Raw genomic sequence first — 99,007 nt, 5'->3', positions numbered from 1 at the left:
CACAGCACGACGCTCGAAAAGCGTCCGCGTCGAGACCAGCGAGAAAGCCACATCCCGCAGATCCACACCCGACCGCCCCACCAGCTCACGCAACCCCGCCGCCTGCGCCCGCAACGCCCCCTCCGACCGCGCGGAAAGCACCAACGGCGGGACACCCGTCAGTGAGTCAGAGCCGGATTCAGCGCCGGAGTCAGCGCCGGAGCCGGAGTCGGCCACGACCGGGACAGGCCGGGCCAAGTGCTCCAGCACCACATGGCAGTTCGTGCCACCGATCCCGAAGGAGCTGACGCCCGCCAGCAGAGGTGCGCCGCCCAGCGGCAGCTCGGCCGCGGTGGTCTGCACCTTCAGTCGGAGCCGGTCCAGAGGGATGGCCGGGGAGGGGGTGGCGAAGTTCAGCGAGGCGGGAAGGGTGCGTTCCCGCAGGCACAGTGCGGCCTTGACCAGGCCCGCGATGCCGGCGGCGCCCTCCAGGTGGCCGATGTTGGTCTTCACCGAGCCGACCAGCAGGGGCTCGTCGGCCGGCCGGCCGGAGCCGTGCACCGCGCCGAGGGCGTGTGCCTCGACCGGGTCGCCCACCGGGGTGCCCGTGCCGTGCAGTTCGACGAAACGTACCTCGGCGGGGTCGACGCGGGCCTCGGCGCAGGCGGCCCTGAGCACCGCCTCCTGTCCCTCGCGGTCGGGAGCGGTCAGCCCGGGGCCGCCGCCGTCGTTGCCGACGGCGACGCCGCGCACCACGCAGTACACGGGGTCCCCGTCGGCCAGGGCGTCGTCGAGGGGCTTCAGGACGACGGCGGCGCCGCCCTCACCGCGGACGTATCCGTTGGCGCGGGCGTCGAAGGTGTGGCAGCGGCCGTCGGGTGAGAGGGCGCCGAGGCGTTCCATGGCGGCCGTTCCCTCGTCGGCGAGGACGAGGTTGACGCCTCCGGCGACGGCGATGCGGGACGTGCCGGCCCGCAGGCTCTCGACGGCGAGGGCCACGGCGACCAGGGAGGACGACTGCGCGGTGTCGACCGCGAGGCTGGGGCCGCGCGTCCCCAGGACGTAGGAGAGCCGGTTGGCGAGCATGGCACGCTGGAGGCCGGTGGCGGTGTGGGCGCCGACCGGTGCGCCGGCGCGGTGCAGCAGGGTGGCGTAGTCGTCGTGCATGGCCCCGACGAAGACGCCGACCGCCTCGCCGCGCAGGGAACCGGGGACGATGCCGGCGTCCTCCAGGGCCTCCCAGCCGAGTTCGAGCATCAGGCGCTGCTGGGGGTCGGTCTCGGCGGCCTCGCGGGGTGACATGCCGAAGAAGGCGGCGTCGAAGTCGCCGGGCGCCTCGATCATGCCGCGCCGACGGCCGTCGGCGTCCCGGCCGATCGCTTCCCTTCCGTCGGTCAGCAGTTTCCAGAATTCCGCGATTCCGGGTGCGCCGGGAAATCGGCACGCCATTCCGACCACGGCAACGGCGTCGGAGCGGTCGCCACTTCGGGAAATCGCGAGTTCTTCAGACACCTGCATCCCTCATATGTTCGCCGTACCACGCCGTAGCTTTTCTGCCTTTTCTTGATCTTCATGAGCGTACAGCGGGCGAACTGCCGGGCGACAGGAGCGACCGACGAACGACAATCAATTGTGTCAAGTTCGTAGGTGCCCGCGGATTCTCTTCGCACGGCAGCACAGGGCAATCGCACGGCATCGCACGGCATCGCACGGCATCGCGGGGCAGCCCACGGGGTCGCCCGGCGCGGCCGGCGTCCCCCCGGGGGTCGGGCGAGTTCGCCGGGCACGGCCTAGGGGTGGCTTGGACATCGAGCCAGGTCAGCTGGGTCGATGCCCCGACGCCCGACCGGTCACGCTAGGCCGCGCACGGCTGTCCACGGCACCCGGATATCGGGCGGATATCGGACGAGCGGGCAAGATTTCAGCACCGAGCGGCCCGGGACAACGAATTCGGGACGAATATGTCAGGTCTCCCCGAGCCCTCCGCCCTGCCCCGTCCCCGCCGCTCGCGCGCCGCCCGGACCGACATCTCGGCCGCTTTTTCAGACGGATACTCATTGTGTCAGGTCCGCCTTGCCGACATTCTCCGGCGATTCCTAAGCTCTGCCGGTAACCGGGACCGGAACCACCGTGCCGCGCGTTCGGTCCACACACCGCTTTTCGAGGAGTTCGACTGATGCGTGAGGCCGTGACGGGACCGATGGAGCTGAGCAAGGACGCGGACGCCCGGGGGCTGCTCGACTGGTTCGCGTACAACAGGACACGTCATCCGGTGTTCTGGGACGAGACCCGGCAGGCGTGGCAGGTGTTCGGCTACGACGACTACGTGACGGTGTCGAACCACCCGCAGTACTTCTCCTCGGACTTCAACATGGTGATGCCGACGCCGCCCGAACTGGAGATGATCATCGGTCCGGGCACGATCGGCGCGCTGGACCCGCCCGCGCACGGGCCGATGCGCAAACTGGTGAGCCAGGCCTTCACCCCCCGGCGGATCGCCCGGCTGGAGCCCAGGGTGCGCGCGATCACCGAGGAGCTCCTGGACAAGGTGGGGGAACAGGACGTCGTCGACGCCGTCGGTGACCTGTCCTACGCACTGCCGGTCATCGTGATCGCCGAACTGCTGGGCATACCCGCCGGCGACCGCGACCTGTTCCGGGAGTGGGTCGACACCCTGCTGACGAACGAGGGCCTGGAGTACCCGAACCTCCCGGACAACTTCACCGAGACGATCGCGCCGGCCCTCAAGGAGATGACCGACTACCTCCTGAAGCAGATCCACACCAAGCGGGACGCGCCCGCCGACGACCTGGTCAGCGGGCTGGTCCAGGCCGAGCAGGACGGCCGTCGGCTGACCGACGTCGAGATCGTCAACATCGTCTCCCTGCTCCTGACGGCCGGACACGTCTCGTCCAGCACCCTGCTGAGCAACCTCTTCCTCGTCCTGGAGGAGAACCCGCGGGCGCTGGCGGACCTGCGGGCCGATCGCTCCCTGGTGCCCGGGGCGATCGAGGAGACGCTGCGCTACCGCAGCCCCTTCAACAACATCTTCCGGTTCGTCAAGGAGGACACCACCGTCCTGGGTCCGCTCATGGAGAAGGGCCAGATGGTGATCGCCTGGAGCCAGTCCGCCAACCGGGACCCCCGGCACTTCCCGGACCCGGACACCTTCGACATCCGCCGCTCGGACGGGACCCGGCACATGGCCTTCGGGCACGGCATCCACCACTGCCTGGGTGCCGCCCTCGCCCGCCTGGAGGGCAAGGTCATGCTCGAACTCCTCCTGGACCGGGTCGCGGGCTTCCGCATCGACCACGAGCACACCGTGTTCTACGAGGCCGACCAGCTCACTCCGAAGTACCTGCCCGTCCGGGTCGACTGGAACTGACCCCGAGGGTCCCGTCCCGGAGTCCGGGGCCGTCCCGAACCGGCCGGCCCCGGACCTCACGACCGCCCGATCACGACCGCCCGATAAGGAGCGCCGCCATCGCCGAGAACACAGCCGAGCCTCCTGCCCGGCGGGTCGGCAGGATCAAGCCGTGCCGGCTGATCAGGCTGGAGCAGCACATCGACCCGCGCGGCAGCCTCTCCGTGATCGAGTCGGGCGTGACCGTGGACTTCCCCGTCCGACGCGTCTACTACATGCACGGACAGACCCAGTCCTCGCCCCCGCGCGGCCTGCACGCGCACCGCACCCTGGAGCAGCTCGTCATCGCCGTCCACGGCGCCTTCTCCATCACCCTCGACGACGGCTTCCAGCACGCCACCTACCGTCTCGACGAGCCCGGGGCCGGGCTCTGCATCGGGCCCATGGTCTGGCGCGTCCTGAAGGACTTCGACCCCGACACCGTGGCGCTGGTCCTCGCCTCGCAGCACTACGAGGAGTCGGACTACTACCGCGACTACGACACCTTCCTGCAGGACGCACGGAGCCTGACATGACCATCCCCTTCCTCGACGCGGGCGCCGGCTACCGGGAGTTGCGGGACGACATCGACGCGGCGCTCCGGCGGGTGGCCGCCTCCGGCCGCTATCTGCTCGACGCGGAACTGGCCGCCTTCGAGGAGGAGTTCGCCGCGTACTGCGCCAACGACCACTGCGTGGCCGTGGGCAGTGGCTGCGACGCGCTGGAGCTGTCCCTGCGGGCGCTGGGCATCGGTCCCGGGGACGAGGTGGTGGTGCCCGCGCACACCTTCATCGGGACCTGGCTGGCCGTGTCCGCCACCGGGGCGCGGCCGGTGGCCGTCGACCCCACGCCGGACGGGCTCTCCCTCGACCCGGCGCTGGTGGAGGCGGCCCTCACCCCGCGCACCAGGGCCCTGATGCCGGTGCACCTGCACGGGCACCCGGCGGACCTCGACCCGCTGCTGGCGATCGCCGCACGGCACGGCCTGGCCGTGGTCGAGGACGCGGCCCAGGCTCACGGGGCCCGCTACCGGGGACGCCGGATCGGCTCGGGTCATGTGGTCGCGTTCAGTTTCTACCCCGGCAAGAACCTCGGTGCCATGGGGGACGGCGGCGCGGTGGTCACCGGGGACTCCGGTGTGGCCGAACGCATCCGGCTGCTGCGCAACTGCGGCTCCCGGGAGAAGTACCGGCACGAGGTGCGCTCGACCCACTCCCGGCTCGACGAGTTCCAGGCGGCCGTGCTGCGGGCCAAACTGCCGCGGCTCGACGCCTGGAACGCCCGCCGGGCCCGCATCGCCGAGCGGTACGGCCGGGCCCTGGGCGCACTGCCGCAGCTCGCCCTCCCCGTGGCCGCTCGCTGGGCCGACCCGGTGTGGCACCTGTACGTGATCCGCTGCGCGGAGCGCGACGAGCTGCGCCGCCGACTGGACCGGGCCGGGGTGCAGACCCTGATCCACTACCCCGTGCCCCCGCACCGGTCCCCGGCCTACGCCGACGACCCGGCGGGCGCGCCGGAGGGGGCCCACCCGCTCAGTGAACGCCTGGCGGCACAGAGCCTGAGCCTCCCCCTGGGACCGCACCTCGGGGAGGACGAGGCCCGCGCCGTCGCGGCGGCGGTCCGGGCGGCGTCCGCGGGGCTGGCGGCGTACCCGACAGGGCCGGCGGCGTACCCGACGCCGGACGGCCAGCGTTTTCCTCTAGTGACGGAGAAACGATGACCGAGGTCATGTCAGGGCGTCCCGGAATGAAAGGGATCATCCTCGCAGGCGGCGGAGGAACCCGCCTCCGCCCCTTGACCGGCACGCTGTCCAAGCAACTGCTGCCCGTCTACGACAAGCCGATGATCTACTACCCGCTGTCCGTCCTGATGCTGGGCGGCATCCGGGAGATCCTCGTCGTCTCCTCCACCCAGCACATCGAGCTGTTCCAGCGGCTGCTGGGCGACGGCTCCCGGCTCGGTCTGGACATCACGTACGCCGAGCAGGCGGAGCCCGAGGGCATAGCCCAGGCCATCACCATCGGCACCGACCACATCGGCGACTCCCCGGTCGCGCTCATCCTGGGCGACAACATCTTCCACGGCCCCGGCTTCTCGGCCGTGCTGCAGGGCAGCATCCGCCACCTCGACGGCTGTGTGCTGTTCGGCTACCCGGTCAGCGACCCCAGGCGCTACGGCGTCGGCGAGATCGACGACCAGGGCGTGCTGCTGTCCCTGGAGGAGAAACCCGCCCGTCCCCGCTCCAACCTCGCCGTGACCGGCCTCTACCTCTACGACAACGACGTGGTCGACATCGCCAAGAACATCCGTCCCTCCGCGCGCGGCGAGCTGGAGATCACGGACGTCAACAAGGCCTACCTGGAGCAGAAGCGGGCCCGGCTCATCGAACTGGGCCACGGCTTCGCCTGGCTGGACATGGGTACCCACGACTCCCTCCTCCAGGGCGGCCAGTACGTCCAGCTCATCGAGCAGCGCCAGGGCGTGCGGATCGCCTGCATCGAGGAGATCGCCCTGCGCATGGGGTTCATCGACGCCGACACCCTGCACCGGCTCGGCAGCGAACTGGGCACCTCCGGATACGGGGCGTACCTGATGGAGGTGGCCACCCGTGCAGGCACCGCATGAGACCCCGCGCGGGCCCGCCCGCACCGCCGGCCGGCGGCCGCCGGCCCGGATCCTGGTCACCGGGGGCGCCGGCTTCATCGGCTCGCGCTTCGTGACCGCACTGCTGGACGGTTCCCTGCCGGAGTTCGGCAAGCCCGAGGTGAGGGTGCTCGACGCGCTCACCTACGCGGGCAACCTGGCCAACCTCGCCCCGGTGGGCGACTGTCCCCGGCTGCGGATCTTCCCGGGGGACATCCGCGACCGCGCGGCGGTGACCCAGGCCATGGCGGGGGTGGACCTGGTGGTGCACTTCGCGGCCGAGTCGCACGTGGACCGGTCGATCGACGACGCCGACGCCTTCGTACGCACCAACGTGCTGGGCACCCAGGTCCTCCTCCAAGAGGCGCTGGCCGTACGCCCCGGGCTGTTCGTGCACGTCTCGACGGACGAGGTGTACGGCTCGATCGAGGCGGGGTCGTGGCCCGAGGAGCACCCGTTGAACCCCAACTCGCCCTACGCCGCCTCCAAGGCGTCCTCCGACCTGCTGGCGCTGGCGCATCACCGTACGCACGGGCTGCCGGTGTGCGTCACCCGTTGCTCCAACAACTACGGGCCCTACCAGTACCCGGAGAAGATCATCCCGCTGTTCACCAGCAGCCTCCTCGACGGCGGCACCGTCCCGCTCTACGGCGACGGCGGCAACCGGCGCGACTGGCTGCACGTGGACGACCACTGCCGGGGCATCGCCCTGGTGGCGCGGGGCGGCCGGCCCGGCGAGGTCTACAACATCGGCGGGGGCACCGAGCTGAGCAACGTCGAGCTGACGGAGCGCCTGCTGAAGCTGTGCGGAGCCGACTGGTCGGCGGTGCGGCGGGTGCCCGACCGCAAGGGCCACGACCGGCGCTACTCCGTCGACTACACCAAGATCGCGGACGAGTTGGGTTACGCGCCGCGGATCACCATCGACGAAGGGCTGGAGCGGACCGTGCACTGGTACCGGGAGAACCGCGCGTGGTGGGCGCCCGCGAAGAGGGGGCGATGACGGTGACGTCCGCATCCGTGGACCAGCTCGACCTGTGGCTCCGCCGGTACCAGCCGTCCGCGTCGCCCGCCGTGCGGCTGGTGTGCTTCCCGCACGCGGGCGGCTCGGCGAGTTCGTTCCTGCCGTTCACCCGACAACTGCCCGACCGGATCGAGGTCGTGGCCGTCCAGTACCCCGGACGCCAGGACCGCAGGGGCGAGCCGCTGATCGACACCATCGAGGGCCTGGCCGAACCCCTGGCCGGCCTGCTGGAGGCGCAGGCCGGCCCGCCGGTGGTGCTGTTCGGGCACAGCATGGGCGCACTGGTGGCGTACGAGGTCGCCCGCGCGCTCCAGCAGCGGGGCGCGGCTCCGGTGCGCCTGGTGGTCTCCGGGCGCCGGGCCCCCGCCGTGGACCGGCCGATGACCGTCCACCTCTACGACGACGACCGGCTGGTGGAGGAGCTCCGCGAGCTCGACGGCACCGACAGCCAGGTGTTCGCCGATCCGGAGCTGCTCCGTCTGGTGCTGCCCGTGATCCGCAACGACTACCGGGCCGTGGCGGCCTACGCCCACCGCCCGGGGGCGCCGCTGGAATGCCCCCTCACCGTGTTCACCGGCGCCGAGGACCCCTCCGTGACCGCGGCCGAGGCGGCGGCCTGGCACGAGGCGGCGGCGTCCGGCGTCGAGACGCGGACCTTCCCCGGTGGCCACTTCTTCCCCTACCAGCGGACCGCGGAGGTGTGCGGGGCCCTGGTGGACACGCTCGAACCGCTGCTCTCGGCCGGTACGCGCACCGTCCGGCGGGTCCGCCCGGGGGACGTGGGCACGGTCGGGTACGCCGTCCACCGGCGGACCGCGGAACGGGTGCTGGCCTCCGCCGACACCCTCGACAGTCCGGTCACCGCGCTGGCGGAGGTGCCCCGCTGGCTGGCGGAGTACCACCGGGCGCACCGCTTCCACGTCGAGCGGATCCCCTTCGACCGGCTCCGGCGGTGGTCCTTCGAGCCGGGCACCGGCGACCTGCGGCACGAGACGGGCCGCTTCTTCTCCGTGGAGGGGTTGCGGACCAGCTCGGACGCCGATCCGGTCGCCCGGGTGCAGCCCATCATCGTGCAGCCCGAGGTGGGGCTCCTCGGCATCCTGGCCCGGGAGTTCGGCGGGGTGCTGCACTTCCTGATGCAGGCCAAGCCCGAGCCCGGCAACGTCAACGGGCTGCAGATCTCCCCGACGGTGCAGGCCACGCGCAGCAACTTCGACGAGGTGCACCACGGCCGTTCCACGCCGTACCTCGACCACTTCATCCACCGTCCCGGCCGCCGGGTCCTGATCGACAGCATCCAGTCCGAGCAGGGCGACTGGTTCCTGCACAAGCGCAACCGCAACATGGTCGTCGAGATCGACACCGACGTCGAGGAGGACGCCGCCTTCCGGTGGCTGACCCTCGGGCAGATCCGCAGGCTGATGCTCCAGGACGACCTCGTCAACATGGACACCCGCAGTGTGCTGGCCTGTCTGCCCACCGTGCACGGCACGCCCGACGACGGCGACGACGCCTTTCCGGCGGCGCTGCGCCGCTCCCTCTACGGGGAGGCCGCGCCGCTGCACGACCTGCACGCCATCACCAGCTGCCTCACCGACGTCCGGGCGCTGCGCGTGCTGCGCCAGCAGAGCGTGCCGCTGGACGACGCCCGGCGGGACGGCTGGGAGTGGACCGGGAGCGCGATCCGGCATCGCAGCGGCAGGGACTTCGAGATCATGGCGGTGGAGGTGACGGCGGAGCGCCGTGAAGTGGCCTCGTGGACCCAGCCGTTGCTGCGCCCGTGCTCCCAGGGGCTGTCGGCCCTGATCACCCGGCGGATCAACGGGGTGCTGCACGCCCTGGTGGCGGCGCGGTCGGAGGTGGGCACGCTCAACGTCGCCGAGTTCGGGCCGACCGTCCAGTGCCGGCCGGACGAGCCGGACGGCCAGTCGCCCCCGTACCTGGACCGGGTGTTGACGGCCGGAGCCGACCGCGTCCGTTACGACGTGGTGCAGTCGGAGGAGGGCGGGCGCTTCTTCCACGCGCGCAACCGCTACATGGTGGTCGAGGCGGGGCCGGAACTCGACATCGGCTGCCCGCCCGGCTTCTGCTGGGCGACCTTCGGTCAGCTCACCGAACTGCTCGCGCACGGGAACTATCTCAACGTCGAACTGCGCACCCTCCTGGCGTGCGCACACGCCTCCTACTGAATGCTCACGGAAGCTGCACCGCCGGAGAATCGGCGGCGCGCGCCCCCGGCCGGCCGCCACCCGGAAGGTAAAGCGGCGGCTTCCCGTATCGGCTCGGTACGGGAAGCGGCTGTACGGCCGCCCCGAACCGCGCGCAATTGCCGGGGAGAACCCCGCGGAACCCCCTTCGGGTAACCGCTTTCTCCCGCCGCGGTGCGCCCCGACGCGGGACCGCCCTCACCGCGTGCCCGAATAACGGAATACCACTCCGACGGGCGGCGGAATTCCCTTTCAGGTTCCCGGAAATGGGCGTCTCACGAGCGCCCGGCGAATACCCGGCGCAAGGGACGGCGTCTTCGCGGGGACGGCGGTCGGCGGCGGCGCTCCTGCCCGGGTCCGGACGAGACAGCGCGACGCGAAAGGCGATAATGATCAATCTTTTCCAGCCTCAGATGGGGGCCGAGGAACTGGCGGCGGTGTCCGAGGTCTTCGAGGACCAGTGGCTCGGTCACGGCCCCCGGACCGCGGCGTTCGAGTCCGCGTTCGCCGATCACCTAGGGGTCGGGGCGGAGCACGTCGTCTTCCTCAACTCGGGCACCGCGGGCCTCTTCCTGGCCCTGGAGTCGCTCGGTCTGCGGCCCGGTGACGAGGTCGTGCTGCCCTCTCCCAGCTTCCTCGCCGCGGCGAACGCCGTGCAGCTGTCGGGAGCGCGCCCGGTCTTCTGCGACACCGACGAGCGGACGCTGAACCCGGCCCTGGAGCACGTCGAGGCGGCCGTCACCCCGCGCACCAGGGCCGTCATCGCCCTCCACTACGGCGGCCACCCCGGGGACATCGTGCGCATCGCCGGGCACTGCCGGGAGCGGGGCATCACCCTGATCGAGGACGCCGCCTGCTCCGTGGCCTCCCGTGTGGACGGCCGGCCGGTCGGCACTTTCGGCGACCTCGCCATGTGGAGCTTCGACGCCATGAAGGTCCTGGTCACCGGGGACGGAGGCATGATCTACGTCAAGGACCCCGAGTCGGCCGCCCGGATCCGGCGCCTGGCCTACCACGGCCTCACCCGCTCCAGCGGCCTGGGATACGCGAGGGTGTCGGCACGCTGGTGGGAGATGGAGGTCCCCGAACCGGGCCGGCGCGTCATCGGGAACGACCTCACCGCGGCGATCGGCGCGGTGCAGTTGCGCCGGCTTCCCGGCTTCGTGGCCCGCCGCAGGGAGATCGTCGCCCTGTACGACAGCGAACTGAGCACCCTGGAGGGTGTGCTGACGCCGCCCGCGCCACCGGCGGGGCACGAGTCGACGCACTACTTCTACTGGATCCAGCTGACCCCCGGCCTCCGGGACCGGGTGGCACGCGACCTGCTCAACGACGGCATCTACACCACCTTCCGCTACGCGCCCCTGCACAAGGTGCCCGCCTACGGCCACGCCGGAGGCGAACTGCCCGGCGTGGAGCGGGCGTCCGAGCGGACCCTGTGCCTGCCCCTGCATCCCGGCCTGTCGGACGGCGACGTCCGGACCGTGGTGTCCTCGCTGCGCAGGGCCGTGGGCGCCGCGGCCCGGACCCCGGCCTGACGCACGCGCCGCGGCCCCTGCACCGGCGGTGACCGCCGGTGCAGGGGCCGCGGCGCGGTCCGGACGGTCCGGGTCCGGGCCACCGTCGCCGTGTCGGCTCGTCGCCTCGTCAGCCGCGCGTGCCGAGGAAGAAGCCGGGTGAGCCGCCGCCCGTCTCGACGTACTCCACGTCCAGGCCGGCCTTGCGGTACGCGGTCTCGTACTGCGCCCGCGAGAACAGCGTGAGGTAGTCCACCTCACTGCGGTGCCGGATGCCCCCCTCGGTGTGCGCGATCAGGTAGTGGATCTCCATCCGGGTCCGCCCGCCCTCCCGGGTCGAGTGGGAGACGCGGGCGACGCCCCGGTCCCCCGGTTCCGTCCGCAGGGCGTGCGTGGAGACGTGGCCGTCCAGGAAGGTGTCGGGGAAGTACCACGGCTCGACGGCGAGGACGCCGTCCGCGGTCAGGTGCCGTGCCATGGCGGCGACCGCGTCCTCCAGGTCGGCCGTGGTCTCCAGGTAGCCGATCGAACTGAACATGCAGACCACCGCGTCGAAGGTCTCGCCGAGGTCGAACGAGCGCATGTCGCCGCGGTGGAGGGTGACGCCGGGGAGCCGCTCCTCGGCGCGGGCCGCCATCCACTCGGAGAGCTCCAGGCCGCTCACCCGGTCGTAGAGCTTGGCGAAGGCCTCCAGGTGCGTGCCGGTGCCGCAGGCGACGTCGAGCAGGCCCGCGGCGTCCGGCGTGCGCTCCCGGATCAGCTCGGTGATCCGGGCGGCCTCGCCCGCGTAGTCCTTGCGGTCCTGGTAGAGCAGGTCGTAGACCTCGGCGGCACTGTCGTTCTCGTACATGGGAATCCTCCGGGCCGTAGGGGGAACCGTGGGGGTGTGGGGAGGGGAAGAGGAGTGCGCCGTGCGCTCGGGAGCGGGAGCGGGCGCCGTCCGCCGCCGTCCTCGCGATGATCTCCGTACGGACACCCAACAGTTCACGCCGAGTCGCGGTCAAGGAACGGCGGCCCGGTCAGTCAAGTCGGGCGGCCCGCCTTCGGGGCGAGGGCTCGCGGAAGACGGGCGCGGATTCGGACAACCGGTTGCCGGTTCTACCGAAAACGACGGTGTGCGGCCCGGGTCGCCGGGTAGCTTAAGCCTCGTTCGGTGCAACGGTTGAACAGGCAGCGTTCGGCCCGGAACCGGCTTTTATGGAATTCATTTCCATCGCGCCGCGACGTCATGGGGGCGCGGTCGTCTATCGGCCACGAAGCCCCGGCTTTTCGGCCAGCCACCCTCTGGCGGCGAATAGGCTAAGCCCTTCGAGGAAGCCGCCGGAACCGGACGAAGGGGACGAACGGTTGGACTGGACGATCTGGACGGGGTGCTTGAAAGCGTAATAGCCTGTCAATGCTTTGGTAAAGCACGGGGATGGGGGTGCCTGCGGGATGAGTGACCTGGGTTCTGGCGAAGAAGGGTCCGACGAAGACGAGTCGGACGACGCGCTCGCCTTCCTCGAGTTCATCGCCCGGTCGGCACCCCGGAGCGAATACGACGGGCTCATGGCACGTGCCGAACGCTCGGGCGCCGACGAGGACCGGATGCGTCGGCTGGAGCGTTTCAACCGGCTCGCCCTCACCGCGCAGTCGATGATCGAGTACCGCCGTGACCGGGAGGCGGAGCTGGCAGCGCTGGTCGACGCCGCCCACGAGTTCGTCGCGGCCCGCCGGGCCAAGGACCTGCTCGACTCCATCGCCCGCCGGGCCCGGCTGCTGCTGAAGCTGGACGTCTCCTACGTCGGCCTGCACGAGGAGGACCGGCCCGGCACGGTGGTGCTGAGCGCCGACGGCAACGCGGTCAAGGTCGCCGAGAGTTACCGGCTGCCTCCCGACGGCGGACTGGGCGCCATGGTGCGCACCTGCCGCGCTCCCTTCTGGACCCCGGACTACCTCGGGGACAACAGCTTCGTCCACGTCGAGGCCATCGACGACATCGTCCGCGCCGAGGGCCTGCGCGCGGTCCTGGCCGTTCCCCTGACCGCCGGGAGCGAACCGATGGGGGTGCTCTACGTCGCCGACCGCCAGGTGCGGCACCTGACCCCCAACGAGGTCACCCTGCTGTGCTCGCTCGCCGACCTGGCCGCCGTGGCGATCGAGCACAACCGGTTGGTGGAGGAACTCCGCGACACCATCGGGCAGTTGCGCCAGGACATCGGTGAGGCCCGCACCGCCCTCGCGTGCACCCGCAGGTCCGCCGATCTCCAGTCCCACCTGATCACGCAGGTGATGGACAGGCGCGGGGTCGACTCGTTGCTCGCCACGGCCGCCGAGGCGCTCGGCGGCGGAGCCGGCCTGTGCAGTCCGCTCGGGCGCCCGCTCGCCGAGTACGGGACCCTGCGCCCCGTCGCCCCCGCGGACCTGCGCGCGGCGTGCCGCCGGGCCGCGGAGACCGGCCGGCCCACCTCGGTGGCCCCGGGGCTCTGGACGGTGCCCCTGCTCCCCGGCGGCAACGCCGGCTTCCTGCTGACGGACCTCGGACCCGACGCGGACCACACCGCCGTCCCCCTGCTCCCGATGGTCGCCCGTACCCTCGCGCTGCATCTGCGCGTCCAGCACGACGACTCGCCCAAGGTGCAGAGCCACCAGGAGTTCTTCGACGACCTGATCGGGGCGCCGCGCTCGCCCACCCTCCTCAGGGAACGCGCCCTGATGTTCTCGCTCAGCTTCCGCCGCCCGCACGTGGTGCTGGTGGCCGGCGGGTCCCGCGGGGCCTCACCGCGGCTGGAGGCCTCCGGCGCCGACTACGCGAAGGAGCTGGGCGGGCTGTGCAGCGTGCGGGACGGCACCGTGGTCCTGCTGCTGCCCGGCGACGACCCCGTCGCCGTGGCGCAGACCGCCGCCCCGGAGCTGACCGACCGGGCCGGACACCCGGTCACCGTGGGCGTCGCGGGCCCCGCCTCGACCGTCGACGGCATCGCCGACGCGCACCGTGAGGCCGCGAAGTGCCTGGAGACGCTCCGCGCGCTCGGCGGCGACGGTGGCACCGCCTGCGCCTCCGACCTGGGGTTCCTCGGCATGCTCCTGGCCGAGGAGAACGATGTCCCCGGGTACATCCGGACCACGATCGGCCCGGTGGTCGACTACGACACCCACCGCTTCACGGACCTGGTCCCCACCCTGCGGGTCTACCTGGAGTCGGGCCGGAGCCCCACCCGGGCCGCGGAGACCCTGCGCGTGCACCCGAACACCGTCTCGCGGCGGCTGGAGCGCATAGGCGTGCTGCTGGGAGAGGACTGGCAGTCACCGGAGCGGGTGCTGGACATCCAACTGGCCCTGCGGCTGTACCAGGTGCGTTCGGCGCTCTCCTCGCACCCCTCGTCCGAGACCCGGGCCGTGCTCGGATCGCTGCGCGAGTGACCTCCGGCGCCGTCGGCGCCGGACCCGCCCACCCCGCCGGCCGACGGGCACCTCGGGCAACGGTTTCGCCCGCCGGCGCGGAGTGCGCCGGCGGGCGAGCGGGCACCGGCCGCCGGTCCCCCGCGGGACGGGGCCTGGGGCCGGCCCGGCTCAGCCGGCACTGAACTCGGCGATGCGCCCGTCCCCCATGGTCAGCCGGGCGCCGGTGAACCGGGACCGCATCCGCCGGTCGTGGGTGACGACCACGACGGCGCCGCGGTAGTCCGCCAGTGCCTGCTCCAGCTCCTCCACCAGCACCGGGGTGAGGTGGTTGGTGGGCTCGTCCAGCAGCAGCAGGTCCATCGGATCGCTCACCAGCCGGGCGATCTCGATCCGGCGGCGCTGCCCGTACGACAGGTCCTTCACGCGTCGCCGCAGGTCGGGCGGGCTGAAGAGGCCGAGCGACAACAGTTTCTCCGCGTGGTCCTCCAGGTACCCCTCCCGGCCCTGGGCGAAGGCCCGCAGCACGGTCAGTCCGGGCGCCCAGGGCGTCTCGTCCTGCCGCAGGTGCCCGACCCGGCAGCCGACGCTCACCGAGCCGCTGTCCGGCTCCAGTTCACCCGCCAGCACCCGCAACAGGGTGGACTTGCCCGCCCCGTTGGGGCCCGTGACGAGGAGCCGTTCCCCGGGCCGGATCGTCAGCGAGTCGACGGAGAGCCGGCCCGCGACGCTCACGTCGGTGAGTTCGGCCACCGTCTCCTGAACCTCCGGGCCCGCGGTGTCGATGCGGGCGGCGAAGGACAACGGGTCGGCGGGGGCGTGCACCGGGTTCTCGGTCAGCTGCGCCACGCGTTGCTTCGCGTTGCGGATCCGGACCATCGCGCCGTGGTCGCGCCCTCGCCTGCGGTAGGCGCCGTGGCCGAAGACGGAGAGGGACATCTTGCGCGGGATGCCGTCCATCCGCGCCACGTTGGAGGTGATCAGGCCGCGGTTGCGGTCGAGTTCGGCACGCCACTCCTCGTACTCCCGCAGCCGCCGCTCGCGTTCCACGGCCTTGGCCGTCAGGTAGCCCTCGTAGCCGTTGCCGTAGCGGGTGACACTGCCGGAGTCGACCTCCAGGATCGTGGTGGTGAGCCGGTCGAGGAAGACCCGGTCGTGGGTGACCGCGATCACCGTGCCGCGGTGGCCGGCCAGGTGGTCCTCCAGCCATTCCATCGCCCGGTCGTCGAGGTCGTTCGTCGGTTCGTCCAGCAGCAGCAGCTCCGGCGACGACGCGAGGGTCGCGGCGAGCGCGAGGCGCGAGCGTTCGCCCCCGGAGAGGGTCCCGAGCTTCCGGTCGCGGTCCAGGCTCGGCAGTCCGAGACCGTGCAGCGCGACCTCCACCCGCACGTCGGCCTCGTAGCCGCCGCGCGCCTGGTACTGCTCGACCAGGGCGGAGTAGCGCTGGAGGACGGCGGACAGCTCGCGCTCGGAGCCCTTCTCGTCGCGCTCGCCCAGCTCCGCCTCGGCCTCGCGCATCGCCGCTTCCAGCTCGCGCAGGTCGGACAGGGCCAGGTCGACGGCGTCCTGGACGGTGGCGTCCAGGGGCAGTTCCAGGGTCTGTGCCAGGTAGCCGACGCCGCCGGGGGCGACCACGGTGAGCGTGCCGTTGTCGGGCTCCACGCGGCCGGCGAGGATCTTGAGCAGCGTGGACTTGCCGGATCCGTTGTCGCCGATCACGCCGACCTTCTCGCCGGGCCTGATGCTGAAGCCGACCCGGTCGAGCACGACGACGTCGTGGTAGCGCTTGGTGATGTCGTGCAGGGCGTATTGCGCAATCGACACGCGTGAGTCTCCTGTTTCCACGATGAGGATGAGTGGATGCGTGAGCGCGCTCGCAGAAGGAACGGAAAGCAGAACGGACGCCACCACTGCGGACATGACCGGTCAGGGGGTGTCACGAGCGCGCTGCTGGATGCGACAGGCGGAGTCAGCTCAACGCCGGGCATCCTCATCTATCACAGAGATCCCATGCGCAGAACTATAGCCCTGCTACCCGGCGCCGCGCAACGGTATGCGTGCCGCACCGGCCGACGTGATGCAGTCACCACGGGATGATCGCTCGTCCGGCGGCCGGTTGCCTAGCCTCGGGAGCAACCACAGCGGTCTTTCAGGAGAGGGTCGACCATGGGCGATCTCAGGCACCGCATCACCGAGCTGGTCCGCGCGTACCACCGGGAACAGGCGCCCGGGGACTTCGTTCCCGGGACGACGCACGTACCGGTCTCCGGCGCGGTGCTGAGCGAGGAGGACCGGCTGGCGCTGGTGGAGACGGCGCTGGAGATGAGGATCGCGGCCGGCCCGTCCTCCCGGGGCTTCGAACGGCAGTTCGCCCGGTACCTGGGGCTCCGGAAGGCGCACCTGACCAACTCCGGCTCCTCCGCCAACCTGCTCGCCCTCACCGCGCTCACCTCGCCGCACCTGGAGGAGCGACAACTGCGTCCGGGGGACGAGGTCGTCACGGTAGCCGCCGGGTTCCCGACGACGGTCAACCCGATCTTCCACAACGGGCTGGTGCCGGTCTTCGTCGACGTCGAGCTGGGCACGTACAACACGACGCCCGAGCGCATCGAGCGGGCCATCGGCCCCCGGACCAAGGCGATCATGATCGCGCACGCCCTGGGCAACCCCTTCGAGGCCGAGGAGGTGGCCCGCCTCGCGGACGAGCGGGACCTGTTCCTGATCGAGGACAACTGCGACGCGGTGGGGTCCCGCTACCGGGGCAGGCTCACCGGCTCCTTCGGCGATCTGTCGACCGTCAGCTTCTACCCCGCGCACCACATCGCGATGGGTGAGGGGGGCTGCGTGCTCACCGACAACCTGGCCCTGGCGCGGATCGTGGAATCACTGCGCGACTGGGGGCGCGACTGCTGGTGCGAGCCGGGTGAGGACAACCGCTGCCTCAAGCGCTTCGACCAGAAGATGGGCGACCTGCCGCCCGGGTACGACCACAAGTACATCTTCTCGCACGTCGGTTACAACCTGAAGTCGACCGACCTGCAAGCGGCTCTCGGGCTGTCCCAGCTGACCCGGATCGAGGAGTTCACCGAGGCGCGGCGCGCCAACTGGCGTCATCTGCGCACCGCGTTGGACGGGCTGCCCGGTCTGCTGCTGCCCGAGGCCACACCGGGCAGCGATCCGAGCTGGTTCGGGTTCCTCATCACGGTGTCCCCGGACGCCGCGTACAGCAGGGCGGCCCTCGTCGACCACCTGGAGTCGCGCCGGATCAGCACCCGCCGCCTGTTCGGGGGCAACCTCGTGCGCCACCCCGCCTACACCGACCGCCGGTACCGGGTGTCCGGGTCCCTGGAGAACAGCGACCTGATCACCGACCAGACGTTCTGGATCGGGGTCTTCCCGGGCATCACCCCGGAGATGATCGCCTATGTCGCCGACACCGTACGGGAGTTCGTGCTCAAGCACTCCTGACGGGCGGCGCTGCCCGTGGAGGGGAGGATGCCGGTCCTCCCCTCCAGGCGCTTCACGGACGCGGAAGCGTGCTCAGCTCCGAGGCGAGGTCGGGGTGGACCCGCGCGGTGAGCAGGGTGCCCTCCGGCGTGTGCTCGGTGCTGAGCACCTCGCCCTCGTCGTGCACCCGCGCCACCAGGCTCCCCTCGTCGTAGGGGATCACTACCTCCACCTCCACCTCGGGGTGCGGCAGCAGGCGGTCGATCAGTTCCTGAAGTTCGTCGATGCCCCGGCCCGATCGGGCGGAGACGACGATCGCCTCCGGCTCCTGCTCCAGCAGCCGGGCGAGGACGTCCGGGTCCGCGACGTCGGCCTTGTTGACGACGACGACCTCGGTGGACTCGCCGGCGCCCACGTCCCGCAGCACCTCGCGCACCGAGGCCAGCTGCGCGCCGGGGTCCGGGTGCGACCCGTCCACCACGTGCAGCACCAGATGCGCGTCCGCCACCTCTTCGATCGTGGAGCGGAACGCCTCCACCAGGTGGTGCGGGAGATGCCGTACGAAGCCCACGGTGTCGGCGATGGTGTAGGAACGCCCGCTCGGCGTCGTCGCCCGCCGCACGGTCGTGTCCAGGGTGGCGAACAGGGCGTTCTCCACCAGCACGCCGGCTCCGGTGAGGCGGTTGAGCAGCGACGACTTGCCGGCGTTGGTGTAGCCGGCGAGGGCGACCGACAGCACCTTGTTGCGCCGCCGCTCCTCCCGGTTCACGTCGCGGCCGGTCTTCAGCTGCTCCAGCTCCCGGCGGAGCTTGGCCATCTTGTCGTTGATCCGGCGCCGGTCCGTCTCGATCTTCGTCTCACCGGGGCCGCGCGTGGCCATGCCGCCGCCACCGCTGCCACCGCCGCCCATCTGCCGGGACAGCGACTGGCCCCAGCCGCGCAGCCGCGGCAGCATGTACTGCATCTGCGCCAGCGCCACCTGCGCCTTGCCCTCCCGGGACTGGGCGTGCTGCGCGAAGATGTCGAGGATCAGGGCCGTGCGGTCCACGACCTTGACCCCCACGACCTCCTCCAGGTGCATCAGCTGACTGGGGCTCAGTTCCCCGTCGCACACCACGGTGTCGGCGCCGGTCTCCTCCACGATGTCGCGCAGCTGCGACGCCTTGCCCGAGCCGATGTACGTCGCCGGGTCCGGCTTCTGCCGGCGCTGCACGACACCGTCCAGCACGAGGGCGCCCGCGGTCTCGGCGAGCGCCGCCAGCTCGGCGAGCGAACTGTCGGCCTCGGCGGCCGTTCCCGAGGTCCAGATGCCGACGAGCACGACCCGTTCGAGTCGCAGCTGGCGGTACTCGACCTCGGTGACGTCGGTCAGTTCGGTGGAGAGCCCCGCGACGCGGCGCAGGGAGGCCCGCTCCTCGCGGTCTAACTGGTCGCCGTCCCACTCCTCGGCGTCGGCGCCGGCGATCGTGTCGTCCATCAGTGCGTCGGCTCGCTGGGGTGCGCCGGCGAAGTCCTCGGGATGCGTCAAAGTACTTCCAATCTGGGGGGCGTTCGGCTGCGTTCCGGGCGCGGGGTGCGACCGGCCGGCGGGGCCGGGCGCGGGGGCCGGGGGGTCGGGCCGACGGGTCCGCACCTCGCCGTCAGGGGCCGGTGCCGTGGAGGTCGCTGCCGGAACTCACATGCCGTCCACCCTAGCCATCCCGCCGTGGTGTGCAAGGACGTATCGGCGATCACGTGCCCAGCTGACAGAGTGTGCACCGGGTACTGCGCCCGCGGGCGTGGGGCGGGTGAGTGTGGATGTCATGCGCGTACTCATTATCGGAGGTTCACAGTTCGTGGGCCGGGCCTTCGCCGCCGAGGCACTGGCGGCGGGGCACCGGGTCACCACGTTCAACCGGGGTGTCAGCGGCACCGACCTGCCCGGGGTCGAGGCGGTCAGGGGCGACCGGGAGGAGGCCGGCGACCTGGAGCGGCTGGTGACCGGGCGGCGCTGGGACGCGGTCGTGGACACCTGCGGCTACGTGCCCCGCACGGTGGGGGCCTCGGCCGCGGCGCTGTCCGGGCACGCGGACACCTACCTCTACGTCTCCAGCATCGCCTGCCTGCCCGACTGGTCGCGGGCGGTCCGCCCGGTGGACGACGACTCACCCGCCCACGACTGCCCGCCGGACGCCGGCCCGGACCACGCCGACGGTGACTACGGCACCCTGAAGGCCGGGTGCGAGCGAGCCGTGGACCGGCACTTCGCGGGCCGGACGCTGCACCTGCGGGCCGGAGTCATCCTCGGGCCGCACGACACCATGCGGATGCTCGACGCCTGGCTGTGGCGCATGCGCCTCGCCGAGGGGGAGCACCGCCGGGTGCTGGCCCCGGGCAACCCCGAGGTGGGCATGCGCCTGATCGACGTACGCGATGTCGCCGTCTTCGGCCTCGACTGCCTCGCCGAGGACCGCACCGGCGCGTACATCGTCAACCCGCCGGAGAAGAACACCACCTTCGGGGAGTTGCTCACGGAGTGCGTCAAGGCCACCGGTTCGGCCGCGGAGCCGGTCTGGGTCGACGAGGCGTTCCTCGCGGAACACGGGGTGAGTCCGTGGACGGATCTGCCGATGTGGGTGCCCGACACCGCGCGGGACACCCTGGTGTGGGCGGCCGGGGCTCCGCGCGCCCGGGCCGCGGGACTGACCTGCCGGCCCGTCTCCGACACCGTCCGTGCCGCCTGGGAGGTGGTCCGGGGCCGGCCCGTTCCGGAACTGCCGCTCGCGGCCGGCTGCGGCCTGTCCCTGGCCCGGGAGAAGGAGCTGCTCGCCGCCTGGGACGCCCGCGGCGGTGCGGCGGGCTGACGACGCGGCCCCCGAGGAGGGCGACGCCGCTTCCCGCTCGCGGGGAGCGGCGCTCGTGTGTCCGCCCCCCGGGCCGCACGCCCCGTGGTCGCCTCGCGCGCGATCACACGGTGAAGGTCTCGGCGCGGGCGACGATCTCGTCGACCAGCCCCGCCTGGCGCAGCGCGGCGTACGACTCGGCGGAGACGTCCTCGGCCCGGATCACCGCGCGACGGAAGACCGACAGGATGTTCACGAAGTGCCGGTCCACCGGCAGTACGCGCTCCTCCCGGTGGTCCTGGCGGGACAGCCGCAGCACGGGGTGGTGGCTGTCCGGGGTCGTGAAGACGTGGCTCAGGGCGAGCGAGCCGGTGCTGCCGTGCAGCTCGTACGCCGAGCGGTAGCCGTGCTCCATGCCGAAGGCGAGGTGGGCGGCGACTCCTTGCGGAGCGGCCAGCAGGACGCTGCCGGAGACGACCACGCCCCGGCGGCGGTCGCGACGCAGCACGGCGCCCGTCAGGCGCAGGTCGGGACCGAGGAAGTGCAGGGCGGCGCGCAGCGGGTAGACGCCGTTGTCGAGCAGCGCGCCGCCACCGATGTCGGGTCGGTAGCGCATGTCGTCGTCGGCGCGCGGCGGGATCGTGAAGGCGGCGGAGAAGGTGCGCAGCTCCCCGATCGTGCCCGCCTCCAACAGGGCCTTGACGGTGGCGTGTTGTGAGTGGTGGAGGAACATGAAGTTCTCCATCAGGACCAGTCCGCGCTCCCGCGCCATGGCGAACAGCCGGTGCGCGTCGGCGTGGTTGGCGGCGGCGGGTTTCTCCACGAGGACGTGCTTGCCCGCCCGCAGCGCCGCCGCGGCCCATTCGGCATGCAGCATGCTGGGCACCGCGATGTAGACGGCGTCCACGTCGGGGCGTTCCAGCAGGGCCTCGTAGGGCGCGACCGCCTCGCAGTCGAAGTGCTTGCCCAGGGCCTTGGCGCGCTCCGGGTCGCGGCTGCCGACGCAGGTCAGCACGGTGCCGGGGGTGGAGAGCAGGGCGGGCAGGGTGCGACGGCCCGCGATGTCGCCGCAGCCGATCGCTCCGAAGCGCAGCACCGGGGACGCTTCCGGCCGCGGCGGGCCGGGGGCGGCGAACGGTTCAGCAGAAGTACCCAGGGCGGTCATGGATGGTTCCGTCAATCGGTCCGGATGGTCACGGCACAGCGTGGTGAACGGCCGGCGCACACCCACGAGTCGCTTCCGGCAATGGGCGGCCCTGAAGCTACCCGGCGGCGGGACGGGACGGCAAGGCCGAGCTGACACAGTGCCGCGCCGAGGGGCCCCGGGTGCCCCGCGGTCCCGCTGACCTGACATGACGCCGACCAATCTGTGGACGGGGCGGCGCTCGCCCGGGTTAGGTGAGCGCGGCGCCCGCGGTGACCGCGACGCCGGTCCGAAGCGGCCCTCGGGGCACGCCGTTGGAGAGAGGAGACGCGGGTGACGGACGCGATCACGACCGAGCTGGCGGACCGCGAACTGGGCCGCAGACTGCACCGGATACGCGGCGCCCACTGGTACTTCGGCAACTACGGTGACCCGTACGCGCTCATCCTGCGCGGCCAGTGCGACGACCCGGCGGTGTACGAGGAGCGGGTCCGCGAGGGCGGGCCGCTGTTCCGCAGCCGTACCGGGACCTGGGTGACCGCGGACCCGGTGGTGGCCGCGGCCGTGCTGGGCGACGCGCGCTTCGGTGCGCTGGACCGCGCCGGGCGGCGCCCGGAGGAGTACCTGCAGCCGTCGCCCGCCTCGGGCCTCGGGCTGGACCGTGCCGCGTACGTGCGTCTGCGGCGGGTGGCCGAGCCCGTACTGGGCGCGGACGCCGGCGCCGAGTGGCGCCGGCTCGGCGAGGAGGCCGCGCGCCGGCTGCTCGCCGGGCGCGGTTCCGGCTTCGACCTGGCGGCGGACTACGCCCGCCGGCTGCCCGTGCTGGTCCTGGCCGCCTGGTTCGGGGTGCCGGACGAACGGCTCGACGCGTGGGAGGAGTCGCTGCGGGCGGCGGGGCCGCTGCTGGACGGTCTGCTGTGTCCGCAGACGCTGGCGGCCACCCGTGCGGCGGACGCGGCCGCCGAGGGCCTGCGCACGCTGCTGGAGGAGGTGGCCGCCGCACGCTCCGGCGAGGGCGCGGTGGCCCGCATGATCGGCGCCGGGGCCGCCCCGGACGACGCGGTGGCCGCCGCCGTGTGCCTGGCGCTTACGGCCGTCGAGCCGACGACGACGCTGGTGTGCGAGGCGGTCCGGTCACTGCTCGACCGGCCCGGGTGGTGGCGGCGGTTGTGCGACTCCCCCGCCCTGGCGCCGGCCGCGGTCCGGCACACCCTGCGGTACGCGCCCCCGGTGCGGCTGGAGAGCCGGGTGGCCCACGAGGACGTGACGGTGGCGGGCCGTGCGCTGCCCGCCGGGAGCCACGTGGTGGTGCTGGTGGGTGCGGCACGGCGCGCGGGCGCCCCGGACGCGGAGCCCGCGGACCTGGCGGACGCGCCGGCGGCGGGTCTGCCGGACGACCTGTGGTTCGCGCTGTCCGGGGAGTTCGTCGGACGGACCGCGGAGACCGCGCTGGGCGTGCTGGCCGAGGCCGCCCCGGGACTGCGGCGGGACGGCGACATCGTCCGGTGGCGCCGTTCCCCGGTCCTCGGCAGGTACGCGCGGTTCCCGGTCGCGTCCTCCTGACGGGCCCGCGGCCGCCGTCCCCCTCAGTCCCCCACGAAATCCGACGAAAGGAGTGCCGTGCGCGTCCTGGTGACCTCCATCCCGCACCACACGCACTACTACCACCTGGTGCCGCTGATCTGGGCGCTGCGCGCCTCGGGGCACGAGGTGGTGGCGGCCGGCCAGCCGTCGCTGGTCGACGCCATCACCGCCAGCGGCATCCCGGCGTTCCCCCTGGCCGAGGAGGAGTCGCTGGCGCAGATCTTCGAGGAGGTCGAGGGCGACCTCCAGCCGTACCAGCACGGCATCGACGAGTTCGACTTCCTCGGCACCCTCAAGGACGAGCTGGACTGGGAGAGACTGCTCGCCCAGCAGGTGATCCTGTCCGGTCTGTGGCTGGAACCGCTCAACGGGGCGACGACCCTCGACAGCATCGTCGGTTTCGCCCGGGCGTGGAAGCCCGACCTGGTGCTCTGGGAACCGTTCACCTACGCGGGGCCGGTGGCGGCCCGGGCGTGCGGGGCCGCGCACGCCCGCGTCCTGTGGGGACCGGACACGATCGGGCTGCTGCGGACGAAGTTCCTCGAGGCCCAGGCGCTCCAGCCCGAGGAGCACCGCGACGATCCGGTCGCGGAGTGGATGACCTGGGCCCTGGCGCGCTACGGGTGCGACTTCCGGGAGGAGGACGTGCTCGGTCACTGGAGCGTGGACCCGATGGCGGAGGGCGTCAGTCTCGGCCTCGACCTGCCGACGGTCCCGATGCGCTACACCCCGTACAACGGCTCGGCGGTGATTCCCGAGTGGCTGACCGAGGAGCCGAAGCGGCCTCGGGTCTGCCTGACCCTGGGGGTGTCCTCTCGGGAGCACAGTGAGGACGAGGTCCCGGTGCAGAAGTTCGTCGAGGCGCTGTCCGACCTGGACATCGAGCTGGTGGCGACCCTGGACGACGCCCAGCGGGACCTGCTGCCGCGGATCCCGGACAACACGCGGATCGTCGACTTCGTGCCCATGGACGCGCTGCTGCCGACGTGCTCGGCGATCATCAACCACAGCGGTTCGGGCACGTGCAACACCGCCGCGCTGCACGGGGTGCCGCAGATCATCCTCGGCGGCATCCTGGACGCCGCGGTGCGGCAGCACATGTTCGCGCAGTCCTCCGCCGCCCTCACCTTCGCCCCGGAGGAGGTGACCGGCGAGGCGCTGCGGAGCGCGCTGGTGCGCCTGCTGGAGGAGCCTCGGTTCCGCGACGGCGCGCGGCGGCTGAAGGAGCGGATGCGGGCCATGCCCAGTCCGGCGGGGATCGTCCCGACCCTGGAGCGCCTCACGGCCGAGCACCGCCGGGCGGGCTGACCGGGCCCCGGCCGGCCGCCGGCGGTGGCCGCCTTCCCCGACTTTCGCATGTGATCGATCTCGTCGACTCAGCCGTGGACCGGTTCGCCCGTCCGCGCCCGACACTGGAGTGCTGATGCGGGCCCTCTTCACGACCGCGCCGCTCGCGGGCCACCTGCTTCCGCTCGTGCCCACCGCATGGGCCCTGCGGGCGGCCGGCCACGAGGTACTGGTCGCGACCCGGGAGGACTTCGTGCCGGTCGCCCTGCGCTCGGGTCTGCCGTCCGCCTCGTGCGGGCCCGCCGCGGACCTGGCCGGCGCGGTCGGGGCGGGGGCGCTCGCGCGGCCCCGCGGCGAGGCCCGGGGTGTCCTGAGCGGGGCGCTGGCGCGCGTCGCCCGGGGCGGTCTGGCCGGGGTGCGCCGACTGGCGGAGGTGTGGCGGCCGGACCTGATCGTCAGCGAGCGGGCCGAGTACGCCGGGCCGCTGGTCGCGGCGGCCCTCGGCGTGCCGTGGGTCCGCTACCACTGGTCGGTCTCGTCCCTGGAGGAGTACCGGCGCGCGGCCGAGGCGGAGTTCGCGCCCGAGCTGGCCGCGCTCGGCCTCGACCGGTTCCCGGAGCCGGCGCGCGTGCTCGACCCGTGGCCGGTGTCGCTGCGCCGGCCGGACGCGGTCGCCCACGACGGCGTCCGGCACATACCGGCCCACGGGGACGTCCCCGTTCCCGACTGGGCGTTCACGCGCGGTCGGCGGCCGCGGATCTGCGTGACGCTCGGCACCATGCTCCCCCGGCACGGCGCGGCCGCGACGGGCGACTTCCTGGCGGAGCTGGTGACCGAGACCCGCGGGTGGGACTGCGAGCTGCTCGTCGCGGTCGACGACGACGTCGTCGCGCGGTGGCCCCCGCTGCCCCCGGCGGTGCGGCACGCCGGCCGGCTGCCGTTGGCGGAGGTGCTGCCCGCGTGCGACGCGGTGGTGCACCACGGCGGACAGGGCACGTCCCTGACCGCGCTGGCCGCGGGTCGGCCGCAGGTCGTCACGCCCCGGCTGGACGACCAGTTCGACAACGCGCGGGCACTGGCGGGGGCGGGTGCGGCCCTGCTCGTACCGCCGTCCCGGGCCACTCCCGCGGCCGTGGCCGCGGGGTGCGCCGAACTGCTGGAGAACGCCCTGTATGCCAAGGCGGCAGCCGGGCTCGCCGAGGAGATGGCGCTGCTGCCGTCGCCGTCGGCGGCGGTCGGACTCCTGGAACAGCCGGGGCCCGGGCCGGGCATGCCGCGGAGTTACCCGAACGAGGATGCGGTGTGACGTGAATCTGGAAGTACTCAACCGTTCGAACGATCCGCGCGGGCCGCTGATCACGGTGGTCGGCGCGTCCGGCTTCATCGGCTCGGCCCTGGTCGCCGAGCTGGCGCGCATGCCGGTGCGGCTGCGGGCGGTGGCCCGCCGCGAGACCCCCGTCCCGGCGGACGCGCGGGCGGCCGTCGAGGTCCGCCGCGCGGACCTCGCCCGGAGGGGCGAGGTCGGGGCCGCCGTCGAGGGAGCGGACGCCGTCGTGCACCTCGCCGCCCACATCGGCGGGGCGCGGTCGTGGCGCGCGGCCGACGAACGGTCGCGGCGGGTGAACGTCGGCCTGCTGCACGACATGGCCGACGCGTTCCGGGACCGGCCGGGGCCCGCCCCGGCCGTGGCCCTCGCCAGTACCCTCCAGGCCGGTGCCGACGCCGCCCGGCAGGGCGCGTACGCCCGGCAGAAGGCGGCGGCCGAGGAGGTGCTGCTGCGGACCGCCTCCGAGGGGGTGGTCCGCGGGGTCGTCCTGCGGCTGCCGACCGTCTACGGCCGCAGCCCGCTGACCGGGTGGACCGGTCGCGGGGTGGTCGCGTCGGTGGCGCGGCAGGCCGTGGCGGGCGAGCCGGTCACGATGTGGCACGACGGCACGGTCGGGCGCGATCTGCTCCATGTGGAGGACGCGGCGCGCGCCTTCGCGGCGGCGCTCGGCCACGTGCAGGGGCTGGCGGGCGGCACGTGGCCCGTCGGCACGGGCCGGCCGGAGCCCCTGGGAGAGGTGTTCGCGGCCGTCGCCGGGCTGGTGGCCGAGCGGACGGGGCGGCCACCCGTGCCGGTGGTGTCCACGGAGCCGCCCGACCATGCCGAGGCGGGCGACTTCGAGAGCACGGTCTGCGACCCCTCCGCGTTCCGCGCGGTGACCGGGTGGTCCCCCCTCGTGCCGTTGCGGACGGGGCTCGACGCCGTGGCGGAGACGATGGTGGCCGACGGAGCGAGGGGTGGGATCCGAACGTGAGCACGGACCGGGAGCAGGCCGCGCACACGCGGCTCGGTCGCAGCGCGACCCTGGTGAGCCGGCTCTGGCTGGGCACCGTGAACTTCAGCGGCCGGGTCGAGGACGGCGACGCGATGCAGTTGATGGAGGCGGCGGTCGACCGCGGCATCAACTGCATCGACACGGCGGACATCTACGGCTGGCGGGTCCACAAGGGGCACACCGAGGAACTGGTGGGCCGTTGGCTGGCCAAGAGCGCCGCACGGCGGGAGGACGTCCTGCTGGCCACCAAGGTCGGCGGGGACATGAGCGAACGGCTCAACGACGGCGGCCTGTCGGCGCGGCACATCGTCACGGCCTGCGAGCAGTCGCTGCGGCGCCTGGGCGTGGACCACATCGACCTCTACCAGATGCACCGCGTCGACCATGCCGCCTCCTGGGACGAGATCTGGCAGGCGATGGACCGTCTGGTGGCGAGCGGCAAGGTGACCTACGTGGGGTCGTCGAACTTCGCCGGCTGGAACGTCGCCGCCGCCCAGGACGCGGCCCGGCGCCGCCAGTCCCTCGGTCTGGTCTCCGAGCAGTGCCTGTACAACCTGGCGGTACGCCACGCCGAGCTGGAGCTGCTGCCGGCCGCCCAGGCCTACGGGCTGGGCGTGTTCGCCTGGTCACCGCTGCACGGCGGGCTGCTCAGCGGGGTGCTGCGCAAGCTCGCGGCGGGCGTCGCGGTGAAGTCGGCGCAGGGGCGGGCCCAGCTGCTGCTGCCCGAGCTGCGCGCGACGATCGAGGCGTACGAGGGGTTCTGCGGCCGCATCGGCGCGGACCCGGCCGAGGTCGGTCTGGCCTGGGTGCTGTCCCGGCCGGGGATCAGCGGCGCGGTGATCGGTCCGCGCACGCTGGAACAGCTGGACTCGGCGCTGCGGTCCCTGGACCTGGTCCTCGGTGAGGACGAACTGGCCGAGCTGGACGCCATCTTCCCGCCCCTGGGCAAGGGTGGCCGGGCGCCGGACGCGTGGCTCAGCTGAACGGGGTGCATCGGCCGACGTCGCGCCGGCCGATGCCGCCGGTCACACGACGTCGAGCGCGGGCAGCGGGAAGACCAGTCGGCCGCCGCCGTCGAGGAACTCTTGTTCCCGTTCGACGAATCCGTCCCGGTAGATCCAGGGCAGGACCAGCAGCTGGTCCGGCTTCTGCGCCTTGGCGTCCTGCTCGGACACGATGGGGATGCCCGTCCCGGGGGTGAAACGCCCCGCCTTCTCCTCGCTCACCTCGCCGATGCAGGGCAGGTCCCGCTCGGTGATCCCGCAGTACTGGAGGATGACGTTGCCCTTGGTGGAGGCGCCGTAGCCGAGGGTCAGCCGGCCCTCTTCGCGGGAGCGGTCGAGGAAGCCGCGCAGGGCGTCCCGCTGGTCGGTGACGCGGCGGGCGAAGGCCTCGAAGGGCGCCATGCCGTCCAGTCCCGCGGCGGCCTCGGCGGCCCGGACGCGGGCCAGGCCCGCCTCGTCCGTCGGGTGCGGGGAGCCGGTCCTGGCGAGGGTGACGCACAGGCTGCCGCCGTACACCTCGGTCGGCTCAGCGCTGATGACGGTGAGGCCGACGCGTTCGGCCATCCACTCGATCTGGCGGAGCGCGTAGTACTCCAGGTGCTCGTGGCAGACGACGTCGTAGGCGTCGGCTTCGAGCATCGCGGGCAGGTAGCTCTGCTCCATCATCCAGACGCCGTCCTCGGTGAGGACGTCGCGGACGTCGCTCATGAAGCGCAGCGGGTCCGGCAGGTCGTAGAACATGGCGATCGAGGTGACGACCTTCGCGCGGCGCGCCCCGAAGCGGTTCTCGAAGGTCGCGCGGGTGAAGTAGTCGACGATCAACTCAGCGTTCGGCGGGTACAGTTCGCGGAACTTGCCGCCGGTCGGGTCGATGCCGACCAGTTGGGGGCCGTCGGCGGGGTAGCCCTTGAGCAGCGTGGCGTCGTTGCTGCCGATGTCGAGGACCAGGTCGTCCGGGCCGAGGTCCACCAGCCGGCGGACCGCGGCGACCTTGCCGTGCAGGTGGTCGACCATGAAGGGCCGGATGCCCGAGCGGTAGCCGTAGCCCTCCCCGTACATGAGGTCCGGGTCGGGGGTGTGGCGCAGTTGGACGAGGCCGCATCCGGCCGGTGAGCACGCGACGAGTTGCAGCGGCACGGAGGGGACGACCTGGTCGCGGGTGGCCGGGAACACCCCGGTGAGCGCCTGTTCGCCCAGGTCGAGTACGGACAGCAGCTCCTTGTTGCCGCAGACGCGGCACGCGGTGGCAATCATGGGGTCCTTTCGGGATCCTGGGCGGGGCGCGGCCGGTCCGGGGCCAGGTCGGGAGCTTCCAGACGGAGGGTGTCGGGGGCGGGCCGGGGGGACGGCACCAGGTGCAGGCGGCCGATCGCGCCGGTGGCGGCGGAGGCGTCCTGGCACGGGCAGGGATCGTCGGTGAAGCCCGCGAAGCGGTAGGCCACTTCCATCATCCGGTTGCGTTCGGTGGCGCGGAAGTCGGCGCCGAGGTGCACCCCGGCCCGGTGCGCCTGGTCCGTCAGCCAGTGCAGGAGCACCGTGCCGGCGCCGAGGGACACCACCCGGCACGAGGTGGCCAGCAGCCTGATCCGCCAGGCTTCGGGGCCGCGCCGCAGCAGCACGACGCCGACCGCGCCGTAGGGGCCGAAGCGGTCGGTCATGGTGGTGACCAGCACCTCGTGGTCGGGGTCGTCGATGAGGGCGCGCAGCTCGTCCTCGGAGTAGTGCACTCCGGTGGCGTTCATCTGGCTGGTGCGCAGGGTGAGTTCCTCGACCCGGGAGAGTTCCAGGGGGGTGGCACGGCTGATCCGCATCCGGATGTCGAGCGAGCGCAGGAAGTCCGCGTCGGGGCCGGTGAAGTCGGAGCGTTCGGCGTCCCGGCGGAAGGACGCCTGGTACATGGAGCGGCGGCGGGTCGAGTCGACGGTGACGGTGCCGGGGCTGAACTCCGGCAGGCCGGTCAGCAGCGTCGCCTGTTCGGCGGGGTAGGTGCGGACCTCCGGCAGTTCGTGCTCGACCTCGGCCCGTTCGAAGGGCTGGTCGTCGATGAAGGCGACGGTGCCCGGCGCGAAGTTCAGCCGGTCGGCTATCTCGCGGACCGACTTCGACTTCGGGCCCCAGCCGATGCGCGGGAGCACGAAGTACTCGGCGACGCCGAGCTGTTCCAGCTTCGCCCAGGCGTGGTCGTGGTCGTTCTTGCTGGCCACGGCCTGGAGGATGCCGCGCGCGTCCAGCTCGGTGATGGTCCGCAGGACCTCCGGGGCGAGCCGGACCTCGTCCTCCTCCAGGAGGGTGCCCTGCCAGAGGGTGTTGTCCAGGTCCCAGACCAGGCATTTGACCGGTTGCTCGGCGGCGTTGTCCCGGTGCACGTCGTTCCCTTCTCTCGCTGCGGCGGTCGCGGACCGCGACTCCTCGACGGGGCGTACTCGGTTCGCGGCCGGCGGCGACGCGGGCCGGTTCACCCGGCGGCGGACATCACGTGCCGGGCCAGGATCAGTTCGCAGATCTCGTTGCTGCCCTCGATGATCTCCATGAGCTTGGCGTCGCGGTGCGCCCGGGCGACGACGTGTCCGTCCCGGGCCCCGGCCGACGCCATTACCTGCAGGGCCCGTTCGGCCCCGCGGGCGGCGCCGGTGGCGGCGACGTGCTTGGCCAGGACGGCGGCGACCACCATCTCGGGGCTGCCCTCGTCCCACTGGGCGCTGGCGTGCTCACAGGCCCGGGTGGCGTGCTGTTCGGCGACGAACAGCTCGGCGAGGTGCCGGGCGACGAGCTGGTGGTCCGAGAGCCGGGTGCCGAACTGCTCGCGTCCGCCGGCGTGCCGCGCGGCGGCGGCCAGGCAGCCGCGCAGGATGCCCAGGGAGCCCCAGGCCACCGACATCCGGCCGTAGCTCAGGGCGGTGGTGACCAGCAGGGCGGGGGTGCGGTCGTGTCCCTGGAGCAGGGCGTCGGCCGGCAGCCGGACCCCGTCCAGGTGAATGTCGGCGTGTCCGGCCGCGCGGCAGCCGTGCGCGTCGGTGATGCGCTCGACGCGGACACCCGGGGTCGAGGCGGGCACCACCACGGCACCGGCGCCCCGCTCCGTGCGGCCGAAGACCACCAGCAGGTCCGCGTAGGCGGCGTTGGTCGCCCACACCTTGGCCCCGTCGACGACGATCTCGTCGCCGTCGGTGGTGATGCGGGTCCGCAGGGCGGACAGGTCGCTGCCGGCGCCGGTCTCGGTGAACGCCACGGCGGCCAGCTCGCCGCCGGTCAACCGGGGCACCAGGGCGGCCTGCTGAGCCGCTCCGGCGAGCCGGCGCAGGGTCCAGGCGGCCATGCCCTGCGAGGTCATGACGCTCCGCAGCGAGCTGCACAGGGCGCCGACGTGCGCGGTGAGTTCGCCGTTGCGCCGACTGGTCCAGCCGAGGCCGCCCTGGGCGGCGGGCGCCTGGGCGCACAGCAGGCCCCGGGAACCGAGGTCGCGCAGCAGGCCGAGGGGCAGCTCGCCCGTGCGGTCCCAGTCGCCCGCCCGGTCGCCGACCAGGGCGGTGAACAGGTCCTCGGCCTCGGTGCCGTCGGCGTGGGAGGTGTCAGCCACCTGCGTGCCCGGTCGCCTCGCCGGGCGCGGCCAGCCGTCCGACCAGCCGGACCATCGCGTCGACGGTGCGGAAGTTGTCCAGCATCAGGTCGGCGCCGCTGATGACGAGGGAGTAGGTCTTCTCCAGGTGCACGACGAGCTGCATGGCGAACAGCGAGGACATCCCGCCGACGGCGAACAGGTCCTGGTCGCGCTCCCAGGTGGTCTTGGTGCGGTCCGTGAGGAAGGCGAGCAGTTCCTCGGCGACCTCGTCGGCTGCGGGGGCGGTGCCGGTGGGGTCCGGCCGGCCGGACGTCGTGGTCATCGCGTGGCCTCCTGGTAGTCGTAGAATCCCCGGCCGCTCTTGCGGCCGAGCAGGCCCTGCCGGACCTTGTCCAGCAGCAGTTCGCTCGGGCGGAGCGCCGGGTCGCCGGTCCGTTCGTGCATCACCCGCAGCGAGTCGGCCAGGTTGTCCAGGCCGATCAGGTCGGCCGTGGCCAGGGGTCCGGTGCGGTGGCCGATGCAGTCGCGCATCAGCGCGTCCACGGTCTCCGGGGTGGCCCGGCCCTCGTGCACCACCGCGATGGCGTCGTTCAGCATCCGGTGCAGCAGGCGGCTGGTGACGAAGCCGGCGCCGTCACCGACGACGATGCCACGGCGGCCCAGTCCGGTCAGCAGCTCCCGGGTCGCCCGGGCGGCCGCCTCCGAGCTGCGCGGGCCGAGGACCACCTCGACCGTGGGGATCACGTACGCGGGGTTCATGAAGTGCACGCCGACGAGGTCCCCGGGGCGGGGTACGGCGTCGGCCAGCTCGTCGATGGGGACGCCCGAGGTGTTGCTGACGAGCAGCGTCCCGGGGCGCGCCGCGGACGCCAGGTCCGCCAGCACCTCGGCCTTTCTCTTGGGGTCCTCGGTGACGGCCTCGATCACGGCGGTGGCGCCGGCGACGGCGGCCGGCGTTTCCTCGACGGTCAGCTCGCCGGGCGGGCGGTCGTGGGGCAGTGCGCCCATCAGCCGGGCCGTCCGCAGGTGCAGTGCGACCGCGTCGGCGGCGGACGCGCGCGCCTGCGGGGAGGTGTCGACGAGGGTGACCGGGTGCCCGTGTCCGACGGCGAGTGCCGTGATGGCCGTGCCCATGACGCCCGCGCCGAGTACGACGAGCGGGGAGTTTTCCTTGGAATCGGGCACGGATCCTCCAGAATCCCGGGGCGGCGGCTGTGCGAAATGCTGTCCCGAATCGCTTCCGCGCTCCATCACCCGACCGTGACTTTGTCACCTAGGAAGCGGGGCGGGGCCCGGCGGAGGCTATGTCATCTCGCCCTTGTCCGCCGCGCAGTTCCCTTCCTAAAGTGCGCCCGGTGAACGCACGGCGGAATGGGCTCCGCCGTCCGCCAAGGCCCCGCGGTTCGAAGGACCTCGACGCATGAAGGGTTTCACGTGGCTCATATCGCATTCTTCATCCTTCCGGTTGCCGGGCATGTGAATCCGACCCTGGGCGTCGCCGAGGAACTGGTCGCGCGCGGCCACCGGGTGACGTTCGCGCTCTCCGAGGACCTGGCCGAGCGGGCCCGGCTGATCGGCGCCGAGGTGGTCACCTATCCGGTGGACCGGCAGCGGTTCCTGGACCAGATGGTGCCTCGCCAGGACGCGGACGAGTACACGGACGAGGACGAGTTCGTACGGGTCCTGGAGTGGCTGCTGGACATGACGGCGCAGACCATGGAACCGCTGGAGCGGCACTTCGCCGAGAACCGTCCCGACGTCGTCGTCAACGACCCGTCGTCGCTGTGGACGGGGCGGCTGCTGGCGGACCGGTGGGGCATCCCGGTCATCCGCAGCACGCCGACCTACGCCGCCAACGAGCACTGGTCGCTGCATCCGCCGGTCGACTCGGCCGAGCCGCCGGACGACCCCGAGCTGCACAAGCTGCTGGCACGGATCGAGCGGCTGCTGGAGGAGCAGGGCGTCGAGCACGACCTGGCCGGCTTCACCGGGGTCCTGCACGGCGGGCCGGCCCTGCTGTACATGCCCCGCTCCTTCCAGTACGCGGGCGACACCTTCGACGAGCAGCACCACTTCGTCGGTCCCTGCCCGCCCCGCGCGGCGTTCCACGGCGAGTGGAGTCCGGGGGACGAGGACGGCCGGCCGCTGGTGCTGGTGAGTCTCGGAACCCTGTACAACGACCGGCCGGACTTCTTCCGCACCTGTCTGGAGGCGTTCGGCGACGAGCCGTGGAACGTGCTCCTGGTACTGGGCGGCGGGGTACCGGCGGCCGACCTGGGCCCGCTGCCCGGCAACGTCCGGGTGACCGACTTCGTGTCGCTGCGCGATGTCCTGCCGCACACGGCGGTGGTGGTGAACCACGGGGGGATGAGCACCGCCATGGAGGTGTTCTCGCACGGTGTGCCGGTGGTGGCCATCCCGGTGATGCCGGAGCCCCGGGCCACCGCGCGGCGGATCGTCGAACTGGGCGTCGGTGACCAGCTGCTGAACGCGGAGCTGACGGCCGGGTCCCTGCGCGCCACGGTGCGCCGGGTACTGGCGGACCCCGCGGTCCCGGGGAACCTGCGGAGGCTGCGTGAGCAGATCACGGCGGCCGGCGGGGCGCCCGCGGCGGCCGACGCGATCGAGGGGCTGCTGCCCCGGGTGGACTGAAGCGCCTCCGTCCGACACGCGTCCACCCACCGACCGGCGGGATCGCCCCATGCTCATCACCGAGACAGCAGTGCCCGACGTCTTCCGCATCGACCCGCAGCCGCTGCCGGACCACCGGGGCCGGTTCTACGAGGCGTTGCGCCGCGGCCCGCTGGAGGCCGCCGTCGGGCACGCGGTGGAGATACGGCAGGTCCACTGCACCGTCTCCGGGCGCCACGTGCTGCGCGGTCTCCACGCCACCACCCTGCCGCCGGGCCAGGCCAAGATCCTCACCTGTGTGCGGGGGGCGGTGCTGACCATGGTGGTCGACATGCGGGTCGGGTCGCCGGGCTTCGGGCGGTACGAGGCGGTGCGGCAGGACGCCGGGTCGGGCACGGCGCTCTACCTGCCGGACGGCATCGGCCTGGGCTATGTGGCCCTCGCGGACGACACCTGCATGAACTATTTGTGCACCGAGGAGTACGTCCCGGGCATGGTCATCGACGTCGACGCACTGGACCCCGAACTCGGCCTGCCCTGGGGACTGACCGGGAAACCCGTCCGCTCCGCCAGGGACGCGGCGGCGCCGTCCTTGCGGGCGGCCGCTTCCGCGGGAATTCTGCCCACGTACGAGGACTGCCTACGGGTGCGCAAGTCCGTGCCCGCCGCCGGTGATCGCACGGGAATCTGAACGCCTTTTCCCGGGGCGACTCGTCTCCGGCGGGGAATGGGCCGCACTCAAGGGTGCGGCCCTTTCCGTCCTTTCCGGTACCGCGATTCGTCGTGAACGGTGAAAGCGGGCGGCCGATTCCGGCGGCCGTCCGTCCCGGGCACTCCTCCCCCGTCGCGGCCGGCACGCCTGCCCGGCCGGCCGCGACGGGGCGGGGTCACACCGCCGTCGCCTCCCCGAGGTCGCCGCGCGCGGAGGGCTGCGCGAGCCGCAGGGTGTGGGCGATGGACGCCAGCGTCACGTGCCGGTGCCAGCCCTGGAACGACCGTCCCTCGAAGTCGCGCATGCCCACGCCCACACTCACCCGGTCGAAGTCGGCGTCGACCTGTTCGGTGAGCATCGCCAGCCGCAGCAGGGCGCCGCGGTCCCAGGACGTGAGGTCGGTCAGCCACAGGTCGGCCGGGCGCCGCCGGTTGCCCCGCCACACCCCCATCAGCACCAGGGTTCGCCTCGGGACCACGCCCGGCAGCACGACGGTGTGCGGGACGACGAGACTGAGGGAGCCCCGCCACTCGACGGGGCGGCTCAGCCGTTTCAGCTGCTCCATCAGCTGCTGGGCCGAGGTGGTCCCCGTGTGGTGGTCCACCGGGCCGCGGCCGCTCGCCGAGGCCAGCGGGAGATTCCCGCCCACCCGCACCATGAAGGGCAGGCCCGCGAGACCGAGCCCCCGCACCAGGCGCGGCAGCACGGCCGCCCGTGCGTCCATCACCACGGGGCGTGCCAAGGCGCGGTTGGCCTGGGCGGCTTCGGCCACCAGGCGGACGATGTTCTCCTCCTCACCGGGTGCGCCCGGGGGCCGGGCAGCGCCCTCGCCGCTCCGGGCGCCGCCCAGCGTCAGCCGCCAGCTGACCGGGGCGGCCGTCTGGCCCGAGGCCAGCCACAGTCCGTGACTCTGCTGGCAGCTCACCACCCGGCCCAGGTCGGACACGAAGCGCCGGCTCACCCCGACGGAGCGCACTCCCGCCTTGGACACCACCATCGGCGCGATCACCCAGGCGTCGGGGGTCAGCCGGTCGTCCACGTAGCGGGCCAGCGCGGCCCGCACCTCACCCCAGTCCCAGGTGGATCCGGCGACGAAGTGGTGCAGGCTCTGTTCCGCCGCGCCTTCTCCGACGAAGGCGGCCAGGTTCCGGGCGGTCTTGCGTCCCTGGGCGGTGAGCAGTCCGCGGATGTACTGCTCCCCCCTTCTGCGCTGGTCCGCGCGGCGGAGCGAACCGAGTAACTCCGCACATGTGTCGGAGACGAGCGAGTCGAAGGTGTGCCCCGCGGTGGGGCCCGTGGGGGGCGCCGCGCCGGCGGGTCGAAGCGTGCGTAAGGTCATAGGAGTCCTCGTGGGGGCCTCGTCATTGCTGCGAGTGGACTGCGACCAGCATCGCCAATGCACCCCGGCCTTCCCCAGGTACACCGGTCACACTCGTTCCGCTTCGCTCCCCGGGCGCCACGCCCCGCGCGCGGAGCACTCCCGCTCCTCGGCGAGGTGGGTGGAAGCCCACCGCACGTACCCCGGCAGAGGTGTCGGGGCACCACAACTCGCCACCATCTGCAATCAGTTGGCCACAGTTGGTCACGATCCCGCCGTCGCACGGCCTACTCGGATGACGGACCGTCAGAAAGACGTCACGCCGCGCACGCCCGTCCCCGCCCCGGCCCCACCCGGCCACCGCCCCGCCCTGTCGACCGTGTGGGCCGACGCCCCTCTTGACGGGCGTGCCTGCGTCGTGGGCGTCCCCGACGAGTGGTGGGGCGAGGCGGTCAAGGCCGTGGTCGTCCCGCACCCCGGCGGGGGCCGCCGTGACCGCTCCCGAACCGGCCGGCTACGAACGCGAGCGCGGCATCACCCCCACGACCCGCCTCACCCGCGCCGACCTGGCACCGGTCACCACTGAGCGCCCCCCTCCCCTCGTACGTCCGCACCTTCCGGCCGCCGTACTGGTGGGTCGGGTGGCCGGTGACGCCGAGAACCTTCGGGTGGTCGTGCGCGGTCCGCGTGCCGACCCGCGACCGTCCGACGTCGCCCGCCCCGACCGCGCCCTCGCCCCCTCCCTCACCGAGCCCGGGACCGACGTGGTCGAACCGGGCGCGGACGACGTGCCCGAGATGCTCCGCCTCGTCGCCCGGACCGAGCCGGGCGACCGACACCGGCGCGATCGCGCTGTACGAGCGCCTGGCCTTCCGGACCCGCGGACCGGTGACCTTCCGAGGCTGCCGCACCCCTCCCCCGACCGTCGCATGAAGGTGGGACAAGACGAAGGCGGGACAAGACGCCACCTTCGCGACAGTGTTTAGGAAAAGTTAAGTAAAGGATTACGCGGATGCATTGCCAAGGACGACAGACCATTGACGCGCCCCGGCGTAGCGGCCACATTGGCGGCACATATCAAGTTCACCCCCAAGAGCTTGGACGCCCATGAGAGCAATTCGACATTCCGCACGCCTCGCCGTGGCCTTCGCGACCGTCGCCGCGACCCTCCTTCTCGGGCCGGCCACACAATCCGCGCAAGCATTTCCCCCGACCCCGAAGCAGACGGTACTGAACCACCTCCGCTCCCTTTCCGGAAATCACATCGTTTCCGGACAGCACAACAAGGAACCCGCTTCCGCTCCGGGTCAGTACACCCAGCAGGTCAAGGACGTCACCGGGCAGTACCCCGGTCTGTGGGGTGGTGACCTGATGTTCGCCGCGGCGGACGTGGCCGGCCGCCAGCGCGTCGTCGACCAGGCCAGGACCGAGTGGGCGAACGGCTCCCTGGTCTCGCTCACCTGGCACGTCTGTCCGCCGACCGGCGGCAGCACCTGCGCGTTCGAGGGCGGCGTCAAGTCCAACCTGACCAACGCCCAGTTCGCGCAGGTCCTGACGCAGGGCAGCGCCCTGAACAACGCCTGGAAGCGGCGCCTCGACGAGGTCGTCCCCTACCTCCAGCAGCTGGAGAACGCGGGTGTCCCGGTCCTCTTCCGGCCGCTGCACGAGATGAACGAGGCCTGGAACTGGTGGGGGAACCGGCCCGGCGCGAACGGCAGCGCGCGCCTCTACCAGATCACCCGCGATTACCTCGCCGGGACGAAAGGGCTGGACAATCTGATCTGGGTCTGGAACGTCCAGGACAATCCGGCGGGCAACTGGAGCAGCTACTATCCGGGAGACCAGTACGTGGATGTCGTGTCACTGGACGTCTGGTACAAGAACCACCCGAGTTCCGCCGACTACCAGCAGATGCGGAGTATCGCGGGAACAAAACCCATGGCGCTCGCGGAGCTGGGTAAAATGCCGACCGCCGCACTGCTGGACAGTCAGACGCGGTGGGCATGGTTCATGATGTGGTCCGAGCATCTGCGCGGGAACAATTCCAACGCCAAAATCCAGGCGGCGTATTTCCACCCGCGTGTGCTGAACCAGGGCGAGGTCACCCTGCCCTGACCCTTCCCCGTGCCGGTCCCCGCACGGAGTCCGGCACGAGGCCGGTCAGCCGCCCCGCCCTGCGCGGGGCGGCTGCGCGCGTGCCACGTGCCGTCGGCGGGCCCGCCCCGCCCCCGGTCGCCGGGCACGGGCACGGGCACCATGCGGCCGGGGCGCCGCGCCCGGTGCACACTGGAAGGCGTGACGGAGGCGGATCGGCAGCTCGTTCAGCGGCTGGAGCAGGCCATCAGGGACCTGCTCCAGCAACGGGGGGCCACTGCCTCCATATGTCCGTCCGACGCCGCGCGCCGGGTGCACGGGGGTGACGACGACGGCTGGCGGGCCCTGATGGAGCCCGCCCGCCGAGCCGCCTGGCGTCTGGTGGCGGCCGGCGAGGTCGAGGTGACGCAGGCCGGCCGACCCGTCACCGAGACCGAGGCCCGCGGCCCGGTACGCATCCGCCGGGCGGGTTCCTAGCGGCCCCGCCCGAAGGCGCGGACGCCCGGGGCGAGCGTCCGCGCCGGCCGGTGCCGGGAGGTCAGCGCCGCAGGGTGAGCACGCCCGGCCGCCACGGCAGCTGGTCGTAGGGCCCGCCCGCGGTCGGGGACTTGCCCTGGTAGAGGAACTGCAGGTTGCAGGGGTCGATGGTCATGGTCTGGTCGGGATTGTCGCGGACCAGGTCACCGTGGCTGATGTCGTTGGTCCAGGTGGCCCCGCTGTTGGCCCTGCCCGCGAAGGGGTTGCTCTCGCTCGCGGCCTGCGGGGTCCACGAGCCGCTCAGGCTGGAGGCCGTGAAGGAGCGGAAGTAGCGGCCGTTCGCGCCCATCGCCTCGACGATCATGAGGTACTGGTTCTGGCCCTGGACCTTGTAGACCTGTACGCCCTCGAACAGGTTGGCCTTGGTGTCACTCATGATCGTCGTGTACGAGGAGCCGAAATTGCCCGGGAAGTTCCCGATCGGCATGCTCGCCCGGTAGATCTTGCCGTTGTCCCCGGCGAAGAACAGGTACATGTTCTGTCCGTCGGCGATCAGGGTCTGGTCGATCGGGCCGGTGTCGGAGCCGGAGATGCTCCCGGTGAACAGCGGCTGCGGGGCGGACCAGCCGTTGGGGTTGGCGGGATCGCTGGACGTGCGGTAGACGAAGGGCGACGCACCCCACTGGTAGGCCAGCACCCAGATGTTCCTGGGCGCGAAGTAGAACAGGGTGGGTGCCACCGCGGCCTGGCTCATCCCCCTCTGACCGGCCGACGCCATGTCCGTCCAGTTCGTGAAGGGGTCGAACATCATCGAGCCGTAGGACGACCCCGACACGTTCGACGCGTAGACCAGGCGCTTGCCGTTGTGGGTCACGGCGGTGAAGTCCTTGACCGCCGCCCATCCGTTCGCCGGCTGCGCCAGTACACCCGTCGAGGTCCACCGGTACGTGGACGGCAGGGGGCACGCGCCGTCGGTCGGCGGCGTCGCGGTCAGACCGGACCACTTCTGGTCGGCGCCACCGCCGCACGTCCCGATCCGGACCGCCGTGCCGTTGGCCGTGCCGGCGCCCGCGACCTCCAGGCACAGCCCGGACTCCACGCCGACGACCGTGCCGTCCGGGTTCACCCGCCACTGCTGGTTCGCACCGCCGGAACAGCTCCAGATCTGCACCCGCGTCCCGGGCGCCGTGGAGTGACCCGGAACGTCCAGGCACTTGTCGCCGTACACGGTCAGTTGCCGGCTGTCCGTCAGCGTCCACTGCTGATTGGCCCCGCCCCAGCAGTCGTAGACCTGCATGTACGTGCCGTCGGTCCGGACGGCACCGGGCACATCGAGGCACCGGCCCGAACCGACACCGCGCAAGGCTCCGGTGGCGGCCGCCTGCGCCGGGGTGACGACGAGCAGGGCCGCCAGCACCGCGACGGCGGCGACCACGGCGGCGAGCAGCGCGGACGGGCGCCCGCGGGTGGGACTTACTCTGCGCATGGGGACTTCCTCTACCGTGAGGGGACGATACGGCACGTTCGGAATATCGAACGAGAGCCGGAATATCGAGCAGGCTGAATGCTAAAGAGCCGAAGGCGGACGTCAACCCCTCTCGCACCTATCGCTTCTGAAACCGAAACATTCAAGCCGCGGGACGCGACATGTGGCCCTCACCCGCCACCGCCAAACCCTTGGTAGAGCGCAAAAACGAGGGCACCCCTGGAGTGAGGGCGCTTCGAAAGTTTCGAAGGAGAAACAGAAACTTTTTCTGCGCCGAGTATTGACGATGCTCGGTCAACACCCAATCCTGCGCTTCAGTCCTTCCGTGATTTCGACCTTGGAGGCACAGTGATGGGCTCCTACGCCCTCCCCAGACCCGGCATCCGCCGACAGATCCGCGGCCTGCTGCTGGCGGTGCTCGTCGGCATCCTCGGTGTCGCCACCGCGCTGGTCGCACCGTCGACCGCACAGGCCGCCGAGAGCACGCTCGGCGCCGCGGCGGCACAGAGCGGCCGCTACTTCGGCACCGCCATCGCCTCGGGCAAGCTGAACGACTCGACGTACACGACGATCGCGAACCGTGAGTTCAACTCGGTGACGGCCGAGAACGAGATGAAGATCGACGCCACCGAACCGCAGCGGGGGCAGTTCAACTTCGCCGCCGCCGACCGCGTCTACAACTGGGCGGTGCAGAACGGCAAGCAGGTGCGCGGCCACACCCTGGCCTGGCACTCCCAGCAGCCCGGCTGGATGCAGAGCCTCAGCGGCAGCGCACTGCGCCAGGCGATGATCGACCACATCAACGGCGTGATGGCCCACTACAAGGGCAAGATCGCCCAGTGGGACGTCGTGAACGAGGCGTTCGCCGACGGCAGTTCGGGGGCCCGGCGGGACTCCAACCTGCAACGCTCCGGCAACGACTGGATCGAGGTCGCCTTCCGCACCGCGCGCGCCGCCGACCCGGCGGCCAAGCTCTGCTACAACGACTACAACGTCGAGGACTGGACCTGGGCCAAGACCCAGGCGATGTACGCGATGGTCCGGGACTTCAAGCAGCGGGGCGTGCCGATCGACTGTGTCGGCTTCCAGGCGCACTTCAACAGCGGCAGTCCCTACAACGCCAACTTCCGCACGACGCTGCAGAACTTCGCGGCCCTCGGTGTCGACGTCGCCGTCACCGAACTCGACATCCAGGGCGCGTCGGCCTCGACCTACGCCAACGTGACCAACGACTGCCTGGCCGTCCCGCGCTGCCTCGGCATCACCGTCTGGGGGGTGCGCGACACCGACTCCTGGCGAGCGGAGCAGACGCCGCTGCTGTTCAACGGCGACGGCAGCAAGAAGCCCGCCTACACCGCCGTCCTCAACGCGCTCAACGGCGGCTCCACCACGCCCCCCACGGACTCCGGGCAGATCAAGGGCGTCGGTTCCGGCCGCTGCCTGGACGCGCCCGGCACCACCGACGGCACCCAGGTCCGCCTGTGGGACTGCAACAGCGGCACCGGCCAGCAATGGACCTACACCGACGCGGGCGAGCTGAGGATCCAGGGCACCAAGTGCCTGGACGCCGCCGGCACCGGTAACGGCGTGAAGGTGCAGGTCTACAGCTGCTGGGGCGGCGACAACCAGAAATGGCGCCTCAACTCCGACGGATCCATCGTCGGCGTCCAGTCCGGCCGCTGCCTCGACGCCGTGGCGACCGGTACCGCGAACGGCACCCTGATCCAGCTCTACTCCTGCTCGAACGGCAGCAACCAGCGCTGGACCCGCACCTGACGGGACCCGCCACGATGACGGCCTACGAGGCGGCTCCGCCCGCCCCACCGGGAGGACATGACTGACGACCCGGGCCGCCGCCGTACCGGCGGCGGCCCTCGTCACACGGCTCGTGCCGCTGTGGTCGTGAACGGCAGGAGCAGGCGGGACGGGTGGGCAGCGTCACGGTGAATCTCGTGGGTGACGGGCAGGCCCACCGGCAGGTGGAAGGCGTCCGGCGGCAGCGGCACATTGTGCGCGTCGGCGAGGGGCTCGTCGTGGGACAGCTCCACGACCCACCGGTGCCCCGCCAGGAAGGTCGCCGTGGACGGGTGGACGCGCGGCACGTACTCCTCGGCTCTTTCCCTCATGCGAACCCCGAGATCAGGAATCAAGCCAGCCGTCCCATGCAGGTTCGACCGGTGGAAGAGCCTCCCTCATACGGACCAGGAGGGCCTTGGCTGCCGGTGTGGTGGGACCGTCCGTCGGCCATGCGAGAGCAATCCGGCCGCGGAGGCGGGGGGAGGTCAGCGGGAGGGTGCGGAGGCCGAGAGCGGCTGCGGCCTCTGACGGAATCTCGGGGAGGACGGCAACTCCGAGGCCGCGGGCGGCGAAGCGTGTCAGCAGGTTCGGCGCGGCGGCCTCGAAGGCGATGCGTGGCTGGAAACCGGCCTGTCGGCAGGCGCGTTCGAGTGCGCCGCGTATGCCGGTGCCGCGTGGAAGGCTGATGAGTGGACGGTCGGCGAGTGCGGCCAGTGGGAGTGCTGTGCGGCCGACGGGGAGAAGCAGTGGATCCTTCGAGGTCATGGCGGCGACCAGCGGAGTGTCGATCACGACCTGGAGACTGGTGCCCGGCGGGGGATCGTCGCCGGTGACGCCGACGATGGCCAGGTCGAGTTCACCGCCGCGCAGGGCGGTGAGCATGCGTGCCGAGGTGTCCTCCGTGAGGGAGATCTCCACTTGCGGGTGCTCGTCGTGGAAGTCGGCGAGCAAGGCAGCTAGATCGTACTCGTCGGTGACCGCCCCTGAGACGACCCCGATGGTGACATGTCCTCGAACCAGACCGGTGAACTCGTCCACCGTCTGCCGCATCCCCTCGATGGCTGCAAGTGCTGCCCGCGCATAGGGAAGGACCGCCTCGCCCACCTCGGTGGTGGTCACCCTTCGACCGGACCGGTCCAGCAGGGGCTGCCCAAGTTCCCTCTCCATCTGCCGGATCTGAGCACTCACCCCCGGTTGCGCCACATGCAGGCGGGCAGCAGCTCGGGTGAAGTTGGCTTCTTCGACGACGGTGAGGAAGTACTGCAGCTGGCGGAGCTCCATAAGCAGAGATGCTAGTCGCGAGCATTACCGTCTCTTGGACTTCTGGCCCGGCGCCCGAGAGGCTGGTGATCATGGAGAGTGCAGCGGTGGACGTCCGTGCTGAGATCGCGGCCGAGCGGCGCGAACTGGCGGATGTGCTGTTCGGGCTGACCGATCACCAGTGGAATGCGCCGTCCTTGTGCAGCGGGTGGCGGGTGCGCGAGGTCGCCGCACACATGAGTACGGGATTCAGGTACTCGTTCGGCAGGACTGCGCTGGAGCTCGCTCGGTCGGGAGGCAACCTGCACCGCATGACCGACCGCGTCGCGCGCCGCGACGCCGCCGTCCTCACGCCCCATGACCTCGCCACAGCACTGCGGGACAACGCCCATCACCCCTGGAAGCCGCCGGTGGGAGGCCTGGCGGCGGCACTCGGGCACGACGTCGTTCATGGACTGGACATCACCGTCGCGCTGGGGCTCGGTCGACGACTCCCCGAAGACCGCTTGCGGATCGTGCTGACGACCGTCAAGCCGAGCACGCTCCGCTTCTTCCGGGCCGCCCTCGACGATGTCGAACTGCGGGCCACCGACCTGGAGTGGTCGTACGGCAGGGGCAGCCAGGTGGCGCGCCCCGCTCAGGAGCTCCTGCTGCTTGCCTACGGGCGCCGGCTCCCAGCGGTGCGCGTAGACGACTGACACCGGCACGGTGCTGCGTGCGCTGAACCACGGTCGGGATCAGACCGTTGCAGATGACCAAGGTGAGCCGGGGAGGCACCCGGCTGTCCACGCGGCCCGGCCGCTCGGACAGCACTGGGGGTGACCCGGCAGAGAGCAGGTGACGCGATGGAGTACTCGCACAACGCGGAAGAGCTGGTGGACCAGCCGATCGGATATTGGACGTGGGCCGCGAACAAGACGCTCACGGCGTACGTCAGGGGGCGGCTCGCGGCCATCGGCATCACACAGCCTCAGTGGTGGGTGCTGCATCAGGTGCTGCACAGCGAAACCGGTGCCACGCGGGACGAGGTGATCAGTGCCCAGCAGAGCAACCTGGACGTCGGCGCCGGCCTCGCTCCCGACATCGACCTTCTGGTGGAGCGGAAGCTGCTCGTGCTGGACAGAACCGGCCGGCTCCGGATCACCGACGAAGGCAGGACCCTGCACGAACGAGCGGCCGAGACCCAGCGCGCCAGCCGGACACAGGTACACGCGGGTATCCCGGACGAGGAATACCTGATCACCCTGACGGTACTGCAACGCATGATGCGCAACGCGGGGGGAGATGTCACCCCGGCGCCATGACCGGCGCCGATGATCAAGTACCTGCCGCTGCACTCCGTCGGTTGTACGGGCTCGCGTCGCTCACGCCTGCGTTGGCCGGCACCATGACCACCGCGCGCTCCTACGCTCAGTCGACCGGTTCCTGTCGTGGCTCGGATGATACGGATGTCATGGGCAACGCGAGTCGGCCGCCCCGAGGCAGCTGTGCCGCATAGCTACGGGGCCGGCGAGAGGTGTACGTCGACTCAGGTGCATCGATCGCATCGGCGCCGGGTACATCACGCCGGGGTAAGACACCCGTCGAAAGGGAGCCACGCCTTCCAGTGCACAGCGTCCCGTTCCGGCTTGACCTGAGCAGGGCCGCATCGCGGGGGGGAGGAGGGAACGCGCATGCCCTGCCCCCACGTCGTCGAACGTCAGAGAACAGGGAACCAGGCCGCCAGGCGCTTGGCGATGACCGGTACATCGATGTTGTCCTGCGCAACGTCCTCCACGAACGGTCCGGCAATGGAGACGGGCGGTGGGGCGGTACTGGCACTGACGCCGTTGAACCGCAGGAAGACGCGCGTGGCCAGCCAGGCGGTGCGTTTGTTGCCGTCGATCAGCGCGTGATTGCGGGCGACGGAGTGCAGCAGTGCCGCAGCCTTCTCGGGCAGCGTGGGATACAGCTCGGCTCCGAACACGTTGGTGCGGGGCCGTTCGATAGCTGACACCAAAAGACCCATGTCACGCACGCTGTGCTCGGTACCGTTGACCGTCCGGGCGATGGCCAGAATCTCGTCGATCTGGACGTAGCGCACGTCGGTCACTTCAGGTAGTCCAGGATCTCCGCATCGCTGTCCATCAACTCAGCCAGTACATCATCGACCTTCAGCTCGGCCCGCTCCTGGGCGTCACGGATGGCCTCAATGGCAAGTTCCTGCTTGCTGCGCCCCTCCCGACGAGCCCGCTCGGTGAGCTTCGCGTCAAGGTCGTCGGGGAGCCGGAGTGTCATCGCCATACAGGGATGATACCTGGCCGGTATCAAAGCGGCGAGGTTGAGCGTTCTTGGCTTCGAGCGTCGTCCGAGCGTCAAGGATCTCAGACTCCCGGAAGGCATCACCGGTGCAGGCACCTCGGGTTTGAACCCGCAGGTCAGAGCCCCTTTGCCGTAGGCTCCAGAATCGCCACGCACTCCACGTGATGCGTCATCGGAAACAGATCGAACACCCGCAACGTCCGCACCCGATACCCCCCGTCCCGGAAGTACCCCAGGTCCCGCGCCAGCGCGGCCGGGTCACACGCCACGTACGCGATCCTCCGTGCGCCCAGGGACGCGAGGTGCTGGACCGTCTTCCGTCCCGCCCCCGCGCGCGGTGGGTCCAGGACGACGAGGTCCGCCTCGGAGATCCCCGTGCGGGGCAGGACCGCCTCGACCTTGCCCTGTTCGATGCGGACGCGGTCGAACGCGGCGAGGTTGTGCCGGGCGTCCTCGACGGCGCGCTTGCCGGACTCGATGCCGAGGACCGCGCCCTTGTCGCCGACGCGGTCGGCCAGGGCGCCGGCGAAGAGGCCGACGCCGCAGTAGAGGTCGAGGGCCATGTCGCCCTTGCGCGGGAGGAGACCCTGCATGACGGCCTTGACCAGGGTGTCGGCGGCCTGCGGGTGGACCTGCCAGAAGCCGCCGCTGCCCACCCGGTGGGTACGGTCGTCGGCGCGTTCGCGGACGAAGGCGCGGCCGTGGACGCGGTGGACTCCGCCGTCCTTCTCCTCCACCCGCATGACCGAGACGGGCTTGTCGAGCTCGACGAGCGGGAGGCGGGCGCCGGGCCGCGGCTCCAGGATCACCATGCGGTCCTGGGAGCCCGTCGCGGCGATCGCCTCGACCGACTCCATGCCGCTCCAGTCCCGCCGCTCGATGCCCAGCTCGCTGACGCCCTCGGCGGCGATCATGCAGTGGTCGATCGGCTGCACCTCGTGCGAGCGGTGCTTGCGCAGGCCCGCGCGCCCCTCGTCGTCCACGGCGTACTGCACGCGCGTGCGCCACGACGGGACCTGGCCGGCGGGCACCTTGTCGCCCTCGGCCGGCATCACCGTGCCGTCCCAGCCGGCCTCCTCGGGCGTGAGGCCCGCGAGGCGCTTCAGCTGCTCGGCGACCACCTCGCCCTTGAGGCGGCGCTGCGCCCCCGGCTTCGCGTGCTGCCAGTCGCAGCCGCCGCAGCGGCCGGGGCCCGCGAAGGGGCAGGGTGCCTCGATGCGGTCCTTGGACGCGTCCAGGATCTCGACGGCGTCGGCGCGCAGGAAGCGGGCCCCCTCCTCGCCCTCGGTGACCCGGGCCACGACGCGCTCGCCGGGCAGCGCGTGCCGGACGAACAGCACCTGTCCCTCGGAGGTGCGGGCGATGCAGTGGCCGCCGTGGGCGACGGGGCCGATCTCGACCTCGTACTCCTCCCCCACCAGCGAGACCGCCCGGGAGTCCTCCTGGGACCCCACCCGGGACTCCGCCTGCGACTTCTTCGGTTCTGCCTGCATGGCGGGGTGACTCCAGAGAACGGTGACGACGGGGGACGGACGCCGGAGGGCGAGCGTCGAAAGGCAACAGCCGTCCAGTCTACTTCGACGAGGAGCTGTCCCTCGCACGGTCGTGGTGGGCCGGGCCGCGCCGGACCGCGCCGGGGGCGTTCCAGTCCTGCCGTTTGCGGGCCCGGCGCTTGGCGGCCTCGGAGGACTGGAGCTGGTAGGGCACGGAGGTGACCATGACGCCTGGCGTGAAGAGCAGGCGGCCCTTGAGACGCAGGGCGCTCTGGTTGTGCAGCAGGTGCTCGTACCAGTGGCCGACCACGTACTCGGGAATGATCACCGAGACCGCGTCGCGCGGGGACTCCTTGCGCAGGCTCTTGACGTACTCGATGACCGGACGGGTGATCTCGCGGTACGGGGAGTCCAGGACCTTGAGCGGTACGGCGATCCCGCGCCGCTCCCACTCCTCGCGCAGTGCCTTAGTCTCCTGCGGGTCGACGTTGACGCTGAGCGCCTCCAGGGAGTCGGAGCGCATGAGCTTGGCGTAGGCGAGGGCGCGCAGGGTGGGGCGGTGGATCTTGGAGATCAGGACGACGGAGTGCACCCGGGAGGGGCGCACCATGTCGTCGCTCTGGGCCTCCTCGGGATCCTCGGGGGCCGCGATCTCCTCGGCGACGCGGTCGTAGTGCTTGCGGATCGCCGTCATCGTCGCGAAGAAGATGCACATGCCGAGCAGGGCGACCCAGGCGCCGTGGGTGAACTTCGTGGCCAGCACGACGACCAGCACCAGGCCGGTGAAGAAGGCGCCGAAGGCGTTGATCGCGCGGGAGCGGTGCATGTGGCGGCGCTTGGCCTGGTCACGCTCGGTGGCGAGGTGGCGGTTCCAGTGCCGGACCATGCCGATCTGGCTGAGCGTGAAGGAAACGAAGACGCCGACGATGTAGAGCTGGATCAGGCGCGTGGAGTCGGCGCCGTAGATGAAGACCAGGAGCATGGCCGCGCCGGCGAGGAGCACGATGCCGTTCGAGAAGGCCAGGCGGTCTCCGCGGGTGTGCAGCTGGCGCGGCAGGTAGCGGTCCTGGGCGAGGATCGAGCCGAGCAGCGGGAAGCCGTTGTAGGCGGTGTTCGCGGCGAGGAAGAGGACCAGGGCGGTGGCCGCGGCCAGGACGATGAACAGGAAGCTGCCCTCGCCGAACACGGCCTCGGCGACCTGCGAGATCACCGGGTGCTGGACGTAGTCCGCGCCGAGCGGGACGCCGTCGTGGAAGAGGTCCTTGGCGGGGTTCTCGGACATGCGGACGTCGGTGGCGGACGCCAGCGCGATGATGCCGCAGAACATGGTGACGGCGAGCAGGCCCATCAGCGCCAGGGTGTTCCCCGCGTTCTTCGACTTGGGCTTGCGGAAGGCGGGGACGCCGTTGGAGATCGCCTCGACGCCGGTGAGCGCGGCACAGCCGGAGGAGAAGGCCCGCAGGAGGAGGAAGACGAGCGCGAAGCCGGCCAGTCCGCCGTGCTCGGGCTTGATCTCGTAGTCCGCCGTCGGCGCGCGCATGGTGTCGTCCAGCACGAGCCCGCGGAACGCGCCCCACGCGATCATGATGAAGACGCCCGCGACGAAGACGTACGTCGGGATCGCGAACAGACTGCCCGACTCCTTGACCCCGCGCAGGTTCATCAGCGTCAGCAGCAGGATGACGGCGACCGCGCAGAGGACCTTGTGCTCCACGACGAAGGGGATCGCGGAGCCGAGGTTCTCGATGCCGGAGGAGATGGAGACGGCGACGGTCAGGACGTAGTCGACCAGCAGGGCGCTGGCCACCGTCAGGCCGGCCTTGGGGCCGAGGTTGGTGTTCGCCACCTCGTAGTCGCCGCCGCCGCTGGGATAGGCGTGCACGTTCTGCCGGTAGGAGGCGACCACGGTGAACATCAGCACGACGACCGCGACGGCGATCCAGGGGCTGAAGTGGTACGCCGACACGCCCGCGATGGACAGGACCAGCAGCACCTCGCCGGGCGCGTACGCCACGGAGGAGAGCGGGTCGGAGGCGAAGACGGGGAGGGCGATGCGCTTCGGCAGGAGCGTTTCCCCCAGCCGGTCGCTGCGCAGTGCGCGCCCGATCAGAATCCGTTTGGGCACGTCGGTCAGTTTGGACACAACAGAGGATCGTAAGCGTTCGAACGGGCGCCCGCCCACCCGCCACCCCCGATCGCTCCGCCGTCTGCCCTACGGGTGAATTCGAGGGCGGTGCGGCTGCGGATTCCGTAGGTTGCGAGGTCTGCGTGTCTATATGGCTGCCTATATGACAAACATCGCCCGATTGCCGTCGAGTGCGCGGCCGTTGCCGCGTCCGGGAGGTCCCATGCACCTGAGCGCAGAGCTGATCGGCGGCGCCGCGACGCTCGTCGGCCTCGGATTCCTGACTGTTGCCAGCATCCGCAGCATCGGCCGACGGGGGTCGTCCGCCGGGGGCTGAGACGGTCCTGCGGGCTCCGGAGTCTTGGCACTACGTTGGGTGCCTACGTGTGGGGGGGTGCGGGCAGGAGACCCGGTTCTCCCGGGTGGGGTTCCGGCTTCCCGGACAGGGCGATGCGGCTTCGCGGGCCCCGAGAGGGTCCGGTGTCGCCGCCCACCGGCATGATGTTCCCCTGCGGCCCGCACATGGCCGCGACGTGTCGCCAGGCGAGCCGAAAGAGAGACATGAGCAGGACATCCACAGAGGCCGGCGGGCGCCCCGCAGGAAGCGGGGTGTGAGGCGATGCACATCGTCATCATGGGCTGCGGACGCGTGGGCTCCGCCCTCGCGCAGACCCTGGAGCAGCAGGGGCACACGGTCGCCGTGATCGACCAGGACCCGACCGCGTTCCGCCGTCTCGGTTCCACGTTCGGCGGTCGGCGGGTCACCGGTATCGGCTTCGACCAGGACACCCTGCGCGAGGCCGGCATCGAGGAGGCCGGTGCCTTCGCGGCCGTCTCCAGCGGCGACAACTCGAACATCATCGCCGCCCGCGTGGCCCGCGAGATGTTCGGCGTGGAGAACGTCGCCGCCCGCATCTACGACCCCCGCCGCGCCGAGGTCTACCAGCGGCTGGGCATCCCGACCGTCGCCACCGTGCGCTGGACGGCCGACCAGATGCTGCGGCGGCTGCTGCCCTCGGGCGCCGAGCCGCTGTGGCGCGACCCCACCGGCGGCGTCCAGCTCGCCGAGGTGCACACCTCCACGTCCTGGGTCGGCCACCGGATCAGCCGGCTCCAGGAGGAGACCGGGGTGCGGGTGGCGTTCCTCACCCGGCTCGGGGAGGCCATCGTGCCCACCTCGCAGACCGTGTTGCAGGAGGGGGACCTGGTGCACGTGATGATGCGCACCGACGAGGTCCACAAGGTCGAGGCGGCGTTCGCCAAGGGTCCCGAAGAGGAGGGCGGTCACTGATGAGGGTCGCCATTGCCGGAGCCGGTGCGGTCGGCCGTTCGATCGCGGGCGAGCTGCTGGAGAACGGCCACGAGGTGCTGCTCATCGACAAGGCGCCGACCGCGATCTCGGTCGAGCGCGTGCCGATGGCGGAGTGGCTGCTCGCCGACGCGTGCGAGATCACGTCCCTGGACGAGGCGGCGCTCCAGCGCTGCAACGTCGTCATCGCCGCGACGGGAGACGACAAGGTCAACCTCGTCGTCTCCCTGCTGGCCAAGACGGAGTACGGCGTTCCGCGGGTCGTCGCCCGGGTGAACAACCCGAAGAACGAGTGGCTCTTCAACGAGTCCTGGGGCGTGGACGTCGCCGTCTCCACCCCGCGGCTGATGTCGGCCCTGGTCGAGGAGGCGGTGAGCGTCGGCGATCTGGTCCGGCTGCTGCGCTTCAGCCACGGCGACGCCAACCTGGTGGAGCTGACGCTGCCGGAGGAGTCGGCGCTGGCCGGCACCCAGGTCGGCGACGTCGAGTGGCCCGAGGACACCTCACTGGTCACGATCATCCGCGGCACCCGGGTCCTCACCCCGTCGCGGGAGGACTCGCTGGAGGCGGGCGACGAGCTGCTGTTCGTGGCGGCACAGGCCCGTGAGGAGCAGCTGGAGGACCTGCTGTCGGCACGGCGGACCGACACCGCGCGCTGAGCCGGGGCGGGACCCGCGGTGCGCCGCGGGGACGCCGGGCGGTACGACGGGGGGCGCCCGGAGATCTCCGGGCGCCCCCACCGTCGTACGACGTCGGCGTGACGAGCGGGCGGCCACTGCCCCCGGCGCCGGCGTGACGAGCGGGCAGCAGCCTCCCGCTCCCGCCCTCGGCGCGGTCAGCCCTTGCGGTGCCTGCCGCTCTGCGCGGGGTCCGCGGCGTCGCCGCCCAGTGCCCCGCGCTCGGCCTTCGCCCGCTCCTCGCGTTCCTTCTCGGCCTGCTCCGCCGCCTCCATCTCCGCGAACACGTCGATGGGCGCCGGCGCCTTCGCCAGGAAGACCCAGGTCAGCCAGACGGCGAGCAGGAACGGCGGGATCTTCAGCGTGACCAGCACCCAGCCGAGCTGCTCGGTGTCCGCCCACCAGTACAGCGGGAAGAGGATCGCGCTCTTGGCGAGCAGGATCAGGCCCCAGGCGTAGCTGGCCTTCGTGTACGCCTTCTTGCGGCCCGGGTTGCGGGTGCGCCAGGAGAGGTTCTCCTTGAAGACCGGGCCGAGGATCAGACCGATCAGCGGGACACCGGCCAGCGAGGTCACGATGTAGGCCAGGGCCAGGCCCAGCGTGTAGAGCATGCCCGGCAGGTAGAAGTTCTTGGCGTTGTCGGTCATCATCGCGAAGACCACGCCGAAGGCGACGCCGAAGACCCCGCTGAAGGCGTGCTTGACGGTGTCCTTCATCACCAGCCGGACCACGACCAGCACCAGGGACACGGCGAGCGCGGCGATCGCCGACATGTGCAGGTCGTTGTTGAGCGTGAAGATCGTGACGAAGAGCAGGCCCGGCAGGACCGTCTCGATCATGCCCCGCACGCCGCCGAACGCTTCGAACAGCGCGGCCTCCGTCACCGCCCGGGCGTCGTCCGCTTCCGTCTGTTCGGTCGGCTTGTCGAGCGACGTCACCGGCTACTCCCGTCCGAGGGGTCTCAGTTCGTACTTCGGGTTGAAGAGCACCCGGCGGCCCCGGCTCATCGAGATCCGGCCCGATGCGATGAGCTTGCGCCCCGGCTCTATGCCCACGATGGAGCGTCTGCCCAGCCACACCACGTCCAGGGCGGCGGAACCGTCGAACAGCTCGGCCTCCAGGGCGGGGACGCCCGCACGGGGACGCAGGGTGACCGTGCGCAAGGTACCAGTAACCGAGACGATCTGCCGGTCCTGGCAGTCGCAGATACGGGTGCAGCCGGCGGTGTCTGCGTCCTCGCGCAGTTCCTCGGACTCCAGGTCCTCCTGGGACGAGGAGAGCCGGTCGAACATGCGCCGGAACCGGCCCACCGGCTTGTCGGAACGCGGAGCAGCACTCATATCTAGAGCGTACCGGGGGTCGCCGACAGGCAGACACCCTCTCCGGGCCGGTATCGCGAGGCTCACTTCTCGAAGCGGTACCCCATGCCCGGCTCGGTGATGAAGTGCCGCGGATGCGCCGGGTCCGCTTCCAGCTTCCGGCGCAGCTGCGCCATGTAGACGCGCAGGTAGTTCGTCTCGGTCCCGTACGACGGCCCCCACACCTCCTGGAGGAGCTGCTTCTGGCTGACCAGGCGCCCGGAGTTGCGCACCAGCACCTCCAGGAGGTGCCACTCGGTGGGGGTGAGCCGTACGTCCTTCCCGGCCCGGTGCACCTTCTTGGCGGCCAGATCAACGGTGAACTCCTCGGTGTCCACGACCACGTCGCCCGCGTCGCCCGGGACGGGCTCGGCCCGGCGGACGGCGGCCCGCAGCCGGGCCAGCAGTTCGTCCATGCCGAAGGGCTTGGTGACGTAGTCGTCGGCACCCGCGTCCAGCGCCTCGACCTTCTCGTCGGAGGCGTGCCGGGCGGACAGCACCAGGATGGGCACCCGGGTCCAGCCGCGCAGGCCCCTGATCACCTCGACGCCGTCCATGTCGGGCAGGCCGAGGTCCAGCACCACCACGTCGGGCTGGCGGGCGGCGGCGAGCCGGAGGGCGGTGGCGCCGTCGTGGGCGGCGTCGACCTCGTAGTGCCGGGCCTTGAGGTTGATCACGAGGGCACGCACGATCTGCGGTTCGTCGTCGATCACGAGCACCCTGGTCATCGGGCGGCCTGCCTTTCCGCGGTCGTGGACCGCGTTGCCTCGGAGAGCGCTGTCGCGGTGCGGGAGGAGCCCGCCGCGCGGAGGGTGAGCACCATGGTGAGCCCGCCGCCGGGGGTGTCCTCGGCGTTGAGGGTGCCGCCCATCGCCTCGGCGAAGCCCCTGGCCACCGCGAGGCCGAGACCGACCCCGGCGCCGCGCGGTGCGTCGCCGTACCGCTGGAAGGGCTCGAAGATGCGGTCCTTGGCCTCGTCCGGCACGCCCGGCCCCCGGTCGACGACCCGTACCTCGACCCGGTCGGCGAGGGCGCTGGCGGCGACCAGGACGGTGCGGCCGGCGGGGCTGTACTTGACGGCGTTCTCCACCAGGTTGGCCATCGACCGCTCCAGCAGCCCGGCGTCCACGGCGACCATCGGCAGGGTCTCGGGGATGTCCAGCTCGGCGCTCCCCTCGGGCACCCCGCCGAGCGCCATCGGCACCACCTCGTCGACGTCGATCTCCCGGATCAGCGGCGTGACCGTGCCGGTCTGCAGGCGGGACATGTCGAGCAGGTTGCCCACGAGGTTGTCGAGGCGGTCGGCGCCCTCCTCGATGCCCTCCAGCAGCTCCCCCTGGTCCTCCTCGGACCAGGCGACGTCGTCGGACCTGAGGCTGGTGACCGCCGCCTTGATGCCGGCGAGCGGGGTACGGAGGTCGTGGCTGACGGCGGCCAGCAGCGCCGTGCGGATGCGGTTGCCCTCGGCGAGGGCGCGGGACCGGTCGGCCTCCTCGCGCAGGCGCCGCCGGTCCAGCACGACGGCGGCCTGGGCGGCGAAGGCGGCCAGCACCCGCCGGTCCTCGGCGGGCAGGACCCGGCCGGTCAGCGCGAGGGCCATGTGGTCCCCGACCGGCATGTCCACGTCCGCGTCCTCGGGTCGTCGTACCGCGGGGCCCGCCCCGGCCCGGCCCGCGCAGGTCCAGGGCGCCACGTCGTCCTCCCGTTCCAGCAGGGCCGCCGACTCCATGCCGAAGGTCTCGCGGACCCGCTCCAGCAGCGTCTCCACGCTGGTCTCGCCGCGCAGCACGTCGCCGGCGAGGAAGGAGAGGATCTCGGACTCGGCGCGCAGCCGGGCCGCCTGGTGGGTGCGGCGGGCCGCGACGTCGACGACGGAGGCCACGGAGAGCGCGACGCCCACGAATATGGCCAGCGCCAGCATGTTCCGGGGATCGGCGATGGTGATCCGGTCGACCGGGGGCGTGAAGAACCAGTTCAGCAGCAGCGATCCGACGGCGGCCGAGGCGAGCGCCGGGTACAGCCCGCCGAGCAGGGCCGCCGCCACGGTGAGCGCCAGGTAGAGCAGCACGTCGTTGGCGAGCCCGAGGTGGACGGAGTTCAGCAGCAGCGTCAGCAGCACCGGCCCGCCGAGGCCCGCGAACCAGCCCCAGACGATCCGGGACCGGCCGAGCCGCGCTCCGTGGGCCACCGGCAGTCCGCGGCCCTTGGCGACCTCCTCGTGGGTCACGATGTGGACGTCGAGGTCGGGTCCGGACTCGCGGGCGACCGTGGCGCCGACGCCGGGCCCCAGGACGTACTGCCAGGCCTTGCGGCGCGAGGAGCCGAGGACGATCTGGGTGGCGTTGACGCCGCGCGCGAAGTCGAGGAGGGCGGCCGGCACGTCCTCGCCCAGCACGTGGTGGAAGGTGCCGCCGAGGTCCTCGACCAGGGTGCGCTGGACCGCGAGTTCCTTCGGGGAGGCCGAGGTCAGCCCGTCGCTGCGGGCCACGTACACGGCCAGCACCTCGCCGCCGGCGCCCTTCTCGGCGAGGCGCGCGGCCCGCCGTATCAGGGTGCGGCCCTCGGGCCCGCCGGTCAGGCCGACGACGATGCGCTCGCGCGAGCCCCATATCTTCGAGACGCGGTGCTCGCTGCGGTACTGCTGGAGGTACTCGTCGACGCGGTCGGCGACCCAGAGCAGCGCGAGCTCCCGCAGGGCGGTGAGGTTGCCGGGGCGGAAGTAGTTGGACAGGGCCGCGTCGACCTTGTCCGGCTGGTAGATGTTGCCGTGGGCCATGCGCCGGCGCAGCGCCTGGGGCGACATGTCGACCAGCTCTATCTGGTCGGCCCGTCGCACCACTTCGTCCGGCACGGTCTCCTGCTGCCGCACCCCCGTGATCGACTCCACCACGTCACCGAGTGACTCCAGGTGCTGGATGTTGACGGTCGAGATCACGTCGATCCCGGCGGCCAGCAGTTCCTCCACGTCCTGCCAGCGCTTGGTGTTGCGGGCACCGGGGACGTTGCTGTGGGCGAGTTCGTCCACCAGCGCCACGCGGGGGGCCCTGGCCAGCACCGCGTCCAGGTCCAGCTCGGTGAAGACCGCGCCGCGGTGCGTCAGCTCCCGGCGCGGCACCTGCTCCAGGCCGTGCAGCAGGACCTCGGTGCGCGACCTGCCGTGGTGCTCCACGAAGGCCACGACGCAGTCGGTGCCCCGCTCCAGGCGGCGGTGGGCCTCCGACAGCATGGCGTAGGTCTTGCCGACGCCCGGCGCCGCGCCGAGGTAGATCCGAAGCTTGCCGCGTCCCATGGCCTCATTGTCTTCCGCTCGGCGCCCAGTGCGCAGCGTCGACCCTACGACCCGCAAGAGCGACATATCGGGGCGGGATGCTGAGGCCGGTCGTCCTTGACGCAACCCTGACGCCTCCGGGGTCACGACCGCAGCGTGGCCTTCCCGGCTCCGGACCGCCCTTCAGGGCGACCGGCTCACCCCGCGGCACCGCACGGGCCGGAGGGTCTTCATACGGCGGAGGGCCGCGCCTACGGCAGGAGGGCCGCGCCCCGTGCGGGGCGCGGCCCTCCTGCGCGCGCGTGTGCCGCGCGCGTACGGAATCCGTACGGCGTCCTTGCCTAGCGGACCTCGGTGATCTCCGGTCCGCGCTGGAGCTGGCCCATTCCGCCGGAGAAGCGGGAGCCCTCCTCCTGCTGGACGCCCTCGGGGACCATCTGCGCGTCGTTCGGCAGCTTGAGGACGATGGGGTCGCGGGGGGCCATCGGGCCGTCGCCGCGGACCACGACGGTGTCCCGGAAGATCTGCTCCAGCAGGCCGGCGGCCTGCGGCTGCACGGCGCCCTGGCCCGAGATCACTCCGCGCAGGAACCAGCGGGGGCCGTCCACACCGACGAACCGCACGACCTGGAAACCGCCCGTGCCGTCCGGCAGCTGCACCGGCACCTGGGCCCGCAGCTCCCAGCCCAGCGGGCCTTCGACCTCGTCGATGATGCCGCCCTGCGCCGTGATGCCGGAGCCGATCTCCTCGCGCACCTCGCCCCAGATGCCCTCGCGCTTGGGTGCGGCGAAGCCCTGGAGCTGGATGGCGCTGTCGCGCAGCACGACGGTCGCGGCGACGATCGCGTCGCCCGCGACCTCCACCCGCAACTCCATGCCGTCGACTCCGGGGACGAACAGACCGCCCAGGTCCACGCGGCCCTCGGCCGGGTCGCGGACCTCGGTGCTGTCCCAGGGCCCGTCGGGCCGCGGTTCGGGCTCGAGCCGCACGCGCTCGCGCTCTTCGTCCGCCTCGGTGTCGACGCTGTCGACGACCTGCTCGGCCTCGCCGGCCGCGCCCTCGGCGGCATCCCTCTTCTTGCGACGTCCGAACACGTCACTGTCCTTCCCGGTCGGATACGACCGAAGCGTATCGATTCCCACCCGTCGGGCCGCCGTCGGCGACCTGACCGCTTGTGCCGCTTGCACGGTCCAACCCGGCGTGGCCGCCGGTGGACCCGAAGCCCCCCTCGGCCCGCGCCGAGTCGGGAAGCTCCGCGACCTGGCGGAAGCGGACCCTCTCGACTGGCTGGACGACCAGTTGGGCAATCCGGTCGAAGCGCTCGAACCGCACCGTCTCGCGCGGGTCGAGATTCACCACGATCACCTTGATCTCCCCACGGTACCCGGCATCAATCGTCCCCGGGGCATTCACGAGGGCGACACCGCAGCGGGCGGCCAGACCGGAACGTGGGTGCACGAAGGCCGCGTACCCCTCGGGGAGCGCCACAGACACGCCCGTCGGCAGTACGGCCCGTTCACCGGGCGCGAGTTCGCAGTCCTCGGTGGTGCGCAGATCCGCCCCCGCGTCGCCGGGCTGCGCGTACGTCGGAAGCGGTACGTCGGGGTCGACGCGGCGGATCAGGACGTCGAGTTCCGGCCTGGGCCCCCGGCTCACGGGTTCACCTCGAAGGCGCGGGCTCGACGGAGCTGGTCGGGGTCGTCCATGGCGGCGCGGATCTCCTCCTCGCGGCCGTGGCTCACGAAGTGATCGACCTTGACCTCGACGAAGAGCGCGTCGGCGCGCACGGCCACGGGCCCGTCGGGGCCGCCGATCCGTCCGGTGGCGGTGGAGTAGATCTTCCGGCCGGCCACGGCGGTCACCTCGGCCTCCAGGTACAGCGTCGTGTCGACGGGGACCGGCCGCCGGAAGTCGGTCTCCAGCCGCCCGGTCACCGCGATGGTGCGCAGCAGCCAGTTCAGCGAGCCGAGGGTCTCGTCCAGGGCGGTGGCCAGCACACCGCCGTGCGCCAGGCCGGGGGCGCCCTGGTGGGCGGGCTGCACGGTGAACTCGGCGGTGATCGACACGCCTTCTCCGGCCCGCGCCTGGAGGTGCAGTCCGTGGGGCTGGTCGCCGCCGCAGCCGAAGCACTGGCCGTAGTGCGCGCCGAGCAGCTCGCCGGGGGCGGGCGCGTCGGGGTGCCGTTCGGGTTTCACGGCGTCGGCGGGGGGCTGAAGACCCGGGGAAGTACCACTCACAGGCGCAGACCTTACCCGCGCGTCGGCCGATCACCGATACCGTGCCAAGCTTGGTTCATGCAGCCCTCCCCCGCCCCGTACGAAGAACGCCTCACCGCGCCCCGCTCCTGGTGGCTGGTCTCCTTCCTGGTGGGGCTCTCCTTCGCCCTGATCCTGCTGCCCTTCGGCACGCTGCCGATGCTGGGCGGCCTGGCCGGCGGGACGGCCGTGGCGGCGGTGGCGGCCAGCTCCTACGGTGCGGTCCGCATCCGCGTCGTGGGCGACTCGCTCATCGCGGGCGAGGCGAAGGTGCCGGTCTCGGCGCTGGGCGAGGCGGAGATCCTCGACCCGGAGGAGGCCCGCGCCTGGCGGACGCACAAGGCCGACACCCGCGCCTTCCTGCTGCTGCGCGCGTACATCCCGAGGGCCGTGCGCGTGATGGTCACGGACCCGCAGGACCCGACTCCGTACCTGTACCTGTCGACCCGCGAGCCGGAGCGGCTGGTGGAGGCGCTGGCGGCGGCCAGGGCCGCGGCGTAGCGCCCGCGCACGGGGTCAGTGCCCGCTGCCCCCGCCGGGGCGGTGGCCGGGGCCCCCGGGGCCCAGTTCTCTCGCCAGGGCGCCCATGTCCAGCGCGTCCTGCGGTCCGTCCAGAGCCGGGAGGTCGTCGAGGGCGCTCCACGGAACCTGCTTCTTGCGCAGGTCCGCCCGGATTCTGGCGGCCAGCTTTCTGGTGTCGCGGCGGTTCATGACGGCTCCCACGGCCGCGCCCACCATGAACGGCATCAGGTTCGGCAGGTCGCGCACCATCCGCTTCATGATCTGCTGACGCAGCTGGCGCTTCATATGGCTGTTCATGGCCGAACCGAGGCTCGCCGGCTTCGACACGTCGACGCCGCGCTCGTCCGACCAGGAGTTGAGGTACGCGGTGCTCCGCTGCGCGAGGCCGCCGGGCGGGCGTACCCCGTAGACCTCGTGGAGTTCGGCGATCAGCTTGAGTTCGATCGCCGCGACGCCGGTGATCTCGGCGGCCAGCTCGGCGGGCATCGCGGGCGGTACGGGCATCATCGCCGCGGCGCCGATCCCCGCTCCCACGGTCGCCGTGCCCTTGGCCGCGCCGGCCACCAGCCGGTCGGCGAGCTCCTCGGGGCCGAGGCCCGGGAAGTGCTTGCGGAGTGTCGCCAGGTCCCGCACGGGCACGCGCGGGGCCAGGTCGATGATCCGGTCGGCGAGGTGCGCCAGGGCGGCCCTTGCGCGCTGGCCGCCGTTTCGGACGCCCTCTCCGGCCTTGTGCCGGAACGCCGCCGCCCGACGCCGGGCAGCGGGTGCCGGCGTCTCCGTGGTCGCCGGGAGGTCAGCCCGGCCGGCCACGGATTCGAGCGAGGCCGTCCCGCTGCCGGTCGGGCCCCGCTCGTCGTCACGCGCGCTGTACGGACCGTCCACCGGTCCTTGGTCCGCTTCCCGCCTGGAGAAGCGGCGCTTCCAGGGAGGGGTCGAGCCAGTCACGGCCGACCCCGCCTCAGTCGCAGTCGCGGCAGATGGGCTGGCCGTTCTTCTCCCGGGCCAGCTGGCTGCGGTGGTGCACCAGGAAGCAGCTCATGCAGGTGAACTCGTCCTGCTGCTTCGGCAGTACACGGACCGCCAGTTCCTCGTTCGAGAGGTCGGCGCCGGGAAGTTCGAGGCCTTCCGCGGCCTCGAACTCGTCGACGTCGACGGCCGAGGCGGACTTGTCGTTCCGCCTGGCCTTCAGCTCTTCGAGGCTGTCCGAGTCGACGTCGTCGTCGGTCTTGCGTGGAGTGTCGTAATCGGTTGCCATGGTCGCTCTCCCCCTCTGGGTGTCTGCGGTGTCTTCAGCGCACGTAACGCGTGAGAGGCCGGACTTGTGCCCGACCTGAGGCGGAGATTTTGCCTCACATCAAGGTCTGTTACTCAATCGACACCCAACCGGACCCCTCATGAGTGATCGGCTTGGATGGCGATGGGGACCGTACACGGTCCTAATACCGCACTTCAAAGGCGCCCCACCGTGTACTTCCCGTGATCAGGACCCCCGAAAACCGGGATTTTCCCGGCTTTCCGACAGGGTGCATGATCACGGAGAGTGGAGGGCGGGAATGCCTCCGCTGTGATCGATCACACAGGTGCTTTCCGGGCCGGTGGCCTGGAAATTCTGCTCAAAGCGAACATCTTCGGAGTTCGGTGGGATGTCGGGGTCATGATCTCAGACGGGCAGTGTGACGCGCATGACGAGCCCCCCGCCCTCGCGCGGTTGCGCGTAGATGTGCCCGCCGTGCGCCCGTGCCACGGACCGCGCGATGGACAGGCCGAGGCCCACGCCCTTGTCGCTGCCCGTGCGCTCGGTGCGCAGCCGCCGGAACGGCTCGAAGAGGTTGTCGATCTCGTACGCCGGCACGACCGGGCCCGTGTTGGTGACCACCAGGACCGCCTGGCCGTTCTCCACCGCGGTCGTGACCTCGACCCAGCCTTGTTCGGGCACGTTGTAGCGCACCGCGTTCTGCACCAGGTTCAGCGCGATCCGCTCCAGCAGGACGCCGTTGCCCTGGACCACCGCCGGCTCACGCGCGCCGCGGACCTCCACGCCCTTGGTGCCCGCCTCGGCGTGCACCTGGTCGATGGCCTGACCGGCCACCTCGGCGAGGTCCACCGGCTTGCGCTCGACGATCTGGTTGTCGCTGCGGGCCAGGAGCAGCAGGCCCTCGACGAGCTGCTCGCTGCGTTCGTTGGTGGCCAGTAGCGTCTTGCCGAGCTGTTGGAGCTCCACCGGGGCGTTCGGGTCGGACAAGTGCACTTCCAGGAGCGTGCGGTTGATCGCCAGGGGCGTGCGCAACTCGTGGGAGGCGTTGCCGACGAAGCGCTGCTGGGCGGTGAAGGCCCGCTGCAGCCGCTCCAGCATGTCGTCGAAGGTGTCCGCCAGCTCCTTCAGCTCGTCGTCCGGGCCGTCCAGCTCGATCCGGCGCGAGAGGTCCGAGCCCGCCACCGCGCGGGCGGTGCGGGTGATCCGGCCCAGCGGCGACAGGACGCGTCCGGCCATGGCGTAGCCGAAGGCGAAGGCGATCACGGCGAGTCCGAGCAGGGCCAGCAGTGAGCGGCTGAGCAGCCGGTCCAGGGCCGCCTGGCGCTCGTGGTCGATGCACTCGCTGATCGCCGCGTTGAACTCCGACAGCGAGAGGTTGCCGTTGGTGACCCCCGGGCAGTCGTTGCTGGCGACGCGGAGGCCCTCGAAGTCGACGATCTTGTACAGGGGCTGGTTGCCGGTACGCACCGCCTGGGCGGCGAGCAGGTAGATGATCGACAGCAGCAGGATGCCGGCGATCAGGAACATGCCGCCGTACAGCAGCGTGAGCCTTATGCGGATGGTCGGACGCAGCCAGGGCAGCGGGGTGGCCGACCGCGGGGCCCAGGTGGGCTTCGGGGGCGCCCCGGGGGGCGCGGGTGTCGTCGCCACGGTCGATCAGATCCGGTAGCCGGAGCCGGGGACGGTGACGATGACCGGCGGCTCGCCCAGCTTGCGGCGCAGGGTCATGACGGTCACGCGGACGACGTTGGTGAACGGGTCGGTGTTCTCGTCCCAGGCCTTCTCGAGCAACTGCTCCGCCGAGACGACCGCGCCCTCGCTGCGCATGAGCACCTCCAGCACGGCGAACTCCTTGGGCGCCAGCTGGACCTCCTTGCCGTCGCGGAAGACCTCGCGTCGGTTCGGGTCGAGCTTGATCCCGGCCCGCTCCAGGACGGGCGGCAGGGGCACGCTGGTCCGCCGGCCCAGGGCGCGCACGCGCGCGATGAGCTCGCTGAACGCGAACGGCTTCGGGAGGTAGTCGTCGGCGCCGATCTCCAGGCCCTCGACCCGGTCGCTGACGTCGCCGGAGGCCGTGAGCATCAGTACCCGGGTGGGCATGCCCAGCTCGACGATCTTGCGGCAGACGTCGTCGCCGTGCACGAGCGGGAGGTCGCGGTCGAGGACGACCACGTCGTAGTCGTTGACGCCGATGCGCTCCAGGGCGGCCGCACCGTCGTACACGACGTCGACGGCCATGGCCTCCCGGCGCAGTCCGGTGGCCACCGCATCGGCGAGCAGTTGCTCGTCCTCGACGACGAGTACGCGCACGTCGCTTGTCCTTCCTCTGTCCACCCGCGTAGCGCTTGTCGGGCGCACGAGGGCAGGGGGCTGGTGGGTGTGTTGCCTCCATCCTGCCCTTTTCGGCCATAAGTCGGCTGTAAGACGGGTGAGGGGCCGGTGTGGAACCGTTTCGCGGGACCGGGAATGCGAGATTTCGTCGGGGGGTTGAGGTTTCCGCGGATGGGAGCGGGGGGAGGACGGCTTTACACCCCGCGATCACGCTCTGCCTGTACCGCGTCACCGCACGGTACGCCGCGGTCCGCTTCCGCAGAGCGGGCGTGGGTGTCCGGCACCGTCGCCGCCCAGCGGGGCAGCGCTGGGCACTCCACCGGAGACGTGATCGCCCCTTCCCAACGGCACACCCCCGTGCCACCGACCCACGACCCAGGACGAGGGGGCGCAGCATGGACGCTTTCACCGCAGGACTTCTGCAGCGCATACAGACGACCGAGTCCGACCTGTCCCGGGCCCGCGACGAGGGGGACGAGTTCCTCGTCGACGTGGAGCTGGGAGAGCTCGACGACCTGCGCCGTCTCGCGGCCGAGCACGGTGTGGAGGTCAGCGCGACCGGCGTCTGACCGGCCCGTGAGCGACAGGGCCCCGGCGGGATCCAGCGCCGGGGCCCTGTCGTGCGGGTCGCCTCCGGCGGTGAGCGGTCCCACCGGCCGGGGTTCGGCGGAGAGGGGACGCCGTCCGTCACTGCCCGGGGGCGCGCTGTGCCGTGCCCCGGACCGAACCTTCGGACGGCCCCGGGCCGACGGACCACCACCCGACAGCCGCGGGCACCGGGCGGAGGGTCGACGACGACGGGTACACCCCGGACCGGTCCACGGCCGCGAGCACCGCGCGCACGATCAACGACGACAGGCACCGCACGGACGGACCACGGGCCGCGAACACCGCACGGACGGCTCCCGCGGGCACGCCGCGGAGGATCGACGACGATGGCACCGCACGGACGGACCGCAGCCGCCGGCACCACGCCGACGGTCCGCGGCCGCCGGACGGCGCTCCGACGGGGCCGCGGGCAAGGTGCCGCCGCCGAGACCGGAGGGCCGGTCCGCCGTTCCCCAAGGGGATCGGCCCAGCACGCGGAAAGCCCCCCAGGCGGCCTGCTGTCCGTGCGCCGATCCGCTCCGACGGACGCCGGTACCGCACGAGGGGTCGGCGGCGGGGCGGTGGGCCCGGCGCGCGACGGGTCGCGGTGCGGGCCCGTCGGCGTCAGCCCGGCCGGCAGGCCTACGCGCCGAACTCCGTCAGGAGCCGCTGGAGGGGCTCGAAGACCTCCGGGGTGGCCGCGATCGTCAGGTCCCCGGACGGGCGCTCCCCGGGGCGTCCACCGGTCACCGCGCCCGCCTCCCGGGCGATGAGGTCCCCCGCCGCGAGGTCCCAGGGGTGCAGACCGCGCTCGTAGTAGCCGTCGAGGCGGCCGGCGGCCACGTCGCACAGGTCGATCGCGGCGGAGCCACCGCGCCGGATGTCGCGGACCAGCGGGATCAGCCGCCGCGCGATCTCGGCCTGCTCGGCGCGGACGTCGGCGACGTAGTTGAAGCCCGTGGAGACCAGTGCCTGGTCCAGCGGCGCCGGGGCACGGCAGGCAAGCCTGCGTGCACCGTCCCAGGCGCCCGTCGCCCAGGCCCCGCCGCCCAGCACCGCGTGGTACGACTCGCCGCGCATCGGCGCCACGACCACGCCGGCCACCCGCTCGCCGTCCTGCTCGGCGGCGACCGAGACCGCCCAGGTGGGCAGCCCGTACAGGTAGTTGACCGTGCCGTCGAGCGGGTCGATCACCCAGCGGACGCCACTCGTGCCGTCCGTGACGGAGCCCTCCTCGCCCAGGAAGCCGTCGTCCGGGCGCCGGTCCGCGAGCAGGCCGGTGATCAGCTTCTCCGCCGCGATGTCCATCTCGGTGACCACGTCGATGGGGCTGGACTTGGTGGCGGCGACCGCCAGGTCGGCGGGGCGGCCGTCGCGCAGCAGCTCGCCCGCGCGGTGAGCCGCCTCCTGGGCGATCTCCAGCAGCTCGGCGTGGAACGGGTCGGTCGTCACGTCGGTCACGGGGCTCCTCACGCGTAGGGGCTGTCGGCACCCGCGGCGGCGGGGCGGGGGGCTCGGGCGGGGCAGCACCCGACCGGACAGAGGTCGTGGCTCGCGCGGAGCGCGCCGAGCGCGCACGGAGCGACGTCCTGCCCGCGCTCGCCGGCGGCCCGCTCCAGGACCAGGTCGCGGACCGCGGCGGCGAACCGCGGATCGGCGCCCACGGTCGCCGACCGGCGCACCGGCAGCCCCAGCTCCTCCGCCTTGGCCGTGGCCTCGGTGTCGAGGTCGTACAGGACCTCCATGTGATCGGAGACGAAGCCGATGGGGGCCATCACCACGGCGGGGGCACCGGCCGCGTGGCGCTCCTCGAGGTGGTCGCAGATGTCGGGCTCCAGCCACGGGATGTGCGGGGCACCCGAGCGCGACTGGTAGACGAGCTGCCAGGGGTGGTCGACACCGGTGCGCTCGCGGACGGCGTCGGCGATCGTCTGCGCGACGTCCAGGTGCTGGCGCACGTACGCGCCGCCGTCGCCGTGCTCCTCGACCGGTCCCGACGTGTCCGCCGCCGCGGTGGGGATCGAGTGGGTCGAGAAGGCGATGTGGGCGCCGTCCCGCACCTCCTCGGGCAGCTCGGCGAGGGAGCGGAGGACCCCGTCGACCATCGGCTCCACGAAGCCCGGGTGGTTGAAGTAGTGCCGCAGCTTGTCGATCTTCGGCAGCTCCAGGCCCTCCGCCTCCAGCGCGGCGAGCGCGTCCGCGAGGTTCTCGCGGTACTGCCGGCAGCCCGAGTACGAGGCGTAGGCGCTGGTGGCGAGGACGAGGATGCGGCGGCGGCCGTCGCGGACCATCTCGCGCAGGGTGTCCGTGAGGTACGGCGCCCAGTTGCGGTTGCCCCAGTAGACCGGCAGGGCCAGGCCGTGCTCGGCGAAGTCCTTGCGGAGGGCGTCCAGCAGGGCCCGGTTCTGGTCGTTGATGGGGCTGACCCCGCCGAAGAGGAAGTAGTGCTGGCCGACTTCCTTGAGGCGTTCCTTGGGGATGCCGCGCCCACGCGTCACGTTCTCCAGGAACGGGACCACGTCGTCCGGGCCCTCCGGGCCGCCGAACGAGAGCAGGAGCAGGGCGTCGTAAGGGCTGGCATCGAGCACGTCTGGCATGTCTCGATCCTGCCACCCGGCACTGACAGCGGTGAAACGGTGGGTGCCGACGGTGCGTCCCGCCCCTTCCGCGGGGGTGTTTCCCGACGGCTCGGCGAGTAATCTGTATCGACTGCGTTCGGACCTTACCGAGCACTCCACCGCGCCGCTTCCGGAGATCCCGTTGCCCAGCCCCTACCGCGCCCTGTTCGCCGCCCCCGGCACCAAGGCCTTCTCGACCGCGGGCTTCCTCGGCCGGATGCCGCTGTCGATGATGGGCATCGGCGTGGTGACGATGATCTCCCAGCTCACCGGGCGGTACGGACTGGCCGGCGCCCTGTCGGCCACCATCGCGCTCGCCGCCGCCGTGGCCGGACCGCAGGTCTCCCGCCTGGTCGACCGGTACGGCCAGCGACGGGTGCTGCGCCCGGCGACCCTGGTGTCGCTCGCCGCCGCGGCCGTGCTGCTGCCGGCCGCGCACTACGGCTGGCCGGACTGGGTGCTGTTCGTGTCCTGCGTCGGCATCGGCTGCGTACCGAGCCTCGGCGCCATGGTCCGGGCCCGCTGGGCGGCCCTGTACCGGGGCACCCCGCAACTGCACACCGCGTACTCCTTCGAATCCGTGGTGGACGAGATCTGCTTCATCTTCGGGCCGATCATCTCCATCGGCCTGTCCACGGCCTGGTTCCCGGAGGCCGGGCCGCTGCTGGCCGCCTGCTTCCTCGCGACGGGCGTGTTCTGGCTGACCTCGCAGCGCGCCACCGAGCCGGAGCCGCACCCGCGTGAGGAGAAGGGCGGCGGCTCCGCGCTGCGCTCCCGCGGGCTCCAGGTTCTGGTCGCCACCTTCGTGGCCACGGGGACGATCTTCGGGGCCGTCGACGTGGTCACCGTGGCCTTCGCCGAGGAGGAGGGCCACAAGGCCGCCGCCAGTCTCGTCCTCGCCCTGTACGCGGCGGGGTCGTGCACGGCGGCCATGGTCTTCGGGCTGCTGCGCTTCGCCGGACCGCCCGAGCGTCGCTGGCTGCTGGGCGTCTGCGCGATGGCCGTGAGTATGATCCCCCTCCTACTGGTCGGAAACCTGCTGTCTCTGGCCGTGGCGCTGTTCGTTGCGGGTCTGTCCATCGCTCCCACGATGATCACGACCATGTCCCTCATCGACCAGCACGTACCACGCACGCAGCTCACCGAGGGCATGACCTGGGTGAGCACCGGCCTCGCGGTCGGGGTCGCGCTCGGCTCCTCCGGGGGCGGCTGGGTGATCGACGCCTCGGGTGCGCGCGCCGGGTACGGGGTTCCGGCGGTCGCCGGGGCCGTCGCGGTCGCGGTCGGTTTCCTCGGGTACCGCCGGCTCAAGCGGCCGGCTCCACGTCGGGGAGGGACCGTTGAGCAGCACACGCACGGCGAGCGGGAAGAGGAACGGGAAGAACGGCACATGGCGTAACTGGGGCGGCAACGTCCTGGCGCGCCCCGCGCGGGAGGTCGCTCCCGCCTCCGTCGCCGAACTGGCCGAGGCCGTCCGCAGGGCCGCCGAGGACGGACTGCGGGTCAAGGCCGTCGGCAGCGGTCACTCCTTCACGTCGATAGCCGCGACGGACGGCGTCCTGATACGTCCGGACCTGCTGACCGGTATCCGGGACATCGACCGGGCCGCCATGACGGTCACGGTGGAGGCGGGCACTCCGCTCAAGCGGCTCAACCTGGCCCTCGCGCGTGAGGGCCTGTCGCTCACGAACATGGGCGACATCATGGAGCAGACCGTCTCCGGCGCCACCAGCACCGGCACCCACGGCACGGGCCGCGAGTCGGCCTCGATCGCCGCCCAGATCCGGGGCCTCGAGATGGTCACGGCCGACGGCTCGGTGCTGACCTGTTCCGAGCGGGAGAACAGCGAGGTGTTCGCCGCCGCCCGGATCGGCCTGGGCGCGCTGGGCGTCGTCACCGCGATCACCTTCGCAGTGGAGCCGATCTTCCTGCTCACGGCCCGCGAGGAGCCGATGCCCTTCGAGCGGGTCCTCGCCGACTTCGACGAACTGTGGGCGGAGAACGAGCACTTCGAGTTCTACTGGTTCCCGCACACCGGCAGCACCAACACCAAGCGCAACAACCGCAGCGCCGGCCCCGCCCAGCCGGTGGGGCGCCTCCGGGGCTGGTTCGAGGACGAGTTCCTGTCCAACGGGGTCTTCCAGGCCGCCAACTGGGTCGGCCGCGCGGCACCCGTCGGCGTTCCCGCGATCGCGCGGATCTCCAGCAAGGCGCTCTCCGCGCGGACGTACACGGACACTCCGTACAAGGTGTTCACCTCCCCGCGGCGGGTGCGGTTCGTGGAGATGGAGTACGCCGTTCCGCGTGAGGCCGTGGTCGAGACGCTGCGCGAGCTGAGGACGATGGTCGACCGTTCACGGCTCCGGATCAGCTTCCCGGTCGAGGTGCGCACGGCCCCGGCCGACGACATCACGCTCTCCACCGCCTCCGGCCGCGACAGCGCGTACATCGCCGTCCACATGTTCCGGGGCACGCCCTATCAGGCGTACTTCACGGCCGCCGAGCGGATCTTCACGGCGCACGGGGGACGGCCGCACTGGGGCAAGTTGCACACCCGGGACGCCGAGTACTGCTCCCGGGTGTATCCGCGCTTCGGTGAGTTCACGGCGCTGCGGGACCGTCTTGACCCGGACCGGCTGTTCCGGAACGACTACTTGCGCCGGGTTCTGGGGTCGTAGCCGACGGGTCGGGGTCGGGGCCCGTGGACGTGCCGGAGTCCTCGCCCCCGGTGGCGTCCGGGGTGGGCGTCGGGCCGGCGTCCGTACCGCCGTCGTCCCCCGAGGTGCCGTCCGGCGACGTACTGGCACCGGTTTCGCTCGGGGACCCGGACGGAGTGGCGGCCGGAGCGTCGTCCCCGGAGCCGGAGCCCCCGGGCCCGTCCGATCCGTCGGAGTCCTGGTCGTCCCGCGTGTCCCCCGAGCCCCCGGAACCGCCCGAATCCCCCGAACCTCCCGAATCCCCGGCAGACTTGTTGTGACCGGACAGGGCGTTGCCGACGGTGGTGCTGTGGCCGCCGCCGAGATTCTGGCCGGAGGCGAGTTCGTAGGTGGTGATTCCGGCCATGGAGACGGCGAAGACGAGGGCCGCCGCGGCCACGGGGCGCTTCCAGCCGGTGGCCCGCGCGCGGTAGACGGTGCCCGCGGTGAACTCCCCCGGGCCCGCGGCCGTGGACGCCGACGGACCGGTGCCCGTCCGGCCGGCGGTCCGCGCCACGCCGACGGGGCGCTTCTCCCGGAGCTGCTCTCCGGTGCGACTGAAGAAGTGCTGGAGGACCGAACCCCCACAGGTGGCGACGACACTGATGAGGCCGGCTCCCAGAATCGTGCCGTACACGCCGAAGGAGGAGGCCAGTTTGGCGGCCACCACCGCCGCCAGGGCGCTGCCCGCCACCTGGGGCACGCTCAGGTCGATCCGCTTGGACCTCACCTCCGCACGCGCGTCCGTGTCGCCTGCATCGTCGGGCTTTTCACGCATTCCCGGACCTTGCCTGCCTTTCCCGTACGCGATCGATCAACTGCACGAGAAAGGGACGTGCGGTCGAAACCATTAGTTCCGTTTCTGGCGATTGCGTGAAGTACGCCACGTCAAGATCACGGAAATCCCGCCGGGAGCGGCCGAGCGCGACCTCTTGCCGGAAGTCGGACGGCGTGCCCATCCACGCACATGGCCCGAATGGAGTACTGTTGCGAGCCCTGGGTCAGGCCGCCCGACCGGGGGTGCAGGACCCTTGAAGGACCGCCGGGAGGGGGCTAGTTGCTCTGGGTGACTGAGTTGGTCACTTAGCGTTGCGAACAGGTAACCGTGCCATAACGGCGATCCAGGGCCCAGGCCCGACACGCCGGGCAACTCGGCAAGGTTGTGGCAGGCTGCACCCGGGCAGGCCACACTCGACAGAGCGGAAGCAGCGACGCACGTGACGTCGGCAGGCACCACCCGGGAGGTCCCCATGCCCGAACTGCGTGTCGTGGCCGTCTCGAATGACGGCACACGGCTGGTGCTGAAGGCTGCGGACAGCACGGAGTACACGCTTCCGATCGACGAGCGGCTCCGGGCCGCCGTGCGCGGCGACCGTCCCCGCCTCGGCCAGATCGAGATCGAGGTGGAGAGCCATCTCCGCCCCCGCGACATCCAGGCGCGTATACGAGCCGGCGCGACCGCGGAAGAGGTCGCCCAGATGGCCGGCATCCCCGTCGACCGCGTACGGCGCTTCGAGGGTCCCGTGCTGGCCGAGCGCGCCTTCATGGCGGAGCGGGCCCGCAAGACCCCCGTCCGCCGCCCCGGCGAGAACTCCGGACCACCCCTCGGCGAGGCCGTGCAGGAACGGCTGCTGCTGCGCGGCGCCGACAAGGACACCGTCCAGTGGGACTCCTGGCGCCGCGACGACGGCACCTGGGAAGTCCTGTTGGTCTACCTGGTCGCCGGCGAACCGCACTCGGCGAGCTGGACGTACGACCCGCCCCGGCGGCTCGTCCAGGCCGTCGACTCGGAGGCGCGTGCGCTGATCGGCGAGTCCGACGACCTCGCCGCGCCCGAGCCCAGCTTCCCGTTCGTCCCGCGCATCGCCCGGCTGCCGCGCGACCGGCCGCTGGACCGTTCCCTCGACCGGGAGCAGCGGGAGCGGCCGAGTCTGCCCCCGCCGCCGACCGAGCCGGCCGAGGAGACCGCGGCCACGGCGTCGGCCGAACGCGACTCGCTGACCAGCCTGCTCGAGGCCGTTCCGAGCTTCCGGGGCGACCTGGTGGTGCCCGAGCGCGCCCCGGAACCGGTCGAGGAGCCCGTCGAGGAATCCGAGGTGGAGGAGGCTCCGGCGCCCGCGGCGTCGGCCGGTTCCGCCTACGCCGACGTCCTCATGCCGCGTTCGGTGGCCAGCCACCGCGACCGCCTGACCGGCTCCACCGACCGCCAGGCCGAGGCTGACGGCGTCCGCCCGGGCCGACGGGCGGCGGTACCGAGCTGGGACGAGATCGTGTTCGGGACGCGGCGCAAGAAGCAGGAATAGCGGGCTCGGACCGTCCACTTCGACCGTGACCGGGGGCCGGGCCGCAGGTGACTGCGGCCCGGCCCCCGGTCGCACGGGGCAGGCACGACTGTCCCTGCCCCCCGCCTGGCCCAGGCCGGAGTTGCGGCGACTGCCGACGTCCGTGCACCCGGCGTCCTGCGTGTCACCGCGGGCCGGGACCGCGGACAACCCCGCTACGGCGGTCCGGACCCCGGGCGGGCCTGCCCGCAGTGCGGCCTGACCTCAGCGGGGCCGGACCCGGCGGGGCCGACCCCGGCGGGCCCGGACCACTCCGGGTTTGGACCACTCCGGGCCCGGACCGCTCCGGGCTTGGACCACTCCGGGCCTGGACCGCTCCGGGCTTGGAGCAAGGGGCGCCGGACCACACTGCGGGCGCCGGGCTACTGCGGGTCCGGCCCCACGGCGATCGGTCGTGCCGGGTCCGAGGACCACTCCGACCACGAACCCACGTACAGCGCCGCCGGAATGCCCGCCACCGCCAGCGCCAGCACCTCGTGGGCGGCCGACACGCCCGAGCCGCAGTAGACCCCGACCTCTTCGCCCTCCGAGGCACCGAGGGTCTTGAACCGTGCCCGGAGTTCCTCCGCCGGCAGGAATCGGCCGTCCCCCGCCACGTTGTCCATCGTCGGTGCCGACACCGCGCCCGGGATGTGACCACCGACCGGATCGATCGGTTCCACCTCGCCCCGGTACCGCTCCCCCGCCCGGGCGTCGAGCAGCAGCCCGGACCGGGCCAGCGCCGCCGCTCCGTCCGCGTCCAGCAGCCCCACGGCGCCCGGCCGCGGAGTGAAGTCGCCCTCCTCGAACGCGGGCACCTCGGTGGACAACGGCCCCCGCCACGCCGGCAACCCACCGTCGAGGACCCGCACGTTCGGGTGACCCGTCCAGCGCAGCAACCACCAGGCACGGGCAGCGGCCCACCCCTGCCCTCCGTCGTACACGACGACCGGCCGGCCGGCGGTGACGCCCGCCCGGCGCATCGCCGCGCCGAACTCCGCCACGTCGGGCAGCGGATGCCGGCCCCCTCCGCCGGGTGCGGAGGCGAGTTCCCTGTCCAGGTCGACGAAGACGGCACCGGGGAGATGCCCGGCCGCGTACTCGGCGCGGCCGTCGAACGGCGCGGCACCGGCCGCCGTGGCCGTGCTCAACTGCCAGCGGACGTCGAGCAGGACGGGCGGGTTCCGGCCCGCTCGTTCCTGCTCGAGTTCGGATGCGGAGATGATGGCGTTCATGGCCCCATCCTGGCGTACCGAGTGGCCGAAGCGTCGATGTCGGGCTACTCTGCCCGCCGGACAGTACCGATCACCAGGCGTATGGGTTCGGGCACATGCTGTACTACCCGCACAGCACCGGGCTGTCCCACGGGCGCGCCCGGACGGCGCGGCACCGGATCCGGTGCCGGCCTCGGCGTGAAGGTCCGTCGAAGCGGAATCCGTCAGGCGGAAGCGGACGCACGGCCCGCGCAGGGCCGAGAAGAGAGTGACGATGACCGACGCACGGGAGTCGGCCGGCCGGAACGGCGAGACCAACGCCCGGCACACGCCCGGAACACCCTGCTGGGTGAGCCTGATGGTGCACGGCCCGGCCGCCACCCACGACTTCTACGGAGCGCTGTTCGGCTGGGAGTTCCAGCCGGGACCGCAGCAACTGGGCCCCTACGCGCGGGCCCTGCTCGACGGGCGTGAGGTGGCGGGCATCGGCCAACTGCCCCCGGACCGCCAGCTCCCCGTCGCCTGGACGCCCTACTTCGCGTCGGCCGACGTCAACCGGACGGCCGAGACGGTCCGTCTGTGCGGTGGCACGATCGGGGTGGGTCCGCTGGACGCGGGCGAGGCCGGCCGCCTGGCCATCGGCTCCGATCCGTCGGGCGCCGTCTTCGGCGTCTGGCAGGCGGCGGCACATCTCGGCACGGCCGTGACGGGCCTCCCCGGCACCCCGGCGTGGAACGAGCTGCTGACCTTCGAGTCGGCGAGTGTCGCCAAGTTCTACGAGACCGTGTTCGGCTTCGAACGGGTGGCGGAGGTGTCCGCCGACCGGGACTACGTGACCCTCTGCCTCGACGGCCGGCCGGTCGCCGGCATCCACGGGGTCGGCCACGCACTGCCCCGCGACCGGGGGCCGCACTGGATCACGTACTTCGAGGTGGCCGACGCGGAGGAGTCCCAGCGGCACCTCGCCGAGCTGGGCGGCCACGTCCTCGAACCCGCCCGGGACACCGTCCACGGCCGGGTGGCGACGGTGGCGGACCCCGAGGGCGCCCGCTTCTCGCTGCTGCAGGGCCGGCCCGCCGGCAGGGGAACGGAGTGAGACGAGACCTCCGGCCCCCGGCCGTCCCCGGCGCCCGGTGACCGGTCCGGGGCGCCGACGCGCCCCGAGGCCGGCCGGATCAGGCCGGCGCCACCGGCAGGACGTCCGGCGAGAGGGTGCCGGCGCGCGCGGAGGCGCTGGTCATCCTGCGCCGATGGTGCCGCCGGCACAGCACCTCGTAGCCGATCTCGTCGGGAGACCGGGTCACGTCGCCGACGACCACCTGGGCGCCCTCGACGACCATGATGCCGCCCACGGTGCGGGCGTTGTGCGTGGCGCGGGCCCCGCACCAGCACAGGGCCTCGACCTGGAGCACCTCGACGCGGTCGGCGAGTTCCACCAGCCGCTGGGAGCCGGGGAACAGCTTGGAGCGGAAGTCCGTGGTGATGCCGAAGGCGTACACATCGACGTCGAGGTCGTCGACCACGCGCGCGAGCTGGTCTATCTGGTCCGGCGCGAGGAACTGCGCCTCGTCGGCGATCACGTAGTCCACGCGTCCGCCCTGCGTGAGGTGGTCGACGACGTACCCGTACAGGTCCTGTCCGTCCTCGACCTCCACCGCGTCGGTGACCAGGCCGAGACGGGAGGAGAGCTTGCCCTCGCCCGCACGGTCGTCGCGGGTGAAGATCATGCCGACGAGTCCGCGTGCCGAGCGGTTGTGCTCGATCTGCAGAGCCAGCGTCGACTTCCCGCAGTCCATGGTTCCGGAGAAGAAGACCAGCTCGGGCATGAGGGGTTGAGCACCTTTCGGCAGCGGGACAGCGGTGTGCGGGAGGTCAGGAGCGTACTTCGAGCAGGGGAACGAGTTGTTCGGCAGGGGTCATCGATCCGTGGTTGCCGACCATCGCCGACTCCTTCGGCTCCCGCTCCGAGGCGATGAGCAGGACGTCGTCCCGCGCGGCGGCGATCACGTCGCCGAGGCGGTGGTAGACCCGGTCGTCGATCCGGGGGCCGAACCAGCCCGCATCGATGGCCTCGTCCCGCGAGGCCACCCAGAACTGCTCGCCGAGCACCTCACGCCAGCAGGTCAGCACGTCGTTGTGTGCGCCGGGCACGGCGTACACGTGGCGGGCGCGGCCCTCACCGCCGAGGAGGGCGACGCCCGCCTTCAGCTCCCAGTCCTCGTCGAAGTCGATGCGGTGGTCCTCGTCGAAGGGCACGTCGATCATGCCGTGGTCGGCCGTGACGTACAGGGCGCTGCGCGGCGGCAGCTGCTCGGCGAGACGCTGGACGAGCCGGTCGACGTGCGCGAGCTGGCCGCGCCAGGTGTCGGAGTCGACGCCGAAGCGGTGGCCGGCGCCGTCGACCTCCGCGTAGTAGGTGTAGACGAGCGCACGGTCCGCGCCGGCCAGCTGCTCGGCGGCGAGGTCCATGCGGTCCTCGCCGGACAGCCGGCCGTGGAAGGCGCCTCCGCTGAGGGCGACCTTGGTCAGCGGGGTGTCCGCGAAGGTGGGTGAGGAGACCTGCGCGGCGTGCACCCCCGCCTCCTGGGCGAGGTGGAAGACGGTGGGGTACGGCTGCCAGGCGGCCGGCGCCGTCCACGGCCGCCAGCGCAGCTGGTTCATCAGCTGGCCGGTGGCCGGGTCGCGCACGGTGTAGCCGGGCAGGCCGTGGGCGCCGGGGGGCAGACCGGTGCCGACGGAGGCGAGGGAGGTCGCGGTGGTCGCCGGGTAGCCGGCGGTGATCGGCCGTCCGGTGCCGCCGCGTGAGCTGCTCAGCAGCGCGCTCATGAAGGGGGCGTCCTCCGGGTGGGCCCGCAGCTGTTCCCAGCCGAGCCCGTCGATCAGGAACACGCAGTTCCGGTCGGCCGGGGTCAGTTCGGTGATGCTCGCGGTCATGCCGGGGACGCCGAGACCGGCGGCCAGGGTGGGCAGGAGGTCGGCGAGCGAACCGGCGCCGTACTCGGGTACGGGGGCGGAGTCGACGGGGAGCGGTTCCGGGGCGGTGTCCCAGGCTGCGGGCTGTGCCATCAGCGGGAGGAGTCCGCGGTCGCCTCGGAGAGGGCCTGCGCGAAGGTGAGCGCCTGGCGCACCGTCTCCGGGCCGTCCCCGGCCTCGCTGACGCGCAGGCTGAGGTCGTCGGCCGTCGAGCTGCCGGTGTAGCCGTGGTCCGCCTCGCAATTGGGGTCGCCGCAGGCGGCGGGCTCCAGGTCGAGGCGGGAGACCGCACCCCAGCCGATGGTCAGCACGATCTCGCGGGGCAGCGTGCCGGGCTTGTACTGCTCCGGGTTGGCGACCACGCGGCTGACGACGATGGACGAGATCCGGCCGAGCTTGACGGACTCCGTGGAGGTCGTGGCGTACGGCGTCGGGGAGGTGTCGTCGGCGGCCTGCTCGTCGGTGTGGCTGACGATGAAGCGGTTGCCGGTGAGCACGAGCACGGTCACGTGCCGGCGCACCTCGTTCTGGTCGAACGTCGTCTCCTGATGGACCAGGTACGACCGGACGGGCTCGCCGCCCACGGCGGCCTCCACCGCCTCGGCCACGAGGGCCGGGTAGTAGCCGCTGCGCTCGATCGCCGCTCGCAGCCCCTGGGTCGTCGTACTGGTCTTGGCCATGCCCTCCATCCTACGGGGGCGCACTGACTGCGCGGCACGCTCGTACGGCGCCCCTCCCGGGCCGTGGGCGGTCAGTACGCCGGCAGGGTGCGCGGGCCCAGGTCGTCCCTGGCGGGCGGGGGCTCGAGGCGGACGGAGGCGCTGAGGACACTCAGGCCGCGCGGGGCGACGACGACCGGTTCCAGGGTGACCGCGACGACCTCCGGGTGGTCGTCGACCAGCCGGGAGACCCGGAGCAGCAGCTCTTCCAGGGCGGCGGAGTCGACGGGGGCCGAGCCGCGCCAGCCGAAGAGGAGGGGTGCCGTGCGGATCGAGCGGATGAGCGAGCCGGCCTCCCGGTCGGTGACCGGGATCAGCCGGTGCGCCATGTCGCCGAGCAGCTGGGTGGCCGCCCCGGCGAGACCGAAGGAGAGCGCCGCGCCGGCCGCCGGGTCGATGACCGCCCGTACGACGGTGTCGACGCCGCGCGGTGCCATGCCCTGCACCACCGGACGCAGCTCCGCGGGCGTCCCGAACAGCTCGGTCAACTCCGCGTACGCCCGTCGCAGTTGCTCCTCGTCCGCGAGGTCCAGGCGTACGCCGCCCAGGTCGGCGCGGTGGCGCAGGTGCGGTGCGGTGGCCTTGAGGGCCACCGGGTAGCCGAGGGTCCGCGCGGCGGCCGCGGCGTCGTCGGGGGTGGGGGCGGGCAGCGCGCGGTGGACGCGGATGCCGTACCTGCCGAGCAGCGCGCAGGTCTCCTCGGTGTCGAGCGTGAGTCCCTGCCCGCGCGCGAGGTTCCCGGCGATCAGCTCGGCGGCGCCCTTCTCGTCGATGTCCTCGTACTCCGGCACCTTGCCGGGGTCGGCGGCGTCGCGCCGCCACTGGGCGTAGGCGACCACCTGGGCGAGGGCGCGCACGCCGCGTTCGGCGGCGGGGTAGGCGGGGATGAGGTGGGGCCCTTCCGGTGCCTCGGCGGGCTCGTGGGCGGCGGGCGGGTACTGCACGGAGCCTCCGGCGCCCGCGGCGGCGGGCGGGAACGTCCGCGGCCCGTCGGGCGCGCCCGTCCGGGGTTCGGCGGGCAGGGGCGTCACCGGCTCCCCGGGGGCGGGCGCGGGTCCGGAGGGCGCCGCTCGGTCCCCGGCGGTCGACGGGGCCGTCTGCCGGTCGAGGGGCGCGGCAGCCTGCGGGGCGGTGGGCGTCGCCGCCCGTGCGTCCGCGGGCGGCGGGGGCTGCGGCGCCGTGCTGGCCGCCGCCGACAGGGCCTCCGCGAGACCGCCGAGCTCCACGTGCACCACGAGGACCGGCTTGGCGGGCACCGCGGCCGCCGCCGACCGCAGGGCCCTCGCCAGCGCGGCGTCCCCTGCGGAGCCCTCGCCCACCGCGGGGATGGCGGTGACCACCACCGCGTCGCAGGTGTCGTCGGCCAGCGCCCGGGACAGGGCGGCGTGGAACGCGTCGGGCGAGGCCGCCGTCGTCAGGTCCAGGGGAGGATGCGGCCGCAGCCCCTCGGAGAGGCACGCGTCGTACGTCAGCAGGCCCAGTGACTCCGAGTTCCCCAGGATCGCCACCCTCGGTCCGGCGGGCAGCGGCTGCCGGGCGAGCAGCAGGCCCGCGTCGACCAGGTCGGTGATCGTGTCGACCCGGATCACACCGGCCTGCCGCAGCAGCGCGGAGACCGTCGCGTGCGGGAGACGCGTCGCCCGTACGGCGTGCCCCTGCGGTGCCGTCCCGCCGTGGCGGGCCCCCTGCACCACGACCAGCGGCTTGACGGCCGCCGTCCGCCGGGCCAGGCGGGTGAACTTGCGGGGGTTGCCGATGGACTCCAGGTACATCAGGGCGACGTCGGTCTCCGGGTCGTCGTACCAGTACTGGAGGACGTCGTTGCCGGAGACGTCGGCGCGGTTGCCGGAGGAGACGAAGGTCGACACGCCCGTGACGCCGGTGACCCCGCCGCCGCGCCGGTGCAGCCGGGACAGCAGGGCGATGCCGATGGCACCGGACTGGGCGAACAGGCCGATCCGGCCGGGCCGCGGCATCTGAGGGGCGAGGGAGGCGTTGAGCCGCACGTCCGAGGAGGTGTTGATGATGCCGAAGGCGTTGGGCCCGATGATCCGCATGCCGTACGTACGCGCCTGCCGGACCAGTGCGCGCTGGCGTTCGCGTCCCTCGGGGCCGCTGTCGGCGTACCCGGCGGTGACCACCACCAGGCCCTGGACGCCGTGCTCACCGCACTCGGTGACGACGTCGGGAACGTGCTCGGCGGGCACGGCGACGACGGCGAGGTCGACGGGCCCGTCGATGTCGCGCACCGAGCGGCGGGCCGGTACCCCGTCGAGCGCGTCCTGGCCCTCGGGGAGCGCCTTGTTCACGGCGTACAGCCGGCCGGTGTAGCCCGCGTCGCGGATGTTGCCGAGCACGCTGTGCCCGACGCCGCCCGGGGTGCGGCCGGCGCCGACGACCGCCACGGAGCCGGGCTGCAGCAGCCGCTGGACGGAGCGCGCCTCCGCGCGGTGCTCGCGCGCGTACTGCACGGCGAGGGAGCGGTCGGTCGGTTCGAGGTCGAACTCCAGGCGGACCACGCCGTCCTCGAAGCTGCGCTGCTGGGTGTACCCGGCGTCCCTGAACACCTTGATCATCTTGGTGTTGGCGGGCAGCACCTCGGCGGCGAAGCGACGGATGCCCCGCTCGCGGGCGACGGCGGCGATGTGTTCCAGCAGCGCGGAGGCCACGCCGCGCCCCTGGTGGGCGTCCTGGACGAGGAAGGCGACCTCCGCCTCGTCCGCCGGCGCGGAGGCGGGTGTTCCGCCGGCGCCGATCCGGTCGTAGCGTACGGTGGCGATGAACTCGCCGCCGATGGTGGCCGCGAGTCCCACCCGGTCCACGAAGTCGTGGTGCGTGAAGCGGTGGACGTCCTTGGCGGACAGGCGAGGGTACGGCGCGAAGAAGCGGTAGTACTTCGACTCGTCGGAGACCTGCTCGTAGAAGCTGACCAGGCGCTCGGCGTCATCAACGGTGATGGGGCGGACGCGCGCGGTGCCGCCGTCGCGCAGCACCACGTCGGCTTCCCAGTGGGCGGGGTACTCGTGCCGGTCCGACGAGGTCTGCATGGGCCCCAGAGTACGGCTCGCGTACGACAACGGCGCGAGGCAGTCTGTGCAGGACGGAAGGTCGGGCCGAGGCCGCGGTCCGACGACCACGCGGGGCTGCGCACAGCCGTCCCGGGACGCTTCACGATGTGGGAAACTGGTCTAGACAAGAGTGGTCTAGACAACATCAGACCCCTGAACACCTGAAGGGCAGCATCACATGGCTGAGCGCCGCGTCAACGTCGGCTGGGCCGAGGGTCTCCACGCCCGCCCCGCCTCCATCTTCGTCCGAGCCGCCACGGCCACAGGCGTCCCGGTCACGATCGCCAAGGCCGACGGCTCCCCCGTCAACGCGGCCTCCATGCTGGCCGTCCTCGGCCTCGGCGCCCAGGGCGGCGAGGAGATCGTGCTCGCCTCCGACGCCGAGGGCGCGGACGCCGCCCTGGAGCGGCTTGCGAAGCTCGTCGCCGAGGGTCTCGAAGAGCTTCCCGAGACCGTCTGACCGACGGCAGCACCGCCGAGAAAGGCCCGCCCGGAATTCCGGGCGGGCCTTTCTCTTGCACCACTCCCGGGGGTGGATTCGCTTTTCACGGGCAGCAGAAACGAGCCCTCCGAATTCCCCTGTCTTTGTATACGGCGCTCATGTTAATAACGCAGACCCGAGATGTTTACGGCACGTTGCGGGTTCCTCACACGGTCCGCCGCCTCGCCTTCGACGGCGAAGCGCAGGCGGTGCGCCGGCGCCGATCGTTCGGCGTGCAGCGTCATGAGCGCCCGTGCGCGCTCGCCGTCGCCCCGGGCCACCGCGTCGACGATCGCGCCGTGCTCCGCCCAGCACTCCACCGGGTCGGCCGCGGCCTCCACGGCGTACAGCCAGGCGATCTTGTGGCGCAGCTGGGTCAGCAACGCCGTCAGGGACGGGCTGCCGGCGGCCTGGGCGAGGGTCTCGTGGAACCAGCCGTCCAGCGAGCGCAGATCGTCGCTGCTCCCCTGCCTGGCACGCTCCTGGCCCAGCCGCACCAGGCCGCGCAGGACCTTGAGATGCGCCTCGGTGCGGCGCCGGGCGGCCCGGGACGCGCCGAGGGGTTCGAGGAGCGTGCGCGTCTCCAGCAGGTCGGCCGCCTCCCGCTCGGTCGGCTCCGCGACGCACGCGCCCGCGTGCCGCCGGGTCACCACGAACCCCTCCGCCTCCAGCGTGCGCAGTGCCTCACGGACGGGGACGCGGGAGACGCCGTAGCGGCGGGCCAGGAGTTCCTCGGTGAGGCGGCTGCCGCGCCCGTGGACACCGGAGACGATGTCGTCCCGGATCGCCGTGCACACCGAGTGCGCCGGAATGCGCATGCCCGACCTCCGCCTTCATCCCCGGGAAACGTCGACGATTGACGCGTGTTCAGCGACTCTAGGCCAATGCGGCGGGAATTCCGACGGCGATGTGGATTTCATGGACACTTTTTGGACAACGGCCACGCCGGGAACACCCTGGAAATGCGAAATCCCCGACTCGGGGAGCCGGGGCTTTCGCGTGCCGTTCGTCGCTCGTCAGACGTTCACGCCGTCGTCAGATGTGCGCGCCGCCGTCAGGCGTTGACGCCGTGGGAGCGGAGGTAGGCGACGGGGTCCAGGTCCGAGCCGTACTCGGGGCTCGTACGGGCCTCGAAGTGCAGGTGCGGTCCGGTGACGTTGCCGGTGGCGCCGGAGAGGCCGATCTGCTGTCCCGCGTCGACCGACTGGCCCACCGAGACACCGATGGACGACAGGTGGCCGTACTGCGTGTACGTGCCGTCGTGCATCTTGAGCACGACCTGGTTGCCGTACGCCCCGCCCCAGCCGGCCTCGACGACGGTGCCGACGCCGACCGCGTGCACGGAGGTGCCGGTGGAGGCGTGGAAGTCGATGCCGGTGTGGCTGCCGGAGGACCACAGGGAGCTGCCGGCCTGGTAGGCGGTGGAGACGTAGGACGCGGTGATCGGCGTGACGAAGGTGTTGAGGCGCTTGCGCTCCGCCTCCCGCGCGGCGCGCTCCTTGGCCTCGCGCGCCTCCTGGGCGGCCTCGGCGGCCCGCTCGCGCGCGGCCTCCTGCGCCGCCTCACGGGCGGCGGCGTCCAGGGCGGCCTGCTTCTGCGCGGCGGCCTGGGCGTCGATCTCGTCGGCCAGGGAGTCGCCGATGCTGATGACCGGGGTGAGCCCGCTCTGCTCCACCTGGGGCTCGGCGGCGAGCGCCGGAGCCGCGAGGGTGCCGACGACGCCGGTGGTGGCGAGGGCCGCGACACCCGCCGCGCGGGCGGTGGTGCGGTGCATCCGGCCGGGACGGCGGTGCTTGCCGGCGGCGCGCGTGAACGCCATGTAGTGGCTGGTCCTTTCCTTCCCTCTCGCCTACCGGGTTAGCTGACGGGTTCGGAGGTGGAAGGTCTCCTACGGACCCCCTCGCGGCACGCGCGGGCGTCCGATTCACCCCAGGGACTACGGTGGGTCCCCGGCTCCCCTGGCTCGCGCCGTACGGGGACTCGGCGATGACTGTCCGGTGCCGCGGGTGCGGCGCACTGCCTGACGAACAGCCCGGAAGACGCTAAACGCGGTTGTCTTCAATCCTCAAACGCAACCGGCTTTTTGTAGCGCATGCCACAGCGCAGACAGGCAGCCTCTCCCCCAATTCGGACAAACGGCGGCCCTGGTGACACTCCGGTCACCAGGGCCCCACGCGCGTACCGCTACTCGGCCGCCACCACGGTGACTTCACCGATGCCGAGCGCCTCGACCGGCTCCTTGATCTGTGCCGCGTCGCCGACGAGGACCGTCACCAGACGGTCCACCGGGAAGGCGTTCACGACCGCCGCCGTGGCCTCCACGGTGCCCGTGGCGGCGAGTTGGCGGTAGAGCGTCGCCTGGTAGTCGTCGGGCAGGTGCTGCTCGACCTGGTCGGCCAGGGTGCTCGCGACGGCGGCCGCCGTCTCGTACTTCAGCGGCGCCACGCCCACCAGGTTCTGCACGGCGACGTCACGCTCGGCGTCGGTGAGCCCGCCTTCGGCGAGCTTGCGCAGCACCGTCCACAGGTCCTCCAGGGCCGGGCCGGTGTTGGGGGTGTCGACGGAGCCGCTGATGGCCAGCATGGCGGCGCCGGTCCCGTCGGGCGCGGAGCGCAGGACCTGCCCGAACGCCCGGACCCCGTAGGTGTAGCCCTTCTCCTCGCGCAGGACGCGGTCCAGACGCGAGGTGAGGGTGCCGCCGAGGCAGTAGGTGCCGAGCACCTGGGCGGGCCACACACGGTCGTGCCGGTCGGAGCCGGTGCGGCCGATGAGCAGCTGCGTCTGGACGGCGCCGGGGCGGTCCACGATGACGACCCGGCCCCGGTCGTCGGCGGTCACCGGCGGCACGGGACGGGGCTCCGCGGCGGAGCCGGTCCACGCGCCCAGCGTCTCGCCGAGCAGCGCGTCGAGGTCCACGCCGGTGAGGTCACCGACGACCACGGCGGTGGCCGTGGCGGGCCGGACGTGCTTCTCGTAGAAGGCGCGTACGGCGGCGGAGTCGATGCTCGCGACGGTCTCCTCGGTGCCCTGGCGGGGGCGCGACATGCGCGTCCCGGCCGGGAACAGCTCCTTGGAGAGCTCCTTGGCGGCCCGGCGGGCGGGGTTGGCCAGCTCGTGCGGGATCTCGTCGAGGCGGTTGCGGACCAGCCGTTCGACCTCGCCGTCCGCGAACGCGGGTGCCCTCAGGGCGTCGGCGACCAGGCCGAGGGCCTTGGCGAGGCGCGAGACGGGCACCTCCAGGCTGAGCCGGACGCCGGGGTGGTCGGCGTGCGCGTCGAGGGTGGCCCCGCAGCGCTCCAGCTCGGCGGCGAAGTCCTCGGCGGAGTGCTTGTCGGTGCCCTCCGAGAAGGCCCGCGCCATGATGGTGGCGACGCCGTCGAGACCGGTGGGCTCGGCGTCCAGGGGCGCGTCCAGCAGCACCTCGACGGCGACGACCTGCTGGCCGGGGCGGTGGCAGCGCAGCACGGTCAGGCCGTTGTCGAGGCTGCCGCGCTCCGGTGCCGGGAACGCCCACGGCCTGGGCTCGCCGGCCTGCGGCCGCTGGTGGAATTCCATGGTGGCGAGCTCGGTCACTTGGCCGCCTCCTCGTTCTCGTCGGTGGCGTCGTTCACGTCGGCGGGGGCGGTGGGCTCGTAGACGAGCACCGCGCGGTTGTCGGGGCGCAGGCGGGCCTTGGCGACCTCCTGGACCTCCTCCGCCGTGACCTCGAGCACCCGCTGCACGGCGGTGAGGGCGAGCTGCGGGTCGCCGAACAGCACCGCGTAGCGGCACAGTTCGTCGGCGCGGCCCGCGACCGTGCCCAGGCGGTCCAGCCACTCGCGCTCCAGCTGGGCCTGGGCGCGCTCCATCTCCTCGGCGGTCGGGCCCTCCTGGGCGAACCGGGCGAGCTCCTCGTCGATGGCGGTCTCGATGACCGGCACCTCCACGTCACCGGACGTCTTCACGTCCAGCCACCCCAGGGAGGGCGCTCCCGCGAGCCGCAGCAGACCGAAGCCGGCGGCGACGGCCGTGCGGTCGCGGCGCACCAGCCGGTTGTACAGCCGGGACGACTCGCCGCCGCCCAGGACGGTGAGGGCCAGGTCGGCCGCGTCGCACGCGCGCGTGCCGTCCTCCGGCAGGCGGTAGGCCGCCATCAGGGCACGGGCCGGGACCTCCTCCTCGACGACCTCGCGCAGCTCCCCGCCCATGACGTCGGGCAGCGAACCGTCCCGGGGCGGCTGCTTGCCGTCGTGCGAGGCGATGGAGCCGAAGTACTTCTCGACCCAGGCGAGGGTCTGCTCGGGGTCGATGTCGCCGACGACCGACAGCACCGCGTTGTTCGGCGCGTAGTAGGTGCGGAAGAACGCGCGCGCGTCCTCCAGGGTCGCCGCGTCCAGGTCGGCCATCGAGCCGATCGGCGTGTGGTGGTAGGGGTGGCCCTCCGGGTAGGCGAGAGCGGTCAGCTTCTCGAACGCGGTGCCGTAGGGGACGTTGTCGTAGCGCTGGCGGCGCTCGTTCTTGACCACGTCCCGCTGGTTCTCCATCGACTCCTCGTCGAGGGCGGCGAGCAGCGAGCCCATGCGGTCGGCCTCCAGCCAGAGGGCGAGCTCCAGCTGGTGGGCGGGCATGGTCTCGAAGTAGTTGGTGCGCTCGAAGCTGGTGGTGCCGTTGAGCGAGCCACCGGCGCCCTGCACCAGCTCGAAGTGACCGTTGCCCTTGACCTGGGCGGAGCCCTGGAACATCAGGTGCTCGAAGAGGTGAGCCAGGCCGGTGCGCCCCTTGACCTCGTGGCGCGAGCCGACGTCGTACCAGAGGCACACCGCCGCGACCGGGGTCAGGTGGTCCTCGGAGAGCACCACGCGCAGGCCGTTGGCCAGGCGGTGCTCGGTCGCTGTCAGGCCGCCGGAGTCTGCCTGGGCTGTGGCCGTGTGACCCATGGGCATGTACGTCCCTTCGCTCGCGGAATCTTGGTCGAGTCATGGCGCGGAACTGCGGAATTCCGCCGGTCCCGCCACTGTATGCAAGCGCGCGGGCCACCGGTGAAGTTCCCGCACCTCCTACGCCGAGAGCGAGAACGGGGTTGGCGGTCCGACGGGGGCGAGGGCGTACCCTGCGGGCAGCGCCGGGCCGGGCAGCCCGTGACGGGTCCTGGTCGGTCGCTGTCAGTGCCGCGGTCCACAATGGACCGCGTCAGATCACCGTTCACGCTTCAGCAAGGAGCCGGCAGCGATGGCCCGCCGTAGCACGAAGACCCCGCCGCCCGACGACGCGTACGAGGAGAGGATCCTCGACATCGACGTCGTCGACGAGATGCAGGGCTCCTTCCTCGAGTACGCGTACTCGGTCATCTACTCCCGTGCGCTCCCGGACGCCCGCGACGGCCTCAAGCCGGTGCACCGCCGCATCGTGTACCAGATGAACGAGATGGGTCTGCGGCCCGAGCGCGGCTACGTGAAGTGCGCCCGTGTCGTCGGCGAGGTCATGGGCAAGCTGCACCCCCACGGCGACGCGTCCATCTACGACGCCCTGGTGCGCATGGCCCAGTCCTTCTCCATGCGCGTGCCCCTGGTGGACGGCCACGGCAACTTCGGCTCGCTGGGCAACGACGACCCGCCGGCCGCCATGCGGTACACCGAGTGCCGGATGGCCGAGGCGACCAGCCTCATGACGGAGTCCATCGACGAGGACACCGTCGACTTCGGTCCCAACTACGACGGCCAGGAGCAGGAGCCGGTGGCACTGCCCGCCGCCTTCCCGAACCTGCTGGTCAACGGCGCCTCCGGCATCGCGGTCGGCATGGCCACGAACATGCCGCCGCACAACCTGCGCGAGGTGATCGCGGCCGCCCGGCACCTGATCCGGTACCCGAACGCCGACCTCGAAGCCCTGATGAAGCACGTACCGGGCCCCGACCTGCCGACCGGCGGCCGGATCGTTGGTCTGCCCGGCATCCGGGACGCCTACGAGACGGGCCGCGGCACGTTCAAGATCCGCGCGACGGTGTCCGTGGAGACCGTGACGGCCCGCCGCAAGGGCCTGGTCGTCACCGAGCTGCCCTTCGCGGTAGGCCCCGAGAAGGTCATCGCCAAGATCAAGGACCTGGTGGGCTCGAAGAAGCTCCAGGGCATCGCGGACGTCAAGGACCTCACCGACCGCGAGCACGGGCTGCGCCTGGTCATCGAGATCAAGAACGGCTTCGTGCCCGAGGCGGTCCTGGAGCAGCTCTACAAGCTGACGCCGATGGAGGAGTCCTTCGGCATCAACAACGTGGCCCTGGTGGACGGCCAGCCCCTCACCCTGGGCCTCAAGGAGCTGCTGGAGGTCTATCTCGACCACCGCTTCACCGTCGTACGGCGGCGCAGCGAGTTCCGCCGCACCAAGCGCCGCGACCGCCTGCACCTGGTCGAGGGCCTGCTCACCGCCCTGGTCGACATCGACGAGGTCATCCGGCTCATCCGCTCCAGCGAGAACTCCGCACAGGCCAAGCAGCGCCTGATGGAGCGGTTCTCGCTGAGCGACATCCAGACGCAGTACATCCTGGACACGCCGCTGCGCCGGCTCACCAAGTTCGACCGCATCGAGCTGGAGTCGGAGAAGGACCGGCTGAACGCGGAGATCGAGGAGCTGACCCGGATCCTCGACTCGGACGCCGAGCTGCGCAAGCTGGTCTCCGCCGAACTGGCGGCGGTGTCGAAGAAGTTCGGCACCGACCGGCGTACGGTCCTGCTGGAGTCGTCCGGTGCCCCGGTGGCCGCGGTGCCGCTCCAGGTGGCGGACGACCCGTGCCGGGTGCTGATGTCCTCGACGGGGCTGATCGCCCGTACGGCGAACGACGAGCCCCTGGTCACGGAGGCGGGCGCGAAGCGCGTCAAGCACGACCTGATCGTCTCGGCGGTGGCGGCCACGGCCCGCGGCGAGGTGGGCGTGGTGACGTCCGCGGGCCGCCTCCTGCGGGTGAACGTCGTCGACCTCCCCCAGCTCCCGGAGCCCCTGCCCACGCCGAACCTGTCCGGCGGTGCGCCGCTGGCGGAGTTCGTCTCCCTGGAGGACGACGAGACGGTCGTCTGCCTGACCACGCTGGACGAGTCGTCGCCCGGTCTCGCGCTCGGCACCGAGCAGGGCGTCGTCAAGCGTGTCGTGCCCGACTATCCGTCGCACAAGGACGAGTTGGAGGTCATCTCCCTCAAGGAGGGCGACCGGATCGTGGGCGGCGTCGAGTTGCGCACCGGTGACGAGGACCTGGTCTTCATCACGGACGACGCGCAGCTGCTGCGCTACCAGGCCGCGCAGGTCCGCCCGCAGGGCCGCCCCGCGGGCGGTGTGGCGGGCGTCAAGCTCGCCGAGGGCGCCAAGGTCATCTCCTTCACGGCGGTGGACCCCGCCGCGGAAGCGGTGGTCTTCACGGTCGCCGGTTCGCGCGGCACGCTCGACGACTCCGTGCAGACCACCGCCAAGCTCACCCCCTTCGACCAGTACCCGCGCAAGGGCCGCGCCACGGGTGGCGTGCGCTGCCAGCGGTTCCTGAAGGGCGAGGACTGCCTGGCCTTCGCGTGGGCCGGCGCCACCCCGGCGCTCGCCGCGCAGCGCAACGGCTCTCCGGCCCAGCTCCCGGACATCGACCCGCGCCGCGACGGCTCGGGCGTGTCCTTGCCGAAGACGGTGGCCGTGGTGGCGGGACCGGCCTAGATCCCGTTCCGGGAGGCGGGCGGCGGCTCCACGCCGCCCGGCTCCTCGATCCCGGGGTCCTCGGCGTCGGGGACCTCGGCATCGGGGTCCTCGGCATCGGGGTCCTCGGCGTCGGGGTCCGGTACGTAGCGCAGGACGCCCCACATGCCGTGCTCGTCGGCGGGCGGGGCGTCGGCGGCACGGCGGCACGCGTCGAGTTCCGCGCGGAGGGCCGGCGCGTCGATGCCGGAGCCGATGAGCACCAGCTGGGTGCGGCGGGCGTCGGCGGCCGGCCAGGGCTCCGGGTAGAAGCGCAGGAAGCGCCCGACGGCATGGACGGCGTACCTGTTCCGCGTGTCGTACGGCCCGAAGTCGACGTAGCCCTTGATCCGGTAGAGGCCCTCGGGCCGGCTGTCGAGGAAGGTCATGAGACGGCGCGGGTCGAGCGGAGCATCCGAGACGAAGGACAGGGTGTCGTAGGCGGCGTGCAGGTGCTCCGTATGTGCGCCGTCCCCCGAGTGGTCGTGCAGGTCGTCGAAGGACAGCTGCCCCATCCGTTCCTCGACGGGTCGGCAGTCGTAGAGGAACTCCGGGTCGATACGCCCGTAGGTCGCGGGCACGACGGCGGCGCGGTCGCCGAGCGAGCGGACGAGGGCGAGCACCCGCTCGGCGTCCGGCGCCCGGTCCGTCTTGTTGACCACGATCAGGTCGGCGAGCGCCAGGTGCCTGTCGATCTCGGGGTGCCTGAGACGCGTGGCGTCGAACTCGGCGGCGTCGACCACCTCGACCAGTCCGCCGTAGACGACGCCGGGCTGTTCGCTGGCGAGGAGCATGCGCACGAGTTCCTGCGGCTCGGCGAGACCGCTGGCCTCGATGACGATGACGTCGATGCCCGCGTCGGGGCGGGCCAACCGCTCCAGGTACCCGTCCAGTTCACCGGCGTCGACGGCACAGCACAGGCACCCGTTGCCGAGCGAGACGGTCGAGTCGCCGAGCGCGCCGGCGACCGCCATGGCGTCGATCTCGATCGAGCCGAAGTCGTTGACGATGGCACCGATACGGCTGCCCCCACTGCGGTGCAGGAGGTGGTTGAGCAGGGTGGTCTTTCCTGAGCCGAGGAAGCCGGCGAGTACGACGACCGGAATCTGCTGCGGAGTCGGGCACTGCCCCACCGTGCGACCTCTCTCTCACCCACGCGTACGCCGGCCCGCACCAGCGCGTACACCCCTGTACGGAATTGCCTGATCAGGATACGAGCCGGTGCGGTCGACACGGAGTGAACGATTGTCGGCAGCGCTCGCGGGGCAGACGTTGGACAAGGCGCCGGACCGTGCGACCCTCGCTTCCCTCCGTGCGCCTCCTCTCCGCCTCCCCGCCGGTCAGCGCCGCTCGGCACTCTGGAGGCGGCAAGCGCCGCCCCTTGCTCGCCGGTCCCCGTCAGCCGACCCGCACTCGACGACCGGCGGCGGGGCCGCCTGATTCGGGGGTTGACATGGCCACACGGAAGAACGCCACGGGGAGGTTCGGCTCCGCCTCGGCGGGCATGCTGCTCGCCACGGCCGGGGTGACGCTGGCCGTACTTCAGCGCGCTCTGGAAACGGAACGACTGCGGACACGACGGCTCGAACTCGAGGAGACCGTCTCACGCCGCCGGGCGCTGGCACACCAGCAGCGCATGCATTGGGAACTGCTGTCCAGGGCGATCGACGACCCGTCACTGGCCTCGGTGATCGACACCTACGACCCCGCCATCCCGGCGGAGAAGCGCCGCCAGTACTTCTACGCCAACGCCTGGTACATCAACCTCTACCACCTCTACCGCGCGGGCCTCCTGGACCGGGAGGAGCTGTACGGGCACGCCCGGGAACTCTTCCAGAACCCCCTGATGCGGGAGTACTGGGACGCGTCGAGGGGACAGCGGGCGACGCTCAAGCGGTCGTCCGACGAAGCACGGATCGGGCTCCTGGTCGACGCCCTCATCAACGACCTGGACGAAGCGGACACGGACGAGTGGTGGGTGGTGGGCACGCCTCCGACACCGTGACCCACCGACGCGGCACGGCCGGCCGGTCGTCTCGACGGCAGGGGACTTCTCCGTTCGTCCCCGACTCCGGAAGCCCTCGTGTTGCGCGCCCCGCGGCTGCTCCGTCGCGCCCCCCGCGCAGACGTGAGCGCCGCGGTGAACATCGATACCGGGCAGGTATGAGTAGTCTCTCGCCTTGCAGCCACCGCGGGCGAGGAGTCGGCGGTGCGCTGCCTTCACCGAGAGCCCAGCTCATATGTAAGGACCGGTACTACCTTGAAAATCGTGCGCCGTATCGGTGTGCCGCCAAGCGCCCGTGGCAGTGCTTCAGGAGCCAACTGCCCGGACCTGTTCGAACTGAGTGACGGCAACTTCGCCGTCATCGGCACCGAGGCCACCGAGGCGCTGGAGCGCGAACTGCCCGCCGACGCCTCCCGCGCCGACTACGAACGCATCGTGGTCATCAGCCGGGAGACCCTGATCCGCGCCAAGGCGGACATCCCCGACGCCTGACCTACCGCGGGGCGCCCGGCCACTGGGACCCGCCCCCTCGCACCGGCCCGACCGCACACGACCTGCCACCGCGCCGGACCGATCGCCCGTCGAGCCCTCGGCACCCCGTCCGCTCGGCGACCCCACCGATGAGGCCTGGCGCCGGAACGGCACCAGGCCGCACGGACGCACCTCCCGGGACCCGCCTCCCAAGCCCCGCCCGCACTCCGGCGGGACCGACGCGGGCGCCGGACACGACCGGAGTAGCGCTCAGGCACCACTGAAGGTCACCGCGAGCGAAGTCAGGTTAGGCTCACCTCTGTGAGTACGTGCTCAACCGTCTCCCGGGACCTCGACGAACCCGTTGCGGGCACCGCGCCCGTGGCGAGGACCTGGTTGCTGCTCGAACAGCCCGGCCCGTGGGGTGCCAAGGCGCTCACATCGAGCCACCTGGATCCCACGCTCGGCCGCGCCCTGGAGGCCGCCGCGAAGGGCACGGGTGTTCGTATCGCCCTCATTCGTCGGCCCGGACGCCATGCCGACCGCGGCACCCCGGACGCGCGCCGGGTGTACGCGGCCCACACCGTGCCGGGAAACGTGTGGCTGCACCACACCACGCTCACGGACCCCCGCCGGTTGCTCGACCTCGATCTCGCCGCACTCGGCAGGGGCGACGCCCGTGCCTTCGACTCGGCCCTCGGAGCCGGCCCGCATCGCGGGGAGCCGCTGGCCCTGGTGTGTACCAACGGCAAGCGCGACCGGTGCTGCGCGCTCCTCGGCCGGCCGTTGGCCGCCGAGCTCGCCGCCTCCGGGGCGGGCGACGTCTGGGAGGTCACCCATCTGGGTGGCCACCGCTTCTCCCCCACGGTCCTCGTGCTGCCCCACGGATACGTGTACGGACGGGTCCAGGCGCACACCGTCAAGGAGATCATCGGCGGCGCCCGGGAGGGCCGGATCGTCACCGGGGGGTGTCGCGGGAACTCGGCCTGGGAACGGCCCGGACAGGCGGCCGAGCTGGCCGTGCGCGCGGCCGTCGGCGAGGACGCGGCCGAGGCCCTGCGGGTCGTTCGGACGGAGGGCACCGCGCCGCGCTGGGAGGTGACCCTGGCCCACGGCGACGGGCGGCAGTGGCGGGTCACCGTGGCGCAGGGGCCGTCGGCGCCCCCGCGTCCGGAGAGCTGCGGGGCGTCGGTGCTGGGGTCCCCGGCGCGTATGGAGGTCACGGCGGTACGGGAACTGTCGGTGACGGCGGCGCTCGCCGGCTGAGGGGCGCCCCGGCGCACCCGGCCCCGCCCCGCCCCGCCGCGCCGCGCCGACGGCAACGGCAACGGCAACGGCAACGGCAACGGCAACGATCAGGAGATCCGCGCCACACCCCTCTACGGCATGCCACTGCCTCCCACGTACCGTCATGGGTATGAGCTCCACTCCCCCCGCACGCCGCCTGCGCCTCGGCCTGCCGCGGCGGGTCTTCTCCCAGGTGCTGCTGATGCAGCTGGCGATCGCCGCGGGAGTGGCCGTCCTCGCGACCGGGTTGTTCCTGGCGCCGCTCGGCGACCAGCTGGACGACCAGGCGATGCGCCGGGCGCTCGCCATCGCGCAGACCACGGCGCAGCAGCCGCGGGTGGCCCAGGAGCTGCGGACCACGCGCCCGGCTCCGGACGGCCCGGTGCAGCGGGAGACGGAGCGCATCCGGAAGGCCACGAAGGCGGAGTACGTCGTCGTGATGGACCGGGAGGGCGTGCGCTGGTCGCACACCGACCCGGAGCGGATCGGGGAGGTCGTCTCCACCGACCCAGGGCAGGCCCTGGCGGGCCGCGAGGTCATGGAGATCGACGACGGCACCCTGGGCCGTTCCGCGCGCGGCAAGGTGCCGCTGCGCGACGGGGACGGTTCGGTCGTCGGCGCGGTGTCGGTCGGCATCGCCTACGACAGCGTCCGCGCACGACTGGTCCACGCCATTCCCGGTCTGTTCGCGTACGCCGGCGGCGCACTGGCCGTAGGCGCGCTGGCCGCCTGGCTCATCTCGCGCCGGGTGCAGCGGCAGACCCGGGACCTGGCCTTCTCGGACATCGCGGGGCTGCTCGCGGAGCGCGAGGCCATGCTGCACGGCATCAGGGAGGGGGTCGTCGCCCTGGACCGCGGCGGTCTGGTCCGCCTGCTCAACGACGAGGCGCAGCGCCTGCTGGGCATCGGCGCCGAGGCCGTCGGCCGCTCCCCCGAGGAGGCGCTCGGCGCGGGCCGTACGGCCGATGTCCTGGCCGGCCGGGTGACCGGCACCGACCTGCTCACCGTCCGCGGTCAACGGGTCCTGGTCGCCAACCGGATGCCGACCGACGACGGCGGTGCCGTGGCCACGCTGCGGGACCGCACCGAGCTGGAGCAGCTCGGCCGGGAACTGGACTCCACGCGCGGCCTGATCGACGCCCTGCGCGCACAGGACCACGAGCACGCCAACCGCATGCACACTCTGCTCGGGCTGCTGGAACTGGAGATGTACGACGACGCCGTGGAGTTCGTCGGCGAGGTGGTGGGCGATCACCGGGTGACCGCGGAGCAGATCACCGAGCGGATCCAGGACCCGCTGCTGGCCGCCCTGCTCGTCGGCAAGGCGACCGTCGCGGCGGAACGGGGAGTCACCCTGTGGGTGTCGGACCGTACGCGGCTGCCGGACCGCCTGGTCGACCCGAGGGGACTCGTGACCGTCGTCGGCAACCTGGTCGACAACGCGCTGGACGCCGCCGCGGGCTCGCCGCACGCGCGCGTGGAGGTCGAATTGCGGGCGCGGGGGCGCGCCGTCACGCTCACCGTGCGCGACACGGGGCCCGGCGTCCCGGCGGACCAGCGGGAGCTGGTGTTCACGGCGGGATGGTCGACGAAGGAGCGGCCGGCGCACCGGCAGCGCGGTATCGGCCTGTCGCTGGTCCGCAGGCTGGCCGAGCGGCAGGGCGGCAGCGCGACCGTCGAGGCGGCGTACGGCGGGGGTGCGGAGTTCGTCGTCGTCCTGCCCGAGGCACTGACCGGGCCCGACCCGGAACCGGCGCCCACCGCGCCCGCCGCACCCACCGCCCTCGCCCCCGTGAACACCGCCGCCGAGGAGGAGACCCGATGATCGAGGTCCTGGTCGTGGACGACGACACGCGGGTCGCCCGGGTCAACGCCGCCTACGTCGAGAAGGTGCCGGGCTTCCACGTGGCGGGCCAGGCGCACAACGCGCTGGAGGCGCTGCGCGCCGTGGAGGCGCTCCCGCGCGTGGATCTGGTCCTGCTGGACCACTACCTGCCCGACCGGACCGGCCTGGACGTGGTCCAGGAGATGCGGCGGCGCGGCCACCAGACCGACGTGATCATGGTGACGGCGGCGCGGGACGTGTCGACCGTCCAGGCGGCGATGCGCCAGGGCGCCCTGCAGTACCTGGTCAAGCCGTTCGCCTTCGCGGGGCTGCGCGCCAAGCTGGAGGCGTACGCCGAGCTGCGGCGCACCCTCGACGGCGGAGGTGAGGCGGAGCAGGCGGAGGTCGACCGGATATTCGGCGCCCTGTCGGCTCCGTCGGAGCCCGGGCTGCCCAAGGGCCACTCCCCCACCACGGCGGAGCTGGTACGCCAGTGCCTGATGAAGGCCGACGGCGCGCTGTCCGCGCAGGAGATCGCCGACCTGACCGGGGTGAGCCGGCAGACCGCTCAGCGCTACCTCAAGCTGCTGGAGCGCACGGGACGGGCCAGGCTGACCCTCAAGTACGGGGACGCGGGCCGCCCGGAGCACCGTTACGCGTGGGCGACCCGCACCTGAGCGGCACCGCGTCGACGGGGCCGCCGCCTATACCGCCCCCGCGCCGGTCAGCGACCGCACCTCCGTCTCGGCGTGCTTCGCCTCGTCCGGCACCTCGGGCGAGGTGACGGTGCCCAGCCAGCCCGCCAGGAAGCCCAGCGGGATCGAGACCAGGCCCGGGTTCTGCAGCGGGAAGAACTGGAAGTCGGCACCCGGGAACAGCGACTGCGGGCTGCCCGACACCACCGGGGACAGCAGCACGAGGACCACGGCGGGGACGAGGCCGCCGTAGACGGCCCACACGGCGCCGCGCGTGGTGAATCCGCGCCAGAACAGCGAGTAGAGCAGCACGGGCAGGTTTGCGGACGCCGCGACGGCAAAGGCGAGGCCCACGAGGAAGGCCACGTTGAGGTCCCGCGCGAGCAGGCCGAGAGCGATGGCGACGGCGCCGGTCGCGACGGCGGCGACACGGGCCACGGCGACCTCACTGCGCGGTGCGGCGTCACGGCGCCGCAGGGACGCGTACAGGTCGTGGGCCACGGAGGCGGAGGAGGCCAGGGTGATGCCGGCGACCACCGCCAGGATGGTGGCGAACGCCACGGCGGCGACGACCGCGAACAGCACCGTCCCCCCGGTGGAGCCCGCGCCGCCGCCCAGGTCGAGGGCGAGCAGCGGGACCGCCGTGTTCCCGGCCGCGTTCGACGCTCGCACGGCATCCGGCCCGACCAGGGCCGCGGCGCCGAACCCGAGCACGATCGTCATCAGGTAGAAGCCGCCGATGAGGCCGATCGCCCAGACGACGGACCGCCTCGCCGCCCGGGCGGTGGGCACGGTGTAGAAGCGGGACAGGATGTGCGGCAGCCCGGCCGTGCCCAGCACCAGGGCGAGTCCCAGGCTGATGAAGTCGAAGCGTGAGGTCCAGTCCCCGCCGTAGGCCAGACCGGGCGCCAGGAACGCCTCACCGTGACCGCTGCGTTCGGCCGCCGTACGCAGCAGCCGGTCGAAGTCCCCGTGGAAGCGCACCAGGACGAGCGTGGTCAGCGCGACGGTCCCGCCGAGCAGCAGCACCGCCTTCACGATCTGGATCCAGGTGGTGGCCCGCATGCCGCCCAGCGACACGTAGATCACCATGAGGGCGCCGACGCCGATGACCGTCCAGGTGCGCGCCGCCTCGGTGGTACCGCCGAGCAGCAGCGCGACCAGGCTGCCCGCACCCACCATCTGCGCCACCAGGTACAGGACGGAGACGGTGACCGACGAGGTGCCCGCGGCGATCCGCACCGGCCGCTCACGCATCCGGGCCGCCACGACGTCGGCGAGGGTGAACCGTCCGCAGTTGCGCACCAGTTCGGCGACGAGGAACAGGACGACGAGCCAGGCGACCAGGAAGCCCACCGAGTACAGCATGCCGTCGTAGCCGTAGAGCGCGATGAGCCCCGAGATGCCGAGGAAGGAGGCGGCCGACATGTAGTCACCGGCGATGGCAAAACCATTCTCCATCGGGGAGAAGAGCCGGCCGCCCGCGTAGAACTCCTCCGCCGAGCCCTGCCGGTGGCGGCTCACCCAGGTGGTGATGGCCAGCGTGACGGCGACGAACGCGCTGAACAGGAACAGCGCCAGGGTCTGGTGGTCGCCCGTCACGACGCTCCCCCTCGCGCTCCGCGCGTCAGTTCCTGGGTGTCCCAGCGCAGTTCCAGCGCGGCCCGGTCCCTGCGCAGCCGCGCGTGCCGGGCGTAGGCCCAGGTGAGCAGGAACGTGCTGAGGAACTGCCCGAGCCCGGCGAGCATCGCCACGTTCACCGCTCCGGCCACGGGCCGGGCCATCAGCGCGGGTGCCGCGGTGGCGGCCACCACGTAGGCGGCGTACCAGCCCAGGAAGGCGACCACCGCCGGCACGACGAACCGTCGGTACCTGCCGCGGACCTCCTGGAAGGCCGCGCTGCGCTGGACCTCCAGGTACACGTCGGCCGCGATCCGGTCCGGGTCCCGCACAGCTTCCCGGCGCGTCGAGGGCAACGCCCCCTCGGTGCCCCGGGTGACGGGCGACTCGCCCCAGCCGGAGGCCAGGGCGTCGTACCACGGGTCGTCGTATCCCGGATGCGGAGCGCCCTGCGAGGAGGGCGGGTACGGGGCGCCGCGGTGATCCACCGCGCTCTCGGGACCGCCTCCGGCACCGCGAAGGCGATCATTGCTTGACTGCATGCCCAAGGATGGACAGAACGGGAAGATCCCCGACTCTTGTTCCCCTCGCGCTTCACCCCATCAGGTGACTGTGCCCGTGCGAGGTCGCACCGTCCCTTTCCCGTACCCGCGCCGTGCCCGGGGGTGCTGGGCGCGGGCGGCGGGGCTCTTCGCCTCCCCCCGAGCCGGGTCCCGGCGCCGAGTCCCGGGCCCGGCTCACCGGTGGCGCGGGGTCACGCGTCGATGCGCGACCGGTCCAGCGTCGCCGCCGAACTGGAGATGAACTCCTTGCGCGGAGCGACGTCATTGCCCATCAGCAGGTCGAAGACCTGCTCGGCGGATTCCAGGTCGGTCAGGTTGATTCGGCGCAGGGTGCGGTGCCGGGGGTCCATGGTCGTCTCCGCCAGCTGGTCCGCGTCCATCTCGCCCAGGCCCTTGTAGCGCTGGATGGAGTCCTTGTAGCGGACGCCCTGGCTCTGGAAGTCCATGAGCTTGTCGCGCAGCTCCCGGTCCGAGTACGTGTACACGTACTTGTCCTGGCCCTTCTTCGGCTGCACCAGCTCGATGCGGTGCAGCGGCGGCACCGCCGCGAAGACCCGGCCGGCCTCCACCATGGGCCGCATGTAGCGGTGGAACAGGGTCAGCAGCAGGGTGCGGATGTGGGAGCCGTCCACATCGGCGTCGGTCATCATGATGATCTTCCCGTACCGGGCCGCGTCGATGTCGAAGGTACGGCCGGACCCGGCCCCTATGACCTGGATGATCGCGCCGCACTCGGCGTTCTTGAGCATGTCGGTCACGGAGGACTTCTGGACGTTGAGGATCTTGCCGCGGATCGGCAGCAGTGCCTGGAACTCGGAGTTCCGGGCGAGCTTGGCCGTACCCAGGGCGGAGTCTCCCTCGACGATGAACAGCTCGCTGCGGTCGACGTCGTCACTGCGGCAGTCGGCGAGCTTCGCGGGCAGCGAGGAGGACTCCAGGGCCGTCTTGCGGCGCTGGGCGTCCTTGTGCTGGCGGGCGGCGATGCGGGTGCGCGCCGCGGCGACGGCCTTCTCCATGACCACGCGGGCCTGCTGGGCGGCGTCGCGCTTGGTGGAGGTGAGGAACGCCTTGAGTTCCTTGCTGATGACGTTGTTCACGATCCGGCGGGCCGCCGAGGTGCCGAGGACCTCCTTGGTCTGGCCCTCGAACTGCGGCTCGGCGAGACGGACGGTCACGACCGCCGTGAGCCCCTCCAGGGCGTCGTCCTTGACGATGTCGTCCTCGGCGACGCGCAGCATCTTCTTGGCCCGCAGCGCCTCGTTCATGGTCTTGGCCACGGCCTGCTCGAAGCCGGCGACGTGGGTGCCGCCCTTGGGCGTGGCGATGATGTTGACGAAGGACTTGAGAGTGGTGTCGTACCCCGTGCCCCAGCGCATCGCGACGTCGACGCCGAGGTCGCGGGTGACCTCGGTGGGCGTCATCTGGCCGTGCTCGTCGAGCACGGGGACCGTCTCCTTGAAGCTGCCCTGGCCACTGAAGCGGAGGACGTCGCAGACGGGCCGGTCGGAGGCCAGGAACTCACAGAACTCACTGATGCCGCCGTCGAAGCGGAAGGACTCCTCGCCCTTGCTGCCGCCGTCACCGAGTCCGAACTCGTCGCGGACGACGATGGTGAGCCCGGGGACCAGGAACGCGGTCTGGCGGGCGCGCTGGTGCAGCGTGTCCAGGGAGAGCTTGGCGTCCTTGAGGAAGATCTGGCGGTCGGCCCAGTACCGCACGCGCGTGCCGTTGCGGCCCTTGGGGATCTTCCTGGCCTTGCGCAGCCCGCTCTTGGCCTCGAACTTCGCGTCCGCCCCCGCGCCCGTGAAGGCACCCGGCACTCCGCGCCGGAAGCTGATGGCGTGCGTGTGCCCGCCGCGGTCCACCTCGATGTCCAGCCGGCTGGACAGGGCGTTCACCACGGAGGCGCCCACGCCGTGCAGACCGCCCGAGGCGGCGTACGAGCCGCCGCCGAACTTGCCGCCGGCGTGCAGCTTGGTCATGACGACCTCGACCCCGGACAGGCCGGTCTTGGGTTCGACGTCGACCGGGATGCCCCGGCCGTTGTCGCGGACCTCCACCGAGGCGTCGTCGTGGAGGATCACCTCGATGTGGTCGCAGTAGCCTCCGAGGGCCTCGTCGACGGAGTTGTCGATGATCTCCCACAGGCAGTGCATCAGGCCACGGCTGTCGGTCGATCCGATGTACATGCCCGGACGCTTGCGTACGGCCTCGAGCCCTTCGAGGACGAGCAGGTGCCGCGCGGTGTAGTTGGATCCGTCCCGGTCTGCTCCTGCCAGCAGCGCAGTGGACGGCACGGATGTCTCGGCGGTCACGCGGTTCGCTCCTCGCTGAATTTCAGATGGGGCCCCGCTGGGTAAGGGCGCGGCTCGGTTCACCGGTCAGAGGGTACCGAGGCCTGGTAGAGCCGTTGTCACGCCACCCTCGTCGAGGACACACCCTAGTCCAGCCTCGTATAACTGTTCGATCCCTCGATGGGGTGAAGTACACATCACGTTCCCTTCGAGGCATGAACCATTTAGGCTCCGGGCACGTCCTCATGAACAAACCGGCAACCCAGCCGGCGGGACCGACACCGACCGACAGCGCGAACCCGTACGACACAGAGACACGCAATACGGCACATTCGCCGCCAACCGGCAACAGCCGGCCCCTCGGAAAGTTTTTTCGAGGAAAAGCCACGAGCGGGAACGTTTTGGGGCTGGTTGGATGTTGACCCTGGTACGACAGCTCGTCGAGCTAGAGAAGAGGCGACGTGACTACTGTTCTGACTTCCGCAAGCCCGCTGACGGCCGCTGATCGCTGCGACCGCTGCGGCGCCCAGGCATACCTGCGCGTCGTCCTGCTGAGCGGCGGAGAACTGCTCTTCTGCGCCCACCACGGGCGCAAGTTCGAGCCGGAACTCAAGAAGATCGCCGCTGAGATACAGGACGAGTCGGAGCGGCTGACGGCCGTTCCCGAATCTTCCGCCGAGGAAGAGCGCTGACGCTACGCGCCCGACGACGAGCCGACTCGGCACAGGCCGAACAACGGGCGGCCGCCTCCGTGACCCGGAGGCGGCCGCCCGTGCTCGTCCACGGCAGGCCCTCAGGGGCCGTCAGACGCCCCCGCGCCGACGCGCGGCATCGTCCCATCCCAGCGTCCGCAGAACGGCGGAGACGCGCGTGTAGACCCCCGGACTCCCGGGGCGCCCGCAGCCGCTCCCCCACGACACGAGCCCGATGAGCCTCCCCTGGGCGACCAGCGGCCCTCCGCTGTCCCCCTGGCAGGCGTCACGGCCGCCGGCGGCCTCGCCGGCGCAGAGCATGGTGGCGGCGAGATAGCGACCGTCGTCACTGCCCGAATACGCCCGCTGACAGACCGGGTCGGACTGCACCCGCACGCGGGCCGCCCGCAGGCCGTTCGCGTAGTCGCCCGCCCCCGAGGTGTCGCCCCATCCGTAGACGAACGCGCTCGTCTCCGGCTCGTACGCGGGGTCGCCCTCGGCCGCCATCCCCAGGGCCGACCCGGCGGGCAGGGCTTCGGAGAGGGTGATCACGGCGAAGTCGCCGGCGTTGCTGGCGTCGTCGTGCCCCGGGTTCACCCAGACGTCGCGGACGGGGATTTCCTGGCCCTCGTCCGAGAGCAGATCCGTACGGCCCGCGATGACCCTCAGGTCGCGCACCTCCTCGGGCGGCGATCCGAGAACCTCCTCCGTCAGGCAGTGGGCCGCGGTGAGCACGGTGGTGCGGCCGACGGCCACGCCTCCGCAGAACTGTCCCGCCCGGGTACCTCCGAACCGGTCACGACTGGACAGGGCCACGGTCCACGGACTGTCGGACACTTCGACCGGAAAGCCGCCGACGACGATGCTGTCGGCGGAGGCGGGGGCGGCGGACACCAGCGGTATCGCGGTCGCCGCGGCCGCCAGGACCAGCGGCCGGGCCAGTGCCCGGGCAAAGAGGCGACGCATGCAGGCTCCTCACTCTGGGTGTTCGTGGAACACCCAGAGTGATCCAGCACGCCGTGCCGCGCACCCGCTGATCAACGCGAAGGCCCGGTTCCCCACCTGGTGGAACCGGGCCCTGTCGCTCGTACGACCGCGATCTAGTTGTTCTGTCCGGGGAGGTTGTGGACAGGTGAGCCAGGTCTCGGCTGAGGGATCTTGAACGGGTGAGGGCCTTCCGGGTTCGGTGTGGATTGCGAC

General features: G+C 72.0%; 85 protein-coding genes and 1 riboswitch. Of the genes, 39 read left to right on the top strand and 46 right to left on the bottom strand.

Annotation, left to right across the window (positions count from 1 at the left end; genetic code table 11):
* A partial coding sequence (locus tag ACGF5T_RS31395; protein WP_361014663.1) for a beta-ketoacyl synthase N-terminal-like domain-containing protein occupies positions 1-1,497 on the bottom strand: 1,497 nt, incomplete at its 3' end.
* A 658-nt stretch (positions 1,498-2,155) separates the two neighbouring features.
* Between ACGF5T_RS31395 and ACGF5T_RS31390 the strand changes: the two genes are divergently transcribed.
* The 7 genes from ACGF5T_RS31390 to ACGF5T_RS31360 all read left to right on the top strand — a co-directional run bounded on the left by ACGF5T_RS31390 (position 2,156) and on the right by ACGF5T_RS31360 (position 10,797).
* Entirely contained in the window at positions 2,156-3,367 is a 1,212-nt protein-coding gene (locus tag ACGF5T_RS31390; RefSeq protein WP_366769366.1) for a cytochrome P450, read from the top strand.
* Positions 3,358-3,921: an FdtA/QdtA family cupin domain-containing protein gene (locus ACGF5T_RS31385; protein ID WP_366769368.1), complete on the top strand. Its 564-nt coding sequence runs from the start codon at positions 3,358-3,360 to the stop codon at positions 3,919-3,921. Before ACGF5T_RS31390 ends, ACGF5T_RS31385 begins: the two co-directional genes overlap by 10 nt.
* Complete coding sequence (locus ACGF5T_RS31380; RefSeq protein WP_366769365.1) at positions 3,918-5,105, top strand: DegT/DnrJ/EryC1/StrS family aminotransferase; 1,188 nt, start codon at positions 3,918-3,920, stop codon at positions 5,103-5,105. Before ACGF5T_RS31385 ends, ACGF5T_RS31380 begins: the two co-directional genes overlap by 4 nt.
* Before the next feature lie 26 nt (positions 5,106-5,131).
* Entirely contained in the window at positions 5,132-6,010 is an 879-nt protein-coding gene (gene rfbA, locus ACGF5T_RS31375) for a glucose-1-phosphate thymidylyltransferase RfbA (RefSeq protein WP_366769364.1), read from the top strand.
* 52 nt (positions 6,011-6,062) lie between these two features.
* A complete protein-coding gene (rfbB, locus tag ACGF5T_RS31370; RefSeq protein ID WP_392890012.1) occupies positions 6,063-7,031 on the top strand; it encodes a dTDP-glucose 4,6-dehydratase in 969 nt (322 codons plus the stop codon).
* Positions 7,028-9,241: an alpha/beta fold hydrolase gene (locus tag ACGF5T_RS31365; protein ID WP_361014668.1), complete on the top strand. Its 2,214-nt coding sequence runs from the start codon at positions 7,028-7,030 to the stop codon at positions 9,239-9,241. Before rfbB ends, ACGF5T_RS31365 begins: the two co-directional genes overlap by 4 nt.
* Before the next feature lie 407 nt (positions 9,242-9,648).
* Entirely contained in the window at positions 9,649-10,797 is a 1,149-nt protein-coding gene (locus ACGF5T_RS31360; RefSeq protein WP_366769362.1) for a DegT/DnrJ/EryC1/StrS family aminotransferase, read from the top strand.
* 109 nt (positions 10,798-10,906) lie between these two features.
* Here the strand turns inward: ACGF5T_RS31360 and ACGF5T_RS31355 are convergent, their stop codons facing one another.
* Positions 10,907-11,626: a class I SAM-dependent methyltransferase gene (locus ACGF5T_RS31355; RefSeq protein ID WP_356612517.1), complete on the bottom strand. Its 720-nt coding sequence runs from the start codon at positions 11,624-11,626 to the stop codon at positions 10,907-10,909.
* Positions 11,627-12,324: 698 nt separating this feature from the next.
* Between ACGF5T_RS31355 and ACGF5T_RS31350 the strand changes: the two genes are divergently transcribed.
* The gene (locus ACGF5T_RS31350) at positions 12,325-14,178 is read left to right on the top strand and encodes a helix-turn-helix domain-containing protein (RefSeq protein WP_392890004.1); all 1,854 of its coding nucleotides are present in this window, start codon (positions 12,325-12,327) and stop codon (positions 14,176-14,178) included.
* A 150-nt stretch (positions 14,179-14,328) separates the two neighbouring features.
* Here the strand turns inward: ACGF5T_RS31350 and ACGF5T_RS31345 are convergent, their stop codons facing one another.
* Entirely contained in the window at positions 14,329-15,981 is a 1,653-nt protein-coding gene (locus ACGF5T_RS31345; protein ID WP_366768101.1) for a TlrC/CarA/OleB/SrmB family ABC-F type ribosomal protection protein, read from the bottom strand.
* Between the two features lie 342 nt (positions 15,982-16,323).
* On the opposite strand from ACGF5T_RS31345, the gene rfbH reads away from it, so the two are divergent.
* Entirely contained in the window at positions 16,324-17,625 is a 1,302-nt protein-coding gene (rfbH, locus tag ACGF5T_RS31340) for a lipopolysaccharide biosynthesis protein RfbH (RefSeq protein WP_361014678.1), read from the top strand.
* A gap of 52 nt (positions 17,626-17,677) precedes the next feature.
* On the opposite strand, the gene hflX is transcribed toward rfbH, so the two are convergent.
* Entirely contained in the window at positions 17,678-19,081 is a 1,404-nt protein-coding gene (hflX, locus tag ACGF5T_RS31335) for a GTPase HflX (protein WP_356612575.1), read from the bottom strand.
* Positions 19,082-19,406: 325 nt separating this feature from the next.
* Here hflX and ACGF5T_RS31330 point away from each other — a divergent pair, with 325 nt between their 5' ends.
* Positions 19,407-20,447 carry an NAD-dependent epimerase/dehydratase family protein gene (locus ACGF5T_RS31330; protein ID WP_366768100.1) on the top strand — a complete coding sequence of 347 codons (1,041 nt, stop codon included), beginning with the start codon at positions 19,407-19,409 and terminating at the stop codon, positions 20,445-20,447.
* A gap of 103 nt (positions 20,448-20,550) precedes the next feature.
* Here ACGF5T_RS31330 and ACGF5T_RS31325 read toward each other — a convergent pair whose 3' ends face one another.
* Positions 20,551-21,591: a Gfo/Idh/MocA family oxidoreductase gene (locus ACGF5T_RS31325; protein ID WP_366768099.1), complete on the bottom strand. Its 1,041-nt coding sequence runs from the start codon at positions 21,589-21,591 to the stop codon at positions 20,551-20,553.
* A 312-nt stretch (positions 21,592-21,903) separates the two neighbouring features.
* Between ACGF5T_RS31325 and ACGF5T_RS31320 the strand changes: the two genes are divergently transcribed.
* From ACGF5T_RS31320 to ACGF5T_RS31300, 5 genes are all read left to right on the top strand, one after another.
* The gene (locus tag ACGF5T_RS31320; RefSeq protein ID WP_361014682.1) at positions 21,904-23,133 is read left to right on the top strand and encodes a P450-derived glycosyltransferase activator; all 1,230 of its coding nucleotides are present in this window, start codon (positions 21,904-21,906) and stop codon (positions 23,131-23,133) included.
* A gap of 57 nt (positions 23,134-23,190) precedes the next feature.
* Complete coding sequence (locus ACGF5T_RS31315; RefSeq protein ID WP_366768098.1) at positions 23,191-24,462, top strand: activator-dependent family glycosyltransferase; 1,272 nt, start codon at positions 23,191-23,193, stop codon at positions 24,460-24,462.
* A 115-nt stretch (positions 24,463-24,577) separates the two neighbouring features.
* Entirely contained in the window at positions 24,578-25,747 is a 1,170-nt protein-coding gene (locus ACGF5T_RS31310; protein WP_366768097.1) for a nucleotide disphospho-sugar-binding domain-containing protein, read from the top strand.
* 1 nt (position 25,748) lies between these two features.
* A complete protein-coding gene (locus ACGF5T_RS31305) occupies positions 25,749-26,741 on the top strand; it encodes an NAD-dependent epimerase/dehydratase (RefSeq protein WP_366768096.1) in 993 nt (330 codons plus the stop codon).
* On the top strand, positions 26,738-27,745 hold the full coding sequence (locus ACGF5T_RS31300) for an aldo/keto reductase (RefSeq protein WP_356612535.1): 1,008 nt from the start codon (positions 26,738-26,740) through the stop codon (positions 27,743-27,745). The genes ACGF5T_RS31305 and ACGF5T_RS31300 overlap by 4 nt, the downstream gene beginning before the upstream one ends.
* Before the next feature lie 42 nt (positions 27,746-27,787).
* Here ACGF5T_RS31300 and ACGF5T_RS31295 read toward each other — a convergent pair whose 3' ends face one another.
* The 5 genes from ACGF5T_RS31295 to ACGF5T_RS31275 all read right to left on the bottom strand — a co-directional run bounded on the left by ACGF5T_RS31295 (position 27,788) and on the right by ACGF5T_RS31275 (position 32,510).
* Positions 27,788-29,020: a class I SAM-dependent methyltransferase gene (locus tag ACGF5T_RS31295; RefSeq protein WP_356612537.1), complete on the bottom strand. Its 1,233-nt coding sequence runs from the start codon at positions 29,018-29,020 to the stop codon at positions 27,788-27,790.
* Positions 29,017-30,132: an HAD-IIIC family phosphatase gene (locus tag ACGF5T_RS31290; protein ID WP_356612539.1), complete on the bottom strand. Its 1,116-nt coding sequence runs from the start codon at positions 30,130-30,132 to the stop codon at positions 29,017-29,019. The genes ACGF5T_RS31295 and ACGF5T_RS31290 overlap by 4 nt, the downstream gene beginning before the upstream one ends.
* Before the next feature lie 89 nt (positions 30,133-30,221).
* Positions 30,222-31,343, bottom strand: a complete 1,122-nt coding sequence (locus tag ACGF5T_RS31285; protein WP_356612541.1) for an acyl-CoA dehydrogenase family protein — start codon at positions 31,341-31,343, stop codon at positions 30,222-30,224.
* Entirely contained in the window at positions 31,336-31,647 is a 312-nt protein-coding gene (locus ACGF5T_RS31280) for an acyl carrier protein (protein WP_356612543.1), read from the bottom strand. Before ACGF5T_RS31280 ends, ACGF5T_RS31285 begins: the two co-directional genes overlap by 8 nt.
* Positions 31,644-32,510: a 3-hydroxyacyl-CoA dehydrogenase family protein gene (locus tag ACGF5T_RS31275; RefSeq protein WP_366768095.1), complete on the bottom strand. Its 867-nt coding sequence runs from the start codon at positions 32,508-32,510 to the stop codon at positions 31,644-31,646. The genes ACGF5T_RS31280 and ACGF5T_RS31275 overlap by 4 nt, the downstream gene beginning before the upstream one ends.
* Positions 32,511-32,759: 249 nt before the next feature.
* Here ACGF5T_RS31275 and ACGF5T_RS31270 point away from each other — a divergent pair, with 249 nt between their 5' ends.
* Together ACGF5T_RS31270 and ACGF5T_RS31265 are read left to right on the top strand one after the other, a co-directional pair.
* Positions 32,760-33,977: a macrolide family glycosyltransferase gene (locus tag ACGF5T_RS31270; RefSeq protein ID WP_366768094.1), complete on the top strand. Its 1,218-nt coding sequence runs from the start codon at positions 32,760-32,762 to the stop codon at positions 33,975-33,977.
* 49 nt (positions 33,978-34,026) lie between these two features.
* Positions 34,027-34,647, top strand: coding sequence for a dTDP-4-dehydrorhamnose 3,5-epimerase family protein (locus ACGF5T_RS31265; RefSeq protein ID WP_366768093.1), 621 nt, complete (start codon positions 34,027-34,029; stop codon positions 34,645-34,647).
* A gap of 196 nt (positions 34,648-34,843) precedes the next feature.
* Here ACGF5T_RS31265 and ACGF5T_RS31260 read toward each other — a convergent pair whose 3' ends face one another.
* Positions 34,844-36,007, bottom strand: coding sequence for a transposase (locus tag ACGF5T_RS31260; RefSeq protein ID WP_366768092.1), 1,164 nt, complete (start codon positions 36,005-36,007; stop codon positions 34,844-34,846).
* A gap of 274 nt (positions 36,008-36,281) precedes the next feature.
* On the opposite strand from ACGF5T_RS31260, the gene ACGF5T_RS31255 reads away from it, so the two are divergent.
* From ACGF5T_RS31255 to ACGF5T_RS31245, 3 genes are all read left to right on the top strand, one after another.
* Positions 36,282-36,572 (top strand): hypothetical protein, encoded by a 291-nt coding sequence (locus tag ACGF5T_RS31255; RefSeq protein WP_356612552.1) that lies wholly within the window; start codon positions 36,282-36,284, stop codon positions 36,570-36,572.
* A gap of 521 nt (positions 36,573-37,093) precedes the next feature.
* Positions 37,094-38,101: a glycosyl hydrolase gene (locus ACGF5T_RS31250; RefSeq protein WP_366768091.1), complete on the top strand. Its 1,008-nt coding sequence runs from the start codon at positions 37,094-37,096 to the stop codon at positions 38,099-38,101.
* 180 nt (positions 38,102-38,281) lie between these two features.
* A complete protein-coding gene (locus tag ACGF5T_RS31245; protein WP_366768090.1) occupies positions 38,282-38,557 on the top strand; it encodes a DUF3253 domain-containing protein in 276 nt (91 codons plus the stop codon).
* Between the two features lie 61 nt (positions 38,558-38,618).
* On the opposite strand, the gene ACGF5T_RS31240 is transcribed toward ACGF5T_RS31245, so the two are convergent.
* Positions 38,619-40,043, bottom strand: coding sequence for a non-reducing end alpha-L-arabinofuranosidase family hydrolase (locus ACGF5T_RS31240; RefSeq protein ID WP_356612558.1), 1,425 nt, complete (start codon positions 40,041-40,043; stop codon positions 38,619-38,621).
* A 351-nt stretch (positions 40,044-40,394) separates the two neighbouring features.
* Here ACGF5T_RS31240 and ACGF5T_RS31235 point away from each other — a divergent pair, with 351 nt between their 5' ends.
* Positions 40,395-41,819: an endo-1,4-beta-xylanase gene (locus ACGF5T_RS31235; RefSeq protein ID WP_356612559.1), complete on the top strand. Its 1,425-nt coding sequence runs from the start codon at positions 40,395-40,397 to the stop codon at positions 41,817-41,819.
* Between the two features lie 101 nt (positions 41,820-41,920).
* On the opposite strand, the gene ACGF5T_RS31230 is transcribed toward ACGF5T_RS31235, so the two are convergent.
* Entirely contained in the window at positions 41,921-42,169 is a 249-nt protein-coding gene (locus ACGF5T_RS31230) for a hypothetical protein (protein WP_366768089.1), read from the bottom strand.
* A 13-nt stretch (positions 42,170-42,182) separates the two neighbouring features.
* Positions 42,183-43,121: a LysR substrate-binding domain-containing protein gene (locus ACGF5T_RS31225; protein WP_366768088.1), complete on the bottom strand. Its 939-nt coding sequence runs from the start codon at positions 43,119-43,121 to the stop codon at positions 42,183-42,185.
* A gap of 71 nt (positions 43,122-43,192) precedes the next feature.
* Here ACGF5T_RS31225 and ACGF5T_RS31220 point away from each other — a divergent pair, with 71 nt between their 5' ends.
* Positions 43,193-43,798, top strand: a complete 606-nt coding sequence (locus ACGF5T_RS31220) for a maleylpyruvate isomerase family mycothiol-dependent enzyme (RefSeq protein WP_366768087.1) — start codon at positions 43,193-43,195, stop codon at positions 43,796-43,798.
* 147 nt (positions 43,799-43,945) lie between these two features.
* The gene (locus tag ACGF5T_RS31215; protein WP_366768086.1) at positions 43,946-44,404 is read left to right on the top strand and encodes a MarR family winged helix-turn-helix transcriptional regulator; all 459 of its coding nucleotides are present in this window, start codon (positions 43,946-43,948) and stop codon (positions 44,402-44,404) included.
* Between the two features lie 395 nt (positions 44,405-44,799).
* On the opposite strand, the gene ACGF5T_RS31210 is transcribed toward ACGF5T_RS31215, so the two are convergent.
* From ACGF5T_RS31210 to ACGF5T_RS31195, 4 genes are all read right to left on the bottom strand, one after another.
* Positions 44,800-45,192: a type II toxin-antitoxin system death-on-curing family toxin gene (locus ACGF5T_RS31210; protein ID WP_366768085.1), complete on the bottom strand. Its 393-nt coding sequence runs from the start codon at positions 45,190-45,192 to the stop codon at positions 44,800-44,802.
* Positions 45,189-45,383: a ribbon-helix-helix protein, CopG family gene (locus ACGF5T_RS31205; protein WP_366768084.1), complete on the bottom strand. Its 195-nt coding sequence runs from the start codon at positions 45,381-45,383 to the stop codon at positions 45,189-45,191. Before ACGF5T_RS31205 ends, ACGF5T_RS31210 begins: the two co-directional genes overlap by 4 nt.
* A 134-nt stretch (positions 45,384-45,517) precedes the next feature.
* Entirely contained in the window at positions 45,518-46,894 is a 1,377-nt protein-coding gene (locus ACGF5T_RS31200) for a class I SAM-dependent RNA methyltransferase (RefSeq protein WP_356612570.1), read from the bottom strand.
* Between the two features lie 79 nt (positions 46,895-46,973).
* Positions 46,974-49,037, bottom strand: a complete 2,064-nt coding sequence (locus ACGF5T_RS31195) for an APC family permease (RefSeq protein WP_356612572.1) — start codon at positions 49,035-49,037, stop codon at positions 46,974-46,976.
* 601 nt (positions 49,038-49,638) lie between these two features.
* Here ACGF5T_RS31195 and ACGF5T_RS31190 point away from each other — a divergent pair.
* Entirely contained in the window at positions 49,639-50,310 is a 672-nt protein-coding gene (locus ACGF5T_RS31190; RefSeq protein ID WP_356612573.1) for a TrkA family potassium uptake protein, read from the top strand.
* The gene (locus ACGF5T_RS31185) at positions 50,310-50,987 is read left to right on the top strand and encodes a TrkA family potassium uptake protein (protein WP_356612574.1); all 678 of its coding nucleotides are present in this window, start codon (positions 50,310-50,312) and stop codon (positions 50,985-50,987) included. Before ACGF5T_RS31190 ends, ACGF5T_RS31185 begins: the two co-directional genes overlap by 1 nt.
* A 176-nt stretch (positions 50,988-51,163) precedes the next feature.
* Here ACGF5T_RS31185 and ACGF5T_RS31180 read toward each other — a convergent pair whose 3' ends face one another.
* The 7 genes from ACGF5T_RS31180 to ACGF5T_RS31150 all read right to left on the bottom strand — a co-directional run bounded on the left by ACGF5T_RS31180 (position 51,164) and on the right by ACGF5T_RS31150 (position 57,868).
* Positions 51,164-51,943: a DUF3159 domain-containing protein gene (locus ACGF5T_RS31180; RefSeq protein WP_366768083.1), complete on the bottom strand. Its 780-nt coding sequence runs from the start codon at positions 51,941-51,943 to the stop codon at positions 51,164-51,166.
* Positions 51,944-51,946: 3 nt separating this feature from the next.
* On the bottom strand, positions 51,947-52,345 hold the full coding sequence (locus ACGF5T_RS31175; protein WP_073731801.1) for an OB-fold nucleic acid binding domain-containing protein: 399 nt from the start codon (positions 52,343-52,345) through the stop codon (positions 51,947-51,949).
* A gap of 62 nt (positions 52,346-52,407) precedes the next feature.
* The gene (locus tag ACGF5T_RS31170) at positions 52,408-53,091 is read right to left on the bottom strand and encodes a response regulator (protein ID WP_356612748.1); all 684 of its coding nucleotides are present in this window, start codon (positions 53,089-53,091) and stop codon (positions 52,408-52,410) included.
* On the bottom strand, positions 53,088-55,652 hold the full coding sequence (locus tag ACGF5T_RS31165; protein ID WP_366768082.1) for a sensor histidine kinase KdpD: 2,565 nt from the start codon (positions 55,650-55,652) through the stop codon (positions 53,088-53,090). The genes ACGF5T_RS31170 and ACGF5T_RS31165 overlap by 4 nt, the downstream gene beginning before the upstream one ends.
* A 320-nt stretch (positions 55,653-55,972) precedes the next feature.
* Positions 55,973-56,725, bottom strand: coding sequence for a DUF3710 domain-containing protein (locus ACGF5T_RS31160; protein WP_356612752.1), 753 nt, complete (start codon positions 56,723-56,725; stop codon positions 55,973-55,975).
* Between the two features lies 1 nt (position 56,726).
* The gene (gene dut / locus ACGF5T_RS31155; protein ID WP_356612753.1) at positions 56,727-57,287 is read right to left on the bottom strand and encodes a dUTP diphosphatase; all 561 of its coding nucleotides are present in this window, start codon (positions 57,285-57,287) and stop codon (positions 56,727-56,729) included.
* A complete protein-coding gene (locus ACGF5T_RS31150) occupies positions 57,284-57,868 on the bottom strand; it encodes a PaaI family thioesterase (protein ID WP_356612755.1) in 585 nt (194 codons plus the stop codon). Before ACGF5T_RS31150 ends, dut begins: the two co-directional genes overlap by 4 nt.
* 57 nt (positions 57,869-57,925) lie before the next feature.
* Here ACGF5T_RS31150 and ACGF5T_RS31145 point away from each other — a divergent pair, with 57 nt between their 5' ends.
* Entirely contained in the window at positions 57,926-58,387 is a 462-nt protein-coding gene (locus ACGF5T_RS31145; RefSeq protein WP_356612756.1) for a DUF3093 domain-containing protein, read from the top strand.
* 15 nt (positions 58,388-58,402) lie between these two features.
* On the opposite strand, the gene ACGF5T_RS31140 is transcribed toward ACGF5T_RS31145, so the two are convergent.
* The 4 genes from ACGF5T_RS31140 to ACGF5T_RS31125 form a co-directional block, all read right to left on the bottom strand.
* Positions 58,403-59,353 (bottom strand): hypothetical protein, encoded by a 951-nt coding sequence (locus ACGF5T_RS31140; RefSeq protein WP_356612758.1) that lies wholly within the window; start codon positions 59,351-59,353, stop codon positions 58,403-58,405.
* A gap of 13 nt (positions 59,354-59,366) precedes the next feature.
* Positions 59,367-59,663 carry a DUF4193 domain-containing protein gene (locus tag ACGF5T_RS31135; RefSeq protein WP_003993510.1) on the bottom strand — a complete coding sequence of 99 codons (297 nt, stop codon included), beginning with the start codon at positions 59,661-59,663 and terminating at the stop codon, positions 59,367-59,369.
* A 405-nt stretch (positions 59,664-60,068) separates the two neighbouring features.
* Entirely contained in the window at positions 60,069-61,313 is a 1,245-nt protein-coding gene (locus ACGF5T_RS31130) for a HAMP domain-containing sensor histidine kinase (RefSeq protein WP_356612760.1), read from the bottom strand.
* Positions 61,314-61,319: 6 nt separating this feature from the next.
* Positions 61,320-61,973, bottom strand: coding sequence for a response regulator transcription factor (locus tag ACGF5T_RS31125; RefSeq protein WP_003993508.1), 654 nt, complete (start codon positions 61,971-61,973; stop codon positions 61,320-61,322).
* A gap of 416 nt (positions 61,974-62,389) precedes the next feature.
* Here ACGF5T_RS31125 and ACGF5T_RS31120 point away from each other — a divergent pair, with 416 nt between their 5' ends.
* Complete coding sequence (locus tag ACGF5T_RS31120; protein WP_167355239.1) at positions 62,390-62,563, top strand: hypothetical protein; 174 nt, start codon at positions 62,390-62,392, stop codon at positions 62,561-62,563.
* A gap of 661 nt (positions 62,564-63,224) precedes the next feature.
* Here the strand turns inward: ACGF5T_RS31120 and ACGF5T_RS31115 are convergent.
* Positions 63,225-64,043 carry an inositol monophosphatase family protein gene (locus ACGF5T_RS31115; RefSeq protein WP_356612762.1) on the bottom strand — a complete coding sequence of 273 codons (819 nt, stop codon included), beginning with the start codon at positions 64,041-64,043 and terminating at the stop codon, positions 63,225-63,227.
* Between the two features lie 8 nt (positions 64,044-64,051).
* Complete coding sequence (locus ACGF5T_RS31110; RefSeq protein WP_356612764.1) at positions 64,052-65,179, bottom strand: ferrochelatase; 1,128 nt, start codon at positions 65,177-65,179, stop codon at positions 64,052-64,054.
* A gap of 163 nt (positions 65,180-65,342) precedes the next feature.
* Between ACGF5T_RS31110 and ACGF5T_RS31105 the strand changes: the two genes are divergently transcribed.
* The gene (locus tag ACGF5T_RS31105; protein WP_356612766.1) at positions 65,343-66,599 is read left to right on the top strand and encodes an MFS transporter; all 1,257 of its coding nucleotides are present in this window, start codon (positions 65,343-65,345) and stop codon (positions 66,597-66,599) included.
* A complete protein-coding gene (locus ACGF5T_RS31100; protein ID WP_366768081.1) occupies positions 66,541-67,878 on the top strand; it encodes a D-arabinono-1,4-lactone oxidase in 1,338 nt (445 codons plus the stop codon). The genes ACGF5T_RS31105 and ACGF5T_RS31100 overlap by 59 nt, the downstream gene beginning before the upstream one ends.
* Here ACGF5T_RS31100 and ACGF5T_RS31095 read toward each other — a convergent pair.
* Entirely contained in the window at positions 67,802-68,674 is an 873-nt protein-coding gene (locus ACGF5T_RS31095) for a hypothetical protein (protein ID WP_366768080.1), read from the bottom strand. The two genes, ACGF5T_RS31100 and ACGF5T_RS31095, sit on opposite strands and share 77 nt — an antisense overlap.
* Before the next feature lie 472 nt (positions 68,675-69,146).
* Here ACGF5T_RS31095 and sepH point away from each other — a divergent pair, with 472 nt between their 5' ends.
* Positions 69,147-70,199: a septation protein SepH gene (gene sepH / locus ACGF5T_RS31090; RefSeq protein WP_356612770.1), complete on the top strand. Its 1,053-nt coding sequence runs from the start codon at positions 69,147-69,149 to the stop codon at positions 70,197-70,199.
* A 401-nt stretch (positions 70,200-70,600) separates the two neighbouring features.
* Here sepH and ACGF5T_RS31085 read toward each other — a convergent pair whose 3' ends face one another.
* Positions 70,601-71,452, bottom strand: coding sequence for a sulfurtransferase (locus ACGF5T_RS31085; RefSeq protein ID WP_366768079.1), 852 nt, complete (start codon positions 71,450-71,452; stop codon positions 70,601-70,603).
* Between the two features lie 253 nt (positions 71,453-71,705).
* On the opposite strand from ACGF5T_RS31085, the gene ACGF5T_RS31080 reads away from it, so the two are divergent.
* Complete coding sequence (locus tag ACGF5T_RS31080) at positions 71,706-72,527, top strand: VOC family protein (RefSeq protein ID WP_356612774.1); 822 nt, start codon at positions 71,706-71,708, stop codon at positions 72,525-72,527.
* A 79-nt stretch (positions 72,528-72,606) separates the two neighbouring features.
* On the opposite strand, the gene ACGF5T_RS31075 is transcribed toward ACGF5T_RS31080, so the two are convergent.
* From ACGF5T_RS31075 to ACGF5T_RS31060, 4 genes are all read right to left on the bottom strand, one after another.
* Positions 72,607-73,257 (bottom strand): thymidine kinase, encoded by a 651-nt coding sequence (locus ACGF5T_RS31075; RefSeq protein WP_366768078.1) that lies wholly within the window; start codon positions 73,255-73,257, stop codon positions 72,607-72,609.
* 46 nt (positions 73,258-73,303) lie between these two features.
* Positions 73,304-74,497 (bottom strand): nucleotide pyrophosphatase/phosphodiesterase family protein, encoded by a 1,194-nt coding sequence (locus ACGF5T_RS31070; protein WP_356612777.1) that lies wholly within the window; start codon positions 74,495-74,497, stop codon positions 73,304-73,306.
* The gene (locus ACGF5T_RS31065) at positions 74,497-75,093 is read right to left on the bottom strand and encodes a DUF5998 family protein (RefSeq protein WP_356612785.1); all 597 of its coding nucleotides are present in this window, start codon (positions 75,091-75,093) and stop codon (positions 74,497-74,499) included. Before ACGF5T_RS31065 ends, ACGF5T_RS31070 begins: the two co-directional genes overlap by 1 nt.
* Before the next feature lie 62 nt (positions 75,094-75,155).
* Positions 75,156-78,170 (bottom strand): GNAT family N-acetyltransferase, encoded by a 3,015-nt coding sequence (locus ACGF5T_RS31060; RefSeq protein ID WP_366768077.1) that lies wholly within the window; start codon positions 78,168-78,170, stop codon positions 75,156-75,158.
* A gap of 199 nt (positions 78,171-78,369) precedes the next feature.
* Between ACGF5T_RS31060 and ACGF5T_RS31055 the strand changes: the two genes are divergently transcribed.
* Positions 78,370-78,651 (top strand): HPr family phosphocarrier protein, encoded by a 282-nt coding sequence (locus ACGF5T_RS31055; RefSeq protein ID WP_356612781.1) that lies wholly within the window; start codon positions 78,370-78,372, stop codon positions 78,649-78,651.
* Positions 78,652-78,794: 143 nt separating this feature from the next.
* Here ACGF5T_RS31055 and ACGF5T_RS31050 read toward each other — a convergent pair whose 3' ends face one another.
* The 4 genes from ACGF5T_RS31050 to ACGF5T_RS31035 form a co-directional block, all read right to left on the bottom strand.
* Positions 78,795-79,490, bottom strand: coding sequence for a GntR family transcriptional regulator (locus ACGF5T_RS31050; protein ID WP_361014751.1), 696 nt, complete (start codon positions 79,488-79,490; stop codon positions 78,795-78,797).
* 236 nt (positions 79,491-79,726) lie between these two features.
* Complete coding sequence (locus ACGF5T_RS31045; protein ID WP_366768076.1) at positions 79,727-80,491, bottom strand: M23 family metallopeptidase; 765 nt, start codon at positions 80,489-80,491, stop codon at positions 79,727-79,729.
* Positions 80,492-80,503: 12 nt separating this feature from the next.
* A riboswitch (cyclic di-AMP (ydaO/yuaA leader) is annotated at positions 80,504-80,668 on the bottom strand.
* Positions 80,669-80,856: 188 nt separating this feature from the next.
* Positions 80,857-82,245: a pitrilysin family protein gene (locus ACGF5T_RS31040; protein ID WP_361014753.1), complete on the bottom strand. Its 1,389-nt coding sequence runs from the start codon at positions 82,243-82,245 to the stop codon at positions 80,857-80,859.
* A complete protein-coding gene (locus ACGF5T_RS31035; protein WP_356611183.1) occupies positions 82,242-83,594 on the bottom strand; it encodes a pitrilysin family protein in 1,353 nt (450 codons plus the stop codon). The genes ACGF5T_RS31040 and ACGF5T_RS31035 overlap by 4 nt, the downstream gene beginning before the upstream one ends.
* Positions 83,595-83,880: 286 nt before the next feature.
* Between ACGF5T_RS31035 and ACGF5T_RS31030 the strand changes: the two genes are divergently transcribed.
* Positions 83,881-86,337 carry a DNA topoisomerase IV subunit A gene (locus ACGF5T_RS31030; RefSeq protein WP_356611185.1) on the top strand — a complete coding sequence of 819 codons (2,457 nt, stop codon included), beginning with the start codon at positions 83,881-83,883 and terminating at the stop codon, positions 86,335-86,337.
* Here ACGF5T_RS31030 and ACGF5T_RS31025 read toward each other — a convergent pair.
* On the bottom strand, positions 86,334-87,488 hold the full coding sequence (locus tag ACGF5T_RS31025; RefSeq protein WP_366768075.1) for a GTP-binding protein: 1,155 nt from the start codon (positions 87,486-87,488) through the stop codon (positions 86,334-86,336). The genes ACGF5T_RS31030 and ACGF5T_RS31025 overlap by 4 nt on opposite strands.
* Before the next feature lie 320 nt (positions 87,489-87,808).
* On the opposite strand from ACGF5T_RS31025, the gene ACGF5T_RS31020 reads away from it, so the two are divergent.
* From ACGF5T_RS31020 to ACGF5T_RS31000, 5 genes are all read left to right on the top strand, one after another.
* Positions 87,809-88,360, top strand: a complete 552-nt coding sequence (locus ACGF5T_RS31020; RefSeq protein WP_356611188.1) for a DUF6082 family protein — start codon at positions 87,809-87,811, stop codon at positions 88,358-88,360.
* A 255-nt stretch (positions 88,361-88,615) separates the two neighbouring features.
* The gene (locus tag ACGF5T_RS31015) at positions 88,616-88,852 is read left to right on the top strand and encodes a hypothetical protein (protein ID WP_356611190.1); all 237 of its coding nucleotides are present in this window, start codon (positions 88,616-88,618) and stop codon (positions 88,850-88,852) included.
* 300 nt (positions 88,853-89,152) lie between these two features.
* Positions 89,153-90,097, top strand: coding sequence for a sucrase ferredoxin (locus tag ACGF5T_RS31010; protein WP_361014760.1), 945 nt, complete (start codon positions 89,153-89,155; stop codon positions 90,095-90,097).
* 151 nt (positions 90,098-90,248) lie between these two features.
* Positions 90,249-91,943 carry a sensor histidine kinase gene (locus tag ACGF5T_RS31005; RefSeq protein ID WP_366768074.1) on the top strand — a complete coding sequence of 565 codons (1,695 nt, stop codon included), beginning with the start codon at positions 90,249-90,251 and terminating at the stop codon, positions 91,941-91,943.
* A complete protein-coding gene (locus ACGF5T_RS31000; RefSeq protein WP_366768073.1) occupies positions 91,940-92,620 on the top strand; it encodes a response regulator in 681 nt (226 codons plus the stop codon). Before ACGF5T_RS31005 ends, ACGF5T_RS31000 begins: the two co-directional genes overlap by 4 nt.
* 27 nt (positions 92,621-92,647) lie before the next feature.
* Here the strand turns inward: ACGF5T_RS31000 and ACGF5T_RS30995 are convergent, their stop codons facing one another.
* The 3 genes from ACGF5T_RS30995 to ACGF5T_RS30985 form a co-directional block, all read right to left on the bottom strand.
* Positions 92,648-94,240, bottom strand: a complete 1,593-nt coding sequence (locus tag ACGF5T_RS30995; protein WP_356611197.1) for a cation acetate symporter — start codon at positions 94,238-94,240, stop codon at positions 92,648-92,650.
* Positions 94,237-94,800, bottom strand: coding sequence for a DUF485 domain-containing protein (locus ACGF5T_RS30990; protein WP_356611199.1), 564 nt, complete (start codon positions 94,798-94,800; stop codon positions 94,237-94,239). The genes ACGF5T_RS30995 and ACGF5T_RS30990 overlap by 4 nt, the downstream gene beginning before the upstream one ends.
* A 212-nt stretch (positions 94,801-95,012) precedes the next feature.
* Positions 95,013-97,136, bottom strand: coding sequence for a DNA topoisomerase IV subunit B (locus ACGF5T_RS30985; RefSeq protein WP_356611201.1), 2,124 nt, complete (start codon positions 97,134-97,136; stop codon positions 95,013-95,015).
* A gap of 440 nt (positions 97,137-97,576) precedes the next feature.
* Between ACGF5T_RS30985 and ACGF5T_RS30980 the strand changes: the two genes are divergently transcribed.
* Positions 97,577-97,807 carry a hypothetical protein gene (locus tag ACGF5T_RS30980; RefSeq protein ID WP_356611202.1) on the top strand — a complete coding sequence of 77 codons (231 nt, stop codon included), beginning with the start codon at positions 97,577-97,579 and terminating at the stop codon, positions 97,805-97,807.
* Between the two features lie 111 nt (positions 97,808-97,918).
* On the opposite strand, the gene ACGF5T_RS30975 is transcribed toward ACGF5T_RS30980, so the two are convergent.
* Positions 97,919-98,773 (bottom strand): serine protease, encoded by an 855-nt coding sequence (locus ACGF5T_RS30975; RefSeq protein ID WP_356611203.1) that lies wholly within the window; start codon positions 98,771-98,773, stop codon positions 97,919-97,921.
* Positions 98,774-99,007 lie beyond the last annotated feature (234 nt).

Origin of the sequence: Streptomyces sp. NPDC047853 (assembly GCF_043204535.1) — a bacterium.
Lineage (GTDB): Bacteria > Actinomycetota > Actinomycetes > Streptomycetales > Streptomycetaceae > Streptomyces.
Note: the sequence above shows the minus strand (reverse complement) of the source record. Positions and strands in the feature narration are given on the sequence as shown.

Coding starts and splice junctions, on each gene's coding strand:
- ACGF5T_RS31390 (WP_366769366.1), top strand. CDS start 2,156: ATGCGTGAGGCCGTGACGGGACCGATGGAGCTGAGCAAGGACGCGGAC.
- ACGF5T_RS31380 (WP_366769365.1), top strand. CDS start 3,918: ATGACCATCCCCTTCCTCGACGCGGGCGCCGGCTACCGGGAGTTGCGG.
- rfbA (WP_366769364.1), top strand. CDS start 5,132: ATGAAAGGGATCATCCTCGCAGGCGGCGGAGGAACCCGCCTCCGCCCC.
- ACGF5T_RS31365 (WP_361014668.1), top strand. CDS start 7,028: ATGACGGTGACGTCCGCATCCGTGGACCAGCTCGACCTGTGGCTCCGC.
- ACGF5T_RS31360 (WP_366769362.1), top strand. CDS start 9,649: ATGATCAATCTTTTCCAGCCTCAGATGGGGGCCGAGGAACTGGCGGCG.
- ACGF5T_RS31355 (WP_356612517.1), bottom strand. CDS start 11,626: ATGTACGAGAACGACAGTGCCGCCGAGGTCTACGACCTGCTCTACCAG.
- ACGF5T_RS31350 (WP_392890004.1), top strand. CDS start 12,325: ATGGCACGTGCCGAACGCTCGGGCGCCGACGAGGACCGGATGCGTCGG.
- rfbH (WP_361014678.1), top strand. CDS start 16,324: ATGGGCGATCTCAGGCACCGCATCACCGAGCTGGTCCGCGCGTACCAC.
- hflX (WP_356612575.1), bottom strand. CDS start 19,081: ATGGACGACACGATCGCCGGCGCCGACGCCGAGGAGTGGGACGGCGAC.
- ACGF5T_RS31330 (WP_366768100.1), top strand. CDS start 19,407: ATGCGCGTACTCATTATCGGAGGTTCACAGTTCGTGGGCCGGGCCTTC.
- ACGF5T_RS31325 (WP_366768099.1), bottom strand. CDS start 21,591: ATGACCGCCCTGGGTACTTCTGCTGAACCGTTCGCCGCCCCCGGCCCG.
- ACGF5T_RS31310 (WP_366768097.1), top strand. CDS start 24,578: ATGCGGGCCCTCTTCACGACCGCGCCGCTCGCGGGCCACCTGCTTCCG.
- ACGF5T_RS31295 (WP_356612537.1), bottom strand. CDS start 29,020: ATGATTGCCACCGCGTGCCGCGTCTGCGGCAACAAGGAGCTGCTGTCC.
- ACGF5T_RS31280 (WP_356612543.1), bottom strand. CDS start 31,647: ATGACCACGACGTCCGGCCGGCCGGACCCCACCGGCACCGCCCCCGCA.
- ACGF5T_RS31265 (WP_366768093.1), top strand. CDS start 34,027: ATGCTCATCACCGAGACAGCAGTGCCCGACGTCTTCCGCATCGACCCG.
- ACGF5T_RS31260 (WP_366768092.1), bottom strand. CDS start 36,007: ATGACCTTACGCACGCTTCGACCCGCCGGCGCGGCGCCCCCCACGGGC.
- ACGF5T_RS31255 (WP_356612552.1), top strand. CDS start 36,282: ATGACGGACCGTCAGAAAGACGTCACGCCGCGCACGCCCGTCCCCGCC.
- ACGF5T_RS31250 (WP_366768091.1), top strand. CDS start 37,094: ATGAGAGCAATTCGACATTCCGCACGCCTCGCCGTGGCCTTCGCGACC.
- ACGF5T_RS31240 (WP_356612558.1), bottom strand. CDS start 40,043: ATGCGCAGAGTAAGTCCCACCCGCGGGCGCCCGTCCGCGCTGCTCGCC.
- ACGF5T_RS31235 (WP_356612559.1), top strand. CDS start 40,395: ATGGGCTCCTACGCCCTCCCCAGACCCGGCATCCGCCGACAGATCCGC.
- ACGF5T_RS31230 (WP_366768089.1), bottom strand. CDS start 42,169: ATGAGGGAAAGAGCCGAGGAGTACGTGCCGCGCGTCCACCCGTCCACG.
- ACGF5T_RS31225 (WP_366768088.1), bottom strand. CDS start 43,121: ATGGAGCTCCGCCAGCTGCAGTACTTCCTCACCGTCGTCGAAGAAGCC.
- ACGF5T_RS31220 (WP_366768087.1), top strand. CDS start 43,193: ATGGAGAGTGCAGCGGTGGACGTCCGTGCTGAGATCGCGGCCGAGCGG.
- ACGF5T_RS31215 (WP_366768086.1), top strand. CDS start 43,946: ATGGAGTACTCGCACAACGCGGAAGAGCTGGTGGACCAGCCGATCGGA.
- ACGF5T_RS31205 (WP_366768084.1), bottom strand. CDS start 45,383: ATGGCGATGACACTCCGGCTCCCCGACGACCTTGACGCGAAGCTCACC.
- ACGF5T_RS31200 (WP_356612570.1), bottom strand. CDS start 46,894: ATGCAGGCAGAACCGAAGAAGTCGCAGGCGGAGTCCCGGGTGGGGTCC.
- ACGF5T_RS31190 (WP_356612573.1), top strand. CDS start 49,639: ATGCACATCGTCATCATGGGCTGCGGACGCGTGGGCTCCGCCCTCGCG.
- ACGF5T_RS31185 (WP_356612574.1), top strand. CDS start 50,310: ATGAGGGTCGCCATTGCCGGAGCCGGTGCGGTCGGCCGTTCGATCGCG.
- ACGF5T_RS31175 (WP_073731801.1), bottom strand. CDS start 52,345: ATGAGTGCTGCTCCGCGTTCCGACAAGCCGGTGGGCCGGTTCCGGCGC.
- ACGF5T_RS31170 (WP_356612748.1), bottom strand. CDS start 53,091: ATGACCAGGGTGCTCGTGATCGACGACGAACCGCAGATCGTGCGTGCC.
- ACGF5T_RS31165 (WP_366768082.1), bottom strand. CDS start 55,652: ATGGGACGCGGCAAGCTTCGGATCTACCTCGGCGCGGCGCCGGGCGTC.
- ACGF5T_RS31145 (WP_356612756.1), top strand. CDS start 57,926: ATGCAGCCCTCCCCCGCCCCGTACGAAGAACGCCTCACCGCGCCCCGC.
- ACGF5T_RS31135 (WP_003993510.1), bottom strand. CDS start 59,663: ATGGCAACCGATTACGACACTCCACGCAAGACCGACGACGACGTCGAC.
- ACGF5T_RS31120 (WP_167355239.1), top strand. CDS start 62,390: ATGGACGCTTTCACCGCAGGACTTCTGCAGCGCATACAGACGACCGAG.
- ACGF5T_RS31110 (WP_356612764.1), bottom strand. CDS start 65,179: ATGCCAGACGTGCTCGATGCCAGCCCTTACGACGCCCTGCTCCTGCTC.
- ACGF5T_RS31095 (WP_366768080.1), bottom strand. CDS start 68,674: ATGCGTGAAAAGCCCGACGATGCAGGCGACACGGACGCGCGTGCGGAG.
- sepH (WP_356612770.1), top strand. CDS start 69,147: ATGCCCGAACTGCGTGTCGTGGCCGTCTCGAATGACGGCACACGGCTG.
- ACGF5T_RS31085 (WP_366768079.1), bottom strand. CDS start 71,452: ATGAACGCCATCATCTCCGCATCCGAACTCGAGCAGGAACGAGCGGGC.
- ACGF5T_RS31080 (WP_356612774.1), top strand. CDS start 71,706: ATGACCGACGCACGGGAGTCGGCCGGCCGGAACGGCGAGACCAACGCC.
- ACGF5T_RS31075 (WP_366768078.1), bottom strand. CDS start 73,257: ATGCCCGAGCTGGTCTTCTTCTCCGGAACCATGGACTGCGGGAAGTCG.
- ACGF5T_RS31070 (WP_356612777.1), bottom strand. CDS start 74,497: ATGGCACAGCCCGCAGCCTGGGACACCGCCCCGGAACCGCTCCCCGTC.
- ACGF5T_RS31065 (WP_356612785.1), bottom strand. CDS start 75,093: ATGGAGGGCATGGCCAAGACCAGTACGACGACCCAGGGGCTGCGAGCG.
- ACGF5T_RS31060 (WP_366768077.1), bottom strand. CDS start 78,170: ATGCAGACCTCGTCGGACCGGCACGAGTACCCCGCCCACTGGGAAGCC.
- ACGF5T_RS31055 (WP_356612781.1), top strand. CDS start 78,370: ATGGCTGAGCGCCGCGTCAACGTCGGCTGGGCCGAGGGTCTCCACGCC.
- ACGF5T_RS31050 (WP_361014751.1), bottom strand. CDS start 79,490: ATGCGCATTCCGGCGCACTCGGTGTGCACGGCGATCCGGGACGACATC.
- ACGF5T_RS31045 (WP_366768076.1), bottom strand. CDS start 80,491: ATGGCGTTCACGCGCGCCGCCGGCAAGCACCGCCGTCCCGGCCGGATG.
- ACGF5T_RS31035 (WP_356611183.1), bottom strand. CDS start 83,594: ATGCCCATGGGTCACACGGCCACAGCCCAGGCAGACTCCGGCGGCCTG.
- ACGF5T_RS31030 (WP_356611185.1), top strand. CDS start 83,881: ATGGCCCGCCGTAGCACGAAGACCCCGCCGCCCGACGACGCGTACGAG.
- ACGF5T_RS31020 (WP_356611188.1), top strand. CDS start 87,809: ATGGCCACACGGAAGAACGCCACGGGGAGGTTCGGCTCCGCCTCGGCG.
- ACGF5T_RS31005 (WP_366768074.1), top strand. CDS start 90,249: ATGAGCTCCACTCCCCCCGCACGCCGCCTGCGCCTCGGCCTGCCGCGG.
- ACGF5T_RS31000 (WP_366768073.1), top strand. CDS start 91,940: ATGATCGAGGTCCTGGTCGTGGACGACGACACGCGGGTCGCCCGGGTC.
- ACGF5T_RS30990 (WP_356611199.1), bottom strand. CDS start 94,800: ATGCAGTCAAGCAATGATCGCCTTCGCGGTGCCGGAGGCGGTCCCGAG.
- ACGF5T_RS30975 (WP_356611203.1), bottom strand. CDS start 98,773: ATGCGTCGCCTCTTTGCCCGGGCACTGGCCCGGCCGCTGGTCCTGGCG.